Here is a 115,343-nt window from a genome sequence, read left to right as displayed (position 1 = left end):
AATTGTCGAGCGGGTTTGTCGGGTGAGTACTTTTAGTACCGCTGCGAGAGAATTAGGTATGGATATTAGCTACGTTCGTAAACCGATCCAATTTTTCGACGGCACCCCATTCAATGCTGACGATCCAATTTCTTACCTCAACGGCTTGCAAATTAAACATGATTTTGCAGTTGCAGACGTTATTCTTGATGCTCATCGTATAGCTGCTTAAAGGTTTTCCCCCCAGAAGAGATCCCCCTAAATCCCCCTTTTTAAGGGGGACTTGAACTCCGGTTCCCCCCAATTTATCGGGGGGTTAGGGGGGATCAAAACGCTATGAAGCCCCTCTTCTATTCAAAAGGGGAGACTTTAAAAGCCAAAAGCTAAAAGCCCCCCTTATCTAAGGGGGGTTGGGGGGATAGAGGATTCTAGAACACTATATTATTGTTGCCGCATTTTGTATTTTAACTAACACTTACTAAAATCAAGGAATTAATATCATGAACAACCCCAGAACAAATATAAACACATTAGGAATACCATTAGGTGCTGCTAAGGGTAAATCTCGTCAGCCTTATTTACAAATCAAAGACGTTAGCAAGGTTTACCCAACTAAAAATGGACCTTTTACCGTTCTTGATGGTGTAAATCTTGATGTTGCTCAGGGTGATTTTATTTGTGTAATCGGTCACTCTGGCTGCGGAAAATCAACTCTTTTAAATATGGTTTCTGGTTTTAGTACACCCACTTCCGGACAAGTTACCTTGGAAGGAAAAACAATTACTAAACCAGGACCCGATAGAATGGTAGTATTCCAAAATTATGCTTTACTACCTTGGCGAACCGCATTTGAAAATATTTATATGGCTGTAGACGCTGTATATCCGAATAAACCAACAGCCGAAAAAAGGGCGATCGTCCGCGATCATTTAGCAATGGTGGGATTGGGGGATGCAATGGACAAAAAACCCCCCCAACTGTCTGGAGGTATGAGACAAAGGGTTTCCATCGCTCGTGCTTTAGCAATTCGTCCCAAAGTATTGATTTTAGATGAACCCTTCGGAGCGTTAGATGCGATTACTAAGGAAGAATTGCAAGAGGAATTGTTGAAAATTTGGAACGAAAACCGCTGCACGGTGTTAATGATTACTCATGACATTGATGAAGCGCTGTTTTTATCAGATAAATTAGTCATGATGACCAACGGCCCCCATGCTAAAATTGGGGAAGTCATGGACATTTCTTTTCCTCGTCCTCGCGATCGCGCCAGAATTATGGAAGATCCAGAATATTACAAGCTGCGTAACTATGCTTTAGATTTCCTCTTTAACCGTTACGCTCATGATGATGTGGGGTAAATTTTCATTTCATAGTTCATAAGAAATTATCAATTAGAATTTCACTAATGCTCCTGCAACCGTAAAAATAATTATAGTTGTAGGAGTAAAAATATAAGCGGAAAATTTTATGTATTTAAGTTACTCAGTATTAATAATTAAAGCTTAATTTAGAAATAAAAGCTAAGTAGGATAATGTAGCTTTATGATTGCGTAGCTTTGAATGGGTTGTACGTATCGGTGCAAGATATAAGTAAAGTTAAATTGTTTACTATTTTACTTTTGATAATTATTATTTAATAGTTGATAATTCTCAATTTATTCGGTTATCCTGATGCATTGTGTGAGTGTTGTAAAGCACAATAATATTACACGGTGTTGAAGGAGTGAAAATTATGTCTATTCGGGGTGTGAGGTTGACTCGCGATCGAGTTAAACGACTGCTGGGTGGAGCTATGTTCTGCTTGAGTTTGAGCTTGATTGCCTGTCAGCAAGCTGAAAAAAGTTCATCTAAAAATGATTCCCAAGATTTAACAGTACAATCTGCTAATAGCAAGAACGATAAAAATAGAGCTGCTATACCACAAAGAACACCAGGAGAAATCACGGTAGTACCAACACCTTTTCCTTCTGCTGCACCAGAAGCAATTCCATCTGTTGCTCCCAAAGTTGCGGAAGTACCTCAACAAAACCAATCTTCTCCCGAAGGTGATGGATCTATTCCCAAAGCTCTAACCGAAAAGCTTTCTCCTCAAGCTTCTTCTGGCGAGAATATTCCTCAACCACAACAAAGAGTAGAAACTCGCACTCAACCAAGTTCCCCTAAGCCAGTTGTTGAAGCTCTGAGAAAAGCTGCTCAAAACCCTGGCAGAAAAATTGCAGCTGCTAGCAATACAAATGTCTACCGCAGTCGTAGCTTAGGTGTTAATTTCAAGTATCCTAAAGGCTTTGTGATTAAAGAACCCCAAGACGGTTCTAATCCATCAAAGGTTTTGGAATTATGGAGCGTTAAAGATTATCAAGCAATTGAATCAGGTAAATTTAAAAATACGTTTTCTCCGGGAAACATGAGCATTTCCTTAGAAAATAATCCTCAAGGTTTATCTTTGGTTCAATGGGTAACTAATAATGATGAACTCGGAGATATCATTCCAGAAAGCTACGATACACACATTGTCGCCGGAAAAGAAGCAATGTCTTTTCGTACTGACGGACTATATGAATTTGAAAATATAGTATTACCTAGTAGTGATGGTAAAAAGATAATTCTAATTAGTTTTGCTAAAGGAGATAAGAGTTATCAACAAGTATTTGAGCAAGTTGTTTCTACTTTACAAGTTAATTAGGAAGTAGGGAATTGGGGATGGGGAGACAAGGAGACAAGGAGAGTAATTAACTCCTAACTCCTAACAACTAACAACTAACAACTAACAACTAACAATATACGGTGAATCAATCTCTCTTGCTTTTCCGATCAGAACTAATACTTGATAAACCATTACTGCTACTTCTGCGCGGGTTGCGGCTCTATTTGGGTTGAGTTTTTCTATGTTGGGATAGTTGACGATAAGTTGATTTTGAGTGGCTGCTGATACTTGGCTTCTAGCATCATTGGGAATTTGATTGCTGTCGCGATATATATTCAGGTCAATTTCTATTTTACTTGTTAATGCTAATCCGTTCGCTAGGGAGACAATAACTTGGATGCGGGGAATGTTTTGATGGGGAAGAAATTTTTTACCTGGATACAGGGAAACTAATTTCCCTTGGTATGCTTGTTTAATTGCTTGATACGCCCAGAAGCTTTTTTTTATATCCTCAAATTCTATTGGTTGTTGCAAAGAAAGAGGATTAAAGGCTTTTACTAATAATGCAGCATATTGCGATCGCGTTATTGTCGCATCTGCCCTAAAGGTTCGATTAGGAAATCCTTTAACTATGTCTAACTGAATTAATTCTTGTATATATTCAGCCGCCCAATGTCCGTTAATATCTGTCAAATTACTTATTGTTATTTGCGGTTTCGGTTGCAAAATTTTTTCTGTTTCTGATTCTAATTCTGCTTCCGGCTCTGGTTCGGGATCTGCAAAAAACTGTATGTTCCCGTTAACATTAACTACTTTTACTTGATTATCTATAGAAATCAGTTTGTTAATGCTAGCATTTTGAATATCAAACTGACCATTATTGTCAAAAATGTTGTTTCCCGGACTTCTACTATTTCCAATATCTGGTAAAGCATTTGCTACAACAGTTAAACCGTCTTGAATATTATTTTCGCATCGATTTTCTCGCAAAACTGGACGAGCGTCACCAGAAACAACGATTCCAGAACGGTTTGCATAAATTTTATTATCTATCAGTATAGGATTGGCATTATCAGAAATAGATATACCAAAACCTGTTTGAAAACAACTGTTGCCTATAATTTCACCGCTGGAATTTTTGGTAATTGAAATACCGTTAGCAGAATTTTGAGTAAATATATTGTCTTTGATTGTTGGATTAGCATTTCCAGTAACTAAAATTCCTTCACGCTCAGAGTTGATGAAAGTACAATTTACAACCGTGGGTGAAGATGATTCAATCCAAACAGCAGTACCGCGACTGGCAGAATTTGTTACAGTTATTCCTCGAAGTCGAACGCCACTATTTAATACCAAACTTACATTTTGAGCGCCAAAAATATGGCTTAAGTGTCTGCCGCTACCGTTAATTACAATACCATTTCCTCTGTTATCTTCATTACCTATAATTGTGACTCCAAATGGAACTATTAAAGGAAAAACTTCGCCGTTAGTAGCGTTATAATTATCTTCTGCAAGCTGTATTTTTGTACCAGATGCAGATTGTTTAAGGGCTTGAGTAATTGTTTTTAACGGTGCTTGTTGACTACCGGAATTAGTATCGCTGCCAGTAGTCGGATTTACATAAATAAATTTCAGCATATTATATTAATACTTTTTCACTTACGTTGAAATACTACCGCGAATAATCTCAGTATGCTGGTAGCGTTGATAGCATAAGTAGAATAAAAAAGACGCAGCTTTCCACGTCTGAGGTTTAGTATTGATCAAAAATATCCATTTCTGCGGTATAAGCAGATGGCAAAGAGTACGAAAATGAATTTAGAATGACAATTTGAGCGAATAGGCAGCACAGAGCAGGTAGAGAAAAAGTCAAGATTTTAAATTAGAATCCAAAATCCAAAATCTCACAAGACTTATCTAAAACAATTTTGTCCCGCAATTTTTACAGAATTTAGCATCCTCATCATGTAAATCTAAACCGCATCCAGAGCAAATTGTTTCTACTCCATTTGCAGTTTTAATTATTCGTTTAATCAAGTCGCCTATTTGCCAGGGAATTAGTGCGATACCTGTTAAAATCATCAAAACTGTTAAAAGACGACCAATTTGTGAAATTGGAGTAACGTCACCAAATCCAACGGTTGTCATTGTGACGATTGAAAAATACATCGCATCCACAAAAGTAGCAAATACTTGGGGATTTACGGGATGTTCTACTTGATAAATTAAGCCTGAATAGATAAAGACAATTGTAAATAAAGTAAATAATATTCTCGTAAAAATAGTGCCATCTTCGGTAGTAATATTACCAAATAAGAATCTTCTGTCAAGATATCTAATTAATCGTAAGATTCGGAACCATCGTAATAAGCGAATATAGCTGATATCAATAGCTCCCATAAAAAAGGGTAGTATTGCAATTAAATCAATAATTGAATAGAAACTAAAAATATAATTGATTCTATTTTTCGCACTCCACAACCGTAATAGATATTCTGCTGCGAAAATATAGAGAATTAATATATCTATAACATTGAGAGCAAAGCTTACTGATTCAGAAAACTGATAAGTTTGTGCTACAAAAATTACTGAAGATAGCATTACCAAAATGACAATTGCGATATTAATCGTTTTGCCTAATGGTGTTTCTAAATCTCTTAAATAGAAGTCTGTATTTTCTCTAGTAATTACCATATTGAACATAATTTAACTACTGCAAAATATAGGAATCCTACTTGATTTTTGTTGGCGGAGCCTACCCTTCGGGTATAACACACTCTACAATGCTTACTCAATTATTAAATAGGATTTTTATAACATTTATAGCTTTATATACAAATTTGACTAAATGTAGCGATTTTATTCTAATAGTGTTCGTAGTAAGGAATGCGCGTCCTTTAATAAGAGCGATAAATCGCTTACTACGTTAGCGGAGCGTGTCCGATAGGACATACTTCAATTAAGGAGTGAATCCTAATCTTCTAAATAAGATAAAAACGAATTTGCAAAAATTGCCGCTTGGGTTCTGTCTCGTAATTCTAAACGGTTCAATATATTCGTAACGTGATTTTTTACCGTACCTTCGGAAATATAGAGTTTCTGAGCAATTTCTCGGTTATTTGCCCCTGTTGCGATCGAGCGTAATACTTCTTTTTCTCTTTTTGTAAGTTCGGCTAAACTTGCTGGTGGAGAAGATGGTTCAGTTGCTGTAGTTGCAGGAAATTGGGTTAAAAGTTTTTTGACAATTCCCGGTCCCAATTGAGTGTATCCTCTGTATACGGCACGAATTGCCACAGCTAATTCTTCCGAAGGTGTATCTTTGAGTAAATAACCCATTGCTCCATGCTGCAATGCTGCTTTGATATATTCGTCATCATCAAAGGTTGTTAGTACCAAAATTTTGGTTTGAGCGAATTTACTTTTTATCTCTCGCGTTGCAGCGACACCATCCATAACAGGCATTCTAATGTCCATTAATACTACATCCGGCTGCAATTTTTCGACCAATTCAACGGCTTGTTGTCCGTTTTCTGCTTCTCCAACAATTTCTAAATCGGGTTCTAATTCTAATAGGGTTTTTAAACCTTGACGAATTAAATGTTGGTCATCTACAAGTACTACGTTAATCATATTTTATGTAGGGAGTAGGGAGTAGGGAATGATAGTTTTTGTTGTTAAGCCCAAATACTCGCCTCGGAATAAATTCCAAGGCTAATATACAAAGTACGTTAAAACGTACTAAAAGCCATATTCAGTCAGATTTATCAGACGCAGGTTTTTGGGCGGGGGAAATTTATTCCAAGGTGGTGTTGAGAATTATTTAAGATGCGAATGAAAACCTACTCTCATGCCTTACCTTCACTCACCACTCCCTATTCCCCATTCCCTGTTCCCCTACTCCCTACTCATAAAGGAATATCAACCATAATTTTAGTACCTTTACCGGGAAGACTTTCAATATAAAAATTACCCTCCAATGCTAAAGTGCGATCGCGCATACTTTGCAGTCCGAAACCTGTAGTATTTTGGTTTACGTTAAAACCTTTGCCGTTATCCTCAATCGTAATATGTAAATTTGTAGCTATCGTAGTTATTTCTAAGTTAACTTCGGTAGCTTCTGCATATTTAGAAATATTTGTCAATGATTCTTGAATAATTCTATAAATAGCGGTACTGATATCGCGAGGGATAGAATAAAATAAGTTAGTTTGATAGTTTGGTTTAATATTTGTCGAATGATGAAAATTTTGTATCAGCATATCAATAGATGTTTCTAAGGATTGCTCTTGTAAAGGATTAGAACGCATAGTAGAAACCGATTCTCTAACATCTTTTAATGCTTGAGAACCTAATTCCTTAGCTCTAATTAAAAACTCTGTAGCTTTTTCTGGATTAGTTTTTAAAAGTTTAGTGCCGGTTTCTAATTGTAAATTTAAAGCTGTTAGAGAATGTCCTAAAGAATCATGAATTTCTCTGGCAATGCGGTTTCTTTCTTCTAATGTAGCTTGATTTTCGATTTTTAAGGCATATTGACGCAGCTTTTCGTTTGCAGCAGTTAATTTTTCACGGCTTTCTCGTTCGGATAGAACAGCATTCATCAATAGTAATACAAAAACTAAAGCTAATACAAATAAAGCCACAAAGCTAAATTGAAAAAACCATAGTTTTTGTAATCTTCTAGTTGACACATTAGGAAATTGTCTGCGGAATTTTACTATAAATAAACAAAATGAAATTACCGCGACAACAAAACGTCCGGAGGGTTGAAAAATTAAACAGCTACGAGTTACTAATATTAAATTAAGAAACGGAAAAAGTCGTGATGTTCGACCACCAAAAAAGTTAGTAATTAGAATCAATAATATTTGGCAAGCAGTATAAATAATTTTATTTGTTCGATTACTAGTAGGTAATCTTAAACCCATTAATCCGAAAAAAGTTAAACTAATAACCATTAATTCGGGGTAAATTGTCTGAAATTTTTGTACGGGATTTACAATTGAAGCAATCGCTGCAAATCCAAGTAATATCCACTCTAAATAAAGTAAAAATTTGAACGGATGATTTTTAATATCGATAGCGCGGCTCATAAGCGTTTCTTCTATTAATAATATTCAGATAAGGAACAACCACCCGCTTGAAAAATAAAAAGCTTGATTAAAGGTTTGGGGAATTTCTACGTAAATCCTAAATTAATAGTAAATATACATTCAAACCTGAACCCGTGACCAAAGTCATGGTTTAATATATGACTTTATCTAGATATTTTTAGATGATTACTCGTTACTTTTTACTCATGCGACTACTGAGGTTGGAATCATATGATGGTGACATCGAACAAAACAAACCCAAAAGGTATCACTCACATGAAACTCAAAAAATTATCTTTCTTAGCCGGTGCGATCGCTTTAACTTTAAGTGCAATTCCTTTCGCTGCTCAAGCTGAAATTAATTCTTCTTCTTCAACTATTGTTGCTCAAGGTAAAAAGCAAGGTGGATGGAAGAATAAGTTGAATTTTACTGAAGATCAAAAAGCTCAAATGCAGCAAATTAAAGAAAGCACTCGTGCAGAAATGCAGCAAATCTTAACTCCAGAGCAGCTACAAAAATTAGAAGCAGCAAAAGCCAGCGGAGAAAATAAACGCGGAGTATGGCAGTCCTTAGATTTGACTGATGCTCAAAAAGCAGAAATGAAGAAAGTTCGAGAATCTAAGAAAGCCCAATTTGAAGCGATTCTAACCGACGAACAAAAAGCTCAAATGCAAGAAATGAAGCAAATGCGCCAAAATCGTCGCAGCAGCCGTCGTCAAAGCGCTAGCTAATTAATTTAGCTCTTTTTCAAATATATTTCTTCAAATAGTTAAATATAGCCGCGTTCATTTCAGAAAGAGGGATTTGACAAATCCCTTTTTCTTTTTTTTGTTAAAATTCTGAAGTAGGTAAATAAAAAACCAAAATAGAAAAATCCAATTTCACGCGGATTATACTCATAGGCTTAAGGCAATGAGTTTCTATAATGGTTACATCAGAAAGCATAAATCCACGAGGCATTTAATGAAGCTTAAAAAATTCTCTCTCTTAGCTAGTGCGATCGCAGTCGCTTTTAGTATCACTCCTTTAGCAGCAAACGCTCAAGCGAACTCTAATGCACCACAAAGAGTTTCTCAAGCCAATAATGCTCCAAAAGGCCCACAGATAAATTTATCTCAGCCTCAAATTAAGAAGATCCAAGAAATTCGCTCCAAAACTCGCGACCAAATCCAAGCGGTTCTCACAAAGCAGCAGCGCGATAAAATTCAAAGCGATTTGCAAGCAGGTAAGAATCCTCAGCAGGTTTTTGCATCCATTCAGTTTAGCGACGCACAGCAGAAGGAACTACAAAATATTATGATTGGCTCCCAAAAACAAATGGAAGGAGTCTTGGATGCTAACCAGAAGAAAATTTTAAATCAATGGCGTGCTACCCAACAAGGCAGCCAAAGACAACCGAAAAAGTAAGTCAATAGTTGAATTTGGATAGCAGCATTTGAGGTGGGCAATTTTGCCCACTTTTATTTTTTTTAGGGAATGAGGGGGAGGAGGTAGAGGGGGAAGGTGGGGAGAGGGGGTAGAAATAACTTCTAAACCTTAACTCCTAACTCCCAACTCCTAACTCCCAACTCCCCATTCCCCGTTCCCCGTTCCCAATCCTATGATTAATACAAAATGGATACTCGCTGTTTTTATTGCTATAGGCTTAACTAACTCAAGCTGCGATGCAATATCGGCAAATCAACTTACCGCAGAGAATAAAATCATCTCCCAAGTTGCAAATCCTCAACTTGAAAATTCAAAAATACTTCATATAATTAATCGGCTCAGTTTGGGTGCTACTCCCGGCGATATCGAAAAAGTTCGAGAAATTGGCATCGATAAATATATCCAACAGCAGTTGAGACCTGAATCTATACCCGAACCCCAAAGCTTAAAAAACCAAGTTTCTCAACTTGAAACTTTGCGTTTAACCCCTTCACAGCTATATTCGCAATACAGCATCAGTCGCTTACCAAAACCTACCCAAGAAATGAAACAGCAAAGGCGAAAAAAAGAAAGATTAATTCGCCAACAAGCCGTAAAAGCGCGATTGCTCAGAGCGACAGAAAGCCCCCGGCAGTTGCAAGAAGTAATGGTGGATTTTTGGTACAACCACTTCAACGTATATCAAAATAAAGGACAAACCCGTTTATGGATGGGGGCTTACGAAGAACAAGCAATAAGACCTCATGTTTTCGGTAAATTTCGCGACTTGTTGGGTGCAACCGCTCGTCATCCAGCCATGTTGTTTTATTTGGATAACTGGCAAAATACCGCTTCTAACAATCCTCCCAAAGGAAGATTCAAAGGCTTAAACGAAAATTACGCTCGCGAATTAATGGAATTACATACTTTGGGTGTTGACGGTGGTTATACCCAAGAAGACGTGATTAACTTAGCTAAAATATTTACCGGGTGGGGCTTTCGTCGTCCCGGCCCCGAGTTAAAAAACGGCTATGATTTTTACTTTAATGACAAGCATCATGACTCTACCGATAAAGTCTTTTTAGGTAAAGCCATTAAAGGAGGCGGCATCGCAGAAGGAGAACAAGCCTTAGATATTTTGGCAAAACATCGAGCAACTGCCCGTCATATCAGTTACAAGCTAGCTCAGTATTTTGTAGCAGACGAACCACCAAAAACTTTAGTAGATAAATTATCAAAACGTTATTTAGCAACAGATGGCGACATTCGCAGCGTACTAGAAACTTTATTTAAAAGTCCCGAATTTTGGGATACAAAATATTACAATGCCAAATTTAAAACACCATATCAATACGTAATTTCCAGCATTAGAGCCACCGACACACCAATTCAAGATTTTGCTCGAATAAACAGCATATTGTACAGAATGGGAATGCCCTTATACGGAAATCAAAGTCCAGACGGATATAAAAACACCCAAGCAGCCTGGTTAAATCCCAACGGAATCAACTGGCGATTAAGCTTCGCCAATACAATAGGTAGAGGCGGATTACGAAATAGAAATAGTAATACTAATAATAAAAAACCCCGTCGTTCAAATAAACCAGTTGATGACACAGAATTAACAAACACCCTCGGAAACAACTTTTCTGCCAAAACCCAAGAAGTTATCAACACCAGCCCCCCCAAACAAAGAGCCGTGATTATTTTGGGTAGCCCAGAATTTATGTACAGATAATCAAAGGTTAAAGGTTAAAGGTTAATAGCTATAACCTAATTACCAACTACTAACCACTAACAACTATCAACTAACACCTAAATGAAACGACGCAAATTCATCCAACAAGCCAGTATTTTCTCTGCTTCGAGTTTAGTTGCAGTCGGAGCTAACGTTTGGTTAAGTAGAAGTATTTCAGCCACTCCCAACTCGAAACGTTTAATAGTTATCTTCCTCCGGGGTGCGGTTGATGGACTTAGTGTAGTGGTTCCCTATACCGATAACGCATATTATCAAGCTCGAAAAAGAACTGCGATTCCTCAACCAGATAAAGCTGATGGTGTATTGGATTTAGATGGAAAATTTGGACTGCACCCCAGTCTTGCAGCTTTAATGCCTTTATGGAAGCAGAAAAGTCTGGCTTTTGTTCACGCTTGCGGCTCTCCAGAATCTACCCGTTCCCATTTCGATGCTCAAGAATATATGGAGAATGGTACACCTGGAATTAAAAATACTAAAGATGGTTGGATGAATCGACTTTTGGCTTTAATGTCTGAAGAAAACAATCCCATCCAAGCCGTAAATGTGGGTTATGATATCCCCCGAATTTTAGGTGGAAATGCTCCTGTTGCGACTATTCCCGCAGGGCATATTGCTAAACGCTTACCTATAGATAATCCCCAATTAACAACTGCATTCGATAAATTATACAGCGGTAATGATGCCTTGAGTAAAACCTATCGCGATGCACGACAAGCCCGCAAAGCCTTGATGGAATCGGATGTAGAAATGCAGATGGCGAACAACGGCGCACCTTTACCCAAAGGTTTTTCTAGAGATGCTCAACGTTTAGCAAGATTAATGGTGCGCGATTCTAGAATTGAATTAGCGTTTATAGGTTTAGGTGGTTGGGATACTCACATTAATCAAGGCAATTCAAAAGGACAATTAGCACAACACTTGCAAAGTTTGGGAGACGGATTAGCGACTTTACAAAAAGAATTAGGAGCAGTATATAAAGACACTAGTATTATTGTGTTATCCGAATTTGGACGTACAGTCAAAGAAAACGGCAACGGCGGCACAGATCACGGACATGGTAACGTAATATGGTTGTTAGGCGGTAACATTAGCGGTGGTCAAATTTACGGAGATTTTCCCGGCTTATCCGAAAATCAACTCCACGAAAAAAGAGATTTAGCAGTTACCACTGATTTCAGAGACGTTATTTCCACAGTTTTACAAAGTCATATTAACTTAGATAAAACCAGCATCAGTAAAATATTTCCGAATTACCAGCCTGTATCAATATTGTAGGGAGTAGGGGGAGAGGGGGGAGATGGGGGGATGGGGCATGGGGGATGGAGAGATGAAGAGAAATTTAATTCCTAACTTTTTACCAATTACCAATTACCAATTACCAATTACCAATTACCCCATCATAACTCCTAACTCCTAACTATTCATTGATAACTGTTCACTGATATTGTCTGCCCAAAACGGCCATATCTTCGGCATCTAATTCAACGGGTGTACCGCTGCGAATTAATTCGGCAAAATCTTCATTGGGAACCATAATAGTTAAAGTATATAAACGCCCCAAACCTGTATTTTCAATTATGTGAGTGCCAGTAGCGGGAACCAGTAAACTATCTCCAGCTTTGATATTTACAGTTTTACCATCGCAAGTTGCTCTACCTTCCCCTTTGAGAATAAAAAACATCTCCAAAGCAAACAAATGGCGATTTGGCGGAGTCTTGCCACCCACATCGAAAATCTCCACACAACAAGTCAACGATGAATTAGCGATCGCCGGATCGAAAACAATTGCCAAACGGTTAGAATCATCAGGACTAATCCGATACGCTTGATAATCAGAAGGAGACTTAATAACCGGAATTACGCAACTGTTAATCATATTAGTTGTTAGTTGTTAGTTGTTAGTTGTTAGTTGTTAGTTGTTAGTAATTGGTAATTGGTAATTGGTAATTGGGAATAATTAGGAGTTATGAGTTAGGAATTATGAGTTAGGAGTTATGAGTTAATTAAAAGAATTATTTCCCCTTGTCTCCTTGTCTCCCCCTCCCCCTCACCCTATCCCCCTTCCCCGATTCCTTCAACAATTGCTTGCGAGTCTGTAACAAAACCAAATAATTGCTTAACGTTATAAAGTGTTGCTAACCAGCAATATTCTGGTGAAGTGGTAGCGCTACAGTCTTTGATAAAAATACAGTCATATCCTAAAAAATTAGCATCTTGTAATGTACAGAGAACGCATTGGTCGGCGTTGACACCTGCAAATAATAATGTTGTTTTACCTAAATTCTTTAAAATGCTGTCCAAGGGAGTATCCCAAAAGCCGCTCATTCTAAATTTATCTATGTAAATATCATTAGATAAATGTTCTAATTCATCCACTATTGCCGATGCCCAACTATCTTTAGTGAGGACTTTTGCATTGTTATTAGGTAAAGCATCTCCCAAACCGACACCTTCACCAGTAGGATTATAAACGTGATGCAAACCCGCACTGATATTAAGTAAATCGGCACGATTCCCCCAGTTGAGCCATATCACGGGTACGTTGTGCGATCGCAATACCGGAAGTAAGTTTTGCAACGGCTTTAGAGGTTGACGTGCGGGGGTTACATCGACTCCAATATGCGCCAACCAACCATCGGGATGACAAAAATCATTCTGCATATCAATGACGATAATAGCGGTTTTCGCCAAATCAAAGCGCACATTTTTTGTTTCTGTAGCTACAATAACGGGTTGTGGATCTAATTGAGAGCGAGTAATGTCTGCGATAGTATCGTTAACCATCCAAGCATTCGGCGCAACTCCCAGGGGTTTTAATGGTTTCATAATTGGTAATGGGTAATTGGTTACAAATATTTTCCCATGCCCAATCTATTACAACTAAACACTAACAACTAACACAAGATGAACTTTACAATTCAAAATGTTTTAATTCCAACAGAGGATGATTACGCTACGGTAGATGTGCAAATCAAAGATGGGAATATCCAAAAAGTTTCTGCTGGTTTGGATGTTATTGGCGAAGCGATTGATGGTACGAATAAGTTGCTGTTGCCGGGATTTGTTAACGCTCATACTCACTCTTCGGAAATGTGGCAGCGGGGGATAATGTCGATTTATCCTTTGGAGCTATGGTTGGCTGAACTTTATGATTTTGCACCCCTCGATACGGAACAAGTTTATCTGAGTGCTTTGGGTACTGCTGTAGAAACTTTGCTATCGGGAGGTACGACTGTTGTCGATCATTTAGTTTTGATTCCCGGCAAGGAGCTTGAAACCATAACTGTAGCAGTTGAAGCTTATCGAAAAGTTGGTATTCGCGCAGTTATCGCACCTTTAATTCAAGATGAATCTCTCACAGCGGGGATGCCTTCGGGTGAATCGGAAGTAACTCATGAAGATTATTTTCGTTCAACTCAAGCTACGTTGGAAATCATGGAATCGGCGATAAATAAATATCATAAACCCGAAGATGGCATTTATTTTGCGTTAGCTCCGACAGGAATTCAACTTTGCAGCGATGCTTTATTTAAAGGATGTATTGAGTTAAGCGATAAATATAATCTTTGCCGTCATTCGCATTTATTAGAAACCAAAGCGCAGGAAAAATTAGCTAAAGAAAAATACGGCTGTACGGCTGTCGAGCATTTACACAAAATTGGTTATTTGAATCATCGCACTTCTTTAGCGCATTGCGTTCATTTAACAGATGATGATATCAAAATTCTTGCAGAAACTAAATCTACAGTAGTTCACAATCCTTTAAGTAATTTACGTTTGGGAAGTGGAATTGCACCGATTTTAAAATATCGTCAAGCAGGGGTAAATGTATCTTTTGGTTGCGATGGTGCATCAAGTAACGATTCTCAAGATTTATTAGAAGCAATCAAAATGGGTTCTATATTGCATAATATTACCGATTTAGATTATCAACACTGGATTACACCGAGAGAATCAATAAAAATGGCATCTTTAGGTGGTGCAAAAGGTTTGAATTTAGGAGAAGAAATTGGTTCTTTAACGGTGGGTAAAAAAGCCGATTTAGTAATGTACGATTTAACCAACTTATCACTATTACCGCGTACCGATCCAGTTGGTTTATTAGTATTAGGAAGACCTACAAATGTGGTAGATAGTGCCTGGGTAAACGGTAAATTAATTGTAGGTGATGGTAAAGTTAAAAATATCGACGTTGATCACTTACGACAAGAATTATTTAAACATAGTAAATGGCAAACCAAACGCAAATCAAAAACTGTTAAAGAAATTGAAGCACATTATCGGGGAGTAATGGAACTTTAATCAGTGAACAGTGAACAGTTAACAGTTATCAGTTATCAGTGAAGAGTGATTATTTTGTTAAGCGGGATGATTTAAGGATTGAAAACAATATTTTGGATATTTCATCTGCATCTGTATAAATGCTATTAAATGCTTGAAGAGAAATATAATTTGTATCTTTAAGTAAATTGAGCCAGAATTTGGTTTCTAAACATTCTTTATCGGTTTTACTGACATCTTGCACCATTCTTACGCAACCGCCTTGGAATAAATTCCCAGGCTGACATATAAAGTCGTTTAAAAACGACTGAATAAGGCTTTTAGTGCGTTTTAACGTACTTTGTATATTAGCCTGGAAATTGATTTCTCTGCGTTCACGCGGAGCGTGCGGGCTAGAAAGCCTCCGGCTTACAAGGCGGGCATATGGGCTTAACGACATTGGTGCAAGATGTGAGATAAATCAGACTGGAAAAGTATTTTTAGTGCGTTTTAACGTACTTTGTATATGAGCCTCGGAATTTATTCCAAGGCGGTTTTAAAAGCAGTATTGAGAATGGTGTAATATATAAATTTATCGTAAACGAAACTTTTAAATTATTGACTATTAACAATTAGCTGCTCACTGCTCACTGAATGAACTGGAATTTCAATCACAAATTCCGTTCCCTTACCTATTTGCGAATTAACATTTAAACTGCCTTTATGTTTATCTACAATGATTTGACGGGCAATTGATAAACCCAAACCCGTTCCTTTTCCTACTGCTTTAGTTGTAAATAAATTCTCAAAAATTCTCTGTTGAACTTCTTCGGGAATTCCTAAACCGTTATCGGCGATTTTAATTACTACAGATTTTTTGTCTGCTGTTATACTTGTGGTAATTTCAATCTGGTTTAGATTTTGTTCAATATCCTCAAACCTTTTCCCTGCATTAGATTCTTCTAAAGCATCAATAGCGTTAGCGAGTAAATTCATAAAGACTTGATTGAGTTGTCCCGAATAGCAATTAATTAAAGGTAAATCGGCATAGTTTTTAAATACTCTAATTGCAGGGTGTGACTGATTCGCTTTTAAACGATGTCTCAAAATTAATAACGTGCTATCAATACCTTCGTGAATATTAAATAGTGTTTGATGCTCGGTATCTCCTCTAGAAAAAGTACGCAAACTCGTACTAATATTACGAATTCGTTCGGAACCTATTTCTAAAGAGTTAAATAGCTTGGGTAAATCATCTCGCAAATATTCTAAATCTATTTCTTCGATTTGTTCCTCAATTTCTGGCTCTGGATTTGGATAATATTTTTGATATATTTCAATTAATCCGAATAAATCGCTTACATATTCTTTCGCCATTTTTAAATTACCAGCAACAAACCCAATTGGATTATTAATTTCGTGTGCTATTCCTGCAAGTAAATTACCTAGCGCGGACATTTTTTCACTTTGCACTAATTGAAGTTGGGTATTTTGCAAAGTTTCTAAGGCTAATCGTAATTTTATCGATTGTTCTTCAATAATGGTAAAATCGCGATAGGAACGTAAAGCAGCAATAGTTGTAGTAACTAACTTTTGTCTGGTAAGTTCAACTTTAAGTTTGTAATCGTTGATATCATAATTAATAATTACCGATTCTTCCGGTGCTTCTCCCGGTTGCCCGGTGCGTAAAATAATTCTTACTCGTTTATTGTTTAATTCTTCGCGAATATATTTAACTACTTGTAAACCTGCATCATTCGTATCCATCACCACGTCAAGTAGAATTAAAGCGGTATCGGGATGAGCCACAATTAATTCTTTAGCTGCTTGACTGGAATCAGCAGAAAAGAAAGTTAAAGGTTTACCATCAAAAATCAAATTTTTTAAAGCTAATTTAGTAACTTGATGTACTGTGGGTTCATCATCCACAATAATAATTTTCCAAGCTTCTTCCAAAGATGTATCTACCGCAATCTCATCGGTTTTTTCATCCTCGAATACTAAAATATCATCGTCTGTTTCAGAAAAATTTAGATTGGTATTGACTGTCATATATAAATTTGAGTTATTTAATAAAATTACTTGTGCAGGTAGGAAACGGGAAACAGGCAACGGGCAACAGAAGAAGTACTGATTTATTACAAGCTATTGATTGTTTATGTAATTATCATTCATTCTTGAAAAGCATAAACAAACCTAATTTATTGTAGAATTTCCCTATTTCCTGTTCCCTTTGAATCAACACAGAGGCAATGCGATTATAAATATTGTTCCCAAATTCACCTCACTTTTAACATCAATTTTGCCTTGAAGTTTTTGAGTAACTAGGTTATAGACTATATGCAACCCCAATCCGGTACCACCTTGGTTTCTAGCTGTGGTAAAGAAAGGTTCAAAGATTTTGGTTAAATTTTCTAAGGGGATACCGCAACCATTATCGCTGTATTCAATTGTGACTTTATCTTGTTGCTGGTTAATTTTAAAAAGTAGCTGCCCTTTTTCTCCCGATGGGTAAGCGTGATTTAAGGAATTCATCACCAAATTCGTAACAATTTGCGCTATAGCACCGGGATAAGTATCTAGTTTGATATTATTTTCACCTTCTACCGTCAAAGTAAGAGCGGTATGTTTGAATTTGGGTGCAAGACTATTTAAAATTTCTTCGATATACGGTTTGATAGCAAATTCGCGTTTTTCTAAATGGGAAGAATCAACAGCGACTTGCTTGAAACTTTGAATCAAGTCGGAAGCTCGATTGAGGTTATTTAAAATTAAGTCGGTGCTTTCGCTAGCTACTTCAAGATAGTTATTTAAAGATGAACGTTTTAATTTTCCATCTAAGACATCGTTGTTAAAAGTAGTGGTTTCATGTTTTAAAGTAGAAGCAGCGGTGATACTGGTACCTACTGGAGTATTGATTTCGTGAGCAACTCCCGCAACAAGACTACCTAATGCAGCCATTTTCTCGGATTCTACAAGTTGTTTTTGAGTAGCTTGTAAGTTTTCTAAAGCTTGAGAAAGTTGCTTAGTTCGCTCTTTTACTTTTTGTTCTAAAGTATTGTAAAGAGTAGCATTTTTAATCGAAATAGCTGCTTGAGAACAAATAAGTTTGAGTAATTGCAAGCGTTGTGGAGGGAAAGCTGCGGCGGTGAGATTATTTTCAAGGTAAAGAATAGCAATTAATTTACCTTGATGCAGAATCGGAATGCATAAAACAGATTTGGGTTGTTGCTTGATAAAATAGTCATCATCAGCAAATTCACTCTTTTTATTCGCTTCATCGAGTAAAACATCGGTATGGCTTCTAGCAACGTAATTAATTACTGAAATTGGTAAATTTTTAAAAGCTGTAAGAGGAAGAGAATTTTGTGCTTCTAATTTTCCTTCAGTATTAATTACCGCTCCAATAATTAATTCTCCGTTACTGATAAAAATTAAACATCCTGTTTGCGCTCCGGCATTTTCAATTACTGTTTTCATCAACTTATCAATTAATTCCGCTAACAAAATTTCGTTAGAAATAGTTTGGGAGACTTTGAAAACAGTATCGATATCTAATGAATCTGCGGAATTAGTAGTTGTAGAATTTTGATTTATAGTTGTTTGAGAATTCGTAGATTTTGGAAGTTTGGGATTTAACCAGAAATAATATTGACTTTCCAAATCTGCTACTTTAAATTTAGCACCCCAGTTTTTATAGCCATTATAGGCTTTACGGAGATAAAATTGAGCGAAATCTTCTTTATTCATTCCCAACCAAAATCTTGCAGCTAATTCATTCGCTAAAGCTTCATTTTGAATAAAATCATGTGTCTTTGCAGAAGCAATTGCTAAGTCATATAGTTCCATTGCTTCTAATTTATTGCCAGAAATTCGCGCCATTTCTGCTTCTATAATTAAATACTTATGTAAAAAGTTAGCTTCGCAATTATCTGCCCAAATTTTCATTTGCGTTTGATTGCGTTCTAATTGATGCCAATATTGTTTTTGTTCGGCAAAAGTTGCAGCGGGATACAGTGCGGTTAAAATTAAAGATTGATAGAAGTTTTGATCGGCAATGGCAATTATACCAACAACATATTCTAATAATTTTTCAGCAAGAATTACTATTTCTAAAGCTTCGACTGGTTGATCGTAAAGATACAGTATGAAAGACTTAAAAGTATAGTAATAAAACAAAGACATATAGCTTTTTTGTTCCCAGCAGTTATCAAGATATTCTGCTTCGCTTAATTCGGAACTATCAAAATCAAGTAATTCTTTTGTTTCTCCATTTAGGTTCATTAAACATAGTTTCGCAGCCCAAATCGTATCTAGTGCAAATTGATTTGTGTTTTTGTTGACAAATATTAAACTGTTATTAGCTTCATTAAGAGATTTTTCAATACTTACACCTTGATGTAAAATATTGAATAGTTGACAAGCCAATGTAGAACCAGAAAATTGGATATCGCCAGATTCAATACCTGCTTTCAATCCTATTTTGGCAATATCATTAGTGAATTTTATGTGCTTTATCCAGGCTATTTGAAAAGTTACGTAAAGGAAACAGGCTTTACATTTTTGAGACAGATTGCGGTATTTTTCACTTATATTTAAAGCTAATTTACCAAACTCGTAACCCTTTTGATATTCTCCCCAAATTGAACCTAATAAAACTCCATAGTTGCTATAAGCTGGGATTGATTCTGCTAAATTACCGTATTCTAAACATAGATTAAGTGCTTTAATCACAATTAAGCTATAAAGTTTTTGATCTGTTAAATAGCAAGCTGGATATATATTTGTATATAAACTAATAGCTACAATTTTATCGGCTATTATCATATCGGGTTGATTTATTAACGAAGCTATCTCTTTACCTTCCAGAAGCTGATTTGCTTTGATAAATTCTAGTTTTAAAGCTTCATCTAAATTGCTTGAGTTTAAATCAACTCCGAGATATTTTAACCCATTTTTACTCGCTTCTATAGCTTCTTTGAATTGTCCTATACTTGTATACTGAATAGCCAAAAAATTGTGAATATCTGCTTTTTCTACAGGAGTTTTTGTTTTTTCAAGAATTAAATTAATTAAAGATTCCGATTTTTCAAAATTACCGTTTAAATATTCAACTTCAGCAAGCTGTTTATAGATATCTAATGTTAATTCGTAAAATTGCAACCAGCTATCAGCAGGTAATTCCGACTTGCTAATTGTTAAATATTCTTTAGCTGCACTATAAGCAATCGCATCTTTAGCTTTTTTTGCAGCAGTTAAATTCAGTTTGACTAATTCTAATTTTTCGTTATCATCAATAATTAATTCTCTACCTAAATTAAAATGATCTACCAATTGAAAAATATTATCTATTCTCTCTTGCTGAGAAAAATTAGAATGCAGCAACCAGCCAATTTGTAAATGAACTGCTTGTTTTTCATATTCCGCAATTAGTGAATAAGCAGCTTGTTGAACTTTATCGTGTAAAAATCTAAAATTGTAAATAACAAGCTGCGAATCAAACATTTTCCTATCAACAAACTCGAAACCAGAAGTTGGTAATATAAAACCTTCTTCAATAGCATTTGTTAAATTTTGGAAAGCTTCTATTAGAGTAAACTCGCTGACAATTGCCAAAGTATTTAAGGTGAAGCGATTGCCGATACAGGCTGCTAAACGCAACACTTGCTGGGTTGATTTAGGTAGTTTAATTAATTTAGATATCATCAAATCTACAACATTATCGGTGATATCCATCGCTTCGATTTGAGCAGTATCCCATTCCCATCTCGGTTTTTCTGCACCTTGTGATGTGTAGAAATAAACAAAGTTTTCGGAATATAAATTATGGAGAAATTGATTGACGAAGAAAGGATTACCACCAGTTTTATCGTTAACTAATTTTGCCAGAGATTTCACATCATTGATATCTCTATGTAAAGTATCGGCGATTAAAGTAGTAATATGATCTAGATTGAGAGGAGTTAAATTAATTTCATTAATAGATGCATCAACCTCTAACCTTTCTAATAAAATAATTAACGGATGAGCAGCATCAACTTCATTATCTCGATAAGCACCAATCAATAACAGATGATGCATTTGTTCATCCGTCATCATCAATTCAATTAGCTGTAAACTAGCCAAATCAGCCCACTGTAAATCATCTAGAAATAATACTAAAGGATGTTCAGCTTGACAAAAAACGCGAATAAAGCTTTTAAAAACCGAATTAAACCGATTTTGAGCTTCACTTCCACCTAATTGTTCTACAGATGGTTGTTTACCAATAATTAATTCAATTTCCGGAATTACATCGATAATAATTTGAGCATTCGGTTGAATAGCAGATAACAGCTTTTGCTTCCACTGCTGTATTTGCAATTCACTTTCAGTTAAAAGCTGTTTTACCAATCCACTCAAAGCTTTAACGACAGCAGAATAAGGAATATTTCGTTGAAACTGATCGAATTTACCTGAAACAAAATAACCACGCTGACGAGTAATCGGTTGATAAATTTCCTTTACCAAAGCAGATTTACCAATACCAGAATAACCAGTTACCAAAATCATTTCAGTTTTACTAACTGCGCTTACAAGTCGTTCAAAGCCAGTTAATAAAGTAGAAATTTCTTGTTTTCTACCGTAAAGCTTCTGAGGAATATAAAACTTATTAGAAATATCTTCTTTACCCAAATCAAAATCAATTATGCAATCGTAACTTTCTAATTGGTGCAAACAAGTTTCTAAATCGGCTTTAATCCCCCAAACACTTTGATAGCGTTCCTCAGCAGTTTTTGCCATCAGCTTCATCACAATCGCTGAAACCATCCGAGGAATTTTATAATTAATTCGCGCCGGAGAAACAGGTTGTTTTGCAAGATGACAATGAATCAACTCCATCGCATCACTACCAACAAAAGGTAGCTGACGGGTAAATAATTCATATAAAGTTACCCCCAGAGAATAAAAATCCGTGCGGTAATCTAAAGAACGATTCATTCTTCCAGTTTGTTCTGGAGAAATATATGCTAAAGTTCCCTCTATTGCATTCGCATTCTTATAAACAGTATGTTCGCTTCCCAATCTTGTCGAAATTCCAAAATCAATAATTTTCAGTTGCTTAGTAACGGGATTAAAAACTATATTGCTAGGATTGATATCCTTATGAATAACTTGTGCTGCATGAATTTGAGCCAAACTATCAGTAATTTGACAGGCAATTTCCAAACATTCCACCAAATTAAATTTATTTTGAGAGAGTAAATTGTTCAGCGACTCTCCCCCAAAATCTTCCAAAATCATCATCAAAAAATTATCGTGTTGCAAATCATAAGCTTTGATAATTCCCTGATGTTCGAGATTGCGAATAATTTCATACTCCTGCTTATAAATAGTCAACTGTAAAGAATTCAAGCAATCTTGCTTAAGTACTTTAAAAATAACTGGCTGATTATCCTCCTCTCGTCTTCCCCGGTAAACCGTAGAATTTGGGCTTTCATAAATTTGTTCCAGAATCTCATAACCAGTAATAATAACCATTCTTATATGCTCATTTCATAAAGTGCTTATATTAGAGTTCCCCGTTGGTTGGTTTTTCTATCACCGTTAGGTGCGGAGATTCGGGGATGGGGTGATGGGGTAGGCTGTTGACTTTGATAGAATTTCTCGGTTTTTCATTCATACAATTTTTATGTCGGTAATAATCGCAACACAAATCCCTCACCCCGCCCTGGCGGGCACCCCTCTCCAGGAGAAGGGCAGAGGGGAAGGGGGAGAGGGCGCACTAGAAGAGGGGCGAACACGTTTTTTGCATGATTTTTTACCCCCTCAAAATGCACAAAGTCAACACTCTAGTGATGGGGGGATGGGGAGAGAAATATTTTTCGTAAAGAGCGCTCCCACTACCAATTACCAATTGCCAATTACCAATTACCCAATGCCCTACTAACAACTAACAACTAACAACTAACAACTAATGAATCGTTTAATATCTTTGCTCGGAATCTTTGCATTTGTGGGAATTTCTTATGGTTTGTCGGTTAACCGTCGCGCTATTCGTTGGGTGCCTGTTGTATGGGGGATTGCTTTACAACTGATTTTCGGAATATTAATTCTGAGAACTACACCCGGTTTTATGGTATTCAAATTTCTGGGTGATGTAGTCAGTCAATTTCTCAACTATTCCGATGCGGGAGCAAAATTTGTGTTTGGCGACAATTTTGAAGAACACTACATCGCTTTCAAAGTACTACCGACAATTATCTTTTTCTCTTCTTTCATCACGATTTTGTACCACTACGGTATCTTGCAAAGAATCGTGCAAATCGTCGCCGGAGTGATGATGAAAACCATGAAAACATCGGGTTCCGAATCTCTCAGTGCTGCTGCGAATATCTTTGTCGGACAATCTGAAGCTCCGTTATTAATCAAACCCTATGTAGCAACTATGACTCGTTCCGAATTACACGCGATTATGACGGGAGGGTTTGCCACAATCGCAGGTGGAGTTATGGCTGCATATATTTCCTTTGGAGTGTCAGCAGAACATTTAATCGCCGCTTCCGTAATGTCTGCACCCGCAGCCTTAGCTATTTCTAAAGTACTTTACCCCGAAACCGAAGAATCCCCTACCGCAGGGAAAGTCAAAATCGAAGTAGAAAGCTGCTATTCCAATGCGATCGACGCAGCCGCAACTGGTGCCAGTGAAGGGATGAAATTAGCTTTAAATGTAGCTGCGATGTTGATTGCTTTTTTGGGGTTATTGGCTTTAGCAAACGGAATTTTGGGCTATGCTGGTTCGTTAATTGGTTTACCACAACTTTCGTTAGAGTTGATATTTTCTTACCTACTCGCCCCCGTAGCCTGGTTGATGGGCGTACCGTGGGCAGATTGCGGACAAGTAGGAATATTGCTCGGTAAAAAGACAATTTTAAACGAATTTATCGCCTATCAAGATTTGCAAAAAATGGTCGCCGACTCTGCAATTTCCGAAAGAGCGCGAATAATTGCTACTTACGCCCTCTGTGGATTTTCTAATATTGGCTCGATTGGCATTCAAATTGGTGGAATTGGTGCGATCGCCCCGAATCGTCAAGCTGACTTAGCACAAATGGGAATTAGAGCAATGACTGGTGGTGCGATCGCTTGTTTTATGACGGCTTGCATTGCGGGGATGTTGTTGTGAGGTAATGGGTAATTGGTAATTGGTAAAAAATATGAATTAATTCCTAACTCCTAACTCCTAACTGCTAACTGGTAACTCCTCAATCCAAAATCCAGTCTTCGGAGCGTGTCCGTAAGGACATAATCCAAAATCCAAAATCTTATAACTCCGCGCCTCCTAACCCTTCTCCTTAATCTTCGTATATCCTAAATTCCAATTTTGCGGTTGCTTCAATTCTTCTTGCTTACCGTGCAAAATTAACTTTATAGCAAAGCGAGTATTTAACATTCCCTTCATTAAGTAATGTCCAGGTTTAGCATACACGCCATCAACTGCAACAGTACCACCGTAAGCAAGGATACCGCAGTAAGTCTTACTACCTGGTATTTCTATCTTTAACATTCTATCGTTCAGATAGCCGCCTGGAATTTGAAATATACCATATACATTATGCTGTCCTTTCCAAGGTTCTACTACTATCTTTTCAGGATGAGTGTAATATTTTTCAGCTTTAGAAGAAAATCCCCAGTGCCTGCAAGCTATAGCTGGCGATTTTTCGCTTACGTAAGAGAAGCTAATTATACAGATTAAACTAGATAAGAATAATAAATAAGTAAATTTACGCAAAATACCTAACAAAAGTAATTATATCTACAGCTAAATTACTATTACAGTTTATGAAGCTTTAATCGGGATATCAAGTCATATTATACTCAAATAATTTTTGTTGAATTCCTTGCAATATAAAATTTGTAGCCAATGTATTGATAGTTACGTTAAGAGAATTGGGGAATGGGAATGTAGATAGTTCAGCCGTGAATAGAATGGCGACTCAAAGTGCGGGTGTAGTTGTAACAGTTGAAATAGTTGACAATTCTGGCAAAGTCTCTATATAAAATTACCCTCTCCAAAATTTCGGAGAGGGTTAGAACAAAGTAAAAAAGTAAAACTTAGATTATCAATAATTAACCATAACTATATTTAATAGTTTCGCCCTTGACAAATAGCACTTCGTTATTTTTTTTTAATTAACAATATTGATAACTCTTTGTATCAAACAAAATATTTATGGCAAGTATTATCTCATAGTTTGTTATTCTTTAATAACATAATATTCATTCCGCAAAAGTAAAATTATCTCTACTATTTATACATGAGGCTATGTAACAAATTTATTAATCTATAAAATCAAATCGGTAGTTTATCTGCTATTTAACTTGTGTCGCCTACAACAGATTGAAATTAATTATTAGTATCGAATTAGACTTGAGTATAAATATTTAGTATCGCCCAATTTCTTAAATAGCCTCAGTATTCATACTGGTTTAACGGCTATAACACAGAATATGCATTTATTTATGGGTGATTATAATAACTGAACGCATACGGTGATTATGATATCAATTTCTAAAGTAATGAGATATTGTCTCAGTATTTATGAACAGAAAAAAATGTCCAATTAAATACTTTAATCAGACTTGCAATTGTATAAAATATCAGATAATCAACAAAACATAGCCAATTGATTTGATTTTTAAATAACCCAAACTATAAAAACTAAATTTTGTAATTGTTCAAAAATGTTACATCGGCTAAATCAAGAATTGGTAAAGCTTTTAGCCTTGAAATGTAAATTGAATGTTTGATATTTTGAGAGTAATCTACGCTAAAACTCGGATACCCAAGTCAATGACTTCATGTTAATCTGTTGCAGTTAATAAATAAAAAGTGAAGGGAAAGTAAACAAGATTTGGGGACATATAGTGACCGAGCGGTGCATTCGTTCCGCGAGCAATCAAGCCTCAGTTCTGAAGTGACTTTATTTAGTATTAAACACATGAATCAAAGACTTTTGTTGGCTGCTGTAGCTGTAATTTCAACTGTTATTGGAACACCATCCATTAGCCGCGCTCAGACGGTAAATGAAGCCTCGATTACCTCTCAAAAAAGCTCTGAAAAAGAGACTGTAGCGGAAACTTTTAACGGCTCGAATGCTGATGTTACTAAGGTTTACGCGCACAAATTAGCAGAGCGTCAGGCAGCAACTCTCTATATTCGCAACATTCCTGTTTTTACCTTTTTGAGTTCTGTTCCTGTTGCAAATTCAGAGAATAAAGTAGCCCTACCCAAGAACGCTGTAGCAGTTGATAGCAACTATAGCGATGCTGTAGAAAAAGCAACTACAGTCGCCGCTAAAATCGACGATTTAGTCAACAAGAAAGTTGATGCAAACAAAATTACCGTAAGCTGGAACGGTAGTACCGAATCTAAGTCTGGTGCCGAAACCCTTACCGAGCGCTACACGATCAAAGTGGACGGCTCCGAACTTGTAGAAATTAATGGCGACACAAGGCTTCCCGACGCAACCACAAATCTTAGACAAGATGCGCTGCAAGCAACCAATCGTTTGCGGAGACTAGTAGGTAAAGCATCTCCTCTAAACACAATTGCTGGCTTACCTCCAGAGCTAACTAAAACAGAAAATCTTGCGGCACAAGAAACAGCCTCTAGCAAGGGTAATGCAAAAAAAGGAAGAACTGCTACAAGAGGACGAACAAGAGGTTTTAGAGGTATAGCTTCCTTTTACGGTGCTTACTTTGCTGGTAGAAAAACCGCTTCTGGTGAAAGATTCAATCCAGCAAGAATGACAGCAGCCCATCGCAGCCTACCCTTCGGAACCAGAGTTCGCGTTACCAATATGCGTAACGGGCGTTCCGTGGTAGTAAGAATCAACGATAGAGGCCCCTTCATTCGCGGTCGTGTCATCGACCTTTCTAAGGGTGCAGCCGGAGTTATCGGAATGATTGGTAGAGGTATTGCGCCAGTTAGAGTTGAAGTTTTAGGAAGATAGGAGTTTAGGTTAAAGGTTAAAGGTTGGGAATAGTTAGGAGTTAAGAGTTAGGAGTTAGGGGTAAATTATTCTTCTCCTTGTCTCCCCATCCCCCTCTCTCCCCATCTCCCATGCCCCAAATTAGTTAAAAATCTTGATAATCCTCTATTTAATTACTCTCTTTCCCCGAATTCGGATATACACTAACGGGGGAAAGCTAGTGTAGATAGAGGATTTTTTGTGCGCCTGTTGACAACGGTTGTAGCTTTACGCTGCTATTTGGATAAACTCCGTTGGCAAAGCGAGCCTTTGCATTCTGAGGAGCCGCTATCCCTTGAAATGACAACTCGTCTCCAAACAGCAGTAGGCTTGGTTCCGACTATGGGAGCTTTGCATCAGGGTCATTTAAGCTTGATTAAGCGGGCGCGGCAGGAAAATGCCATTGTCATAGTCAGTATTTTTGTCAATCCCCTGCAATTTGGTCCGAACGAAGATTATGAAGATTATCCCCGTACTTTGGAGCAGGACAAAAAATTCTGCGAAGAAGCCGGGGTAAATGCTATGTTTGTACCAAATCCGGAAGAGATTGACGTTGCTCGGAAGAGTATACAAGATTCAATTGTTACACAAGTTACTCCACCATCTGATATGATATCAGGCTTGTGTGGTAATACTCGGCTAGGACATTTTCAGGGTGTGGCTACAATTGTTACCAAGCTTTTTAACTTGGTGCAGCCAGACCGGGCTTACTTTGGTCAAAAGGATGGTCAGCAACTAGCGATCGTTAAACGATTAGTTGCCGATCTTAATTTTCCCATAGAAATTGTCGCTTGCCCAATTGTTAGGGAAGCGAATGGTCTTGCTTTAAGTTCCCGCAATCAGTATTTAACTGTTAGTCAAAAGCAGCAAGCGGCTGTTTTGTATCGCGGCTTGCAAAAAGCTCGTGCTGCGTTTCGCAGTGGAGTTCGTAAAAGTAGCACCCTGATTGAAGCTATTTGTAAAGAAATAGCAATGGTCAGTACTGTATCTGTGGAATATATTGAATTGATTGAACCATACACGTTAATGCCATTAGATGAAATTAAGGAGGAAGGAATGATTGCGATCGCCGCTCGTCTCGGCTCTACACGATTGATTGACAACACTATTTTGCGCGATCGCCAACCGATTATCGCCATTGATGGACCTGCTGGTGCCGGTAAATCTACCGTAGCTCGTCAAGTTGCAGCTACATTAGGATTAGTGTTTTTAGATACAGGTGCTATGTACCGTGCCGTTACTTGGCTGGTATTACAAAAGGGAATTCCTGCTTACGATGAATGTGCGATCGCCGAGTTGGCTAATAGTTGTTCGATTAAATTAACTCCCAGCGAGGATTTGAAATCGCCGGTGCGGGTTTGGATTGACGGCAATGACGTTACCAAGAAAATTCGGACGGAGTCAGTAACATCAAAAGTATCGGCAATAGCAGCCCAAAGCGCCGTGCGAAGCGCGTTAGTTAAACAACAGCAAAGCTGGGGTAAAAGAGGCGGTTTAGTCGCGGAAGGACGAGATATAGGTACTCAAGTTTTTCCCGATGCTGAGGTAAAAATCTTCTTAACTGCAACCGTTTCCGAACGCGCCCGCCGTCGTCAACAAGATTACAAAAAACAAGGACAACCCGAAGTCAGTCTTGAAGAACTAGAAAATAGCATTAAAGAACGCGACTGGAAAGACAGCACCCGCCTGGTTTCACCGTTAATGAAAGCAGCAGATGCCATAGAAGTAGTTTCCGATGGTTTAACGATTGATGAAGTAACAACGGGAATTGTGAAGCTTTATCAGCAATGCTTCGCGAAATGAATAGCCACCGTGGGCGATTAACATTTATTTTCCTATAAAGGATAACTAGGGCGACCACTTTCTATTTTGGCATTAGAAAGAAACTCTGTCATCTTTTTGGGGTGTACCCGTTGTTAAATTGCAGTTAGAGATAAAAAAATATAGGGGTTAGCACTTACGGTGGTGGCAGAAGAAGATCATTTGGATATTTAATAGAGTTGAAAAGAAAAAAATATCTTTAAATGGGGTGAGTTACCCATTCGGATGGGTTGCCTGGGTAACGCAATAGCACTAAGCTATATGGGGTAGGGGGGGATAATTGAGTAAAAGCTTGAGTTTTTGACTAAAGTCTTATATTTACTCGCTTACTAGATAATGCTTCCCTACACTTTCTACCTATCCTAAGTCAAGCTCTCTCTAAATATCATGTTCAAAAAAATTGCTGCCAAGCTCAAAACTAATTTCCCCGCACCAGAGGTACAGGCTCACTGCGACGGGCCTTGTGGAGTCTATGACCCTTCTTCCGCTAGAATTACCGCAGAAGCAGTAGTCTCCATGACCAAAAAACTCATGGATTTAGAGCATCCACCTGCTGGTGACAAAGCAGCGACGATTGCTTACAACAATACCTTTTCTCGCTTTGTTGCGATCAAAGAAGAACAAGCTCAAAAAACCAAAGAAGACTTATTAATTCTTTGGACAGATTATTTCAAGCCAGTACACCTCGAAAAGTATCCTGACTTGCACGACACCTTCTGGAAAGCAACAAAACTTTGCTCAGCCTGTAAAGTAGAAGTTAATCTAGACCATGCTAACGAATTAATGGAAGCCGTACATAAAATCCATAATATGTTCTGGGCAACCAAAGATCGTGATGTTTCTTGGTACAAAGCTAGCTAATTTGATTTAATTTGATTTAATTTGATTTGATTTGATTTAATTAAATTTAAGTCGGTTTGAATTTTTAGTTTAAATTGTCGATAAAGCAGTATTGGCTCTCAAAGCAATGAACGAGGAATTACAAACAGCCTTTAAATTGCTACAGTTGCTCATAGGAATGCGGAAAAGATTGCGCGTTAGCGGCCCTTCAATGCTTCCCGAACTTCAGCCAGGAGAGGAAATATTATTTAACCCAAAAGCTTATCGACAAAAGCTACCAGAACTAGGTGATATCGTAGTTGCACGGCATCCCTACCAAACAAAGCAAATAATTAAAAGAGTGGCTGTAGTACTTGAAGATGGTTCTTGTTTTCTTACAGGGGACAATAGTAGGGCTAGTACTGACAGCCGCTCTTATGGTTTTATCCCCCTCAACAAAATTCTAGGTAAAGTTACGTCGAAATTCCCTTAATCAGTTAGGAGTTAGGAGTTAAGAATGATTAAATACAAATATTTTTTAATACATGAATAGTACAGAATTAGGACAATATATCGACGTGACTCAAAGTATTTCCAAACCTTGGCTGCTGATACAGTTACGTCTTTTGAAGCTAGAAGAAAATCGAGCTAATATTTCAGAAAACGAATACGCCGAAAATCTACAAGACATCCATCAAGACTTAATGAATCTGGGTGAATGGTGGGTTGGCATCGAAGATAAAGTATTTTGACAATGAACAATGAACAATGAACAATGAACAGTAGCGAGAACTGATAATTGATAATTGATAACTGGTCACTGAAATGGATTATCGGGATGCTGGGGTTGATGTTGAAGCTGGACGCGATTTTGTCGGTCAAATTCGCAATCTGGTTCACAGCACTTTTAGAAAGGAAGTAATTGGCGGATTGGGTGGCTTTGGAGGTTGCTTTGAGTTACCCAGTGGTTATAAGCAACCCGTTTTAATTTCGGGTACTGATGGTGTGGGAACGAAATTGAAAATTGCCAATATTATCAACCGCCATGACACTGTTGGTATTGATTTGGTGGCTATGTGCGTTAACGATGTGCTGACATCTGGTGCAGAACCTTTGTTTTTTTTAGATTATTTAGCGACAGGTAAACTCGATCCACAACAGTTAACTCAAGTCGTTGCGGGTGTCGCTTCTGGCTGCAAACAATCCGGTTGTGCTTTATTGGGTGGAGAAACCGCCGAAATGCCGGGTTTTTATCAAGTGGGAGAATATGACTTAGCTGGCTTTTGCGTAGGGATTGTCGAGAAAAGTCAGATGCTTGATGGAATTAAGGTAAAAGTAGGAGATGTGGCTATTGGTTTAGCTAGTTCTGGAGTACACAGCAATGGGTTTAGTTTGGTAAGAAAAATTATTGACGATAAAGGATTAAGTTGGGACGATACCCCAAATTTATTTAATGGTAAATCTTTAGGTGAGACTTTTCTGACACCGACGCAAATCTACGTTAAACCAATATTAGCAGCGCAAAAAGAAGGTTTAGAAATCCACGCAATGGCGCATATTACAGGTGGTGGATTACCGGAAAACCTACCCAGATGTTTGGGAGAAGGACAATCTTTCCAAATTAAAGCCGATAGCTGGATGATTCCACCCGTGTTCGATTGGTTAGCACAAGTGGGTTCTGTAAATTCTCAAGCTATGTACAATACTTTCAATATGGGAATTGGTTTCGTTCTCATAGTTCCAGGCGATCGCGCACTACAGACAATTAGCTTTTTTGAATCGCAGAATATTGCAGCTTATAACATTGGTGAAGTAATTTCTGGCAATGGAGAATTAATCGGTTTACCAAATTGAAAGCAATAAACTGTATTTTGACTTCTTGCATCAGAAAAACTGAAGGTGGGAATTACTTATTATTATGAGTCATTTATTACTTTTTTACTCCGAGAGTATAAAAAATACTCATCACCATAAACGTTAAAATTTGCTAAGTTAGTCTTAACATATTGAAAAAATTTGCTATTGACGCACAAAAAGTTAACGCCAACAAAATCCGAAGCATTAAGCATTAAGCATTAATGTTTTCCGGACTACAGGTGTAACTTAGTGGAGTGTTAAGAATAAATAATTTTACACAAAAAAAGGTTATGGCTGTAAATTTTGCCCTTACTTGTGCTTCTAAGACGCTTTTAAAAGAAGTATTCCAAAACTTAGACGCGCAAAGCTGCCCGAATAATTATAATTTTCATATGCACACCGTACATTCTGATGGTGCAATGGAGCCATCCGAATTGATACAGCAAGCAATTAATAATGGTTTAAAAGGACTTGCAATTACCGATCATCACAATACAGGTGGTTATCAAGCTGCTAAAAAATGCTTGGAAGAGTGGAAATGGAATAATCCCGATGCTGATGTACCGTATTTGTGGAGTGGTGTTGAAATCAATGCTAATCTTCTGAACGTAGAAGTTCACATTTTAGGTTATGCTTTCGATCCAGAACATTCCAGCATACAACCCTATACCCAGGGAGAACCAGTTACAGGTTCCGAGTACGAAGCTGTAAACGTAATTGCTGCCATTCAAGAAGCTGGAGGATTTGCAGTACTTGCTCATCCAGCACGTTATAAAAAAAGCCATTTTGACTTAGTTCCTGCTGCTGCGGAATTAGGAATCGATGGTGTGGAAAGCTTCTACGCTTACAATAGTCGCAAACCCTGGAAACCAAGTATCACCCAAACGAAACAGGTGCAGCGATTAGCCACCGAATACGGACTATATAGTACTTGCGGTACGGATAGCCACGGTTATAGCTTACTTGAACGGTTATAAGTAGTTAGTAGGGCGGTAGTTAGTAGGGCGGTAGTTGGTTGTTAGAATTGCCAACTATCAACTAACAACTTTCAAGGAACATAAAAAAATATTATTCTTGAAATTCTGAGAATAACCAAGAAATCACTTGACTATGATTCATTTGACGAGAGCGACGAAAAGCTTCTTCCAGCAATGAAATATTTAAACCTGGCAACACTTGAGATTGAGTAATTCGCCGACTACCTTGATTTTCTATCAAAAAAGCTATAATTTGAACGTTTTTGACATCGACAATCCAGTATTCATTTACACCTAGCTCTTCATAAAGCAGACGTTTTTCACCTTTATCATCAGCAAGAGAAGTATTAGCAACTTCAACGACTAAATTTGGTGCTGGAAATTCGTCAAGATTAATAATAGAAGTTCCGTAAGGAATTGCATCAGCATTGTCACCAATATAATAAGAAACATCCGGTTGTGATTCTTTACAGCCAGTTTTACGGAAGGTACAGTTATCTTTCACATTCATCGGAATACCTTTGATCGCTGCGTAGTTGCTAGCAGCTAAGATAACTAATGCATGATCTTGTGAATGGTCATTTCCTAATGCCGACATTTCAATCCTCATCTTACCGTTATAGTAATAACCCTTAGCTTTTTCATAAGCAGGGTTTTCGATTATTTGGATATATTCATCCCAAGTCGCTGCTACCCAAGTGTCGGTTGGTATTTTTGTTTGTATGCTCATAATAATTAGTTTGAGCCGATAATAGTTGACTTTATTATGATAATAAAATTTAAAGTCTATCGCACTTTGAAATCATTCACGATTATCAAGAAACCCGGTTTTCTCAACACCATCTAATATTATCTAACTGCTCACTGCTCACTGTTAACTGTCAACGTGTAATCAATTAATTCTGGAAAAAATATAGAAAAATCAGTTTGAAGCTGCTGATAATTCAAAAATAATTCTTCCACTCCACCAACTAAATTATTTTTACTTTTGATTCTACGAGAAAGCCCGTTTATAGCTCTATTAATTGTAGATGTTTCTCTATATGATGCCAGCCAATCATAAGCAATCATATCTGGAAGAATACTGTTTAATCGTTCGGGAAGTATATTTTTGTTTTCTTGCAATACTTGATAAACATGATTTGTGAAATCAGCAAGTGAAGTACTTGAATAATTAGACCAATTCTTAGCTAAAAAATGGTCATAAAATACATCAATCATCATTCCTGAAAATTTGCGTCTATTGAGACTAATAAGCCTTTTACTTGACCTAAATATTGGGTGAGAATCGGTAAAACAATCTATTTTACGATGTAAGTAAATTCCTTTGATTATCTCATGAGGATAAATGTTTTCTATCGAACCTTTAACAAAATCTCCTAAAAGATTTCCTATCAAAGATTCTGCTGTACCATCTGATAATAATAAATGAGCTAGATAATTCATTGTGAAGAGGTAAATTTATTAAAAATAGTACTTAAGCACTAAGTAAGACCGTAGAACATTAATACAATGTAATACTGTAAACTTTAATTATGAAACAAGTAATATTATAAATTAATTAGGGTAAATACGTAGTTTTGCAATCTAATTTAATTCAAAAACTTATTTATGAGTCAATTGTGGAATATTTTTAATAACTCGTATTCAATTGAAAACTTGATATCATCAAATGACCGCACGGGATTAGTATTATTAGTAGGAATTGCTATAGTTACCGGAATTATGTGGCAAAGTCCAAGCGGTAAAATAATTCTCTATCCCTTAACTTTATTATCAACTTGGTACCATGAAATGGCGCATGGTTTAATGGCTGTGTTATTAGGAGCAAACTTCAAGAAATTAGAGATTTTTGCTAATGGTAATGGATTAGCTCGGTATGAATATCGCGGTTCGCTATTTTTACGACAAATTGGTAATGTGCTTGTTTCTGCTGCTGGTCCGATGGGACCTCCTATTATCGGTGCTGGTTTTATTTTGGCTTCTCGTAGTTGGCAAACCTCCCAACAAGTTTTAATTATTTTGGGCAGCTTTATGTTAATTTCAGTTCTAATTTGGGTGCGAACCGGGATTGGAATTTTATTAATTAGTCTGCTTGGGTTAGTAATTTTAGGAATTGGATTAGAAGCATCTCCAGAAATAAAAGTTTTTTCAATTCAGTTTCTCGGAGTGCAAGCTTGTATAAGTACTTTTCGCGATTTTGATTATGTTTTCCGCTATTACAATGGTAATTCAGATACTGCTCAAATTGCTAAAGTATTGATTTTACCACATTGGTTTTGGGGAATTTTGATAACAGTTGCATCACTTTTTCTTTTAATACAAAGTCTTCGTATTGCTTACTTTTCAAATTAATTGCTAGTTATGATAATCAAGAAACCGGATTTTTTGAAAAACTAGGCTTATGAACACTTGAATTTTTTCAATAATTAAGCAATATTATCTTGTTGGCAGAAATAAATATTGCGGTTCATTAATTTGCAAAAAAAAGTGTAAAAAATATTATGAATTAGCAAAAGCGTCTATTTTTAGCGGTTTACGCTACGAGACTTGGAAATAAAGTTGAAGCGAGTTTAAATCGTATTGATAATCGCTTAGATATTATCTCCGGACAACTTTCCTATCTTTATTTACTAGTAGAAAACAACCGACAAAAACAACAAAGTCTTGCTAAAGCTATTTCTCATATTCAGCAAGCAATGATAATTCATGAAATTGCGGCGTTAAATGCCGAAATAAACGATCGTCAGCGGTTTCCCAATGAATCACCTAGAGAATGTTTGAAAGTTGCCGATAGAGTACGTTTATTTTTATCCAACCAAGCTTTACAAATCAGCCCGCAGCTAGATGCACAATTAATGCTCAGTACTGATATCGCAATTCAAGGTTGGGCGATCGCCACTGCAACAGAAGCAAATCTTCTCCTCGAAATTGGTCAAAATCAAGAAGCTAAAGAATGACTTGCTCAAGAAGTCCCCAAGTTTCAACAAGTTACTCAAAGATGGGGTAATGAATTAATCAACGATGAAAATTCTTACTTATCAACCACTTACCGCTTTACAAATTCTCGCTTTCAAAACCATATCAGCCCAGAGCGAGTAGAAAGAATCATCGAAATTTCCCCAAGCGACTACAGCTTATCTCCGGAGCAAATTCGTAGTAAGAAAAATGGTGTAGATGTAGAATTTGAAATGTCCCACAACTCCCAGTGGGATGAAAAATGGATAAATCGTCAAGTAGCTGTAGCTGAATATTTAGATACTCTAAGCGAACTTTCAGCTAGATTGGATAGTTTACAATTCTTCGCAGCTTTATGTGAAACTCGAAATATCAGCAGCCGAAAAATGTTACCAGATTCTGACGCTGAAGACGGTTTGTATATTTTTGCCTAAATTTTTACGAAAGCAGTGCTTTAAGTATAAATACTTGTACATGAAAATATATAGTTAATTATATTACTTAATCTTTTGATTACTCCCAGTCCATTTTAACTAACTTCTTGCACCATTGTTGTTAAGCCCAAATTCCCGCCTTAAAATCAATTTTAAAGCTTATAAACAAAATGCATTAAAACGCACTAAAAGCTATATTCAGTCTGATTTATCAGACTTTGTATATAAGCCTGGGAATTTATTCCAAGGCGGTTATGTACTTATGCTCTTAAATTGTGAATTACATTCCCTACCGGATATGAACGCAGTCAAAAAAATAATTTTATACTTAGCATTTTTTTATACGTCAAAAGATAGTTAATCCAGAATTACCAAACATCAAATTATCCTCCGAATACTACGGTGAACATGAAGTTCTTGTTAAAAACTGCATCAGATAGATGCGTAATACCCCATGAAAATGATAAATAAATAATCATGATCGTTTATTAAATCAATTTAGTTGATTCTCGGTTGTGGTGAATCCTGGCATTTGCTTGCCTAAAATTGCCTAAAATTCCATAAAATCTAATTACACTCCTCGCACTTGACTTATACCCAACCGAGTCAAATTTAAAAGTACCAATCGACAACCGCGCATATACTGATGAAAGCATCTGCAAAATTCGACTTTGAGGACGAGAAGTTCAATGCACCACCTTCTCGTGTTGTCCCTTGGTGTCAAATGATTAATCCAAAATATAATATGGATGACGCTGAAGGAATAAGTTCCTACGGTTTAGCGATTAAGCTAGACAATGCCCGTGCTGTTGGCTTTGTACCTGATGAGAATTGGCAACAGGTAGAACATCAATTCAGTTCTGGAGTTGAAACGGTTTTAATTAACACAACACCAAATATAGTTATAGTACGTCGAGGCCCTTTATCGGTAAAAGACCGAGAAACAGGTTCAAAATTAGGAACTCTCAAAGATAATTATGATGCTTTTTTAGCAGACAAACTTAAATTTAAAACTTTTACTCGCTATCTAATTTTTTTAGCAGGGGAAGATAAGAATTTTTTGCATGAATTACCATTACAACTAACTTTGAATGGTGCGGCTGGAGCAAGTTTTAGTAAGTCTTACTGCGAATATCAGCAGGGAAGGGCGACTGGGGGATTTGTTGCTGAATTGGAAAGAGCATATGCAGGGTATCGCAGACAAGCCGCAACTCCAAAAGGACCTTTATTTCACGCTCACGGCATTTACTCACCGATAATTGAATGCGAAGAAAGAGGAATTGCCACAAATACCGTTTTAATTGCTGCAACCGTAGACTATAAACATCCTACCGTTTCCACATTAACGAACTACTTGATTGCTTCAGACTCAAAGGAATCTGGATTGATTTCCAAGACTTTTGAAGAATACAAAGACTTTGCTAAGGAACCAGTGAAAACAGAAACGCCGCGCCCAATGGCAGTAGCCGGAGTTTCTAATTCTTATGTTTATCCAGACGAAGATGATTTTGGATATCCGCCCTATTAGGATTTTGGATTTTAGATTTTGGATTTTGGATTACAAGTTCGGAATTCGGAATTTGGAGTTCGGAATTAAAAGTAGTGCGAGCCGGAAAGCTCGCTCGATACTCGCACTACTATTCCTCTCCCCCCTCTCTCCTTGTCCCCTTGTCCCCCTTCTCCCCCTCTCCCCTCTCACTCCTCCCCAGCCATCCCTAAACCTGCTAAATAAGCGGTTGTCCAGGCGCTTTGGAAGTTAAAACCGCCGGTAACTCCGTCGATATCGAGAATTTCTCCGGCAAAGTGTAATCCTGTTACCAAACGGCTTTCCATTGTTTTGAAATTGACTTCTTTAAGCTTAATTCCACCACAGGTGACAAATTCGTCTTTGAAAACTCCTTTACCGCTAATGCTGTATTGCCCTTGATTTAGTTCTTGGATTAATTTGTTAAAGGCTTGTTTGGTTAATTCAGCCCAGCGAGTATCTTTATCAATACCGGCGCGGGATATCAGATATTGCCACAAGCGATGCGGTAATTTTATGCCTCGATGTAGTGCGATCGCTCTTTTTCCAAACTCAATTCTTACCTGTTGTAATTCTTTCCGCACTTCATCTTGATGGGAATCTGGCAGCCAATTAATAGTAACGGTTCCTTTGTAGCGGGATTCGTGGAATGTTCTCGCACCCCAAGCCGAAAGTTTTAATACAGCTGGGCCACTTAAACCCCAATGAGTAATTAGTAACGGCCCAGTTTGTTCTAGTTGGGGTTTTCCCGGTACTGATAAGCGTATGTTTACGGGGTTAACGCTCACACCGGCTAATTCTCGTAATTCTTTATCTAAAATATTGAAGGTAAATAAAGAAGGAACGGTTGGTTCAATTTGATGACCAAATTTTTTAGCGATTTTATAACCTACGGGATTGCTACCCGTTGTCAGCAATAGTTTATCGCATCGCAGCATTTCCCCGGATTTGAGTAAAATCTCGAATCTAGATTTATCGTCTTTATCTTCTAAATTCTCTTCCAATTCTCGATAATTCACAGAAACTACGGGTGAACTCGTGCGGATTTGTACCTTGTAAGCCAAAGCAGTTTTGAGCAAACAATTTACAATTGTTTCCGAATTATCAGTAACGGGAAACATTCGTCCATCAGCTTCTGTTTTTAACTGTACTCCAGCGTGAGCAAACCATTTGACAGTATCTTGAGCTTGAAAACGAGAAAAAGCACCCAGTAAAGCTTTTGAACCCCTGGGATAATTTTGGATAAAACCCTTCGTGTCAAAAAGTGCGTGAGTAACATTACAGCGTCCCCCACCAGAAATACGAACTTTAGCCAGTAGCTGATGACTGGCTTCGAGCAAGACAACAGAGGCATTCTGGTTAGTTTTAGCAGCCGCGATCGCCGCGAAAAAACCCGCAGCCCCACCACCTACAATTACAATTTTTAATGGTTGCAAATTCCGAACTATTCATATACAAACTATATAGAATTATTTGAATTATCCCAATGCATAGCTAATCCAATTGAAAATTCTATGGGGTGATTATTACATCCGCCATTACTAGATTACAATAGCGCAACCAAAATCAAGCTAATTTTTATAAGTAGATGGGCGTTGAAAATTTTAACTATGACGAGGGAGTAGAAATTAGCAGTTAAGAGTTAGGAGTTAAGAGTTAGGAATTTATAATTGCTCACTGTTCACTGTTCACTGTTCACTGTTCCCTATTCGCTGCCTAGACGAAATGTTAAATTAATTTTATACGGGTACTTAACTTAGACGATGATCTAAAAACGCAACCAAGTTTTTTGGACGTAGCTAAGAATTCCAAAAGCTATAGCGGCTAAAAATAAGATTAAAATAACACCTCCAGGGACAAAAGTAAGAATACCTAATCCTCTGAGAACCCATACAGCTATGGCAATACCGAGAAACATCCCAAAACCTTGGGTTAATCTTTGATTCAGCTTAGAAGATTGACTCACCGAATATCCCTCTTAATCAATAGTATTTGTGACATTCTAGCCGCTTCAAGCAGTTACCAGTTGCCAATTATCAGTTATCAATTCATAACTCATAACTCCTGATTTCTAACTCCTAACTCCCCACTCTCAATTCCTCTCCTTTATCCTTTAACATCAATACTTCATAATATTAGTGATAATCGTGACATATTCTTGGGTAAATTTTGGGAATAATAGATTATAGATACAACTAGTTCCGGAATGCTTTTGTATTTGAGCGGAATTAGAATTATCGAATAAGACTAAAACGGAATTATCAATTCTGTGTAGTTTTTAAAGTGTAGTGTGGAAAATTCAGGAGCGAGCGAAACATTATGTCTGCGTCTATTTTCTCAGACTTAATCAATACAGGTTCGGATATGGTTTGGAGTCAGGACAAGCAAGCGGCGTTTTTAAAAGGTGAAATTTTCGTAGAAACGCGCTCCCATAATGCTTGGGGCGGGTATGTTAGCGCGAAAATGTATTTACCATTAATGCGATCGCAAGTTTGGCAACAAATAACAGATTATCCGCGCTGGGTGCAATACTTTCCCGATATCACTAAGAGTGAGATTATATACAAAGGAGAAGTAAAACGTCTGTATCAGGCAGCACAAAAAGCTTTTATGTTTTTTACAGCGCAAGTAGATATTTATCTAAATGTAGTGGAAGATTTTGGGCACAAAGTCCAATTTAACTTAGATAAGGGCACCTTTCACGATTTCAGTGCGGATATAGATTTACAAGACTACGGTAGCGGTACTTTGTTAACTTATTCAGTACAGGCTACTCCGATAATTCCCATTCCCTCAATGTTTATTCAACAAGCAATGAATTTTGAATTGCCCGCAAATATGCGTAAAATGCGACAAGTCGTTTGTAAGGGAATGTAAAAGCGATGTCACAGGCAAATGAAATTCTTGACTTTTGGTTTGGTAGCCGGGATGAACCGGATTACGGTAAGCCTAAGAAAGCTTGGTTTGCAAAAGAACCAGAATTTGATGAAGAAATACGAGGGCGTTTTCTTACAGATTACGAAAAAGCAGCAGGGGGAGAATTAGATGAATGGAAAGATTCACCCGATAGTTGCTTGGCTTTAATTTTGTTACTAGACCAATTTCCTCGGAATATCTTTCGCGAAGATGCCCAAGCTTTCGCTACCGATTGGGAAGCACTCTCAACAGCACATCAAGCCATAGCTCAAGGCTTCGACCGACAATTATTAAATGTACAGCGTTGGTTCGTGTATTTACCTTTTGTACACAGCGAAAATATCGAACATCAGCGTCAAGCTCTGAAGCTGTATCAGAAACTTAGCGGAGACAGGGAAAGTGCAAGCGCGATTGAAAACGCAATCCGTCACAGATCGGTAATTGAACGTTTTGGGCGCTTTCCCCATCGCAATATAATTTTAGGGCGACCTTCAAATCCGGAAGAAAAGGAATTTTTGAAACAACCAGGGGCGCGATTTTAATAGCAATTTATTAAGGCAAACACAGATGTAAAAGAATCTATAAGCGTCTTTGTGTCTTAGCTGAATTTTTTATAAGAATTTTGATTAATAGTAAGCCCAGTTTTTATCAAAAACCGGGCTTATTCATTTTTAAGGTCTAAAACAAAGCCCACCATTAAGGTGGATTAAAATAAGCGTATCTTTTCTTACGATTGAAAGTTAAATTAAACGGTTACATTTAAAATTAATTCCCGACACAACCGATCAACGTAAATTCAAAGTTTTATGAGAATCTGTAGCTCCTGTATCAAACAAAACTTCATCTAACTCCGGCTCTGTAAATTCATAGCCTAAAGTAGCAGCAAAATTAACTATCTTTTTCTTATCCCAATTCCACACACCAAAAACGCCTTTTACAGAACAACTTTTATAATATTGTTCGTAAACTTCTTGATTTGCCGTCAAATTTTCGTAGAAAGCATCAACCTGTTCAAGTGACATAAAACCATTACTCCTAACTCGCGTGACTTATTTATGAAAAACTACATACTTAAAGTTGTAGATTTGGTTTCAGATAACTTCTTATTCAATGGTTGGGAGTAGTTATACGGATAAAACTGATAGATGCTTATAAAAAAATATTGTTCCTGTATAACAACCTCAGACCAACCCCTAAAACAGTCCGGAACAAAAAGCCCTGATGATATGTATTATTTTATTTAAGTATAGGCGATCGCGCATTGAGGAAAATACCTATTCTCAGTTACTAGTTACCAGTGAGCAGTTACCAGTCAGGAGTTATCATTTTTAACCTTTAACCTTTAATCGCAAGGCTGTACTTGATCGTAAAAAATCCAACCTTGAGTATCATCTTCAAGTTTAATTTGGACAAAATCACCTTGGGATTTGAGAAATAAAACTTTTTCTCCTGGATTTACAGTTTTAAATCCTTCGGATTCTCTGTAAGGTTCATGGCGTATTTCTGGTACTTTTGTTGATTCGGGAGGATCGATAATACGACACAGTTGGGGTTGTTGCGATAGAAAATTATTGTGTTGCGAGTTGGCTTTACCAAAATTACCAGTATTAAATAATGCAAACCCTCCAACACTAGCTAAAACAGTCGCTACACCTATGCTTTTTACCCCTAGAGGTAGTACATTCTTGAGCATTGGTATTGAGGGAGTTGCTTTTGAAGAAGTTGTAGTTGAGGGTTCTTCTGGTTTGCTAGGAATCTTTGGAAGTCGAGCAGTTTTAAGTATGGGTTGTTGTGGTTCAACTGCAAAATTTTTACTCTTGTGATAAGCAGGAATAATATTATTTGCATACTCTGTGGAAGTAATACCTTTTACTTTTATATTCTGCTGTCCCAAACGCAGTACGCTGTTTGTAGAAAGCGACATTTCTCCGGCTAAAAGTAATTGACCATCAAGAATAGGTGGATTTTTCTGACGAAGATTTCGCAAATAAAATTTTTCTTTTTCTGGATTGAAAAATATTTCTACGTGTAGTGCGGACACTGTTAGTTCTGATAAAACGATATCGCAATCTTGGGGGTCGCGACCAATACGAATTTTTCCTGGATTTTTACTAAATTGGTTATTCGTAATTTTATAAGTTTTAATATCGTTAGATTCTACCCACTCTAAAGTTAGTTCGTATAAACCATTATTACTATTGCTTTCTACTACATCGGGTTCAGGAGTTGGTAATTCTTTTAAAGCTTGTATTACTTCATCTACAGTTTGATAGCGCTCTTTGAAATGGTAGCGCGTCATCTTATTTATAATTTCGGCAAATGCTGGATCGACTTTTCTAAGATGTTCCCAAAGTATTTCTCCGGTATTCGGATCGTCTTGAAGTTCGTAAGGATATACACCCGTTAACGCTTGAATCGCTATCATTCCCAAAGCGTAAATATCACTTCCCTGACGCGGTAAACGCCTAATTTGTTCGGAAGGCATATAGCCGCGAGTTCCTACAACTAACGTGACATTTTGCTTTGATGAATTAGTTGCTGTTTGACTGCGTAATTGCTTGATTGCCCCAAAATCAATTAAGACTAGCTTATTATCTGAAGCACGTCTGATGAGATTGTCGGGTTTGATGTCGCGGTGAATTACTCCTTGACTATGGACAAACTGCAAAATAGCTAATATTTCGGTCAAAATGGCGATCGCCTGACTTTGACTTAATTTTCTTCCTTGAGGTAATTCTCTGCTCAGAGAATGCCCCTCAATTAATTCTTGTACCAGATAAAACTGGTTATTATCATCAAAATAAGCTAAAAGTCTGGGAATTTGGTCGTGATTTCCCAACTGTTGTAGTGTATCGGCTTCTTTTTGAAATAATCTTCTAGCTGCTTCTAAAGTTTCCGGTGAGGTACTAGTTGTCTTTAAATGCTTTAGAACACATTGAGGTTTTCCGGGAAGGTGAATGTCCGAACATATATAAGTTTGTCCAAAGCCTCCTTCAGCTAATATTTGGAGTACTTTGTAGCGTCCTGCTAGTAACTGACCAATCATGCTAGTACGGTGTTCTAATAAAATAATTTTTGCACTTCCTTTTCCAATTTGTAACTTTATCTAATAACCCAATTTGAATTTTATACCATACAAGGTAGCAGATACTTCTTCTGGCTTGAGAGTAAGTGATGTGGGTAATTATCTTTCCTTGCTGCAATTAAATTGTTGGGTTCGCTACAAAAAATATCTCATGATAATCGCAGTCAAAAAACTCAAATGTAGATGCAATTAATTTATACAAAAAAATCGGTATTCCGTGTTTTTTTGCTGACTAACCGTTGAACTGTAAATAATTATTCAAGACTTAAATTTGTTATCCCGATTGCAGCTTGAATTAAATATATTATCGTTAAACGCGCTTAAAGATGAATTGAGTCAAGCTGGTAAATAAATGAATAACAAATTTTAAGATAGCTTGTTGCCAGTTTGGCAGTTATTTACAAAATCAATAAATTTGCTTTAAAGCTACTTATTTACGATTGTTGTTACATTTTTAGCAATGATTATAAATAAACAAAACCACTTTATCAGTATTATTAATACTCATTGTTAAATTATACAAGAGTGGTTAGACCATTCAAGTTTTAACTTAGTATTTGGCAATATGTCAATTTAGTTATCTAGCGAACAAATCAAATAGATAATCTCTGTTACCGTTTTTGATAAGTAGCTCTAACTTTAGCTGTATCTATTGGTAAAAAGCATCAAATACAGCAAGATAATTAGTGTTTTAGATAACTTGACGCTGATTTTGGACATCAAGAATATACTATCTCTTGTTAAAAAGTTATTCATAAACAAAAATTAAATTACGGTTTTGTTAGATTTGTTAACTAAAATAGTATTAAAATGCTTGGCACAGTTAAGAAATTGATTATATTAATTTGCTTGAATAAATGGATACAATAAACCGGATAAATAAATATACAAATAAATACATACAAACAAATACATTAAAAAAAATAAACCCAGTTTCTTTGGGGAAACCGGGCTTTTAATCAGCTATTTAAACTTGGTCGGGATTACATAGCACTACATAGTTACTAACTCTGAGGGAACGCGCTTAAACACAAGACGCTCGTTTTCTACATCTACAAAGATAGTATCGCCGTCGTTAAATTCACCGCGCAAAATTGACTTGGCAATTTGAGTTTCTAATTCGCGCTGAATCGCACGTTTTAACGGACGCGCACCGTATACTGGGTCATATCCAACTTCTGCTAAAAAGTCTAAAGCTGCCTCAGAAAGTTTCAAAGACATTTTGCGATCTACTAATCTGTGACGCAATCTTTCCACTTGTAACTGGACAATCTTGCGTAATTCGGATTTCTCCAAAGCATGGAAGAAGATGATTTCATCAATACGGTTGAGAAATTCTGGGCGGAAACTACTCCGCATTGCTTCCATAACTCGACTACTCATTTCTTCATAACGAGAATTATCACCAGCAACATCAAGGATAAACTGCGAACCGATGTTACTCGTCATGATGATAATGGTATTTTTAAAGTCCACCATTCTTCCTTGAGAATCGGTAACTCGTCCGTCATCAAGGATTTGCAGCATGATGTTAAATACATCTGGGTGCGCTTTCTCAATTTCGTCAAAGAGAATTACCGCATAAGGGCGACGACGAATAGCTTCGGTAAGTTGTCCGCCTTCTTCGTAACCAACGTATCCCGGAGGCGCACCAATTAAGCGAGAAACGGCGTGTTTTTCCATGTATTCGGACATATCAATCCGCACCATCGCTTCTTCGGTGTCGAACATATAGGCAGCTAAAGCTTTACCCAATTCGGTTTTACCAACACCCGTAGGGCCAAGGAAAATAAAGCTGGCTATAGGACGATTCGGATCGGCAAGTCCCGCACGAGAACGCTGTATGGCATCGGCTACAGCCGTTACAGCTTCATTTTGTCCGACAACGCGGTTGTGCAATTCATCTTCAAGATGCAATAACTTCTCTTTTTCGGATTCCACTAACTTACTGATGGGAATACCCGTCCATTTAGAAATAACTTCAGCAATATCAGCTTCGGTGACTTCTTCCCGCAACAGAGATTTACCGCTGTGCTGCGCTTGAGAAAGTTCGGTTTCAGCAGTTTCCAATTGACGATGTAGATCGGTTAACTTACCGTATTTCAACTCAGCAGCCCGATTCAAATCGTAATCCCGTTCTGCTTGTTGAATTTCTACGTTAACTCGGTCAATTTCTTCTTTTACCGTTTGAATTTTGGTAATTACGTCTTTTTCCGACTGCCACTGACTGCTAAGGGCACGTTGTTCTTCTTTGAAATCAGCTAGTTCTTTTTCTAACCTTTCCAGACGTTCCCTTGAACCAGCATCGCTTTCCTTTTGTAGCGATAGCTTCTCCATTTCCAATTGCAAAATTTTGCGGTCGATTTCGTCTAATTCTTCCGGCTTGGAAGTAATCTCCATCTTTAAACGCGCTGCCGCTTCATCTACTAGATCGATCGCCTTATCTGGTAAAAAGCGGTCGGTAATATAACGGTTAGATAAAGTAGCAGCCGCAACCAAAGAACTATCCGCAATCCTTACACCGTGGTGAACTTCATACCGTTCCTTTAAACCCCGAAGAATCGAAACAGTATCTTCCACGCTGGGTTGACCTACGTAAACCTGTTGGAAGCGTCTTTCTAAAGCTGCATCCTTTTCAATATATTTACGATATTCATCTAAAGTAGTCGCGCCAATACAGCGCAACTCACCCCGCGCCAACATCGGCTTGAGTAAATTACCCGCATCCATCGCGCCTTGAGTTGCACCAGCGCCGACAACCGTATGAATTTCATCAATAAATAGAACAATATGACCTTGCGACTCGGTAACTTCTTTCAATACAGCCTTAAGACGTTCCTCAAACTCACCTCGGAACTTCGCACCCGCAATCAAAGCACCCATATCCAAAGCGATTAGCTGGCGATCTTTGAGCGATTGCGGCACATCACCAGCGATAATTCGCTGCGCCAAACCTTCAGCGATCGCCGTTTTACCAACACCAGGTTCGCCGATTAATACGGGGTTATTTTTGGTACGTCGCGATAAAATCTGAATAGTACGACGAATTTCATCATCACGTCCAATTACAGGATCGAGCTTACCTTCACTAGCAGCTAGAGTTAAGTCACGCCCGTATTTTTCCAGAGATTGATATTTACCTTCTGGATTTTGGTCAGTCACTTTTTGACTCCCCCTTATTTGCTTAATAGTTTCTTTTAATTTCCTTTCGTCTATGCCAAATTCTCGGAATAAACTGTTACCAAAACGGTCATCCCTGGCATAAGCGAGCAATAAATGTTCGATAGAAATATACTCGTCACCAAATTCTTTACGGTATGCATCCGCTCTATCTAAAAGCGTATCCAAGCTGCGTCCCAAGTATACAGAACTACTGCTACCCGATACCCTTGGTTGACTTTTAATAAACTCTTCCGTGCGTTGTTGAATTTTCTGAGGATTCACACCCATTTTAGTAAAAGTAGGTGCAGTCAATCCATCTTGCTCCAGCAGAGCCTTCATTAAATGTTCGCTTTCAATCTGCTGCTGTTGATATTGTTTTGCAGTTTCGGGAGTATGGGTTATAGCCTCCCAAGCTTTCTCAGTAAATTGGTTTGGATTAGTAGGTTGCATAGTCTCTGTATAAAAGCTAATGAGTGTATTACCACAAAAAAAGGAAAAATAAATAATTCTTTCTATAAAACATTCTAAAAATAAGCGTGCAACTTACAAGGTCGGTGTTCACCCCTCAATTAGTAGTATTTCCCTAAAATTAGTTGTTAGTAGTTAGTAGCTAAGAGTAAGAAGCTATGAGTTATTATTCTTCTCCTTCTCCTTGCCCCCTTGTCCCCCCATCTCCCCCCTCTCCCATTCGTGACAGGTTAAACAAATTGCCTTTTTGTCAAGGGGGAACAGGAAAAGGAGATAAATCCAGCTTGGAGACAGGCTTTCGGAGATATTTAACAACACCTAAGTCTTGATTCTCTTCGGCAGCAAAATACTTAACGGGGTCACTTGCTCGACCTTTATCGTAAGCAACACGCTCATTGGTATAAACCGCGATAGATCATTTCTAAAGAAATGCGGTCAAATGGTAAAGATAATTCATCCGCAACTGCATCACCTAAGTCAACTAAGACAGCATAAAATAGCCAAGTTGCCCAAATTTGTAACTTTACACCATTAATAGAACCAGTCCATAAATAAGATAATCCCAACAAGCGTTTGACAGTGTAAAAAGCTTCTTCTATTCCCCAACGTCGGCGATACAAATCAGCAACAACATAGGGAGGTAATAAAACTGGATCGAGAACAGAAGTTATATAAGAATAGCTAGTTTTACCAACTTTTATTTCTACCAGACGTAAAGTGTGTTAATACTGCTGCTATCATTAACGACAAATTAATTATGCGGTCTCGTAATCCTAACTGCTTATAGTATTTTTGTTGGGCAGCAATTGCGGGAGTCAATAAAGCTTCTAAATGATTAGCAATAACTTCATTATCTAATGTGGGTGTATTGTGTTTTTGTGCATGGTCTCGATTGCAATTTTTCCGCTTGGACATAAAAATCAGCCAAACCTTTCATCACTTAGTTTGACATTTTTATGCAACCACTAAATAATTCATTTACTGTAATTTGTTAATTGCGATTGACAATTTCAGTTCTAAAAACGCAGCTTAATTATTTTATTGATAATGATAATCGCTTTTTCGGGATGGGAGGCGAGCATCGCTCACCTCCCATCCCTGCCTTTGTTTATGATTATCATTATCAGTAAACTTATTTTCTACCCTTTGACTTATTGACAAAATACACTCACTTTTAACCTATCACGAATGCCCCTCTCCCCCATAGCGAGTTACCATAGCTAAGAGAAAGGGCAGCAAAAAAAAATGGCTAAAAAACAAAAATTTCCTTATTTACTGGGTTCTAAGTGGACATCTGGTCACAAAATTGATGGTTGGCGGCATTTTCAAGTGATTAACCGCAAGAATCAAGGTAAGTGGGTATATGCAGAAATGGTCGCTTCTTGCGATTCCGAAGTCCGTTTCTGGATTAATGCCAAGTTGTTGCAAGATCGTTCTAATTGGCAACCGGGCTGGCAATCTCTACAGGAAATGGCGCAAATTAAGCAAGAGGATGCTTGTATACATTTTTCCGGCACAGAATCAAAGAATTAAATTAAAAATCTAGTTGAAGATTTAATTCTTAATTCGATTTTAATCGATATACTTGCTGGCATATTACATTTTCAATAAAAACCTATAAACAATAAGCTTTTTTTTATATTTGTATTTACATCTTGCCAAAGTTATCGGTTGGAAATTTATTTAAGTGTAAAATTCCTAAAAAATTAGTCTATTTTTATAAATGTGATGTTTTTTAACATTAGTGAATTTACATTTCCTCAAGCTTAAATCTCGATCTCACAAGGCTTTAAAGTTTTAAAATTGAGCAAATGCCCTTCTCAACCAACTAGTTGCAATAGGCAAATTTTTTAATTAAATTTTTTCTGTAAAGATTCAGAGTATTTACTTAGGTACGCAGCCAGCTAAAAGCTGGAAAAATATTGATTTTAAAAGATATTGGCGCTTCTCGATAGTTTTACCGAACACACTGAGAATAATTAAAAATAAAACTAAGTATGATAACTAATAATACGGGCGAACGCTTTATTTTTCCCCCCAGGGTTCTTCCAGATGTGAATGCTAACTGCTTTAATTAGCTGCTTCTTCGATGAAAAAATGGTGTTATGGGCGTTTAATAAAAGAGTAATCCCCCTTTAAAAGGTTATTCAGTAAGGCTTATACTGCTTGTGAATGAATTTTATTTACAAGCATACATATATTGATGGTATTGAAAATTTTTGCTTTTTGGAACTATTTTTATATAAATAAATAAACAAAAACTAATATTACGTTAATTTAACGACTGATAGACTTTTGCAGACAATAGTGTTTTAAATATTAAGTAATGAACCAAAATAATTCGCTATAAACACAATTATCATCTAAAATATTTTTGGTTTTGGGTGTAACTTGGTCATTAACGAGCGAAAACGACCTATACATTGCAACCCTTTGTCTATCCAGGTAAAGGAAAGTTATGAAGTCAATTTGACAAGAAACTATAAGAGGAAACAACAGTGAGACTAGCAGTTTACGGAAAAGGCGGAATCGGTAAATCCACAACGAGTTGTAATATTTCCGTTGCCTTAGCCAAGCGCGGTAAAAAAGTTCTACAAATTGGTTGTGACCCCAAACACGATAGTACTTTCACTTTGACAGGATTTTTGATTCCGACAATTATTGATACCTTGCAAGAAAAAGATTTTCATTACGAAGATATTTGGCCCGAAGACGTTATTTACAAAGGTTATGGCGGAGTTGATTGTGTAGAAGCAGGGGGACCACCCGCAGGAGCCGGATGTGGCGGTTACGTTGTTGGAGAAACCGTAAAACTACTCAAGGAACTCAATGCTTTTGATGAGTATGATGTAATATTGTTCGACGTTCTAGGTGACGTTGTTTGTGGTGGTTTTGCCGCACCGCTTAACTATGCCGATTATTGTCTAATCGTTACTGACAATGGCTTTGACGCATTATTCGCGGCTAACCGTATTGCCGCTTCTGTAAGAGAAAAAGCCCGGACTCACCCACTGAGACTGGCAGGTTTGATTGGCAACCGCACCTCAAAACGCGATTTAATTGAAAAATATATTGAATCCGTACCGATGCCAGTTTTAGAAGTTCTACCTTTGATAGAAGATATCCGTGTTTCCCGCGTTAAAGGTAAGACTTTATTTGAAATGGCGGAGACAGAACCTTCCTTAAACTTCGTTTGCGACTATTATCTCAGCATTGCCGACCAGCTTTTGGCGCGTCCCGAGGGGGTAGTTCCACAGGATTCTCCAGATCGAGAACTGTTCTCATTGTTGTCAGATTTTTATCTAAATCCGAATAAACCACAGGTTGCTAATCCCGAAGAGGAACTAGACTTGATGATTGTATAAATCATTAGTTTATTTCTCAGGATGAGGAGATAGCATGGCATTCTTTTATAGTTTCACGGATTCGTTAAAGCAGAAGTGGTTGCAATTCTACGCCTCGAATCGCGACTGGATAAAATTACATATGGAGGTGGACTCGGTTTACACACCCGATGGTGGTAAACGCCCGTCTTCATACCTCATCCTGGGAGTAGCAAACGCCCTGGAACCGAAATTGGCGCAGTTAATGTTACCGTTTTCCAAGTTGAATGCTGATGCTGATACCTTGATTGAAGTACTCGATTTGCACTTCGATCCCGATACAGCCCTTGGACAACATCCCGTGCAGGCAGTAGCTGAAGAAGAAGAAGCCCCGGAGTCGGAATTCTCCGTGGATGAAAGCTCAGACGAATTTGCTGGTGTTGCTTCGCTGACTGACGATTCTGAAGAAGCAGAAAATATTCCAGATATGGATTTGGGAGATTCTCAAGACGGAATGGTAGTAGAAGAAGCTTGGGGTGGACAAGAGTTAGAAGAAAATTCGAGTAGCGCAGACAGCGGATTGGATGACATCCAAGCTGAAGGTTTGGGAGATTTATCCGATATGTCTTTGGGTGAAGAAGAATCTTCTGACGAAGAATCCGCACAAACCCCAAGTGCAGAATCTGAAGACGCATTTGGCGACATCTCTTTTGACGAGTTCAAAGATGGTGATAGCACTGGTTTCGGCGATGCGTTAACAGATGTGTGGGGCGAAGAAGCTGCACAAAAAGATCGCGAAATATTTTCAGGGGAAGATATGACAGACGGTTCTATTGACGATTCGGAAATAGCCCGTCTCTTCCCCAACAGCTAATACAAAAAGTTATGAGTTAGGAGCTAAGAGTTATGAGTTATGAGTTATGAATTTTAACTCCTAACTCCTTACTCCTCACTTCTAACTTAAAAATTAAAGGGGAGATAATAAAATGACAGTTGCTGAACCACAAGCTTTAAATTTTGAGTGTGAAACAGGTAATTACCACACTTTTTGTCCGATTAGCTGCGTAGCGTGGTTATATCAAAAAATCGAAGATAGTTTCTTTTTAGTAATTGGGACAAAGACTTGCGGTTACTTCTTGCAAAACGCAATGGGGGTAATGATTTTTGCCGAACCCCGTTATGCAATGGCGGAATTGGAAGAAGGAGATATTTCAGCACAACTCAACGATTATGAAGAGCTCAAAAGATTGTGCTTGCAAATAAAACGCGATCGCAATCCCAGCGTAATTGTCTGGATTGGCACCTGTACCACTGAAATCATCAAAATGGACTTGGAGGGTCTTGCCCCCAGATTAGAAGCTGAAATCGGCATTCCCGTGGTAGTAGCGCGGGCAAATGGCTTAGATTATGCTTTCACTCAGGGAGAAGATACCGTTTTAGCTGCAATGGCTAATCGCTGTCCCAAACAAGCACCCGCAGCAGAAAAGGATAAAGAAGAACGTAATGGTATTCAAAAGCTGCTTAATTTTGGTAAGAAGAAAGAAGAAGTAGTTGAATCCGATTCAGAATATGTAGATCATCCACCTTTAATTCTTTTTGGTTCCTTACCCGATCCAGTTGTCACTCAGTTGACTTTGGAATTGAAGAGACAAGGTATCAAGGTAACGGGTTGGCTACCAGAAAAAAGATTTACAGAACTGCCAGTAATTGAAGAAGGGTATTATGTCGCTGGTGTCAATCCCTTCCTCAGCCGCACCGCTACAACTTTAATGCGGCGACGAAAGTGTAAATTAATCGGCGCACCATTCCCGATTGGGCCAGATGGTACCCGCGCCTGGATTGAGAAAATGTGTTCGGTGTTCGGTATTACTCCCAAAGGTTTGGATGAAAGAGAAGCGCAAATTTGGGAAAACTTGGAAGACTACGTGAAGTTAATTCGCGGTAAATCCGTGTTCTTCATGGGAGATAACTTGCTGGAAATATCTTTAGCAAGATTTTTAATTCGCTGCGGAATGACAGTTCCTGAAATCGGTATTCCCTACATGGACAAACGCTATCAAGCTGCTGAATTGCAACTTCTTGAAAAAACTTGTCATGAAATGGATGTACCTTTACCAAGAATTGTTGAAAAACCAGATAACTACAATCAAATTCAGCGAATTAATCAATTAAATCCCGACTTAGTAATTACCGGAATGGCTCACGCTAATCCTTTAGAAGCGCGAGGAATAAATACCAAATGGTCGGTAGAATTTACCTTTGCTCAAATTCATGGTTTTACCAATGCACGAGATATTTTAGAATTAGTAACTCGTCCTTTGCGTCGTAATAACAGCTTGAAAGATTTGGGTTGGGATAAATTGGTGAGGGAAGAAGCGAAAATTTAAAATAAGGCTTCTTAAATTAACAAATAAAGAAACCCGGTTTTTGGGAAAAACCGGGTTTCTAAATAACTGTACATTAAAAATCTCTCTTGTGGGATGAAGAGCAGCGCATTGCTCTGGTTCCCCCCCGTTGTAGCGACTGCGGGGCATCCTTGCCCGTCTTCCAAACACTATTCAGCCGCAAAATCAACAATAACTTCCTTATCCATCGCCGACAACATCACCGATAAATCCTGAGAAACTTTGTCTATCAAATTTAAATCTTTTACCGCAGCCTCAAAAGTATTTCCTTGTAAGATTTTATTTCCAATTTCCAATACCCGATCCCAGGTAATATCGCTTTCTAAATAAGCTTTCGCTACAGTATTTAGTAAACCTACATAATTATTTCCTTCAAGTTCGGTCATCATTGTATGGGGAATATCAAATAATTTATCAAAGCAGAAATACCAAGATTTTTGCTGCTTTTCTATTACCGACTCAAACAAACTTTTAAGGTCGCTGCGGTCAACAACTGCATCACTTTCACTAGTTATAATAAACATCGGTGGTGATGGATTATTCTTTACTTTATCAAGGATTTCTTGACCCATATCTAAAAATAGTCGTAGTGCAGGAACTTCAAAGCCGTTATAGCCAAAATTACCTGGATTATCTTTATTGAACCACTCATAATAAATCGGCAGTACTTCCACGGCAAAATCTACAATTGCATTTTTACTACTTAAATAAGGAGAAAATAATATACTCTTTTCAATTTCTTGAGTAAATTCTAAAGTTAGCCAAGCAGCTAAAGTTCCACCGCTCGATAATCCTCCAACTATGACGCGATTACCTAACTTCTGGGCAATTTTTAGCCATGAAATTGCATATTTTAGATAAACTTCCCGTTCCAATGGTAGAGGAGGAGGATTATCACCATCAAAATTTCCCGCTACTCCGTGTCCTGGCTGTAAAGGAATCAGAACATTATAGCCAGCTTCATATAATGATTTTCCTAATGGTTCAAATTGATAGGGACCAGCGGTAAATCCGTGAAAGAAAAGACAAACTTTTTCAGTTGGATTGGGTTGAAAAAAGAATTTTGAAGCGCAAGATTTATTTTTAATTGGTAATGCTTGTTCTAAATTTACAGCTTGCTCAATTATGGTTGCTGTAGTGGCAGAATAATCATGCATATTTTTGATATTCGGGGCGGCAGGAATAAATTATAAATTTGTTATATTTTAAGTATCTTTCGTGACTATGTTAAATATGTCTTGAGGAGGAAGATGGTTGTAAATTTGTGTTCGGGTAATGTATAGCTATAGGAGCTATTGTTTAAATTAGTAATTCAAATTACATTTATTTTAAAAAGCGTAGTAGATGGTAGCAATTTGATGTATGAGCTTCTGCCCGTAGCTTGCTAAACTGAATCTGGCAACAGCGGTACAGAGGGTTTTAACGGGGGCTTTTTATGGCAGTAAGCGTGCAAGAAATTGGCGAATATCTAGACCAGCTTGGTTGGGACTATCGTATTGATGAAGAAGAAGACCGTATTGTTACCGGTGTAGAAGGCGATCGCGTTGAAGATTTTCTGATTGTAATTCAGCTTGATGAAGATGGAAAATTTTTCCGCATCTTTGCGCCTCAAGTGCTAAGTGGTGTAAAAGATCATCCGCATAAGGCGGCAATTTTACAAACAATGTTAGTTATTTCTTGGGAAACTAAGATGTTGCAATGGGAATATGACCCGTCTGATGGGGAAATTCGTGCGATAATTGAGTTTCCGATCGAAGATTCGACGCTTACCGAGAAACAATTTAATCGTTGCTTGAGTGGGTTAGTTCAACTTGTTGACAGTGTAGCAATACCCCGTCTTCAGCAAGTGATGGAGACTGGCGACGACCCAGGTAATGTAGAAGTAGGTGAAAGACTGTTACTGAGCATTCAAGAACAAGCTCCTGGATTGTTGGATCTTCTGGAAAAGGCAATGGAAGCAAGGAAAAAACGCGGAAGATTTCCTAGTGAATAAAATCGGATTGTCTATCATATAGCTATACTCCTTGTAGGGCAACCTCAATATAAAATTTAGTTTTCTTGGTAAGTGGTTTTATGACATCTTACGCAACCTCTTCCGCAAAAGCGGAAATGAGCGAACTCCGGCGATTAAAAGGCTTATTACCTCCAGAATTACAAAGCTGGGTTACGGTTGAAGGCACTACCGAGGTTAATCCACTCCTGGTTCGTAGTGAAGAAATTGGTAAAGATCAGGTAGAGATTCAGATTGATTTGGCTTCATGGGATGATTTGGCAATGGATCAGCGAAATCTGTTATTTTGGCATGAAGTCGCTCGGATTCAAAACGATACTATCCCTAAAGATGGTTGGGAAATGGCAGCCTTGGCAATCGGTTTAGGCGGCGCTGTAGGTGAATTGTGGGTACAAGATGGATTGCTATTAGTACTTGCATTAGCCTTGTGTGGCGTTTCTGGCTGGCGACTGTTCCAAAAGAATAGTGGCGAAAAGGTAGCTAGGGAATTAATTGAAGCTGATGAAAAAGCCATTGCTTTAGCAACCCGCTTTGGCTATAGTTTGCCTAATGCTTACAAGAGTTTGGGTAGCGCTTTAAAAACCTTAATTGAAAAATCTCCTAGCAAGCGCCAAAGGTCGAAATATGAAGCCCGACTTTCTGCACTCAAGCGCAGTGCTAATAAAGCCAAATCTAAATCTCGAAATATGGATGAAGGCGGATATTGATATTTATAAGTAGGGATGGGGATTCCTCCCCCACCCTACCGAATTAGCTTTTTAAGACTCTTTCTAGATTGTCTTGTGGTTAAAAGGATAGTTAGTTCCAATAAATAGTAATAGACTTCGAGCATATTTTTTCTTTTATTGCTCGCGAATAATATAAAGCTAAATCGGAAACATCAGCACAAAATTATTTTTTTCTTCAAAAGTATAACTAGCTACTTCCTATATTGAGAATAATGCCAAGGTTCTAATATAATTCTGCTTAAAAACTTAAACCAAAATACTTAGGCTTTATTTTTTATGTGCTAAGCGATGGAAATTTTATCCTTAGTAATTTGAACCACACTTCTATAGTTTTTTAAATAAAATACCTTGGATCTTAGTGGTTTACAGAAACTTATTTTTTTCTTGGCAATATCTTCACAAAATAGTTTTTAAAACATAAATACGGAAACATTGTAAACTTTATTGGTTGCGCTATAGTAACTCCAAGCTTGCTTTAAATAAAGGTTTATCAAATATTGCCTACGTATATTCACGGTAAGCTACAAGTATGATTCAAAGCTGACTAATCATCTTGTGAGTTTGGGGTACTACGCGGACCGATTTAAGGAATTTTTTCATCAAAGCCTGGCAATCAATAACTTGTTTAGGAGTCGGAGCAAGCACGGGTAGATCGGTAAATTGTTCGGTCGGGCTTAATGGTGTTACAGGCTGTAAGAAGACTGGTATTGCTGGATTTACCGCTGAGATTAACTGAGCAGAACGTTTTAACTCGGCAGAGTCTGTAGCCTTAGAAATAATGATTTTAACGAATACTTCAACTTGAGCTTTATAACATATTTGGAGGAAGTTTTCGTGTTCTTGCCAACGACTTTCACCACTAACACTAGGTAGCTTTAGATCCATTCCTACAGAGTCTAAGTAAGGTAGAATCATAGCGAGTTGTTCCGGGCGATGTCCCCCAGATTCTAGGTATATAGGTAAACCAGTGGTTAAACTGATTTGTGGTAGGAATTTTGATAAAAACCTGGCATGGAGTAGAGGCTCGCCTCCAGTTAAGCTAATGCTATCGTGTAAGCAAGGTATATTTTGCCGCTTAACCCATTCGATTAACATGGGTAATGACACAGGATTTGAGCAAATTTCAAAATCGCGATACCCAGGGGTTTGCTCAATTCTACAAGTGGCGGGTGCATTCCAAGTATGAGCGCTATCACAAAAGTGACAGCGCAAGTCACAAAAAGCAAAACGAATAAAAATTTGACGGGTTCCTACATTTAGCCCTTCTCCTTGAATTGCGGAAAATACTTCTATCAGGCTGGCGTTCTCATTAACAGCAGTTTTGGTAGTCATAGGATGAATGGCAAGGTATATAGGCGCTTGACGATGCAATAACGGAAGTTTTTTACACAAATTTCAATTATGAAGTCGGATTTTTGGCTTATCCTCATGTAGGAGCGTCACTTTTGATTAAAAGTCGTTGCTTTCACAAAATCTATGCGGCGCGACTTTATCGAATGACACTTACCAACTTTAGTTGACTTCCTGTTCTATTGTGAAGCGTCATGAATAATATTCGATTTCAAACTAAATTTTCAGTTAATTATTTCTTATCAGCTAATAAATAGGCTAATTTAAACGGTTCCTAGAACCCGCGTGATGTAAGTAGTAAAACATTAATATGGCAACTAAAGTTCAAGGTTTCATGGGTAACGAACCTATAGAAGTAAATTTTCCGGTCAAATCATCAGAGGGCACGGTTAGAGTACAGGTAAGCGTTCGTTTGAGCGTGCTTGAAGCTCTAGATTTTAAGCAAACTTGTGAAGAACTGATTAATACAAATCCAACTCCCAAAAAAATTATTATTGATTTTGGGCAGACTACTTTTATGGATAGTAGTGGTTTGGGTGCTTTAGTTAGTAATTTCAAGAATGCTCGAGAAAAAGAGATTGAATTAGTACTGCAAAATGTTACTCCTCAAGTGATGGCGGTACTGAACCTTACAGGTTTGGTTGATGTCTTTACAATTAAAGCAGGAGAACTTACAGAGCCGCAAAATCCAACAAGACAGGAAGAGCAACTGCCTGAGACTCATCCTTCTGTACGCTCTTGGACAAAACGATTTATTGATATTGTAGGTGCCTTAGTTGGTTTGGTAATTACAGTAATACTATCTGTTCCGATTATTATTGCTATTACAATAAACGATCCAGGCCCTATTTTTTTTGGTCAAATTCGTTGTGGCTGGATGGGTAAGCGTTTTCGGATGTGGAAATTCCGCTCGATGTGTGTAGATGCAGAAGCGAAAAAAGCCGAGCTGCAAAAGCTTAATCAAGTTCAAGGTGCATTTTTCAAAATAGACAAAGATCCTAGAGTAACAAAAGTGGGTAGCTTTCTACGCCGTACTAGTTTAGATGAATTACCACAATTTTGGAATGTTCTTAAAGGAGAAATGAGTTTAGTCGGTACTAGGCCACCCACACCCGACGAAGTTGAATGCTATGAAGTACCTGAATGGGAACGTTTAGATGTTAAACCGGGTATGACTGGCGAATGGCAAGTAAACGGACGTTCTAGTATTCGCAATTTTGAGGATGTAATTCGTTTAGATTTACAATATCAAAAAAACTGGAGTTTAATGTATGATTTAAAGCTTATTTTTAAAACAATTTCAATTCTATTCAATAAAAGCAGCGGCGCTATGTAATTAACAACTTTACTTAATTTAGAGTAATTAATTAGCAAAAATTTTATTAAGAGGAGGTATGAAGGGGATTTTTCCATTTCATTCCTCTTTTTGTTTTGTTGTAGAGATAATTTTTAGTTTTTGCATTGTTAAATATGGGGAATGGGCAATAGGGAATAGAAATAGTACTCCACTACATTAATTCTGCGGCGTATATTGCAAAAACACTCAGGCTTTTTTCTCCCCCCTCTCCCCCCTTTTCTTTCTCTTTCTTTCGGACAGACTACTAGGGGTAGATTTGCAGTAAGTAATGTTCGTTAATATACTTTTAACTTCAGAGCAGAACCTCTAATTAAACAATATTTTTTATATACGCTTGAGCTAAATAAGAACTTTGCTAATTTTGGAAGGCTCGTAATTGCAGCTTGATTACGAGATAATACTGCTGACAAAAAAAATAATATCTAAATATCAATGTTTATTAATTTTTTTGATGTTTTCACTTAAGTATCAATACGAGATTATAAAACTAAGCATTAGTTAACAAGTTACATAACCTTTACAGTATTATCCTCATACTGCATTAAATTTTACTCAATCTTCAACTAAAATAGACTGACGTTAAAAGATATTGCAAGGAAAATAAAATACAAGCGCTTTTTTAGTGCGGAACCATTTTAGAAATCAATGTTGTCTTTAAAAGAACTATTAGTACGTTCTTAGATTTTTTGCTATGCGAATTTTAATTTACTCATACAATTACCATCCAGAACCAATCGGTATTGCTCCCTTGATGACTGAATTGGCAGAGGGCTTAGTTAAGCGAGGTCATCAAGTACGGGTGGTAACAGCTATGCCCAACTATCCGGAGCGTAAAATTTATCAAGACTATCGAGGCAAGTTTTATTTAACAGAGTATAAAAATGGTGTAAAAATTCAAAGAAGCTATGTTTGGATTCGTCCCCAGCCCAATCTGCTCGATCGGGTAATGTTGGATGCTAGTTTTGTGGTAACTAGCTTTATGCCCGCTCTTTTCGGGTGGCGGCCCGATGTAATTCTTTCTACATCACCATCTTTACCAGTTTGTCTACCAACTACCCTTTTAGGATGGCTGCATAGATGTCCGGTAATTTTAAATCTACAAGATATACTACCAGACGCTGCGGTTCATGTTGGTTTACTAAAAAACAAATCCCTAATTCGGATATTTTCAATTTTAGAAAAATTTGCTTATCGCTCTGCCGATAAAATTAGCGTTATCGCTGATGGATTTGTAGATAATTTGGTGTCTAAAAATGTAGCACCGGATAAAATAGTGCAAATTCCTAACTGGGTAGATGTGAATTTTATTCGTCCGATGCCAAAAGAAAATAATGCTTTTCGCGCTGAACATAATTTAGTTAATAAGTTTGTAGTTTTATATTCGGGTAATATTGCTCTGACTCAAGGTTTAGAAACTGTTGTTAAAGCTGCCTCATTATTACGCGATATTCAAGATATAGCTTTTGTAATTGTTGGCGAAGCTTCTGGATTGCAGCGACTTCAGGAAGAATGCAATCAATGTGGTGCAGATAATGTATTGCTTCTGCCTTTCCAGCCACGAGAACGTTTACCAGAAATGCTGGCTGCTGCTGATGTTGGATTGGTGGTACAGAAAAAAAATGTGATTTCCTTCAATATGCCGTCAAAAATTCAAGTCTTACTTGCTAGCGGTAGCGCAATAATCGCATCGGTTCCCGATAGCGGAACTGCTGCAAGGGCGATTCGACAAAGCGGTGGTGGGGTTCTCGTTCCTCCAGAAGAACCATCAGATTTGGCTTATGCTGTTTTGGAGTTATACAAGCATCCAGAGAAAGTTAAAACTTTAGGTTACAACAGTCGTAAATATGCTGTTGAGCAATATGCTTTCGAGCAAGCTTTGAATAATTATGAGTCTTTGTTTGAGTCTGTGAAAGAAAATAGCTCAACAATTGACACTAGGGTTGTATCTAAGCAGGAAGTATAATTGACTTTTTTTTGAATATTTTCTAGTGTGGAGATAAAATTTTGCAATTCATATCCGCCTTATAATAATTGCCCAACCCCAGTTTTAACAACTGGGGTTAATTTTTTGTAAAACTTTGTAATTTTGTAATTTTTTGAAAAAGCCTAAAATGAAAAGTTCGTTACAATAATATTATGACCTTTTAACTGTAATTATTCTTTAACCAGCAATTATGTTGGGATGCGTTCACGGCGTATTAACTTATTTATCACAAAACGTTCCGCCTTCTTCGGGTAAAGCATATTCTCAGAGTCGAACAAACGGCTGCCTCTAATGGCTGCTGTTGATAATTTAGACCCGCAAAAAGCCGCAACCGCCGGTCTGATGCACGACTTGGCCGCGGGTTTTAAGCCCCAACTAATGAATGCGTATGGTACGAGAAGAGGGATTAATATTAGACGAAATATTGTCCGCAAATCCCCATCTTTTGCACGCAGATGTCAGTGCTATTGTAGGCTTAGATACATTTGGTGTGTCAGATATACAAGTGTTAAATGCCATAGCTTGTCACACTTTAGGTAGACCCGATATGAGTCCGCTATCTTGTATCGTATTTTTAGCCGATAGCATAGAACCGGGAAGAGGCAATACAGCTTCTTTACAAGTATTAAGACAAATTAGTCAAGAGAATATTGATAAAGCGGTATATTTGACTTGTGATTACACTTTGAAAAAATTACTGGATAGTCCTCGCTTGATTCATCCGCGATTAATTGCGACCAGAAATAGGTTTTTAATTAAGTGTAAATACGGTGGCAAATCATGAGTTATTTAGGTTGTGAATATCTGTTTTTTGCTAGTATTTAAGAAACCAATTGATTAATATTTGCAATTAACCGTCGCAGTTGCCGCCCGCTAACTCCAGAAAAATCCGAAAACCTCACCCACATTTATCAGAGCAAGGTTTAATGTCCGATCATTTCCAAGCCGATTTGCAGTCCGAATTTGTTGCTGTTACTAACCGCAGAATTGATTCTCAACAGCTTGATGCTGACGATTTGAGCGCAAAAGAACTAGCTGAAACCATTGCCCTATCAGGGCTAGACCGTAAAGCAGGCGATATGTTGCTGCTTCGCGTTACGGATGTATCTTACCTCGCCGATTATTTTGTCATGATGAGTGGTTATTCTAACGTGCAGGTAAGGGCGATCGCCAACACCATAGAACAAGAAGTAGAAGAGAAGTGCGATCGCAAGCCCTTGCGAACGGAAGGCAAAGCCGAAGCAAGTTGGGTACTGTTAGATTACGGTGAAGTCATCGTTCACGTTATGATGCCCTCGGAGAGAGAATATTACGATCTAGAAGCGTTCTGGGGTCATGCCGAACGTGTAGATTTTCAGCCATCCGGAAAGGGTAGGGGTGAACCAATATGATTGATTATGAGGTATCAAGTTGTCCTGTTCCTACCGAACAGCAACCGTTGAACGAGTACGAACAGTTAAAAAAATCGTGGCTATTTCGCGATTGTAGCCTTTCAATGCGCTCTTATCTAACCAGAATCGCGTGGACGTGGGGTTTATCGTGGTTGGTAGCCGGGCCTATCGCTTACTCAAGTTTCCCCCCACATAAATATGCTGCTCAGTTCGTCTTATGTGGGGCCGCAGGAGCAAGTGTAGGAGTAGTTTTACTGGTATTGCGTTTGTACTTGGGTTGGTCTTACGTGCGCGGTAGACTGGCAAGTGCAGTAATATTTTACGAAGAATCTGGATGGTACGACGGTCAAAACTGGATGAAACCCCAACAAGTTTTAGATCGCGATCGTTTAGTTGTCAACTACGAGATTAAACCAATTATTCAAAGGTTACAAATAACTGCATTGTGTTTAGTTATCTTGTTCGCTGCTGGTATGACAACTTGGCAATTCCTGTAAATGTTAGTTAAAAGTTATGGGTTAATAGGTAATAACTCACAAGTTGTGGCTAAGGATTGATAATGGCAAAACGAACTCAAGCACCCGCAATAGAAGTAAGATTGTTGCGCGAAGGAATTATTGAATCAAAGCATATAGTCCAAGCTGCACTGTGTGATGAACGAGGACGAGTTCTTTCTGTCGCAGGAAACGCCGAAACAGCGACATTTGCTCGTTCGGCGCTCAAGCCATTTCAAGCCTTGGCTGTAACTAGTACGGGAACTTTAGAACGCTACAACCTCAACGATAAAGATTTAGCAATTATTTGTAGTTCCCATGCCGGAAATATAGAACACGTCAGGCAGGCTTTTAATATTCTCTGGCGAGCCGATATAGATCCTAAAGCACTGCAATGTCCGGTTCCTCCCGGTAGTCGCAGCAGCCTGGAATATAACTGTTCTGGGAAACACGCTGGAATGTTAGCAGTTTGTCAGCAGTGTAATTGGCCATTGGCTAATTATTTAGAGCGCAAGCACCCAGTACAGCAATTGATATTAAATAAAGTATCGGAATTGTTACGGATGCCAGCAGCAGAATTCATCAGCGCTCACGATGATTGCGGCGTACCCACTTATTTAATGCAGCTTTGTCAAATCGCCACGCTTTACGCTCGTTTATCTTCAGGTAATAGTTTGGATATGGAGCGTATTGTCCGGGCTATGACTCATCATCCGCAAATGTTAGCAGGTGAAGGCAAATTTGACACCGAACTGATGCAGTTAACTCCAGGAGAGCTAATCAGTAAATCAGGTGCCGAAGGATTGCAGTGTATTAGCAGGCTTGGTGAGGGAATGGGTTTAGTAATAAAAGTTATGGATGGAGCCAAAAGAGCAAAATATGCCGTAGCCATTCATTTACTAACTCAACTCGGTTGGATTACCCCCAGCACTGCCGAAGCCCTTGAAGAAAAATTTATGACACTGGCTCAATACAAGCGTTTGGAAGTCGTTGGAGAATTATCAATGTTGTAGTTGACAGATAATAAACTTTGGGTTATATTAATTAAAGAACGACGCGGGATAGAGCAGCCTGGTAGCTCGTCGGGCTCATAACCCGAAGGTCAGTGGTTCAAATCCACTTCCCGCTACCAAATTAAATATAAACGAATCCCTACGATTTTTATAATTGTAGGGATTTGTTTGTAGTAAGCGATTTATCGCTTTCTTATTTCAATATTAAGGCAACACCATTAAATAAATATCAGGCATTTTAGAAATCATAGTAGCTAAATACACCAAAAGATAAGCGAAAAAAAGATAGATAAAACCTCCTTTGAAATTCCATCGCTGCATTTAGGAATTCATTTCACAAGTATCAAACGAGAAAATTATCAAAAATCGTAACTCATCAGTTCATCCTGTAATTCTTTATTCACAGGATTTTGATATACTCTGGAGAGAAAAACCATCCATCATAATTGGGTAAATTTAATCATGGTTTGGAAATTAAAGCGTCCTATTTTAGTGGGAGGAGTGGGTTTATCCTTTTCTCTGTGGATGTTAGAAAGTTGGCATGATAAAGTAATGCAGTTTGGCGAATTTAGCTTATTAAGTTTGCTAGCTGTTGGTGGTGGCTTGTGGTTAATAAAGCAAAATCGTCCCAAACGTGTCAGCGAGCAGTTGGATGAAATGGCTATTGATAGAGCCACTGTAGAAAATACCATTGCCACTAGTGCGATCGCTATAAATAAATTAGTAGAAGAAGCTGGTGATTGTAGCGAAGCCTTAGAAAAAGCAGCTTTACTACAAGAAAAAATTCCATACTTACAGAGCGAATTAGATAGAGAATCAATTAAATTAACAGTTACTGGTGGTAAATCGGTGGGTAAAACCACTTTGATTAAAGTTTTGCAGAATCAAAATCTAGCTTGTGTAGAATTTCAAGAGACATCACCTTTATTTATTCAAGGTAATTCGGATACTGCTGCTTTAGATAATGCTATCAAATCCGATTTTGTGCTGTTTCTCACCAATGGTGATTTGACAGAAACAGAATTTCAAAGTTTGGAGCAGTTAAAAGCAGAAAATCAACGGTTGATGTTGGTTTACAATAAACAAGATCAATGTTTACCAGATGAGCGTGCTAGTGTTTTACTATCTTTGAAACAGCGAATCGGTGAAAATGTTGCAGCAACAGCAGCTTCTCCCCAAGCAATCAAAGTACGCAAGCACCTTGAAGATAATTCCGTGCAAGAATGGATGGAGCAACCAGCACCGGATATTCAAGAATTAAATCAAAAGCTGGATAAAGTATTAACTCAAAGACAGCAATTGGTATGGGCAACTACGATGCGAAAAGCCAAGTTGCTCAAAAACGAAACCAAAGATTTGTTAAATGGAATTAGGAAATTACGAGCTAATCCAGTAATCGAACAATATCAGTGGATAAGCGCTGCTGCGGCATTTGCAAACCCAGTACCTGCCCTTGATATACTAGCAACTGCGGCAATTAACGCTCAAATGGTAATGGATTTGGGTAAAGTTTATCAGCAGAAGTTTTCTTTAGAGCAAGCCAAAACCGTTGCTGGTGAAATGGGAAGCTTGATGTTGAAACTCGGTTTAGTCGAACTTTCTACCAAGACAATTAGTACAGTATTAAAAAGTAACGCCGTTACCTTTGTCGCTGGTGGAGTTGTACAAGGTGTAAGTGCAGCTTATTTAACCAGAATTGCCGGTTTAGCTTTAATTGAATACTTCGAGCAGCAGGAAATTGCGGCGAATTCTGGAAGTAAATTTAATTTAGAGAAATTCGGACAAAATTTACAGCAAGTATTTGCACAAAATCAGCAAGTGGTACTTTTGCAAAGTTTTGTCAAGCAAGGAGTGAAGCGTTTGTTGCCAGAATCTGAGAAAGAAGTTGTTGCGATTGAGAATGCAGCAGTTTAATTTTTTCAGCGCAATATTGTAGAGACGTAGCACTGCTACGTCTCATTGTTTTTGTTTACCGATGTAAATTCAGCAAAATCTTCAGCAGTAATATAGCCTTGTTGAATTGCCATCTCAAAAACCTCATTAACAAAGCAATTCATTATTTTTACAACTTGAGATAAATAGAAATTACAATATTTATATTTGCCCGTACCTAAAAAAGTATATTCACAAATTACTTCGTCTTTATCTTCAATTGGATGAAATGTTAAATCTAAATCGCGACCAAAGGTTATATTAACTTTATTGCCAATAGCTAATTTAGTAATTTGTTCGTGCCATCTATCTTCCAAAGCATTAAGAATATCGTGATATAGATGTAAAATTATTTTTTCATCGCCTATTTCTATCAAAACATTGCGATTGTTGTCAAAACAAAACCGCTTGAAACCGATTTCAAAATCTGTATATTCATTTAATTCGTCTTTTGGAGCATCGTAAAGATTATCTTTGTTCAATTCTTGTAGTTGAACATTGAAATCTTGATAATTATCCATTTAGCTTGTAGCGCCTAACGCACCGCTTGTATATAATCCCGGATGGTACGTTAAACGTATCCAAAATTATCGTATCAATAAAATACAGTCGGTTTAGCACACCCTACAAAAAAAATAAACGTTAATTCAATAAATTTTCCAAAATAAACGCCCAATCTATCAAAAATAGTATTACTCTACTTATTGAGAAGAGTAAATCATCATTAGTATAAAAAACGATGGCAGCAGAACACTCCGATATTGATATTGCGCCATTTATCGATCACTCGCTACTTCACCCTACAGCTACTCAACAACAGCTTAAGCAATGGTGTCAAGAAGCAGATAAATATCATTTTGCGTCGGTTTGCATTAGCCCTATTTGGGTACGTTTAGCGGCGGAGCTTTTACATGGTAAACAGCCCAAGGTATGTACTGTAATCGGGTTTCCGACTGGTGCGACTACTTCGGCGGTGAAACTTTATGAAGCGCAAGAAGCAGCAGAAAACGGTGCAACTGAATTAGATATGGTAATGAATTTGGGTTGGTTGAAGGCTGGTAAAACTGAGGAAATTCATCGTGAAATTTCTGCGATTTGTGAAGAAACTGGACAAGTTGTCAAAGTAATTTTAGAAACTAATTTATTAACAGATATTGAGAAAAAGCTGGCAGCAGAGGTAGCGATGGATGCAGGTGCGACGTTTCTGAAAACTTGTACTGGTTGGAATGGTGGTGCAACACTAGCAGATGTCAGGCTTTTAAAGGAAGTAGCGCAAGATAGAGTTGAAATTAAAGCTTCTGGGGGTATTCACACTGTTGAGCAAGCTTTAGAATTAATATTAGCAGGTGCTACTAGGTTAGGTACTTCTAGAGGTGTTGATTTACTCCGTCAGCGGGAAGAAAGTTGAGAGTTAGGAGTTAGGAGTTAGGAGTTAATAATTAAAAGTTATCTTCTCCATCTCCTCATCGTCACTAACTACTAACCATTAACAACTAACAACTAACCACTAACAACTAACCATTAATGAGTAGAACCTACAAAGCGACTGGAATTAATTTAAAGGCTCAAGCGTTTGGCGAATCGGATCGGATTGTGACAATTTTAACGCGGGAATTTGGGTTGATTCGGGCTACTGCTCCGGGGGCACGCAAGCATTTATCTAGTCTTGGCGGTAGAAGCGGGATGTTTGTGGTCAATGAATTACTGATTGCAAAAGGACGAAGTATCGATAAAATTACCCAAGCACAAACTATCAAAACTTATCCCGGTTTGGGAGGTGATTTGGGTAAATTGGCAGCTTCTCAGTATTTAGCGGAAATAGTACTTGCTCAAGCTTTAAGCGAATATCCGCAAGATGAGTTGTTTGAGCTTTTCAACGAGCATCTAAATCGTTTGGAAAAGTTACCTAAAAACCGCAGTGTTTTAGCATATCTCGTAGATGGTATTTTTCAACTTTTAGCTTTGGCTGGTTTAAAACCTCAAGTTGAAGCTTGTTGTTTAACTGGGAATCCGGTTACGCCAGATTTTAGCAATCCTAAAGCTTTGACGGCTTTCAGTATTGACGCGGGTGGTGTGGTTTCAATATCGGCTTGGGAAAATCTGCGAACAAAAGCAGAAAAAGCAAGGAGAATTGAAGAAAACAATTTGGTAGAAGTTGCGTCTGTTGTTAAAGATAATGGCGCACTTTATTCTACTCAAAAAGAAACTTCTTCCTCCAGTGCTTACAAAACCATTGTCCATGAAGAGGAATTACCGGCTTTGCTGCGTCGTTTGAGTGCTTCGGAACTAAGTTTATTACAGCAGCTACCGCAATGGTCGATAATAGAAGAAACTGCGATCGACGAAGACTGGCTATATATTGAACGCTTGTTAAGACAATATGCTCAATACCATTTTGGTCGTTCAATTCGTTCGGCAGCTTTAATAGACTCTTTTTTTGCGATAAATCGCGGCTAATTTTAAACAATCTGTGAAGATATTTAAGTTTTTTGCGGCATTATGCCAGAAGAATGATTTTAAAAGCCAATAAGCTGGTATTTTTTGGTTAGTACCGTTATTATTTTTTATTGAATTAAATTAACCACGCTTTCTCATGTCCACCATAAAGTAGATTTAGAACTACAAACGAAATGTCAGCAGGAGACGTTTCTAAAAACGATAGAAATAACAAAACGCCGATGTCGGAAATACTTAAATCCGATATTAATAAGAATCGGGAAAAGAAAAACAAAGATCAATTATATTCCCATAAAGGCAGCAAAAAGAAGCTTGAGGAAAATTCGCAAGCTGCTGCTGTTAAATTTGCTCAGAAGTCCGATTCATCTGTAGAAAATAATCAAAAAAATCATGAAAAAAACAAAGTAAATACAAGCCAACAAGGTTTTTTACCCGTTTTAACAAATACCAATTTCCTTGCTCTGTGGGGTGGTCAGGTTTTTTGTCAGCTAGCAGATAAAGTGTATCTAGTACTGATGATTGCTTTGATTAATACTCAGTTTCAGTCTGAGGGAAGCAGTATTAGCGGTTGGGTATCGGCTTTGATGATGACTTTTACCATTCCCGCAGTCCTATTTGGTTCTTTAGCGGGGGTATTTGTCGATAGATGGATGAAAAAACAGGTGCTGGTGTCAACTAATATTTGGCGCGGTATTTTAGTTTTAGGAATTGTTCCGCTGCTTTGGTTGGCTAAGGGTTGGCAGGATATAGGTGATATTCCTGCTGGTTTCTTAATGATTTTGGCGGTAACTTTTCTGGTTTCCACCCTAACGCAGTTTTTTGCACCAGCAGAGCAAGCTGTAATTCCTCTGATAGTAAAACCGCATAACTTACTTAGTGCAAATTCGCTTTACACTACAACGATGATGGCATCAGTAATTGTCGGATTTGCCATCGGAGAACCACTTTTATCAGCCGCAGATGCTTTATGGCTGCAATTTGGGGGTAGCGGTGAATTAGGAAAAGAAATCTTAGTCGGTGGATCTTATATCGTTGCCGGATTGATTTTAATGTTGTTAACGACGAATGAAAAACCCCAGGAAAAAGAAAAAGCATCCAACCATATTTTCTCTGACTTAAAAGATGGTTTCGTGTATCTGGGAAAAAATCATCGTCTTCGCAATGCTTTGATTCAGCTGATCATCTTGTTTTCGGTTTTAGCTGCGTTAACCGTATTAGCAGTTCGGATTGCAGAAGTTATACCTTCGATTACACCCGATCAATTTGGCTTTTTACTTGCATCTGGTGGTGTTGGTATCGCCCTTGGTGCAATATTATTAGGTCAATTTGGTCAAAATTTCTCAACCTCCCGCTTAAGTTTAGCTGGATCTATGGGAATGGCTGTTTCCCTGGCTGGTTTGGCAATATTTACCCAGCAGTTATGGACTGTACTTTCTTTGATTGGTTTCTTAGGATTATCTGGTGCATTAGTCGGTATTCCGTTGCAAACTGCCATTCAAACTGAAACCCCAACCAAAATGCACGGTAAAGTATTTGGGTTGCAAAACAATTTAGTTAATATTGCTTTGACTTTACCTTTAGCATTAGCAGGTATTGCAGAAACATTTTTTGGATTGCAGACTGTTTTCTTAACATTAGCTGCTATTGTGTTTTTTGCTGGTATATTAACCAGGTATAAATCAGCCTAATATCGATGGTTGAAAAGTCATTATCAAGTTTGTTAAAGGGAACGGGGAATAGGGAACAGTAAAAAGTGTAATATAAACAAAAATGCTAATTCAATAGCACATTTTCTATGAAGGAATTTTTGCCCTACAAGCTTTTTAATCGGATATTCAGCATCAAAGGTTGATTGTATCATTATTATTAATTAGCTTGACATTATAGCTATCTTTACAGAAAGCTTTGAATGCCGTGGTAAGATTACATGAGCAATAAGAAAGTGTTCTTTAATATTGAGAAGCAAATGTGCTTAGAGCAGGCGCTATACATAGAGTCTCAATTAGTTATATAAAAACGTATAGTAATTAACAGCATTACTATGACATAAACAAACTATAAACGAACTAGTTTTAAAAACGTAAAAATTTGCGTTGTAAGTAGTAAGGGTGGAGATATTATGATATCCACTAAGACAGAAAATGCAACTGCGAATTCACATCAGTTCGATTCACAGAAAAGCCGATCGAAAAAACCCTTTCCAGATTACTAATCAAGAATGCGTATAGCGTGGATTGGAAAAAAAACGCCCTTTTGTGGCAATGTTACCTATGGCAGAGAAATTACAAATGCCTTGTTAGAGCGGGGACACGAAGTAAGCTTTCTTCATTTTGCTCAAGAAGTATCCCAAGGCTCAAAGGAGTTAAGCTGTGCGGAGGTACCTTTACCTTTTATTTATAAGTCTCAGGTTTATACAATTCCTACATTTAAAGCGACAAAGGTTTTAACTAAGTCGCTGCAACGGATTAAACCAGACATCGTTCATGCTTCCCTGACTTTATCTACCTTAGATTTTTTGTTACCAGAAATTTGCGAAAAACTGAATATACCCTTAATTGCTACTTTCCATACCCCATTTGCCGGAAAAGGAGCAAAACTTATATCGGGAACTCAGCTTTTAGCGTATCAATTGTATGCACCTTTTCTTAGTAATTACAACAGCACTATCGTATTTTCGCAGCTTCAGCGAGAATTGCTAGCACGTATGGGTGTACCCGCTGAAAATATTGCCGTTATTCCTAATGGGGTAGACGTTGATAAATATTCTCCCGGTTTTTCAGCGATCAAAGCCGAATTTGAAGCCGAGCGTTTGTTTGTCTATCAAGGTAGACTAGCTACCGAAAAGAACGTTGAAGCCTTATTACGTGCCTGGAGACAGGCAGAAATGGGTTCCCAAAGTAAATTATTAATAGTTGGTGATGGCCCTTTAAGAGCCGGTTTAGAGCCATTTTACGGCCCCGAACATGGCATTAACTGGTTGGGATTCATTGCCGATGACGATCGCCGGATAGAAATATTACGGGGAGCAGATGTATTTATATTACCTTCTTTAGTGGAAGGTTTATCTTTATCTCTATTAGAAGCAATGGCTTGCGGCTTGGCTTGTTTGGCTACTGAAGTAGGTGCCGACGGGGAAGTATTGCAAGATGGTGCTGGTGTAGTGCTTGATACAAATAGAGTGCGATCGCAATTACGCACTTTATTACCATTATTCCAAGATCATCCTGAGTTGGGATTAATGTTAGGACAAAAAGCACGGCAGCGAGTACTCGAACGTTATACTCTCAGCAAGAATATAACCCAGTTGGAAAAGCTGTACGAAGAAATAGCAAGAGGAAAAAAATTGCATTTTCGTCCCCAACAAACCAAAAAAGCCGTTTGAAGTTGACCGAAAATAATGGGATACAAGCCCCGTGCTAAAGCATCGGCTTTCTGGTAAAATCGAACTAGTCGCCATAGGGCATTGGGAGACTTTAAACGGACATGGAGGGAAGGTAAGACTAATTTAATTAGCGCATCCGGGCGAAGTGTCAAGGAATCCTCGCTCTTTTAAGACGAGGAGGCATGTCAAAAACCCAACTAATTTTTAGTAGTGCGATCGATATCGCACTATATTTATTTTTTTGGGGGTTTGAGCATGAATCTTGATATAGATAAAACTAAATGGTTTCGTCGCGAATTATTGGCTTGGGGAAAACAGCACCGCAGAAAATTTCCTTGGCGCGATACAACAGATGCTTACGCGATTTTGATAGCAGAATTCATGTTGCAGAAGACTAACGCGCCCTTAGTAGCTCCTTTGTATAAAAAATTTATGGAGCAATATCTGACAGTTGAAGCCTTAGCAGAAGCAGAATTTATAGAAATAAAAAATATTTTACAGCCATTAGGACTTTCTTTTAGAGCCGAAAGACTATATAAAACAGCAAAAATATTAGTTGAAGAATATCAAGGGATAATTCCTGATACAGAAGCAGAATTAATTAAATTACCCGGAGTTGGTAAATATACAGCCCGCTCGATTTGTGCTAATGCTTTCGGGCAAAGTAAAGCAGTAATTGACACTAATGTAGCAAGGATTTTCGAGTGCTTCTTTGGTTTTGAAGGTGGGAGAGTAAAGTCGCGGTGTCCCCTACTTTGGCAAGCAGCAGAAGAAATAGCTCCTGAAAGTAATGTGGGGATATGGAATTTGACGCTGTTTGATTTTGGTGCGGGGGTTTGTACTGCAAAACATCCCCGTTGTAGTGATTGTGTTTTGCGGGAGGGTGTGAATTTGTAGCAGGAGAATGATGCTGTAATGCGATAATCTGCCGGGGAATGTAATTAAGAGTCTAATAGCGAAAGTCTATTGAAATTCACTTCTTGCACTATTCTCAACAATCGCCTTGGAATAAATTCCCAGGCTAAAACACAAAGTCTGATAAATCAGACTGGGCATGGCTTTTATTGCGTTTCAACGTACTTTGTATATCAGCCTTGAAATTTATTTAAAGGCGATTTTGAGGGCTGACTGAGAACGGTGTAATATGTTATTCAATTTACCGATCATATTTCAACCTCTCACCATTAATAAATCCGATTAGTTTTTCCTTTATAACTAACCCATTTCCCCCTAATTTATCTAAAAATCCACCCATATAGCTGACATTGTGTAAAGTATTATCCTCAACAATAGCTTTGATAATAGATTGCTCTGCATCAGTTAAATCTTGAAAAAATGACCCTTCTGGAATAATTCGGTTGTTAAAAACTAATTCAAATAAATCATCTAAACCGTAGTGCTTTTCCTCTACTTGCAAAAGAATAGGAATAACTCTTGCCATCTGCTTGTGGTTTAAATTAGTAAATAATTCTAGAATTGAAAAATAATAAAATATTGTACTTTCAAAATTATCATGTAGCCTATTCAATAAATTAGGCTTTTGTAATTTATCAATCAAAACATCTAAAGCATTATCAGACATATGCTCCCCAGCGATATAAGCAAGAGATATCGCAGCAGATAATTTAACTATATCGCGTTCATTTGATCCTAATATTTCTTCAAAAAAGGCGATTTGTACGGGTATATTTTTACTAAGATGTGCCAAACATAAAGTTATTGCTGCTTTAACTAATTCATCAGATTCACGGTGAAATTTTGCATAAAAATTGCTGCAAACCTTGGCTAAATCCTGCTTACAACATGAGAGAACACAAGCCGCAGCTATTCTTATCTCTTTTAATTCATGTTCCAGTAAATCAAGATAAACATTAACACCTTTGTATACTGCCGTATAAGTTGCCTTTACATCATTTAATTCTTCTTCCATTCGCTCTTGAAATTCAACTGTATTTCGCTTCTCTTTATTAACCTCTAAATCTTGATGAACATCACAGTAAGAACTTCCGATTGCCAAACTCGCTAATACATCCAAAATATTTACAAGTATCTCTGGTTCTGCTTCCTGTTGTAATCTTGTAATTAAAAATGGCACGGCGAAACCTGCTTTAGGAGACAAACTTCCTTGATGATAGATACAATCAAATAGATTCCATAAAGATTCAGAGCGTATATCCTCATCATCAGAAGCTAAATTACGGATAGCAAACAGCATACCCTCGTGAATGTCTGGCTCATTTATTTCATCCCAATTTATATTATTAAAATTGTCGTTCATAGCCTATTGATAAAGTTATTTGAAATTGCTAACTCTTCTAATATGGCTTTAATAATTGAATTTGTCTTTAGGATGACTGATTGTGGTGCGTTGCGCGATCGCGACAACACACCCTACAATCTAAAGACGTAGCAACTACATCCCTAAATTATTATTATTTCCCCACCCCAAACTAGTACTCTGCTGATAAATCTTCTTCAAAGTATTCACATCTCTAGCAGAAACTAGAGGCGGATTCCTAACTTGAGAAAAGTACAAAGCATCACCTTCATTTTTACTATGTCCCCAAATTCCTAAAGCATGACCTAATTCGTGTCGAGAGGCTGCTAAAAGGTATTTACCTGTTTGACTGGGACTTAATAAAATAGTAAATCTATGATCTAAACTATTATCTTTTTTATAAACTTTATAGCTAGTTAATGCAGAACGAGCGCGGGGAAGTTTTTTACCGGGAGTAAACTGTAATGGTGGAGATTTGCGAATAATTTCTATATCGGCAAGTTCTGGATTTTCAACTATTTCTAAAGGTAAATAATTATTCCATTCTTCTACTGTTTGCGAGACAGTTTGAATCCACTGTTGAGATTGATTGCTGTTATTTATATTTGGTGTTTCTAAATAAACCTTAACTGGAAATTGCGACCAAATTAAATATCCGTATTTAGTAGGTTTAATTTCATCAAAATAATCGCCGCTATTTGTTTCATCTTGCCATCTCGCCAAAGTCGATGGTAGAGGGTGAGTTTTTTGAGAAGATTCAGAAGGAACTTGAGAAATACTGTTCCCCGTTCCCTGTTCCCTATTCCCTACTTGTATATCCGCTTGGTATTGCGGTAATTTTGTCAAGTTAATATTTGTAAACACAGCAAAAGACTGCGCGTTAGTTAAGATAACGAGCAGTGCTGTGGTAATTACCAATCCTAAAGCTATTTTTAATCGTTTAAATAAGCTTAGATTTTTGATCATTCCTATTTAGGAAGCCAACCCGCGCTTAAAACTACGCTTAAGCCGAGAAAAATTACTGTTAGCGTCCATGTAACCCGATTTAAAGTGTTTTCAGCACTTTTAGTACTGCTGAAAAGTTGCGCTTGTCCACCGATTGCTCCAATTCCGTCACCTTTGGGGCTGTGTAGCATTACTAAAACAATTAAACCAATGGCAGAAAATGCCCAGATACCTTGTATAACGTTTGAAAGAGTCATGAATTTTAAGGATTAGTTGATAGTTGATAGTTGTTAGTGGTTAGTTGTTAGTGGTTTATAAACTAACTGATACCTAGCAACCTACAGTTAAACAAATTTTAACTTAATCAGGAATGGCCGCAACCGCAACCAAAAAGTAGGCATTCCCAACTCTAAGATCCCCCCAACCCCCCGCTAATTTGGGGGGCTTTGCGTAAGTCCTATTAATTCTTTTGCTTAAACTTTAACAAAAAGTCTTATTAAGTATGAATTTAGCCCGCGCAGGCGGGCTTTGTTTGGGTAGCCCCACCATAGCCAGAGTGAGGGCGATTAAGCATAAAAAACCAACCTTGATCAATTATTCTGCATCACCAAGTTCATGGGGCTGCGAGGAACTTTTACGTCATATTCTGCTGGTTTAAACAGAGATATTCCAGTCATTTCTGGTGGCTTAGGAAGCTGCAAAATCTCCAGAATACTAGGAGCAATGTCAGCTAATTTACCATCAGTTCTTAAATTAAGGTCGGTAGCGTGTCCGGCAATTTTGGCTTTCTCACCTTCTACCACAATAAAAGGAACTGGATTAGTAGTATGAGCAGTCCAAGGATTTCCTGTCTCATCCATCATGTATTCTGCATTACCGTGATCGGCTGTAATTAATGCCGTACCTCCAGCTTTGCTGATTCCTTCTAATAGTTTTCCTAAACACTTATCTACCGCTTCTAGTGCTTCGACGGTAGCTTCCATGTTTCCTGTATGCCCTACCATATCTGGATTGGCATAGTTAACTACTATCAAGGAATAAATTCTCTTTTTAATGGCTGCTAAAACTACGTCGGTGACGGCTTGGGCTGACATCTTCGGAGCTTCGTCGTAGGTAGCCACCATTGGAGAGCTTACCAATTCTCTATCTTCTCCTTCAAGTTCTTCCTCTAAACCACCGTTGAAGAAGTAGGTTACGTGAGCGTATTTTTCGGTTTCAGCAGTACGAAACTGCTTTAAACCATGTTGAGAAATTACTTCACCAAGAATATTATTCAGATTCTGGGGTGTAAATGCTACATCTACTGGTAAATCTTGTTCGTATTGCGTAAAAGTCAGAAAAGATAGCGGTTTTATTTGCTTTCTTTCAAAACCGTCAAAATCCGGTTTAACAAAAGCCTGAGTTAATTGTCTGGCTCTATCGGGACGGAAGTTGAAAAATATTACTCCGTCTCCAGCTTCTACGGCTCCGGCAGCTATTCTTACAGGAACAATAAATTCATCTGTTATCCCTTCTGCATAAGATTCTTGCACCACTTCTACAGCAGAAAGGCGATCGGCAGCAACGCTGGCGCGTTGATCGCTTCTTACGTCTTGCGTCATTACATCGTAAGCGCTTTGAATCCGATCCCAACGTTTATCTCTATCCATAGCATAGTAGCGGCCGCTAATAGTTACAATGCGTCCTACTCCAATGCGGTCTATATAATCTTGAATAAGTCCAATTGATTTAATAGCTTCACTAGGTCTAGTATCGCGTCCATCAGTGATAGCATGAATGCAAATTTCTGAGATTCCAGAAGCTCTAGCTAAATCTAATAAGCCGAATAGATGGCTCAAATGTGAATGTACGCCTCCTTCAGAGCATAATCCTACTAAGTGTAGTTTGCTTTGACGACCTCGTACTTCTTGGCAAATCTTAACTAATGCTGGGTTTTGATTAATCGAACCGTCTTCTACAGCATCAGAAATTCTTACCAATTCCTGCGGTACAACTCGCCCTGCACCAATATTCAAATGTCCTACTTCTGAGTTGCCCATCTGCCCGATGGGCAAACCTACCGCTTTCCCGGAGGTGTTTATCAACGTGTTTGGATAAACCTTCATTAAGCTATCCATTACAGGTGTTGAAGAAGCGGCAACAGCGTTTCCTTTAGTCTCCTCGCAGTAACCCCATCCATCTAATATTACTAGCACCACGGGAGAAACAGGTGCTTGTGTCATAACAAAAATACCCTTTACTTTTCGTAATATCCGAATAATACCATTGACACTCACAACTGCAAGTGAATTTTTGCTTATTAATTTTTTACGTATTAAATTATTTTATGAATTAACTCTACTTTTCATATATATTTATTGAAATTACCTTGTATTAAGTAAAGTTTTTGTAACATCGGGTAGTTGACATTTATATTTTACTATTAAAAATGACTTATTTACAGGAATTCTGTTTGATTAATTAGATTATTATTTAAGAAAGGGAATGGGGAGTAGGGAATGGGAATGGGGAATGGGGAATACTAGTAATTTAGATGAATTTTGAATCGTTACGAGAAATTATAGAAATAAATAAATACATTAAAATCCCTCCTTAAAAAAGAAGGGTTCGTGTAATTCTTAATTTAGTAACATTTTTTAGATTTTAGACTAAACAAACATTTTAGGAAAATCCAAAATCCCTGCACAAACGCATCCGTTGTTAAAATCCAAAATCTAAAATCTAAAATCCAAAATTGAATTTACTTACGCTTTGCTGCTGCTTTTTTCTGTTTCTCAGCTTTTTTAGCGGCTTTTTCTGCTTCAATCGCTGCTAATTTTTCTTGTTCTTTTTCTTCGGCAATTTTATCTAAATAATAATGATAATCTCCTAAATAAACTCGGAATTCACCATCGCGAATTTCAACTATTTTATTAGCTACTTTAGAAATAAAATATCTGTCGTGAGAAACTACAATTACGCTACCGTCATACTCTTGTAAAGCTTCTTCGAGCATTTCTTTCGCGGGAATATCTAAGTGGTTTGTCGGCTCATCTAAGATAAGTAAATTTGCCTGACGTAATAGCATTTTCGCTAATGCCAAACGCGCTTTTTCTCCACCACTTAAAGATTCAACATTTTTAAATGCTGTTTCGCCACTAAATAAAAATCTTCCCAACAAAGTGCGAACTTCTTCGTTTTTCCAGTCGGGAACTTCATCATGGATGGTTTCCATGACTGTTTTATTCAAATCTAAAGCTTCCGCTTGGTTTTGCTCAAAGTAATTAGGAATAACGTTGTGTTGACCTAATTTAACTTCACCTTCGGTAGGCTTTTCCATACCCGTAATTAAACGTAGCAAAGTCGATTTTCCAGCACCATTGGGACCCAAAAAGGCAATTCTATCGCCTCTTTCAATTAATAAATTCGCCGATAAAAATAAAATTTTATCGTCATAAGTATGAGTCATATCTTTTATTTCTACGACTTCACGCCCGCTACGAGGTGCTGGAGGAAATTTGAATTGTAAAGTTCTAACTCCTGCAATCGGTGCTTCAATACGCTCTACTTTATCAAGTTGTTTTTCACGACTTTTCGCTTGCGTACTGCGAGTAGCACTAGCGCGGAATTTTTCTACAAATGCCTGTTGCTTGTCTAATTCTTTCTGCTGACGCTCGAATGCGCTTAGTTGTGCTGATTGGCTTTCAGCTTTTTGCTGTAGGTATGTAGAATAGTTTCCTAAATAAGTTGAAGAAACACCGCGCTCGGTTTCTACTATTGAAGTGCAAAGTCTGTCAAGAAATTCTCGGTCATGGGAAACTATTACCATTGGGGTAGTTAAACCCTTAAGATAAGTTTCCAACCATTCAATAGTTTCTAAGTCTAAATGGTTTGTAGGTTCGTCCAATAGCAGTAAATCGGGTTTTTGCAGCAGAATTTTACCTAAGCCCATCCGCATCTGCCAACCGCCACTAAAAGAACTTACCAGGCGATCGCCATCTTCTTGCTCGAATCCCATTTCTGGTAAAATCTTGCCGATGCGGGCTTCTAAACCATAACCGTCTAAGGCTTCAAACTGTCTTTGTAATTTATCTAGTTTATTAATTAATTTATCAAGTTCATCTGGTGAGGCGCTTTCCATATCGCGCGTTACCTGAGCCAAAGCTAACTGTACTGCGTTGGCTTCTTGAAATACCGTCCAAAATTCTTCGCTAACGGTACGAGTCGGATCTACTTCAAATTCCTGGTTGAGGTGAGCTATATGTAAACTGTTGGGACGAATAATTTCGCCGGATGTCGGCTCCATCTCCCCAATGATAATTTTCAACTGGGTAGACTTTCCCGCACCATTCACGCCAACTAAACCAATGCGATCGCCAACTTTAACTTCCCAGTTGACATCCTTGAGAACTTCGCCTGTGGGATAAATTTTACTGATATGTTCTAGTCGTAACATCAAGTATCTCCAAGGTAAGGGATGGTAACAGTAAGGGAACACGCTTTCTATTGTGTCCAATCTTAACAAAATTTAACTACATTTTTCGTGTTGGAATCGTTGTAGGGGAAGAAATTTTCGTGATATTGCAAAGAATAAGAGACGTAGCAGTGCTACGTCTCTACATTAAATATTATGTTTTAATTGATAAATTTAGCTGACTTTCGCTTGTTTTCCTGATAATTCCGGTGCAGCAGCTAATCTAGCCGCACCAGCTTGAACTATTTGAGCCACATCAGTTAAAGGCATCTTATTTATTTGTCGAAGAATTACTCCTAATTCTGAAGGCTCTGATGCAGGCTTCATGCCTAAATCGCCGAACAATTCTTCCATCGAGTAATCTGCTCTTTCTGCAATTTTGGCTAAATTTTGTACATCTGGAATAGAATCGCCTCTTTCCCATGCCTGTACGGTGGAGAATGAAACCTCTAAAAACTTTGCAAACGCTCTTTGACTCATGGAACCACGAGCCGCTCTTGCTATCTCACTTAGTTTCTTTCTGCCTTCTGGTTTCACTAATTATTACTATGAACGCTATTGCAAAAGTAATTTTTAAGTTTTCGTTTACGAATTGTAAACCCAGTATTGACAGCTCACTAGATTTACAATAAGTTTTTATCAGTGACTTCGCAAGCCAAGTCTAAGACTTGCAAAAAAAATTAAACTTGTTAATTCACTATGTTAGTTAATTTTAGCTCGTAAACAAGATAGGTCAACTGTAAAAGTCAATTTTATCAAGGTGCATTATGACTATAAGAATTTATGGAGAATGGCGTAATGCCACTAACAACAATCAGAACCTAACTCGCTTTAACTTCACTCCCGGTTGATTCAGCCGCAGCAGTTATTCTATCGACACCAGCTTGAACTACTTGAGCAACTTCAGATAAAGGCATATTGTTTATCTGCCTAATAATCACACTTAATTCAGAAGTTTCTGGAAGTGGCTTTCCTCCTAAGCAGCATAATAATTCTTCCAAAGTATAACCAGCATGAGCCGCTATTTGAGCCAAATTTTTTGTATCTGGAGTTTTAAGTCCTTTCTCCCACATTTGAACGGCTGTTGCGGAAACTCCCAACTCCTTACCGAAAGCACGCTGAGAAAGCGAACCGCGAGCTAATTTTATTATTTCTATAAGTTTTTCTCTGCTTTTTGTATCCACGTTTAAAGGCGATCGCTAATTAACTATAAAATCAAACACTTTAGTTTCCATATTACAAGTTTAATTTTTCTGTTGACAGCTTTATCCCTTTCATGCAACTATAGTTTTAGTTTCAAAACTATAGTTGTAGTAAATATAACTGCTCTTTCCATCTACTAAATTTTTAATAATCTCAAGAATCTACTAATTTATCGGTAATTTCTGCGAATCATCTGAGAGGGGCATCATGTTTAACAAAAAGAATAAAAAGAATCGTTACCGCCCAAAAGGTAAAAATTTAATTACCTCTAATAAGATTAAACCAGATTTATGGTGTCTTTCGTCAACTGAAGCAAAAGAAGCTTTGAGAGCCACTGGTTTAGATGTCAAAAAAATTAAAAAAATTACTTTACTAAAACATAGAATCTGTATTTCTTACTGGAATCAAGAAGGTGGGGTTTGTAGTGGATTTTTCAGCTACCGCATTTTCCCGACTTGGCAGAAGGAAGTAGAAGTATTGATTGAAAATAGCCCAAATTACAAAAGATTGCAGCTAATAAATCACATTCTGGAGCGGGAATTTAAGTATTATCCCTATCCTGTGGAGATGGAAGACGCAATCTATAACGCATTACAAAACCGCCTATGTGTATTGAAAGCAATGGCACAACAGACGGTTTCTGATGATGTAGGAATGGCTAGCGAGTGGGAATATTTCAAACCTTTTGTATCCAGTTCCTAACTAGTTCTCAATATTAATTTGAAACCGAAGCAGCGAGTTCCGCTAAACGTTCTTGCTGATCTTGAGATATACAAGACTGCACGATTGGGTCTAAATCGCCTTCCAAAACCGGGTTTAATGAATAGTTTTCACCAAGACGGTGGTCGGTGGCGCGGTTGTCTTTGTAGTTGTAGGTGCGAATTTTCTCGGAACGCGAACCAGTACCTACTTGCGATCGCCGTAAATCGGTAACGGCTTCTTGTTGTTCACGCAGTTTCATTTCATACAATTTAGCACGGAGAATTTGTAAAGCCCGTTCTTTGTTTTGCAACTGGCTGCGTTCTTCGGTACAGAAAATTCTGATCCCCGTGGGTTTGTGGAAAAGGTCTGCTGCTGTCTCAACTTTGTTAACGTTTTGTCCGCCAGCACCACCAGAACGAGCGGTGGACATTTCGTAATCTTTGGGGTCAATATGGATTTCTACATCATCCACTTCCGGCATCACCGCTACCGTAGCGGTAGAAGTGTGAACTCTCCCCCCAGACTCGGTTAAGGGTACGCGCTGCACTCTGTGAACACCAGCTTCAAATTTGAGTTTGCTGTAGACGCTATCACCTTTGATTTCCAGAACCGCTTCTTTGAAGCCGCCCATTTCCGCTAAAGACTCGCTGAGTAATTTTACTTTCCAACCCTGGGTATCGGCATAGCGAGAGTACATACGCACTAAATCGCCAGCCCAAATACTCGCTTCATCACCACCCGTACCGGCACGAATTTCCAACATGATATTTTTCTCATCATTGGGGTCGCGTGGTAAGAGTAATACTTTTAAACGAGCTTCAAGTTCTTCTACTTTCTGGTCGAGTTCCTTAACTTCCAAAGCTGCCATTTCATGCATCTCTGGGTCGCTTTGGGATTCTTTAGCGACTTCACGCGCTCCAGTTAATTCTTCTTGGGTAGTTTTCCAAATTTCATAGGTATTCACAACCTCTTCTAATCCAGCACGCGCTTTTGCTACTTCCTGAAACTCATCCGGGTTACTGGCTGTATCGGGGTCGCCTAAGCGACGAGTCAATTCGTTAAAGGTTTGTTCAACGGATTGTAGTTTCTCTAACAAATATTGTTCGGCCATTTTGGTGCAACGCTCCTAAAAAAAATAGATTTACAGGCTGAATACTAAAAAACCGACTCAGTAAAGCTGAGTCGTTTGATTGAAGTATTGCCTGGTGGCTATTTTTGATTTTCGTCGCCGCTATTTTCTTCGACTTTTTTTTCGTCTTTTTTCTGAGTTTGGCTACTCGACATACCGTACTTACGTAGGAAGCGTTCTACGCGACCTTCGGTGTCAATAATCTTCTGAGTACCTGTGTAAAAGGGGTGATTTCCAGACCAAACATCAACGTGTAATTCGGGTTTGGTAGAGCCAACGGTCATTACAACCTGACCGTTACAGTAAACTTTGGCTTCTGGATACCACTCTGGATGAATTTCTGGTTTTGCCATTTTCTTCTTCGTGGTGAGTGTATATCAATTATGACTTACCTAACTCCAATTTTTCAAATATAGAGTTGGCAATATAGCGCTTTTCTGTTAAGTAAAATACAAACCTAACCCTAACCCCTTTTCTGCAAGGGAAGGGAAATAAGATTTGAAGCCTCTCTCCTGCTCCGGAGAGAGGTACTCTACGAGAAAACGCTCCGCGTTCATGGAGAGAGGTCTGAGATTATATTACTTATCAAATGTATTAACGTTTGGAGTACTGAGGAGCTTTACGAGCTTTATGTAAACCGTATTTCTTACGTTCTTTCGCTCTGGGGTCGCGAGAAAGGTAGCCTTCAGTTTTCAATGGGGGACGATTATCTGGGTCAAGCTGACACAAAGCGCGGGCAACTCCCAAACGAACTGCATCTGCCTGTCCGGTTAAACCGCCGCCATTAGCTCTGACCAAAATATCGTATTCGCTTTCCAATCCCAATGTTTCTAGAGGTGCTTTAATTCCTCCGATGTAGTTGGGGTTAAATTGAAAATACAAGTCGCCTTCTTTACCATTAACGGTCAATTTTCCGTTACCTGGAACCAGACGTACTCTTGCTACTGAGGACTTGCGACGACCAGTTCCCCAGTATACGGCGCGTCCGCTATCAGTATCTGTTGCTTGCATTAATTTTGTTCTCCTGGAATTGTGTTAATTGTTAATTCTTTGGGCTGTTGTGCGGAATGAGGATGCTCAGAACCCGCGTAAACTTTGAGCTTTCTGAATAACTGTCGCCCTAAATTGTTTTTAGGCAACATACCTTTAACAGCTTTTTCGATAATACGTTCTGGTATACGTGCTTGTAGATGTTCAAAGGTTTCTGTCTTCATTCCACCAGGACGACCGGAGTGACGGCGATACAGTTTTTGAGCAGGCTTTTTACCAGTTACTACAACTTTTTCGGCATTAACCACAACTACAAAGTCGCCTGCGTCCATGTGTGGTGTAAATTGTGGCTTATTTTTACCACGTAAAATCATTGCGATTTCGGTAGCTAAACGACCGAGACGTTGGTCTGCTGCATCTACTACATACCAATCGCGTTCTACTGTTTGTGGGTTAGGAAGATAAGTTTTGTTCATTGCTTACTACGATTCACTATTAATAAATTTACATTTTTATGCAGTAATTTCACTTAGAATATTATCTAAAATTTATTTACAGAATGATCTCGAAAATTATCTGCAAAATTAAACAATGGTTGAGTGTCGTACCAAATTTCGGGGGGAAAAGGAAATTCATCGTATCCTACCCGTAGCAAACACAAACCCTGTGGAGGTGCGGCATATTTTACTTGTTCTCGGCGCTCTTGCTGCCAGATTTGAGTAAAATTTTCCACAGTTCGTTCTCCGGTAGCAACTTGAACCAACATTCCGACCAGTAAACGAACCATACCATAGAGAAATCCATCTGCTTGAATTTCAATATGTACTAATCCCCCACGACGATAACATTCTACTTCTTGTACGTTTACCCATGAATGCTTGCGTCCGGAATTCGCACGGTGAAAAGCTGCTAGGTGATGCTTTCCAATCAACGGTTTAAGGGCACTACAAATTAAGGATTCATCTAAGGCAGCATGATAATAATGCCAGCTAAAGGGTTTTACAAATAGATTTGGTACTTTCTCGTTGTAGAGCGTATAACGATATCGTCGATACGTGGCATTAAAACGAGCGTGCCAATCATTGCTAACACCTGCCGAAGCTCTAATTAATATACCCGACGGTAAATAACCATTTAAAATAGTTGCCCACTTTGATGGTGGAATTTTACTCGCAATATTGAAATGAGCTACTTGAGCGGCTGCATGAACTCCACTATCTGTTCTCCCGGCACCGTGTAAAGTCACTTTATGACCTATTACAGTAGAAATTGCTTTTTCAATTTCTTCCTGGACGCTACGATATTTGGGCTGCCACTGCCAACCATGAAAATGAGTGCCTTGATATTGAATTACCAAGGCAACCCTTTGAGTAAGTTCTGGCGATTGGCTTTCTGACATACAATAAAATTGAGGATGTCGCTCAAAAAAACCACATCCCGACACCAAGATTACACTAATTCGATAATTGCCATTTGGGCGTTATCACCGCGACGAGGCACTGTATGCATGATGCGGGTATAACCACCTTGGCGATCGCCATATCTAGTTGGGACTTGTTCAAACAAAGCATGAACTAAATTTTTGTCATATAGATACCCAATTGCTTGACGGCGTGCATTTAAGGAACCGTCTTTAGCTAAGGTAATCATTTTTTCTACTTCCGAACGCACCACTTTAGCTCTGCTAACAGTGGTAGTAATTCGTCCGTGACGAATCACTTCTGTAGAAAGCGCTCGTAGCAAAGCACGACGCTGATCGGCTGGTTTACTAAGTTTTTTGAGTTTAGAACGGTGACGCATGGTGACAAAGTACGTTTTTAGGTTTAATTATTCGTTTAATTTAGGGGTGTTTTGAAGCCCTTTCAGTTGGCAAAGTGATGCCCAAGCGTCGCTGTAAAGCTTCTACTACTTCTTCTGCTGACTTCTGACCGAAGTTCTTGATTTCTAAGAGGTCTTCTTGGGTATAATCCAATAGGTCTGCTACCGAATTAACTTGCGCTCGCTTCAGGCAGTTGTAAGCTCGCACGGAAAGCTGTAATTCTTCGATGGGTATTTGAGCCGTTGGATCTTGGTCGATTTCTGAAACCGTATCCTCTGGATTAATTTCGATATTTTTCAGCGGATTAAATAATTCCACTAAAATTGCAGATGCATTTGAAAGCGCTTCTTGTGGAGCAATACTACCGTTTGTCCATACTTCCAAAAGCAACCTATCTTTCGGATGCCCGTTCTCTCCACGAGTTTCTTCGACGCTGTAATTAACTTTCCGCACCGGCATAAAAATCGAATCAATTTGCAGAAAGTCTAAAGATGTAGCTTCTTCACGACCTCTTTCTACGGTGCGATAGCCTTTACCTTTCTCAATCCGAAATTCCATTTCCAGCCTGCCACCTTCTGCTAAAGTAGCTATATACTGGGTCTGGTCGATCACTTCTACTTCACTTGGTAAGTCGAAGTGGGCGGCGGTAACTGTTGCGGGGCCATTAACCAGCAACCGACCAATCTGTGCTTGGGGAGAATGACTTTTGAGAATAAGTTCTTTCATTCTCATCAGGATTTCTAAGACATCTTCACGCACGCCTTTAACGGTGGCAAATTCATGAGTTACCCCCGCAATTCTGACTGCTGTAACAGATGTCCCCTCTAAATTAGCCATTAAAACTCTTCTCAGAGCATTGCCAACTGTAATTCCTTGACCCCTCTCTAAAGGTTCTAAAACAAATTTAGAATAGTGGCTCCGACTTTCTTCTGTATTGGATTCTACACATTCAATTTGAAACTGCGCCACGAAGTAGCCTCCCTTCTGAATCAGGTTCTATCGCGGCAGGCAACTCTATATTATTGCCTACCCTTTCGGTGAAATTAAATTCCCGCTTTGCCTTTAAAGTTATCGATTTTTCAACTGTTCAATTGTTCAATAACTTCTACTGCTGCCGGGATATTATTTATTTTTTTGTAAATACAAGAAATATATAGCTGATCTAAAAAGCTATCTAATTTCTACGGACGGCCACTGTCTTAAGTGAGAGGAATCGGCTTATTAAGGGCAAGTGTAATGTTAATTGTTGTTTGTTTCTAAAGCGATCGGAAACTAACCAAATCAATTTTAGATTTTAGATTTTAGATTTTGGATTGAATTATGAACCGCTAGTTTTAACTAAGTCGCAAATTTTTACATTAATCCAAAATTCTAGGAACCCGTTTACTGAGTAGCATGGGATGAATCTAAAATCGTCAATCTAAAATAAATTGACACAATATAAATACATACTTATTGCCCAGAGCCATACTTTCAAATTCGCTATATCTAGACTCTACGTCGTTTGGGTGGACGGCAACCGTTGTGAGGAATTGGGGTAATATCCCTAATTAAAGTTATTTCCAATCCCGCTCCCTGAATTGCCCGAATCGCAGTTTCTCTACCCGCTCCAGGGCCGCTTACCATTACTTCTATCTGACGCATCCCTTGATCCATCGCCCGTCTTGCCGCACTTTCTGCTGCTGTTTGAGCGGCGAAAGGTGTTCCTTTTTTCGCTCCTTTAAAACCACTTGAACCAGCAGAAGCCCAGGAAACTACATCTCCCTTGGGGTCGGTAATCGTAACGATACTATTATTAAAAGTAGACTGGATATAGCCTATTCCATTGGGTACGTTACGTTTCTGTTTTCTGCTTCCGCCTTTTTTTCCTGATTGTCGCGCCATATCGTTATAGTTGAATTAAGCTAAGTATTCCGATCCGTTTCAAAGCGTAAAAATAAGCGGCATCAAACAAATAATTTTACTTACCTGGTGCCTTCTTCTTACCAGCGACTGTCTGTCTTCTTCCTCGACGGGTTCTGGCATTAGTACGAGTTCTTTGACCTCTGACTGGTAAACCCATGCGGTGACGGCGACCTCGGTAAGTACCAATATCAACTAAGCGCTTGATATTCATTGCTTCCCAGCGTCTTAAGTCACCTTCAACCTGATAGTTTTTCTCTACCTCGGCTCGTAAAGATGCAACATCGCTATCGCTTAAGTCTTTAACTCTGGTATCAGGATTCACACCCGTACTAGCTAATATCTTTTTCGCGCTTGTCAAGCCGATTCCAAAAATGTAAGTTAGACCTATTTCAACACGTTTATCGCGTGGTAAGTCTATTCCGGCAATACGTGCCATTATAGAAATCTCCTAATATTCCTTCATATTCAACATTCGTCTATAGCCGCTCTTGATATTCGGATGCAGCCTTATTTATTCTTCAAACAAATCCGAAATCGCAGGGCGATAGCGTTAATTTACGCTATTGATGTAGAGATTATCCTTGTCTTTGCTTGTGCTTGGGATTTGGACAAATAACCATTACGCGACCGCGACGTTTAATTATGCTGCACTTATCGCACATTTTTTTTACGGAGGCTCTTACTTTCATTGACTTAAAATCAAACTCCAAATAGTAAATTATAACACAAAAACAGTAGTTATTCAGTTAATTGCGTGTAAGACAAAAACTATTAGACTGTAGTATAATATTTCACATAAGCTTACTTCTTACGCAATCGATAGGTAATTCTACCTTTTGTCAGGTCATAAGGCGTTAACTCTACTTTCACGCGATCGCCAGGTAAAATTTTGATATAGTTCCGGCGAATCTTACCTGAAATATGAGCGAGAACGTTAAAGCCATTATCTAAATCAACGCGGAACATGGCATTAGGCAAGGATTCTGTCACCGTGCCTTCCATTTCGATTAAATCTTGTTTGGACAATTTGTTTTTCCTTCAACTCAACAGTCTTTCTTTAGTTGCAGTTATCGACTCTGCAAATTTAAACGATAATAATATATCAACAATTTATTAATATATCTTATTCAAAATTTTATTGCCGAATTAAGGCGGCGGTGTTAGGAGTCAGATTTGCTGATTATCCTAATTTGAATAAACTATTTAACCTGCATAACTTACGGCTTACTGCTAGCAACTAACTACTAAATCCTTAAGATTAGAGGTTACAGAATCGGGCGACTGATTGCCATTTATGACAACTAGCTGTTTGCGATCGCCATAATAATCAATCAAAGGTGTAGTCTCGGAGCGGTAAATTTCTAGACGACGACGAATGACTTCTTCAGTATCATCTCTTCGTCCGCGTTCGAGCAAACGCCCTATTACTACACCATCAGGCACATCAAGGTTAATTACCATTGCGCCACCCAAATTCGTTTTTTTCAACAAATTATCTAAAAAAGCAGCTTGTTCCACGGTGCGAGGGAAACCGTCAAGAATCCAGCCAGAATGAGTATCCGCTTTTTGCAACCGCTCTTCTACCATATCTTGAACTAGCTCGCTGGGAACTAACTGACCGCTATCCACAAAGCTTTTAGCTTTCACACCCAGAGGTGTTTGCTCTTTAATTGCCGAGCGGAGGATGTCACCAGTCGAAATATGGGGAACTTGCCAATGATCTGCTAAAGTTTTAGCCTGAGTTCCTTTACCAGCTCCGGGAGGTCCTAAAAAAATTACACGTGTCATTCGATTTTAAATTTTGGATTTTAGATTTATGTTCGCGCAGCGTGTCCGCAGGAGATATTTGGTTTATCCTCTTCTCGAAAGAAGAGGGTTGCGGATGCAGAAATTTTAGATTTTAAATCAAGATTCTAGAATTTCAAGAATTCAGATTATCTTCGGTTCGGATACGGTAAGGACAAGATTTTATTCAATCTAAAATCCAAAATCTAAAATCGCTTTGATCGCTATTGTTTCACCATCCCTTCATAACGTTGGGAGATGACATAAGTTTGGACTTGTTTTGCCGTATCAATAGCTACACCAACCAAAATCAATAAAGATGTAGCACCAAAACCTCTAAACACCCCTGTATCCAATGCTCTCTCTACAACGGTAGGAATAATCGCAACCAATCCTAAAAAGCCAGCACCTAAAAAGGTGAGACGATTAATTGTCCTTTCTAAATATTCGCTTGTTGCTTTACCTGGACGAATCCCCGGAATGGAAGAACCCATTTTCTTCAAATTCTGAGCCATATCAACTGGGTTAACAATCAAAGAAGAATAGAAGTAGCTAAAGAAGACAATCGAAAACAGGTATATTAGTGCGTAAGCCCACCATTGACTACCACCTGGATTTAGATAAGTGCTTACAAAACTAGATATTTGCGGGTTTTGAGTAAAGTTGCCAATTAAAGAAGGCAAACTTAAGATAGCGGTAGCAAAAATGATCGGCATTACTCCGCCCTGATTTAGTCGCAGGGGTAGGAAGCTACGCTGTTCGGCAAGAACTCTTCTACCTACTTGTCGTCTAGCCGAAATAATTGGGATACGGCGCATCCCTTCTTGAACGAAAACGATACCGACAATTGTCGCTAAGAACAGTACTAGTAAAATAATTACTTTACCTGCTTCTTCCCGACCTCCAACTTGAGCAGATGTGAAAGCATTTCCTAAAGTTGTAGGAAGCGAAGAGACAATATTAAGGAAAATAAGTAGTGAAGCTCCATTACCAATTCCTCGCTCTGTAATGACTTCCGATGCCCACATCACGAACATCGAACCAGCTACAAGAGCCAAGGTTGTTTCAAACACAAAAACCGGACCAAAGTTGAGCGCAAAGCTTTTTAGCCAAACACTGGAGATGAATATGCTCTGAACAATTGACCAACCCAAAGCCACATATCGGGTAATTTGAGAGATTTTTCGCCTTCCAGCTTCACCTTCGTCCTTCTGTAGCTTCTCTAAACTTGGAATTGCGGCAGTGAGTAGTTGAATAATAATCGAGGCATTGATAAAGGGTAAAATACCTAGAGTGAAGACTCCCAAAGCTGAAAATCCACCACCAGAAAAGATATCTAAAATTCCCGCTAAACTATTATTACCTTGAGACATAGCAGCACTAAAAGCTACCCGATCTATTCCTGGGATAGGTATATAAATACCCAAACGAATCAAAAGTAAAATACCAATGGTGACAAACAGCCGACCTCTCAAACCGGCTGCCTGAGCCATCTGCATAAAAGTTTCTTGAGCGGATGGTGTTTTATCTCGACTTATCATAATGACGGTTTACCGATGAATGTTAACCAGGCGCGGGATGTCGGAAGTGCTTCATGCTGCTTGTTTTTACTCAATCACTTACACAACTTACACAACTTCACAACTACCGCCAGCCGCCTCAATTTTGCTACGAGCCGTACCCGTAAAAGCAGCAGCCTGTACCTTTAAAGAAACGTTCAATTCTCCATCTCCCAGAATTTTTAATGGCGCTTTTACGGCAGTGAGAATACCATTCTCTTGTAAAGAGGTCGCATTAACTTCTGTATTTGCTGGGAGTGAAGATAGCTTCTCTACATTAATCGTAGTGTATTTTTTACGATTAATAAGCGGAAAACCTTTAAGTTTAGGTACCCGACGATAAAGGGGCTGTTGACCACCTTCAAAACCAGGTCTTGTTCCGCGACCAGAACGAGATTTTTGACCCCGCATACCGAAACCGCAGCTAGCGCCTTGACCGGCTGCAATACCGCGTCCAACGCGGCGACCGCGATTTTTGGAACCCTTCTGAGGGCGAGCATCGTGTATTCTCATAGTTATTTATCTTTGTATTAATTTACACGATTAATCGTAAATACAATTTTTACTGTGCGTAGAGCTTTTCAATACTGACATCTCTATCCTCAGCAACTTCTTTAAAGTTACGCAATACAGACAAAGCGTTCATTGCAGCTCTGGCATTGTTAAGAGGATTGTTAGAGCCAAGCTGTTTGGCCAAGATGTTACGAACTCCTGCCAATTCCAGTACGGTACGTACTGCGCCACCGGCAATTACACCAGTACCTGGTGCAGCAGGTCGCATGATGACTTTAGCACCGCCACCAATACCGTCAGTGGGATGAGGAATAGAATTAGATTTGGTAATTGGAATATCTACCAAATGTTTCTTGCCATCGGCTACGCCTTTTTTCACGGCTCCGATCACATCACTAGCTTTACCTACCCCTACACCAACTTGACCGCGTTCGTTACCGACAACTACGATTGCCCGGAAGCTAAGTTTTTTACCACCTTTGACAACCTTACTTACCCGTCGGATTTGAATTACCCGCTCTTGCCAGTTAGTTTCTTCTTTTTTCGCTCGGCTCGTTTTGCGACGATTGTTTGCCATATCTAAATGCTCTATGAATTTACTTATCGGTCAACTGCAATTAGCAATAAACAGTTTACGAGCGTTATTACGCCGGTTATCACTTACTACTAACTTTCCGGAGCCGATAAACTTGGACGTGACCTAGAAACTTAAACCACCTTCTCTAGCAGCATCGGCTAAAGCCTTGACACGCCCGTGATAAAGGTTTCCTCCACGGTCAAAAACAACTTGATTGATGCCTTTTTCTATAGCTCGTGCAGCTAAAGCTTTACCAACTTCAGTGGAAGCTTGCTGATTTGAACCAGAGCTTAATTTCGATTTTAATTCCGGCTCTATACTCGATGCTGTGGCTAAAGTCCGATGACTAGTATCATCAATTACTTGAGCGTAAATATGCTCGTTAGAGCGATATACTGCCAAACGAGGACGTTCGGAAGAGCCTTTGACTTTGCCTCTGATGCGTCGATGACGACGCTGTTTTGATTGTCTGCGGGTAAATTTCATGATTTAGTTTACTTCTTACCACCTTTACCAGCTTTACCAGCTTTACGTCTGACTACTTCGTTTTCGTGACGAATACCTTTACCTTTGTAAGGTTCGGGTGGACGAACGGCGCGGATTCTCGCTGTTGTATTGCCAACTATTTCTTTGTCGTAACCGCTGACAACGATAGTCAAACCTTTATCTTCAATCGCGAATTGAACTCCATCTGGTGGAGTAATTTCCACGGGATGACTGTATCCAACGTTCAAAACTAAATCCTTTCCCTTAACGGAAGCTCGATAACCAACCCCTTGGAGTTGTAGCTTACGCTGGAATCCTTGAGAAACGCCTTCAACCATATTGAAAACCAAACTACGGCTCAAGCCGTGCATTTGGCGGCATACTCTGGAATCATCTTGACGGGATACAGTTAAAGTATCGCCTTCTTGAGCCACGCTTACCTGATAAGGAAGTTGGCGAGAAAGTTCGCCTTTAGGACCTTTGACAGATATGGAGGCTCCATCAATTTTTATTTGTACCTTGGCAGGTACCGCTATTGGCTGCTTACCAATTCTAGACATGGTTTTTTGTCCTTAAAAATCTCTCCGGGGTATTAAAGCTGTTAACTACCAAACGTAGCAAAGTACTTCGCCACCTACATTTTGTTGGCGTGCTTGACGGTCGGTCATGATGCCCGAAGATGTAGATATGATGGCTATACCAATACCACCCAATACTCTTGGTAAATCTTTTTTATTGGAATAAACCCGTAAACCAGGTCTACTTACTCTCTTGAGAGTAGTAATGATTGGTTGGCGATTTTTTCCTTTGTATTTTAAAGAAATTACCAATTTGCTGCTCCATCCTTCTCCTTCTGTCTCAAAATCGGTGATAAAGCCTTCTTCCCGAAGTACTTTAGCTATATTTTGAGTCATTTTCGTCGCTGGCACGTGTGTTACTTGATGCCGAGCCATATTGGCGTTGCGGATGCGCGTCAGCATATCTGCAATTGTGTCGTTTGCCGCCATCTTTTCCTCTATTAAATGAACTTATTGCTCCCGGAAGGGCATTCCCATTTCTTTTAGTAAAGCGCGACCTTCTTCGTCATTCCTAGCTGTAGTAATGATGGAAATATCCATTCCACGAATCTGGTCAATCTTGTCGTACTCTACCTCTGGAAAAATTAGTTGTTCCCTAACTCCCAAAGTGTAATTTCCACGACCGTCAAAGCTTTTTGCACTAATACCGCGAAAGTCACGAATCCTCGGCAATGACAAATTAATCAAACGGTCAAGAAAGTTGTACATCTTGCCGCTTCTAAGAGTGACCATCACTCCTACAGGCATACCTTCACGAATTTTGAATCCGGCGATCGCCTTTTTCGCTCTGGTAACTACTGGCTTTTGACCAGTAATCAACGCAATTTCGCTCAAAGATGCTTCTAATGCTTTTGCGTTTTGAGAAGCTTCCCCCAATCCCCGGTTAATAGTTACTTTTGTAACCTTCGGAACCTGATGAATATTTGAATATTCAAATTGCTTCATCAAATTGGGGACAATAGTTTCAAGATATTTACTTTTTAATCCTACTGCCATTTTTTTTCTCCATTACCCGCTTGCTTGGTCAGGGAATAAAATTGTTAAAAATAAGGTCAAAGGTTCAAGGTCAAAGTAATAAGGTTTATTAACTATTAACTATTAATAATTAACTCCTCAACTCCTAACTCCTAATTCCTAACTTTTAATTTTTAACTATTTGTCCAAAACTTCCCCAGTTTTCTTTAACATACGGACTTTTTTACCATCTTGGGTAAAGGTGTAACAAACCCGAGAAACTACGTTTTCCTTGGTGGAATAAAGCATCACGTTAGAACTGTGAATAGGAAATTCCTGGGTAACAATTCTCCCTGATTCACCTTCTTGCTGTGGCTTTACGTGCTTAGTTTTGACGTTTACACCCTTGACAATAACTTTACTATCTTTAGGAATTGCCTGAACAATTTCACCGACTTTGCCTTTATCTTTACCAGAAACTACCTGTACAGTATCTCCAGTTTTGACGTGCATTTTATGAAATTGAGGCTTTGTTTTTTTCTTAACTGCCATTATTAAAGTACCTCCGGTGCCAGAGAAACTATTTTAGTAAAGTTTTTCTCGCGTAATTCACGCGCTACGGGACCAAATACCCGCGTTCCTCTGGGGTTTCCATCTGGGTTAATTATGACTGCGGCATTGTCATCAAAACGGATAGTCATGCCACTGTCACGATTTACGCCTTTTCTGGTACGGACGATTACAGCCTGAACCACATCAGACTTTTTGATTGCCATGTTAGGTTGGGCATCTTTGACTACGGCGATAATTCTATCGCCAATGCTGCCATAGCTACGGTTTCCAGCACCCAGAACGCGGATGCACATTAATTTACGGGCACCGCTGTTATCTGCAACATTAAGGTAAGACTGGGCTTGTATCACGATTTTTCTCCGTTGTAAAGTTGCTAGCTATGTAACAACCGCGATTTTACTAATTATTCCTACTGCTGAGGACTTCTTTAACTTGCCAGCGCTTGGTCTTACTCAGGGGTCTAGTTTCCTGAATGCGGACGCGATCGCCTTCTTTGCAGTTATTTTCTTCGTCGTGTACTTTGTAACGTCTGGTTGTAACTACAATTTTGCCGTACTTCTGATGGCTATCGCGGTTTTCAATGGCGACTACTACGGTTTTATCCATTTTGTCGCTGACCACTACGCCAACTCTTTCTTTAATAGCCATTACTTGTTAGTTGTTAGTAGATAGTTGGAAGGTAGATAGTTGTTGGTTGTCAGTTGTTAGTCGTTAGGTTTTGGTAACTTATAACTCATAACTTATAACTCATAACTCATAACTAACTAGCCCGTTTTCGTTCACCTTCTACAGTCATTAATTGAGCTAAACGGTGACGTAAGTGTTTAAACTGTGCGGGTTTTTCTAATTGTCCAGTTGCTTGTTGCAAGCGCAAATCAAACAACTGCCTTTTAGTAGCATTAATTTCTTCTACTAACTGCTCGTCACTCAAATCTCTTGCTTCTGAAATCTTAGGAAAAGGCATAATTTATGAAGAAGACTCCTGATGATCTTCGCGGGCAATAAACTTAGTTTTAATTGGTAGCTTGTGTGAAGCCAAACGCATCGCTTCGCGAGCAATTTCTTCAGTTACACCAGCAATTTCAAACAAAATTCTTCCTGGCTTAACCACAGCTACCCAATACTCTGGATTACCTTTACCAGAACCCATTCGGGTTTCTGCGGCACGCATTGTGACTGGCTTGTCAGGAAATACTCTAATCCAGATTTTTCCACCCCTACGAATGTAACGATTCATCGCCCGTCGGGAAGCCTCGATTTGACGAGAAGTAATCCAAGATGGTTCTTGAGCCTGAAGAGCAAAATCACCAAAGTTGATATTACTACCTCGGGTTGCTAACCCTCTCATTCGTCCGCGATGTTGTTTGCGGAATTTGGTTCTTTTAGGACTTAACATCTTTAGTTGTTAGTAGTTAGTTGTTAGTGGTTAGTTGTTAGTTGTTAGTAGATATAGCTAATAACTAATAACTAATAACTAATTCTCGTTTGAACGGTCTTCAAAAGAAGGACGACGACGGTTTTGGCGGCGACGAGGTTCGCGTTCGTTTCTAGGGTTAGAAGTTGCTGCTTCTTCTTCTCCAGGAATAATTTCTCCTTTGAATACCCAAACTTTAATGCCAAGAATACCGTAAATTGTTTTAGCAGTTACGTAGGCGTAATCGATGTTAGCTCTTAAAGTATGTAACGGAACTCGACCTTCACGAGTCCATTCTGTACGGGCAATTTCTGCACCGTTTAAGCGTCCGCTAACTTGAATTTTGATTCCTTGTACGCCAGCACGCTGCGCTCTTTGAATAGCTTGACGCACTACTCTTCGGAAAGAAACCCGTCGTTCGAGCTGTTGGGCAATATATTCGCCAATCAAAAAAGCATCTGCATCAACGCGCTGTACTTCAACTACATTGATCCGAATTTGACGATTACCACCTAATTCTTTTTGCAGTCCTGCACGCAATGCTTCGATACCTTGTCCGCCTCTACCTACGACCACACCTGGTCTAGCGGTACGTACTTCTAAATCAATCTGGTCTGCTTTGCGCTCAATTTTTACTTCGGAAATACCGGCATTATTTTGAGCGTTTCTACCCAGCTTATTCTCTATATACTGACGAAGTTTATGATCTTCTTGAAGTAATTCTGGATATCGAGAAGGGTCTGCAAACCAACGAGATTGATGTTCTTTTGTAATTCCAAGGCGAAATCCGATTGGATTAATCTTTTGTCCCACTTATAATCTCCTCTAATATTTCTTAGCACTCTATTTTTTTGACCGAAAAAATTTTAGATTCTAGTTCAGATTATGTATAAATGATTTCAAGCAAGAACGATTTAATTATTTCAAAAATCTAATCGTCAATCCAAAATCGCAAATCTAAAATCCAAAATTGACTGAGTTTTGAGTGCTTACTCCGCTGCTGGATCGGCAGTTACTGCAACGGTTATATGACACGTGGGTTTGCGAATTTGATAAGCACGACCCTGCGCTCTAGGCTGATAACGTTTGAATACCGGACCTTGATCTGCAAATGCGGTCGAAACTATTAGAGAAGCTCGGTCTATTCCCTCATTATGTTCGGCATTTGCAGCAGCACTCCTGAGAACCTTTAACACGGGTTCGCAGGCTCTATAAGGCATAAATTCTAAAATTATCAATGCTTCTCGATAGGAACGTCCCCTAATTTGGTCAAGTACTCGGCGTACTTTAAAGGGCGACATCCGGATATATCGAGCAATTGCTTTTACTTCTTTAGTATCGGTAGCCATAATAATTTTCCCTTCATTACTAATTGCATCAACTTGCTGTTAGTAAAAGATGGTTATCTTCCTCCTTTTCTATCTCTAGAGTGACCTCTATAAGTACGAGTAGGAGCGAATTCTCCTAACTTATGACCTACCATTTGGTCGCTGATAAACACTGGAACGTGTTGTTTACCGTTATGTACTGCGATGGTATGACCAACCATCATAGGCAAAATAGTAGAAGCTCTCGACCAAGTTTTGATAACTTCTTTTTTATTGTTTTCGTTGAGCCTATCGATTTTTTTCAGTAGATGGTCCGCGATAAAAGGACCTTTTTTAAGAGAACGACCCATAAGACAATTTTGGATTTTAGATTTTGGATTTTAGATTTTGAATTCTAAGATTGACGACCGCCGCGTCCCCGTTTTCCGGCCTTACGACGACGGCGAACAATCAATTTACTGCTTGCTTTCTTAGGCTTGCGAGTTTTCTTACCTAAAGTTGGTTTACCCCAAGGAGTTACAGGACCGCTACGACCGATAGGAGCGCGTCCTTCACCACCACCGTGTGGGTGGTCGCAAGGGTTCATTACACTACCTCTAACCTTTGGTCGCCGACCTCTCCAGCGATTTCTACCTGCTTTACCTAAGCTTTGGTTTCTGGCTTCTACGTTACCAACTTGTCCGATAGTGGCGTAGCATTCGCGCCGAATCATCCGGACTTCTCCCGAAGGCAATTTCAAAGTAACGTAATTACCATCTTTCGCCATTACTTGAGCAACCGCACCTGCCGAACGTACTATTTGACCGCCTTTTCCAGCAACCAATTCTACGTTGTGTACGCCGGTACCCAAGGGCATATTTGATAAAGGTAAAGCATTTCCGTTTTCAATCGGAGAATCTGGACCTGCAATGATTGTGGTACCAACCTTCATTCCATTAGGTTGCAAGATATATCTTTTCTCGCCATCTTCATAAGTAACGAGCGCAATTCTTGCATTACGGTTGGGGTCATATTCAATTGCTTGAACAGTTGCAGGCATACCCCGCTTATCTCTTTTAAAATCGATAATTCGATAAAGACGTTTGTGTCCACCACCCCGACGACGACTGGTGATTACACCGCGATTATTTCTACCTTTAGCTCTATGAATATGCTCGGTTAAGGATTTTTCCGGCTTTGACTTTGTAATATCGGCAAAGTCAGAAGTCGTCGCTTGACGGTTACTTGGGGTGTAGGGACGAAATGTACGAGTACCCATAATTTTAAATTTTCAACTTATATAGAAAATATTTGGGGGGATGGGGAGAGGGAGAGGGGGAGATGAGAGAGAATTATTAATTACTAACTCTTAACTCTTAACTCCTAAATCCTAACTCCTAACTCCTTTAAACGTCTGGGAATAAAACCTGACGAATCTTATCTTCATCCCCAGATGCTACGGTGACAGTAGCTCGTTTGTATTGAGGTTTGAATCCGATAAATCTACCGACGCGCTTCTTTTTCCGAGGCTGTACTGCGGTATTCACTTTTAAAACTCTGACATCAAATAAACCTTCAATTGCCGCTTTTATTTGAGTTTTAGTTGCTTTTGGCAACACTTCAAAAGTGTATTTGTTGTACTCCATCTGGATTGTCGCCTTTTCGGTAACAATCGGACGACGCACTAAATCGGGAAGATTGCGGGGGTCAAATTTAGGCACCGTAAACCTCCTGAATTTTATCTAATGCTGATGCAGTTACCACGATTTTATCTGCATGCAGTAAATCGAAAACATTAAGTTGGTCTGCTACCATCAGCTTGACGTTTTCTATATTACGGGCTGACAAATATACGTTTTCCGAACGTTCCGACAATATTAATAAGGTCTTTTGTTCGGGTTGAGAACCCCAACGAGAAATAGCTTCCACTAAGTCTTTAGTTTTTGGACGCTGTAATTGTTCGTTAAATTCTTCAACTACAATTATGTCTTCACCACGACTGCCGAAGGCTGTCCGCAAAGCCAAACGACGCTCTTTGCGGTTCATATTCAAGTTGTATTCCTTGGGTTTTGGTCCAAAGATTACACCACCACCGCGCCATAATGGCGAACGAGTAGAACCGGCACGAGCGCGTCCCGTTCCCTTTTGTCTCCAGGGTTTGCGACCACCACCTCTAACTTCGGCGCGGGTTTTAGTACTAGCGTTTCCTTGGCGAGCATTAGTCAATTGTCGAACCAAGGCTCTATGGACGACATGAGAAGCACTTTCTTCCTTGGCAACTTTTAATTCCAAGGTTTTCTGTCCGACTTCTTCTCCCTGCCAATTTTTAACTGCACAATCTACCATTTTTGTATCCTTCTTAGATTAGTCATTTACCATTCGATTTTGGATTTTGGATTACAAACCAAAACACAAAAAAACTTATAAAGCGAAAGATAAATGGCTATTTCACTTCTTTTGCAGCGACAATATTAACTAATGCTCCTGGTTTGCCAGGAATAGCTCCCTTAATTAACAATAAATTTTTCTCTGCATCGACTCGCACGATTGTCAGCTTGCGAACCGTAATGCGCTTTCCTCCCAAGCGCCCTGCCATCTTCTTACCGGGATAAACACGACCGGGAGTAGTACCAGCACCGATAGAACCAGGTTGTTTATGGTTTTTAGAACCGTGAGACATCGGACCTCGACTAAAGTTATTGCGCTTCTGGTTGCCCGCGAAACCGCGACCAATACTTGTTCCAGCTATATCTACCAGCTGACCTGCTTCAAAAATATCAGCGCTAACCTGTTGGCCTAAAGAATAATCATCCGTATTTTGGGCGCGATATTCTTCTAAATGCCGCAAAGGCGAGGCAGAAGCTTTTGCTAAATGCCCCAATTTTGGCTTATTTAAAGCTTTTTCTTTTACTTCACCATAGGCTAATTGAATGGCGGAGTAACCGTCGGTCTGCTTTGTTTTAATTTGGGTTACGGTACATGGTCCGGCTTGAACGACAGTAACGGGAATTGCTGTTCCTGCATCGTCAAAAACCTGAGTCATACCCACTTTGGTGCCGAGAATACCTACAGACACAGTTACAAGTCTCCTTTCTATAAGTTTTCCGTTAAATTTGCGGAACTTTAAATGTTGGAGGCAATCAGTATTGTTACTTTTTCAAGCAACTACCCGCCTTATTACCAAGAAAACTCAGAAGTCCGGAAATGCTTAGGTAATAGCTATCCAACTTCCATCCGAGAGTTCTTGTCCTTCATCTGTACTACGTCGAAAAAATAAAAGTATCTTAAAAATATTTTTGATTTATCGGCGCAGTCAAAAGTACCTTCCGATCGGGAAGGACTAAAGATTTAAAAATGCAATGCTTATAAAGCTTTGCGATTTGTGCAGAATTGCCTTATTCAAGCAATCACTTTGGCACTTTTATATCATTCGTACCGCTGGACTTAAGCAGTTAAACCCGCTCAGTATCCTTTTTTCAAAGGCTGACGTTATGTCGTCACCAACATCACCACTTTGTTCGCAAAAACCTTAAATTATTAAACAATTATTTAAGATTCAGTCAAACGTCCTAAGTTTACCTCAAGACTTCTTAATTTACCACTCTCTTGCCAACTTTGACTAACTTATTTTTATAGATTTTTTTTTAAATCCACAAAAATAATCTTAGCCAGGAATTTGAATGACAAAACGGCTTGTTTTTATAAATTGTCCACAATCTAATATTATAATTTATCTGTTTTCGTTTGTCTAGATGTTTTTCAGTGAACAGTTGGTAGTTGCTAGTTGGTAGTTAGCAGCGGACACGCTTCGCTAACAGACTCTAAGTCTGGGGCTAGACAAGCAAAGCCCACCTGCATGGGCTAATAATGTTCATCGGAACCTCGCGAGAAACCCTGCTGCTTTAGCACAGGGAGGTATAGCGACGGGCACTCTAGCGGGTGCCCAATCGCTTGTACTTCTCACAGAACAAACGTTATAATGTGAGACATGACGCAGAAAGCCTTCAGGTACCGTTTCGATCCTACTTCTGAGCAGGAAACCTTGCTTAGACAAACGATGGGCTGTACTCGCTTGGTCTATAACCGCGCTTTGGCGCTGAGAACCGAAGCCTGGTACAACGACCAAAAGCGAGTCGGGTACAGCGATACTTCGGCAAAGCTGACGGAATGGAAAAAACAAGATGACCTCCAGTTTTTGAATGACGTAAGCTGTGTCCCCTTGCAGCAAGGATTGAGACACCTTCAGAAAGCGTTTAGCAACTTCTTTGAGGGACGGGCGAAATATCCCAACTTCAAGAAGAAACGCAACGGCGGTAGTGCAGAGTTCACCAAGTCCGCTTTCAAATGGAAAGACGGGCAAGTGTACCTTGCTAAGTCCTCCCAAGCGTTGGCGATCCGTTGGAGCCGAAAACTGCCGAAAGGCGCAACACCCTCGACGGTTACGGTGAAACTCTCGCCTGCGGGAAGATGGTCTGTCTCCTTGCTGGTCGATGTCGAGATTGAAACCTTGCCCCACTCTCCGAATCAAATCGGGATTGACTTGGGCGTAACCAGTCTTGTCGCTTTGAGTACGGGTGAAAAGGTTGCAAACCCCAAAGGTTTTAGAACCAAATACCGCAAGCTCAAAAAAGCTCAGAAGGCGTTGAGTCGCAAGCAAAAGGGATCGAATAATCGACACAAAGCGCGGCTCAAAGTCGCAAAGGTGCATCAGGAGATTGCGGATGCCAGAAAAGATTTTCTTCACAAGCTGACGACTCGATTGGTACGTGAAAACCAAACGATCGCCGTTGAGGACTTGGCGGTGAAGAACATGGTGAAGAATCGGAAACTTGCCCTTTCTATCAGTGATGCGAGTTGGGGTGAATTGGTGAGGCAGCTTGAATACAAGTGTGAATGGTATGGGCGTACATTGGTCAAGATTGACCGTTGGTTTCCGAGTTCCAAACGGTGTGGCAATTGTGGATACATCGTTGAAAAGCTGCCGTTGACCATCCGAGAATGGGAGTGTCCTCAGTGTGGGACTCACCATAACCGGGATGTTAACGCAGCCCAAAATATACTCGCCGCAGGGCTTGCGGTGAAAGTCTGTGGAGCGAACGTAAGACCGGATAGGCATAAGTCTGATGGCAGTTGCTTTGAAGCAGAAAGATATAAGAAGTGATTCTTGGAATCACCATGGCTTCAGCCCGGTGAGGATGTCAATAATAACTGTTAACCGTTCACGGTTAACTGATAATAGAATTATCGAAGCGATATTTGAAAAAGGTCTATGGCATTACTAACTACTGGTGGCGGTTTTATTCGCAAATTAGAGAAATTTGGCGCTCTTGGGGTATATGTACCTTTAGAGGGCGGGTTTGAAGGTCGGTATCGTCGCCGATTACGTGCTAAGGGCTACAATGCTTTGTGTCTTAGTGGCAAGGGATTGGGCGATGTTGCTGCTTATCTAACTGAAGTTCACGGTGTACGACCTCCACATCTAGGTAAAAAAAGTACAAGTAGTGGTGCTGCGGTTGGTTATGTATATTATGTACCGCCAATTATTAGTACTCAGCTAGATAACTTGCCTCCGAAATCTAAAGGATTAGTATTGTGGATTATTGATGGGCATACTCTTGATGACCAAGAATTGCAATATTTGGCAAATCTACCCAAAATCGAGCCAAGAGTAAAAGTTGTAATCGAAAGAGGCGGCGATCGCGCTTTTCGTTTTATGCCTTTAGAAGAAACTTTGGCTGTGGCTAGCTAATAATTGGGAGTTGGAAATTGGGCATGGGGCATGGGGCATTGATAATTGGTAATTAATAAATCCTGACTCCTGAGACGTAGCAGTGCTACGTCTCTACTCCTAATTCCCCAAACCCTATGATTATTTTGTAATTTAGTTGAAACATTATTGCTAAAGTGGCGGACAATTTCATTAAATAATCGTCATACTTAAAGAGGGAGATATTTTTTCACTACTCCCTGTTGTCCGAGGCGTGAAGTTAAAAAGTAGATATGACACGTAGATATAATAATAGGTCAGCTAATCCCTCTCCAAGAGGTTCTAATCCTGTCACCTCAGTATTTAATTTCACAACTATTGCCATTCTGGGGGGCATATTTATTTTAGGTATTGGTATTGGTATCGCTTTTAGTTCTACCGCAACTTTTTCACCGTCTAATGTAGCTTCTCGCGATTTTATTGATACCAAAGCGCCAAATCCAGAGGTTTGCGTGCAGTATGGAGCCAGCGCAATGGTGATGGATACCAGACTGTTTGTAACTCTTAACCCGTTTAATGTTTATGTTGGTCAACCCAGTATGCGCCCTGGATGCGTTTTACGGCAAAGTAACTGGGAAATTCTCAGGCAAAAAAACTTAGTAACATCAGATCAGGTAAGAGATTGCAAGAATCGTTTAAATACTTTTGGCTTTACAGGTAGACTGGATAGTAAAGAGCTTGCTATTGACTGTATATATCAAAATGATGCAGCGAAAAACTTCTTTGTTAATGAAGAAGGTGCTGTAAACCTTCCAGGAGAGACAGAACGATTCTAGAGAATTATTCTTTATTTTAATGTTGTAACAAATAAACGCTTGTAGAGACGCGATAGATTTACTATCGCGTCTCTACAACTATTTATTTACTATTTATTGCGAAAAAAACTTTTTCAATACAAGATAATTCTGCTTTGTATTTTAATCAACCAAGAAACAAAGCGATTTTATACACAATTTTCATCGAGTGAGAGCGGGAAAAGGTTCTCCGAACTCAATGACTCGGGAACCAGAAGGATTTACTGAATTTGTTTGTGGATTAACTGTTGGTGTAGGAAAAAAGGATGGAGGAGAATTGAGATTTCCTGATGGTGAAGGAAATGTTGCAGGTGGAAGAATCGAATTTGGAGTTTGGGGAGATAAATTGATGGTTGTAATCGGCGGTACGGTTACGGTAGGCTGCCCTATATTACCATTCCCCATCGGTGTTAATGGTAAAGGCGCTGTTAAGGAAGCTGGTGGTGTATTTATCCCTGGTGGAAGTTGGGAAGGTAGTTGTGAAGGATTATTATACATACCCGGTGGAAGAACACCTGATGGTTGCAGGGGTGGCAAAACACCCGGTGGTTGTAGAGGTGGCATACCTGGTGGTTGCGGAGTATAGGGAGTGTTGAGTAGTTGTGATGGAGAATAAGCACCTGGTGGTAACTGGGCTGTATCACCTGGCGGGAAGTCACCTCCTACAGATTGATATTGCGACGGTAAAAAATTGCTCTCGGCTGTAATTAGAGGACGAAATAACCAGCGAGTAGGATTTTGCCAGGAATCGGGTTGTAGTTGAACTCGTGAGCGATCGAAAGACGTTCCCGGCGCTAAATCCATCACAATGCGAGTTACATCTTCGCTTAACTGAGAAACGCGAATTCTTTCAACCGCTCCACTGTAATTTTGTTGAGTAGGAACGTAGCCTAGTTTCGTATCGGGGAAATCTACAACAATGCGGGGAGGTTGAGATAAGTAAAAATACTGCGGACGAGATGGAGCTGAAAGAGAAATTTCTAACTGCGAACCTTCGGGAGAAAATCGCCAATCTTCTAATTCTCCTGCGGGTGCGGCAATACTGCTATTAGTATTGAAGGCAAGTGCTGCATACAAGCTAAACAAGCTGACACGAATCAATCGGTTACACTTCCGTACAAAGTGCCTATTCTTGAATTGCTTATTCATTGTTTTATCCTTCGTAGGTTAAGCTTCAGTAAGCTTATGAATTGATAATTACTAATAGCTTAGGGCTAAAAGCTAATGAAGTTATTATCAATTAGCAATCAGTTTTTAGCAATTATTTATTTCTTATTAAGAATATTGATGAAATGACTTGCTCTATTTTACGAAATCTGTACTCTTCTATTTTTCGGGTAGTAAGTGGGACAGCATTTATAAAGTTAATGTTAAGACTTCAGAAATTGCATCTCTCTTCAACTTAACGCAAAAACAAACATTCTCTTATTTATAAAAGCCCGTTTGTATAATTCCATACAAGCTTAAAATATCATTGCTTGCATAGTTTATAAGAGTAAATTTTATTGCGTAATAAAAAGGCCTCCCTTGGCTATTTTATAAGGCTCATGCTCGTAAATATTAATCTTTTCAAAAGTCTCTAGAGCCACTGTCCGCCAAAAAACCGCCAACGGACGAAAAGAACCCGCATTATGCTTTGAGAAGCAATAAAAACTGCCAGCCAAACAACAAAATAGTGGAAGAAAACCCAAAACAAAGGTAATTGGTCTTTTGGAATAGGTATTGGTAAAAAGCCTAAAAATTTAACCCCGCAAACCACAAATATAAATTCCCAAATACCGGCAAATAATTGGTAAACTGCCGGCCAATCTCTATCCCAACGATACTTTTGTATTTGGTCGTATACAAGATCCCAACCTAAACCAAAAATCGCTACATAGAAAAGTATCCAGAAATATACATTGCTTTGGGGGGAACCAATCAAACCAATAGCAAATGGTAGGCTAACGACAAAACCTACTGTAAAAAGTAATAATAAACGAGTTTGCCAGCGACCGAATAAAGTTGGAGTCATCGGATTTTGGATTTTAGATTTTAGATTTTAACAACGGATGCGTGTCTTTTGGATTCTAGATTAGGAGTTAGGAGTAATTCTCCCTATTACCCATTCCCATTTTGTTAGCATAACAAGTACAGCTATCGCCACAAAGCATTAAAAAACGCCATCCATATTGAACGATTCAATACGCTTATGGCGCTTTTGATTTGTACTTACGTTTGACAAATATTTATAAAGTTTTTATGAAGTTAGTCGGTAATGACCGTTAGAATCAAAACGAGCGATTGCTTCCCAGTTTGTTACGTCTTGTAATAAGGTTTGATAACCTAGCGTATTAGGATGAAGACCATCGCGACTCAAACGCTTAACTCTCCAAGCTTCGGGATTTTCCATCCATTTGTCGAAAATATCGAGATAAGGTATTCCTTGTTTCCGACAAGCAAGTCGAGTTGCTTCTTTATAACGATATTGGTCGTCGTGATTATAGTACAAGCAATCGAGGAAAGGCATTTTCGCTTCATTTACAGGTACCATGCCTACAAATAAAACCGGACAAAGTTTTTGGGCTTGTTGCAGTAAAGAAGTAAGCTGCTCTTCAAAATTGACGAAATTAGTGTAATTCTTGCCGTCAGGACGACCTACTCGCGCAGAATCGTTTACTCCTACCGATAATATAATTATGTCAGGAACGCGATTTCGTAACTCTCCGCGATGACGAAATTCAACTTCTAGCCTTTTTGCAACTTGCCCAGTGCGATCGCCACGCACACCTAAGTTATAAAGAACGTGTCCGGCACTTTCGGGTAACATCCAAGTTCGTCGCAATCTTTCAACCCAGCCACCTCCATCCGGGTCGCCAAATCCATAAACTAAACTATCCCCTAATGCGACAATCTTTAAAGGGTGAGTGCTATTCGGTACTACAGATAGCTGCATTGAAGGAGGTACAAATGTTTGCATCTGAAAAGACTATATTTTATATCTTTAAAAGATTCTATACATTTCTACACCATTTCAGGGTACTTTATTTGTTTTTTAAAGAAGATATTACAAATTTTAGGAAGATTTGTGAAGTTAATGACCTTTTGGCTTAAAGATAATGTAAAGCAATTAGCACTTTTTCTGAGCCGCTGCGATTGATTGCAATATCGATCCAGCATTATAATGTTTTTTTAGCTGACTAATTATCAATTATCAAGCTTTTAGCTTTTAGCTAGATAAAACACTGTTCACTGATAACTGATTTAAGGTGATTGATTTGATACCCATTTGATCCATTGTCTGAAGGAAGAAATGGCATTTAACCTTTTGACTCCGGGAGCGCCAGCGGTTGCTAGTCCGTCTACAGTACGTAAAACAGAATACTGCAAACCAAGAAAGCTATCTACTGCTGCATAAGGTCCACCCAAGGTAATTGCACCCGCAGCATACATTTTACCTTTGTCGTTACGCATTTCTACTAATTCAAAATCGTTGGCTACATCCAATCTAGACAAGTGATTTAATGGCAAGCTATAACGCTGAACTAAATCTTCTAGTAATGGACTTGCCTGGACTTTTGCATCTAATCCCGTCGCATCAACAATAAAGTCTGCATTGAGAGTAATTTGTCCGTTAGAACCTTTTTCTTTGATGCGGGTAAGAGTTCCACCATATTGAGCATCGCGTTCTACACTTTGCACTTCACCAAATTCAATTTTATACCAACCATCTCGCAAACTTTCTTCTGTAATCTGCTGCCAATCTAAACGATCTGCGGTGGTAGTACCTCCCCAATCTGCTAACAACCTCTTACGCTCGTCAGGGGTTGCATTTTCTAGCATTACCCGTAATTCACCACCCCAGCAAGCTTTAGGCCAGTTAAACGGTTGATATTCAAAATGATGCTTCACCATCCGCTGGGTTTTACCGAATTTATTACCCTTTGGTTTTGGCGATCGCATTAAGTGCAAAATTGTAATCTGGGGATTCTTCTTACGTGCTTCATAAATCCGCTGAATAATCCGAGAAGCTACAATACCGCGCCCTCGAATCAAAACCTTACCACCTTGACGCTCCAACTGTTCGTAAACGTGGTTATGATCTTCATAAGCATTAACTACAGACTTAAAATCACGATATTTTTCCCGATAAGCCTGTAAATCGGGAAGAAACTGAATCGCAGGATAACCTGTTGCTAAATGTAAAAAACGAGCTACATAAAAAGCATGATCTCCTCTTCCCTTTGAATAAGCTACGCAATATCTACCGTCATCAGTTTTACGAATTGCTCGTATTCTTCCATAACGATAGATTTGCTTCCAACCAATACGCTTCGCTTCCCTTTCTATAGAATCAAAAACATTATTTGCACGGGGAGTATAAGTTTCAGCATAATCAGGTTCGGCGAAGACTTTCCACAAATATTTAAAAGAATCATTTAACCTTCCCTTACCAAAATCGCGCCAAGCTTCCCGCAAACCATAACTTGGCCAACCCCATATATTATCGGGACAAGAATCAGAATTAGAACGCAATCTTTCATGCAAAGGTATTTGCGAATTTAGACATAAGCGCTTATATCGAGCGAATGGTTCCTCATCTAAACCCAAAGCGATAATTTTTTCGCTATCAACACCATATATTCTTAGTAAATCTACCCAAATATAACTTCCTAAACCGCCTCCCAAAGCCAAATAATCGGTTTCATCTACTCGCAAACCCGTAGCGTGAAGTGCTTGTACCGGAACCTTTTCCTCTTGAAAAACTGGTGGTGGAAAACTCGAACCGAGAGGTGTTGCTGCTGCCTCCGGAGGTAAAGTAGGGTCTGGTAAATTAGTAGCGGGATTAAATTGAATAGTAGAATTAGTCGGTGTAGGTGCAGATATTGGTACGGGCGTAGACGCTACTGCCGGTGTACTTAAAGAAAAAGAAACAGTTATTTCATAAGGTCCAATTTGTAAAGTATCGCCACTATTAATAACGCTACGTTTCTGACGATTAGCATTAACATAAATGCCATTAACACTATTTTGGTCAACTACAACTAATTGGTCTTGTTCCCAATCAATCAACCCATGATATCGGGAAACTTCACTACTATTAAGCAGTATTCGCGAAACAGCCTGTCCCCGGAGTTCCCGAGGCATTTGAGAAAATTCTCGACCAAAAGCAATAGGAACCTTTAAATTTGGTTCTCGTAATTCCCCAGTAGCCGGATCTTCCCAACTTAAATGAATTTCTAAATTATTTGACATATATTTTTATTAGTAGTTAGTTGTTAGTTGTTAGTGACTTACATCTTGCACCATTTTCAACAACCGCCTTGGAATTTATTCCAAGGCTCAAAAACAAAGTCTGATAAATCAGACTGGGCAAGAAGTTTAGTACGTTTGAACGTACTTTGTATATAAGCCTTGAAATTCATTTCAAGGTGGGCATATGGGCTTAACAAGAATAGTGCAAGATATGAATAGTAATAAATTCATTGTTCATTGATAACTGACCACTGGTAACTGATAACTGATAACTGTTCACTGATTCTTATCTGGTGCAACTAAAACACTCATGGCAGCAGCTAAAGAAGTGCCGCACCAAGGACAACCAATTTGAATATGTTCTATAGAAGAGACTTTATGACAATTAGGGCACTGCAATCCATAAGAACCTTTTAGTAAAGGTGCCGTTGGGGAAGATGATTTTAACGGTGCTTTTTGAGCAACTGGTTGGCTATTTTGACCTGGTTTTGGCGGTTCTAAAATTGTTGCCGGAAAGCTATTAATTTGCGGAATACTAATATTAATAACTTTCAATTCCATTTGCCCCAAACAAACAACGCTACCTTCATTCAAAGACGTATCTCCCTTAACCAACTGCTTTCCATCGACTAAAGGAGGATTCTTTTCTCTTAAACTGCGGATATGAAACCGTTTTTGTGCAGAATTAAAAAATATTTCAACGTGTAAACCCGATACAGTAGGATGACTCAAAACAATATCGCACCGCTGAGGGTCCCTACCAATACGAACAGTGCCAGGATTCTTAGTAGGCTGCTGCTCGTAAATTATCTGAGTTTTTTCTTGACTAGCATCGCGCCACTGTAAAGTTAGTGAATTCATAAATCTATTTATATAGCCTTTATTAAGCAACTTCAACCATTGTCTGTGCGATTCCTAACACTCCCCTATCTCACCTATTAGAAGCCAACTTATCCGCAATCCGGGTAGTTTCGGGTAAACGATACTTTGGGGTACAGCGCAATACGTAATCAATTGCGGTTGGTAAACTAATGCGATGACCGCTAGAAACGTATACTGGTTTTACATTGGAACGAGTGCGTAAAACTGCTCCTATGGTTTCATTCTTGTGTATTAAAGGCTGCCAACTTCCTTTTTCTTGAGAAACTTCTTCATAATTACCTATCAACCAAGATTTGGCTACACCAATGGTAGGCATATCAATAATTACACCCAAATGACTGGCGATTCCCATTCTACGAGGATGGGCGATTCCTTGACCGTCGCACAGAATTATATCCGGTATAGTATTTATCTTTTCTAAGGCATCTAATACGGCTGGAATTTCACGAAATGACAGAAAACCGGGAATGTAGGGGAAAGAAGTGGGACGTTTAGCTATACTCTGCTCCTGTAGCTGTAAATCTGGAAAACTCAACACCGCTACCGCAGCACGGCTGGTTTTTCCATTATCTTCAAAACCCATATCGACACCAGCAACGTACTTAACTGGTTCTTTAAATTTATCTTCAGTAATAACTTCTTTTTGTAATTTTTCTTGGATAGCTTTAGCTTCTGATGTAGTTAAATTCCAATCATGACGTTGTTTTATCTGCATATATTTATTTATAGTTTGAGAATAATTGTTTATAATTTATCCTGGCAACAGCCAAATATTAATGTAGAGACGTAAAATTTTACGTCTTCAAAATGTTACGTATTTATTGGAAGTATAGTTTTAAGCTTCCGAAATCGCCAACCATAGCCCAAAAAAAGCCCCCCTTATTAAAGGGGGGTTGGGGGGATCTAAAGATTGCAGGTTGTTAGCAGTAATTATTAGTTCAGGACTTACGCAACGACAACAGAAAATACAGAGTTTCAGACATTTAAGATCCCCCCAACCTTGGGAAGGGGGGCTTGCGTAAGTCCTATAGTTCTCAAAATTTACTTCACCCCAACAAAACTCAGCAGTAAAGAATCCAACCAATTATCAATACTGCTGTCAGATAAATCATTTAAAGAAACAACTCGTTCTATTTGATTAAAATTCTGCTGCATCGATTTACGATAAGTTGGATCGTAATGCGATTCCAACATATCTTTGACAAATGATTCCCATTCTTGGTTATTTATCATCCGATACCATTGACTTATTTTCTTCCAGCCACAGCTAGATTTTAATTTTTCTAACTTTACTTTGAGAATTTCGGGATTATCTATTAAATGTGGATATTCTGCTAACAAAAATTGCACCCTAACATCGAGCGGTAGTTTTATTTCTACACAGCTAGATTGCTTCATTTTCTTCCATAAAAATTGAGGTAAATGAACTTGCCCTATTTTGTTACTTTCTGATTCTACCCACACAGTTTCATCGGGATTGAAGCCTTGTAGTACTTGCAATAATTTTGAGTCAAAGTACTTTTGTGAAGGCTGGGGAGTTCGTTTACCTTGCCACTCTTCACCTAACAAAGAGCCACGATGATTTGCTAAAGCTTCCAAATCTAAAATTTGAAAACCTCTTTGATGCATATTTCTCAAAATATGGGTTTTTCCACTACCAGTTAAACCGCATAATATTTTGTAATTTAATTTTCGCGGTAAAGAATCTAATTCTTGACGTACATAACTACGATAAGTTTTGTAACCACCTTCAAGCAAAGTTACTCGCCAACCAATTTGAGATAGTACTGTAGCCAAACTAGCAGAACGTTGACCACCTCGCCAACAATAAACTAAAGGCTGATAGTTTTTTTCTTTGTTAGCAAAGTGTTCGTTTAAGTGTTTGGAAATATTTTTGGATACAATTGCAGCCCCTATTTTCCGAGCTTGAAAAGGTGAAAATTGCTTGTATATCGTTCCAACTTCAGCGCGTTCGGCATCATTTAAAACCGGCAAATTAATTGCACCGGGGATGCGATCTTCTGCAAACTCGCTACTTGAACGAACGTCGATTATCTCACTATAAGTTTCCTTATGTGGTTCTTTTGTATATTTGAGTGAAGCAGCCATTGCAGTCAAACTCTATTTTTTTAATTATGACATTTCCAAAAAGGCGTGAGACTCTGTAATCAAAGCAATTTTTCTCTAAGAGGGCAAGGCACGAGCGTATTTAAACATCACTTTACCTTACATCAAGCTAATTGCTTGATAAACTTTTTTTAAATATCTCTTTATTGAGACTTGAGAAGCTGTATGCTTTTATGCAAATATGAGCTTTTGAGTTGATTGACAAGCAGCCCAAAAACCCCGAAGTTTTCTGCTGTCATTTTGTATAGAGGCAAAATAAGACATTTGAGATAAACTTTTATTCTGTGCTTGCTTATACAGATAACTTTCAGTTTTTCCAACCGTATTCCGGGCAGCTGCCATTTACATAAGTTCATAAAATCAAAATACAGATATTTCTTATGAAACGAATGCGATTACCCGCATGGATTCCCTATCCAAATGCTTGGTTAAGTGCTTTAATGTTGTCCGTGTTGATGGGTACATTTTTAGGTATCCTTAGACGCTATGCGGATTCGCTTTCCAATTTACCGAAATTAACAAACGCTCCCGAACAATTAACAGTAATTGTCATATTATTTTTAATTTTGCCCATACCGGCGATCGCGCTTTTTCACCATTTATTTCTCAGTCGTTTTATGTCTCCGATTCCAGGAGAGAAAATAAACGCGACTTCTGGATTTTTCCCTGGATTAATTAGCTGGTGGGAAAGTTTATACAGTTGGTTGGTAATCGTTTTATCTAGTTTGATAGCAACTTTAATTTGTACGCCTTTTTTACCATTATTTCAGCTTAATTATACAAAAATAATTGCAACATACGCAGAAAATCCTAGCAATTTAAGATTAGCATTTGCTGGCGTGTGGATTTTATGCGCCGCTGTATTTTATCAAGTTGCATATTTATTTAAAGCGCGTCTTGTTGACAGCGATATAGATCAATTAGATACTGCTAAAAGTAAATCAAAACAAGTTGAGATTGAAGAAGAAGATGAAATCATTTCAACAACTGTAGTAAGCACTAGCGATACTAATAAAAAAGCTTCTGATGATACCGTTGTAGTTAAAAAGCAAAAAAATTCAAAGACATTTCTGAATGTTTTTGTTATTAGCTTAGTTGGTGCATGGCTGTATATGTTTTTTACTTTACCAGACGTTCAACAGAGTATATCATCGGGGAATTTCTCAGAACAAATTCAGAAAAGAATTAGTACAGAAGCCAAAGTAGTTAATACTCAGGTTTCTAAATTATCAGATCAAGGAAACTCTTTCAGTGAAGCATTAACTATTGCTAATAGTGCAGCGCAATCAGAAGAATTAGCAACCTCTCAAGAAGATTGGAATACCGTTGTAGGTAAATGGAAAGCAGCCATCAACTTAATGCAAACCGTACCACCCGAAAGCCCTAATTTTATAGTTGCCGAACAAAAAATCGGCGAATATCAGAAAAAGTTAAATAAAGCAGAGAAGCAAGCTGTTAAAGCTGAGTAGTTTTTAATAATTAAAAATGTAGAGACGGACATAGTATCGCGTCTCTACAACTTATAGGTAATAAAAAATATAAAATTGATTTTAAGAGTATTTACCTAAATATCGGTAATCACTGAAAAAATATTGACAACGTTATTTTTATCTTTGAAATGGGAAAAATAGAAATAGAAATAGAAAAGTATTTATTATAAATTCTCATCTACCAATTTTTCTTATGACAAAGCAGAAATCAAATAAATCTAACTGGTATGTATGGTTCCCATATCCTAGTTCCTGGATAAAAGCGTTATTTATCACAATATTTTTAAACGTAATTATATTTATCGCCAGTATCACTGCAATTACAGCCTATTTAACAGCATAAATCATAAATCACCCTAATACATTTATTTTTTTCGGAATATTTGCGCTACTAACTCCTATTCCAGTAATAGCCTTTGCTCATCATCTTTTACATTTATTGCTTGGTAAATATATTTCAGGAATTCAAACCCCAGAAATGAAAAATACGCAAGGTATGAAAATTAAAATATTTAGTTGGTGGGAAGGTTTATATGGTTGGCTTACAATTATCATTTCAACAATGATAGCAACTGCTTTGTGTACATTTCTTCTACCTTTATTTAATTTGGATTATTCAATAAAAGTTGCAAACTATACATCTTCCCAAAAACAGATAATAACAATATTCGGTATTACTTTTATTATCGCAGCAGCTTTACTTTACCAATTTGAGTACTGCTTTAAACGTGGTTTGGTTTTTGTGAATTTGAATACAAATAAATCTAAGTAAGATAAATCTCATGATTTGAATGATCAGATTATTTAATTTATTAATAATATATTATTCAGTGAATATACTTATATATCCGTAATCTTAACAAAAAATACAAAGTATGTTCGCAATACTTTTAAATTGGGAACACTAAAAATATAATGCCAGTCATTTATTTTTGGTTTTGACTGGTACTACTTATAACTAAGCAATTGTAAATTCGCTATTACTTGCCAGAGCGATCGCTCAAGGTTTTTTAAAATTCAACATTTGATTAAACATAAATATGACTCAAGCAATTACAAAAGCTGACGAAATCATAGATTATTCATTTTTACTGCTTCCCCACATTGTCTGTGCAGATCGACAAATACATAGTGAGGAAGCTAAAGCTCTGCATGAATTAGCACAACAGAGCAATATGGGAAAACGCACTATAGAAGAAATGGAGAAAATTCTTGCTCAAGACGAAAACTTACTATCAGTAGAAGTTGTAGCAAATAAAATTCTCCCAGGTGAGCAAAATCAAGTGATGCGACAAATACTTGCGATCGCCTACGTTGACGGTTTCTTTTCACCGTTAGAGCGGGAAATGGTGGATTTAGTCGCAGAAATTTGGAATTGGTCAAAAGAGGTAGTTGAAGGGCTTATTGAACAAGCAGAATACTTGGGTAAATCTCAAACTATTGATAATGAGGAAAAAGAACAACTACAACTTTCTTTCGGTGCGCGACTTCTCAAAGGAGCAGAGTCAGTACTTTCACGTAAATTGGTGGATAAATTAGGAGAAATAGCTCCTGAAAACGTTGGGCAGCAAATTGAGCAACTGCGACGAGAAATATTGTTAGCAGGACCCGAATATGATGATGCTATCGAGAAATGTGCTGCTGTTGCTGCTGAAGATTATAAGTTTGCCGTTTTAGCTCTGAATGGAACTGGTTTAACGCTGAAAGATTTAGAAAAAGGTATCCAAAAACAATTAGAAGCGGTTAATACAAGAAAAACTGCTAAAGGTAAAGCCGAAAGAGCCACTGAAGTAGCGAATCAACTTGAAGCTACCAGAAAATCTCTTACCGTAGAAATCATCAAAGAAATTGAAAGTGTGCGGGAATCCCTTGCAGCAAAACAACGCGCTCTTAATCATTTTAGTATTGCCTTTATCGGTAAAACCAAAGCTGGAAAAAGTACTCTCCACGCTATTATTACAGGCGGTGGTTGGGATGCAATCGGTGTAGGTAAACAGCGTACTACTCGTTTAAATCGAATCTATGAGTGGAAGAATATTAGGATTATTGATACTCCCGGCATTGGTGCCCCTGGTGGAAAAACTGACGAACAAATTGCTCAAAGTGTTGTCGAAGAATCTGATATTATTTGTTATCTATTAACAAATGATAGCGTACAAGAAACTGAATTTCAATTTTTAAAACTATTAAAAGAGAAAGCCAAACCACTAATTATTTTACTTAATGTAAAGAATAACTTACGTGATTCTCGACGTTTAGAGTATTTCTTAAAAGAGCCAAACAAACCATTTACTAAGACAGGTAAAAGTGGTTTGGGTGGACATATTGAACGTATTCGGCGTTATGCAAAACAACATTACGCTAATGACTACTTTGATATTGTTCCAGTTATGCTGCTTGCTGCTCAACTTTCGAGCGAGTCAGAACATCAGCAGAATAAAGAAAAGCTGTTTAAAGCAAGCCGAATGCAAGATTTTCTAGACTCTATTCGGGTTTCTTTAGTTGAACATGGTGCGATTAGACGCTCTCAAACTTTACTTGGCTCTACAGTAGGTGCAATTGATAAACCCGATAAATGGGTAACTCAACAAACACAAATCTATCAAGAGTTAACCGAAACTCTTAAAAACAAGCATAAGACTATCAAAAGAGATATTCGCAAAGCAGCAAATGATAACCGTGATTATTTAATTCTAGGAATTAGAACTATTTTTCAAGAAGCTTTCAGTGAAATTTCTCAATTTTCTTCTGAAAATTGGAACTCTGACGAGATGACATTAAATGTCAACGACCCAGGTCTAAAGACACTGGGCTTCCAGCCTAAGAATTTAGATTATAGTTGACCAGACTTTTGTTAGAGGCAAGTGTTGAA

112 protein-coding genes, 1 tRNA gene and 1 pseudogene (1 of these 114 running past the window's edge) are annotated in these 115,343 nt (G+C 38.5%); 48 read left to right on the top strand and 66 right to left on the bottom strand.

Annotation, left to right across the window (positions count from 1 at the left end):
- The 3 genes from ACM03V_RS04335 to ACM03V_RS04325 form a co-directional block, all read left to right on the top strand.
- On the top strand, positions 1–211 hold the 3' end of the coding sequence (locus tag ACM03V_RS04335) for a nitrate ABC transporter ATP-binding protein (RefSeq protein WP_414619531.1). 1,787 nt of this gene lie to the left of the window's left edge; 211 of the gene's 1,998 nt are visible here — the last part of the coding sequence; its start codon lies beyond the left edge, outside the window; its stop codon occupies positions 209–211.
- A gap of 268 nt (positions 212–479) precedes the next feature.
- Positions 480–1,337, top strand: a complete 858-nt coding sequence (locus tag ACM03V_RS04330) for a nitrate ABC transporter ATP-binding protein (RefSeq protein ID WP_414619530.1) — start codon at positions 480–482, stop codon at positions 1,335–1,337.
- Positions 1,338–1,711: 374 nt separating this feature from the next.
- The gene (locus ACM03V_RS04325) at positions 1,712–2,662 is read left to right on the top strand and encodes a hypothetical protein (RefSeq protein ID WP_414619529.1); all 951 of its coding nucleotides are present in this window, start codon (positions 1,712–1,714) and stop codon (positions 2,660–2,662) included.
- A gap of 81 nt (positions 2,663–2,743) precedes the next feature.
- On the opposite strand, the gene ACM03V_RS04320 is transcribed toward ACM03V_RS04325, so the two are convergent.
- The 4 genes from ACM03V_RS04320 to ACM03V_RS04305 form a co-directional block, all read right to left on the bottom strand.
- Positions 2,744–4,264 (bottom strand): DUF1565 domain-containing protein, encoded by a 1,521-nt coding sequence (locus tag ACM03V_RS04320; RefSeq protein ID WP_414619528.1) that lies wholly within the window; start codon positions 4,262–4,264, stop codon positions 2,744–2,746.
- 279 nt (positions 4,265–4,543) lie between these two features.
- Entirely contained in the window at positions 4,544–5,320 is a 777-nt protein-coding gene (locus ACM03V_RS04315; protein ID WP_414619634.1) for an ion transporter, read from the bottom strand.
- A gap of 279 nt (positions 5,321–5,599) precedes the next feature.
- Positions 5,600–6,256, bottom strand: coding sequence for a response regulator (locus tag ACM03V_RS04310; protein ID WP_414619527.1), 657 nt, complete (start codon positions 6,254–6,256; stop codon positions 5,600–5,602).
- A gap of 275 nt (positions 6,257–6,531) precedes the next feature.
- Positions 6,532–7,716, bottom strand: coding sequence for a sensor histidine kinase (locus tag ACM03V_RS04305; protein WP_414619526.1), 1,185 nt, complete (start codon positions 7,714–7,716; stop codon positions 6,532–6,534).
- Between the two features lie 276 nt (positions 7,717–7,992).
- Here ACM03V_RS04305 and ACM03V_RS04300 point away from each other — a divergent pair, with 276 nt between their 5' ends.
- The 4 genes from ACM03V_RS04300 to ACM03V_RS04285 all read left to right on the top strand — a co-directional run bounded on the left by ACM03V_RS04300 (position 7,993) and on the right by ACM03V_RS04285 (position 12,158).
- Complete coding sequence (locus ACM03V_RS04300) at positions 7,993–8,448, top strand: Spy/CpxP family protein refolding chaperone (protein ID WP_414619525.1); 456 nt, start codon at positions 7,993–7,995, stop codon at positions 8,446–8,448.
- Positions 8,449–8,680: 232 nt separating this feature from the next.
- The gene (locus ACM03V_RS04295) at positions 8,681–9,124 is read left to right on the top strand and encodes a hypothetical protein (protein ID WP_414619524.1); all 444 of its coding nucleotides are present in this window, start codon (positions 8,681–8,683) and stop codon (positions 9,122–9,124) included.
- A gap of 193 nt (positions 9,125–9,317) precedes the next feature.
- Positions 9,318–10,862, top strand: a complete 1,545-nt coding sequence (locus ACM03V_RS04290) for a DUF1800 domain-containing protein (protein WP_414619523.1) — start codon at positions 9,318–9,320, stop codon at positions 10,860–10,862.
- A gap of 81 nt (positions 10,863–10,943) precedes the next feature.
- Positions 10,944–12,158, top strand: coding sequence for a DUF1501 domain-containing protein (locus ACM03V_RS04285; RefSeq protein ID WP_414619522.1), 1,215 nt, complete (start codon positions 10,944–10,946; stop codon positions 12,156–12,158).
- Positions 12,159–12,318: 160 nt separating this feature from the next.
- On the opposite strand, the gene ACM03V_RS04280 is transcribed toward ACM03V_RS04285, so the two are convergent.
- Together ACM03V_RS04280 and ACM03V_RS04275 are read right to left on the bottom strand one after the other, a co-directional pair.
- Positions 12,319–12,759 (bottom strand): cupin domain-containing protein, encoded by a 441-nt coding sequence (locus ACM03V_RS04280; protein WP_414619521.1) that lies wholly within the window; start codon positions 12,757–12,759, stop codon positions 12,319–12,321.
- A gap of 176 nt (positions 12,760–12,935) precedes the next feature.
- Positions 12,936–13,709 carry a cysteine hydrolase family protein gene (locus ACM03V_RS04275; protein ID WP_414619520.1) on the bottom strand — a complete coding sequence of 258 codons (774 nt, stop codon included), beginning with the start codon at positions 13,707–13,709 and terminating at the stop codon, positions 12,936–12,938.
- 78 nt (positions 13,710–13,787) lie between these two features.
- Between ACM03V_RS04275 and ACM03V_RS04270 the strand changes: the two genes are divergently transcribed.
- The gene (locus ACM03V_RS04270; RefSeq protein ID WP_414619519.1) at positions 13,788–15,185 is read left to right on the top strand and encodes an amidohydrolase; all 1,398 of its coding nucleotides are present in this window, start codon (positions 13,788–13,790) and stop codon (positions 15,183–15,185) included.
- Positions 15,186–15,234: 49 nt separating this feature from the next.
- Here ACM03V_RS04270 and ACM03V_RS04265 read toward each other — a convergent pair whose 3' ends face one another.
- The 3 genes from ACM03V_RS04265 to ACM03V_RS04255 all read right to left on the bottom strand — a co-directional run bounded on the left by ACM03V_RS04265 (position 15,235) and on the right by ACM03V_RS04255 (position 22,664).
- On the bottom strand, positions 15,235–15,411 hold the full coding sequence (locus ACM03V_RS04265; RefSeq protein ID WP_414619518.1) for a four helix bundle protein: 177 nt from the start codon (positions 15,409–15,411) through the stop codon (positions 15,235–15,237).
- Positions 15,412–15,758: 347 nt separating this feature from the next.
- Positions 15,759–17,195 carry an ATP-binding protein gene (locus ACM03V_RS04260; RefSeq protein WP_414619517.1) on the bottom strand — a complete coding sequence of 479 codons (1,437 nt, stop codon included), beginning with the start codon at positions 17,193–17,195 and terminating at the stop codon, positions 15,759–15,761.
- A 186-nt stretch (positions 17,196–17,381) separates the two neighbouring features.
- A complete protein-coding gene (locus ACM03V_RS04255; protein WP_414619516.1) occupies positions 17,382–22,664 on the bottom strand; it encodes an AAA family ATPase in 5,283 nt (1,760 codons plus the stop codon).
- A gap of 436 nt (positions 22,665–23,100) precedes the next feature.
- On the opposite strand from ACM03V_RS04255, the gene ACM03V_RS04250 reads away from it, so the two are divergent.
- Positions 23,101–24,309 carry a NupC/NupG family nucleoside CNT transporter gene (locus ACM03V_RS04250; RefSeq protein ID WP_414619515.1) on the top strand — a complete coding sequence of 403 codons (1,209 nt, stop codon included), beginning with the start codon at positions 23,101–23,103 and terminating at the stop codon, positions 24,307–24,309.
- A 156-nt stretch (positions 24,310–24,465) separates the two neighbouring features.
- On the opposite strand, the gene ACM03V_RS04245 is transcribed toward ACM03V_RS04250, so the two are convergent.
- Positions 24,466–24,915, bottom strand: a complete 450-nt coding sequence (locus ACM03V_RS04245) for a hypothetical protein (protein ID WP_414619514.1) — start codon at positions 24,913–24,915, stop codon at positions 24,466–24,468.
- A gap of 1,210 nt (positions 24,916–26,125) precedes the next feature.
- Here ACM03V_RS04245 and ACM03V_RS04240 point away from each other — a divergent pair.
- From ACM03V_RS04240 to ACM03V_RS04210, 7 genes are all read left to right on the top strand, one after another.
- Positions 26,126–27,139: a septal ring lytic transglycosylase RlpA family protein gene (locus ACM03V_RS04240; protein ID WP_414619513.1), complete on the top strand. Its 1,014-nt coding sequence runs from the start codon at positions 26,126–26,128 to the stop codon at positions 27,137–27,139.
- Positions 27,140–27,358: 219 nt separating this feature from the next.
- Positions 27,359–28,960: a bifunctional pantoate--beta-alanine ligase/(d)CMP kinase gene (locus tag ACM03V_RS04235; RefSeq protein ID WP_414619512.1), complete on the top strand. Its 1,602-nt coding sequence runs from the start codon at positions 27,359–27,361 to the stop codon at positions 28,958–28,960.
- 405 nt (positions 28,961–29,365) lie between these two features.
- Positions 29,366–29,839 carry a superoxide dismutase, Ni gene (sodN, locus tag ACM03V_RS04230; RefSeq protein ID WP_414619511.1) on the top strand — a complete coding sequence of 158 codons (474 nt, stop codon included), beginning with the start codon at positions 29,366–29,368 and terminating at the stop codon, positions 29,837–29,839.
- 91 nt (positions 29,840–29,930) lie between these two features.
- Positions 29,931–30,290 (top strand): nickel-type superoxide dismutase maturation protease, encoded by a 360-nt coding sequence (gene sodX, locus ACM03V_RS04225; RefSeq protein WP_414619510.1) that lies wholly within the window; start codon positions 29,931–29,933, stop codon positions 30,288–30,290.
- A 52-nt stretch (positions 30,291–30,342) separates the two neighbouring features.
- Complete coding sequence (locus ACM03V_RS04220; RefSeq protein WP_414619509.1) at positions 30,343–30,549, top strand: hypothetical protein; 207 nt, start codon at positions 30,343–30,345, stop codon at positions 30,547–30,549.
- A 73-nt stretch (positions 30,550–30,622) separates the two neighbouring features.
- Complete coding sequence (gene purM / locus ACM03V_RS04215; protein ID WP_414619508.1) at positions 30,623–31,651, top strand: phosphoribosylformylglycinamidine cyclo-ligase; 1,029 nt, start codon at positions 30,623–30,625, stop codon at positions 31,649–31,651.
- A 293-nt stretch (positions 31,652–31,944) separates the two neighbouring features.
- Positions 31,945–32,631: a PHP domain-containing protein gene (locus tag ACM03V_RS04210; RefSeq protein ID WP_414619507.1), complete on the top strand. Its 687-nt coding sequence runs from the start codon at positions 31,945–31,947 to the stop codon at positions 32,629–32,631.
- 91 nt (positions 32,632–32,722) lie between these two features.
- On the opposite strand, the gene ACM03V_RS04205 is transcribed toward ACM03V_RS04210, so the two are convergent.
- Both ACM03V_RS04205 and ACM03V_RS04200 read right to left on the bottom strand, forming a co-directional pair.
- Complete coding sequence (locus ACM03V_RS04205; protein ID WP_414619506.1) at positions 32,723–33,361, bottom strand: Uma2 family endonuclease; 639 nt, start codon at positions 33,359–33,361, stop codon at positions 32,723–32,725.
- Between the two features lie 131 nt (positions 33,362–33,492).
- A complete protein-coding gene (locus ACM03V_RS04200) occupies positions 33,493–34,077 on the bottom strand; it encodes an ACP phosphodiesterase (protein WP_414619505.1) in 585 nt (194 codons plus the stop codon).
- 165 nt (positions 34,078–34,242) lie between these two features.
- Between ACM03V_RS04200 and ACM03V_RS04195 the strand changes: the two genes are divergently transcribed.
- From ACM03V_RS04195 to ACM03V_RS04180, 4 genes are all read left to right on the top strand, one after another.
- Positions 34,243–34,986: a M50 family metallopeptidase gene (locus ACM03V_RS04195; RefSeq protein WP_414619504.1), complete on the top strand. Its 744-nt coding sequence runs from the start codon at positions 34,243–34,245 to the stop codon at positions 34,984–34,986.
- Positions 34,987–35,330: 344 nt separating this feature from the next.
- Positions 35,331–35,591, top strand: a complete 261-nt coding sequence (locus tag ACM03V_RS04190; RefSeq protein ID WP_414619503.1) for a hypothetical protein — start codon at positions 35,331–35,333, stop codon at positions 35,589–35,591.
- A gap of 231 nt (positions 35,592–35,822) precedes the next feature.
- The gene (locus tag ACM03V_RS04185) at positions 35,823–36,023 is read left to right on the top strand and encodes a hypothetical protein (RefSeq protein ID WP_414619502.1); all 201 of its coding nucleotides are present in this window, start codon (positions 35,823–35,825) and stop codon (positions 36,021–36,023) included.
- Positions 36,024–36,669: 646 nt separating this feature from the next.
- Positions 36,670–37,551, top strand: coding sequence for a DUF5895 domain-containing protein (locus ACM03V_RS04180; protein ID WP_414619501.1), 882 nt, complete (start codon positions 36,670–36,672; stop codon positions 37,549–37,551).
- Positions 37,552–37,718: 167 nt separating this feature from the next.
- Here the strand turns inward: ACM03V_RS04180 and ACM03V_RS04175 are convergent, their stop codons facing one another.
- Together ACM03V_RS04175 and ACM03V_RS04170 are read right to left on the bottom strand one after the other, a co-directional pair.
- Positions 37,719–38,984, bottom strand: a complete 1,266-nt coding sequence (locus ACM03V_RS04175) for an NAD(P)/FAD-dependent oxidoreductase (protein WP_414619500.1) — start codon at positions 38,982–38,984, stop codon at positions 37,719–37,721.
- A 332-nt stretch (positions 38,985–39,316) separates the two neighbouring features.
- On the bottom strand, positions 39,317–39,514 hold the full coding sequence (locus ACM03V_RS04170) for a hypothetical protein (RefSeq protein WP_414619499.1): 198 nt from the start codon (positions 39,512–39,514) through the stop codon (positions 39,317–39,319).
- A gap of 353 nt (positions 39,515–39,867) precedes the next feature.
- On the opposite strand from ACM03V_RS04170, the gene ACM03V_RS04165 reads away from it, so the two are divergent.
- Together ACM03V_RS04165 and ACM03V_RS04160 are read left to right on the top strand one after the other, a co-directional pair.
- Positions 39,868–40,425, top strand: a complete 558-nt coding sequence (locus tag ACM03V_RS04165; RefSeq protein WP_414619498.1) for an SRPBCC family protein — start codon at positions 39,868–39,870, stop codon at positions 40,423–40,425.
- A 5-nt stretch (positions 40,426–40,430) separates the two neighbouring features.
- On the top strand, positions 40,431–41,006 hold the full coding sequence (locus ACM03V_RS04160; RefSeq protein ID WP_414619497.1) for a DUF924 family protein: 576 nt from the start codon (positions 40,431–40,433) through the stop codon (positions 41,004–41,006).
- A 243-nt stretch (positions 41,007–41,249) separates the two neighbouring features.
- Here ACM03V_RS04160 and ACM03V_RS04155 read toward each other — a convergent pair whose 3' ends face one another.
- From ACM03V_RS04155 to ACM03V_RS04140, 4 genes and pseudogenes are all read right to left on the bottom strand, one after another.
- Positions 41,250–41,486, bottom strand: coding sequence for a Nif11-like leader peptide family natural product precursor (locus tag ACM03V_RS04155; protein ID WP_414619496.1), 237 nt, complete (start codon positions 41,484–41,486; stop codon positions 41,250–41,252).
- A gap of 320 nt (positions 41,487–41,806) precedes the next feature.
- Entirely contained in the window at positions 41,807–43,510 is a 1,704-nt protein-coding gene (locus ACM03V_RS04150) for a protein kinase domain-containing protein (protein ID WP_414619495.1), read from the bottom strand.
- A gap of 1,032 nt (positions 43,511–44,542) precedes the next feature.
- Positions 44,543–47,161 carry an ATP-dependent chaperone ClpB gene (gene clpB / locus ACM03V_RS04145; RefSeq protein ID WP_414619494.1) on the bottom strand — a complete coding sequence of 873 codons (2,619 nt, stop codon included), beginning with the start codon at positions 47,159–47,161 and terminating at the stop codon, positions 44,543–44,545.
- A gap of 280 nt (positions 47,162–47,441) precedes the next feature.
- Positions 47,442–47,989: pseudogene (locus ACM03V_RS04140) on the bottom strand (transposase); the annotation flags it as partial.
- Positions 47,990–48,424: 435 nt separating this feature from the next.
- On the opposite strand from ACM03V_RS04140, the gene ACM03V_RS04135 reads away from it, so the two are divergent.
- From ACM03V_RS04135 to ACM03V_RS04120, 4 genes are all read left to right on the top strand, one after another.
- Positions 48,425–48,712 (top strand): TIGR02450 family Trp-rich protein, encoded by a 288-nt coding sequence (locus ACM03V_RS04135; RefSeq protein ID WP_414619493.1) that lies wholly within the window; start codon positions 48,425–48,427, stop codon positions 48,710–48,712.
- 965 nt (positions 48,713–49,677) lie between these two features.
- Positions 49,678–50,544: a ferredoxin:protochlorophyllide reductase (ATP-dependent) iron-sulfur ATP-binding protein gene (bchL, locus tag ACM03V_RS04130; protein WP_414619492.1), complete on the top strand. Its 867-nt coding sequence runs from the start codon at positions 49,678–49,680 to the stop codon at positions 50,542–50,544.
- 34 nt (positions 50,545–50,578) lie between these two features.
- Complete coding sequence (locus ACM03V_RS04125) at positions 50,579–51,376, top strand: DUF5331 domain-containing protein (RefSeq protein ID WP_414619491.1); 798 nt, start codon at positions 50,579–50,581, stop codon at positions 51,374–51,376.
- Positions 51,377–51,488: 112 nt separating this feature from the next.
- Positions 51,489–52,889, top strand: a complete 1,401-nt coding sequence (locus tag ACM03V_RS04120) for a ferredoxin:protochlorophyllide reductase (ATP-dependent) subunit N (RefSeq protein ID WP_414619490.1) — start codon at positions 51,489–51,491, stop codon at positions 52,887–52,889.
- A 167-nt stretch (positions 52,890–53,056) separates the two neighbouring features.
- Here the strand turns inward: ACM03V_RS04120 and ACM03V_RS04115 are convergent, their stop codons facing one another.
- Positions 53,057–54,064, bottom strand: coding sequence for an alpha/beta hydrolase (locus ACM03V_RS04115; protein WP_414619489.1), 1,008 nt, complete (start codon positions 54,062–54,064; stop codon positions 53,057–53,059).
- Between the two features lie 278 nt (positions 54,065–54,342).
- Here ACM03V_RS04115 and ACM03V_RS04110 point away from each other — a divergent pair, with 278 nt between their 5' ends.
- Positions 54,343–54,900: a hypothetical protein gene (locus ACM03V_RS04110; protein WP_414619488.1), complete on the top strand. Its 558-nt coding sequence runs from the start codon at positions 54,343–54,345 to the stop codon at positions 54,898–54,900.
- An 80-nt stretch (positions 54,901–54,980) separates the two neighbouring features.
- A complete protein-coding gene (locus tag ACM03V_RS04105; protein ID WP_414619487.1) occupies positions 54,981–55,625 on the top strand; it encodes a DUF3318 domain-containing protein in 645 nt (214 codons plus the stop codon).
- Positions 55,626–56,180: 555 nt separating this feature from the next.
- Here the strand turns inward: ACM03V_RS04105 and ACM03V_RS04100 are convergent.
- Complete coding sequence (locus ACM03V_RS04100; protein WP_414619486.1) at positions 56,181–56,978, bottom strand: 7-carboxy-7-deazaguanine synthase QueE; 798 nt, start codon at positions 56,976–56,978, stop codon at positions 56,181–56,183.
- Between the two features lie 328 nt (positions 56,979–57,306).
- On the opposite strand from ACM03V_RS04100, the gene ACM03V_RS04095 reads away from it, so the two are divergent.
- The 8 genes from ACM03V_RS04095 (at position 57,307) to ACM03V_RS04060 (ending at position 65,149) form a co-directional block, all read left to right on the top strand.
- A complete protein-coding gene (locus ACM03V_RS04095) occupies positions 57,307–58,332 on the top strand; it encodes an anti-sigma factor antagonist (protein ID WP_414619485.1) in 1,026 nt (341 codons plus the stop codon).
- Between the two features lie 712 nt (positions 58,333–59,044).
- Complete coding sequence (locus ACM03V_RS04090; protein WP_414619484.1) at positions 59,045–60,316, top strand: glycosyltransferase family 4 protein; 1,272 nt, start codon at positions 59,045–59,047, stop codon at positions 60,314–60,316.
- A 409-nt stretch (positions 60,317–60,725) separates the two neighbouring features.
- The gene (yqeK, locus tag ACM03V_RS04085) at positions 60,726–61,121 is read left to right on the top strand and encodes a bis(5'-nucleosyl)-tetraphosphatase (symmetrical) YqeK (RefSeq protein WP_414619483.1); all 396 of its coding nucleotides are present in this window, start codon (positions 60,726–60,728) and stop codon (positions 61,119–61,121) included.
- Between the two features lie 142 nt (positions 61,122–61,263).
- Complete coding sequence (gene rsfS, locus ACM03V_RS04080; RefSeq protein WP_414619482.1) at positions 61,264–61,728, top strand: ribosome silencing factor; 465 nt, start codon at positions 61,264–61,266, stop codon at positions 61,726–61,728.
- The gene (locus tag ACM03V_RS04075) at positions 61,725–62,225 is read left to right on the top strand and encodes a CGLD27 family protein (RefSeq protein ID WP_414619481.1); all 501 of its coding nucleotides are present in this window, start codon (positions 61,725–61,727) and stop codon (positions 62,223–62,225) included. Before rsfS ends, ACM03V_RS04075 begins: the two co-directional genes overlap by 4 nt.
- A gap of 56 nt (positions 62,226–62,281) precedes the next feature.
- Positions 62,282–63,235, top strand: a complete 954-nt coding sequence (locus ACM03V_RS04070) for an asparaginase (RefSeq protein WP_414619480.1) — start codon at positions 62,282–62,284, stop codon at positions 63,233–63,235.
- Between the two features lie 42 nt (positions 63,236–63,277).
- Positions 63,278–63,354 (top strand) — tRNA-Met (locus ACM03V_RS04065).
- Positions 63,355–63,697: 343 nt separating this feature from the next.
- On the top strand, positions 63,698–65,149 hold the full coding sequence (locus tag ACM03V_RS04060) for a YcjF family protein (RefSeq protein WP_414619479.1): 1,452 nt from the start codon (positions 63,698–63,700) through the stop codon (positions 65,147–65,149).
- Positions 65,150–65,184: 35 nt separating this feature from the next.
- Here ACM03V_RS04060 and ACM03V_RS04055 read toward each other — a convergent pair whose 3' ends face one another.
- The gene (locus tag ACM03V_RS04055) at positions 65,185–65,688 is read right to left on the bottom strand and encodes a hypothetical protein (protein ID WP_414619478.1); all 504 of its coding nucleotides are present in this window, start codon (positions 65,686–65,688) and stop codon (positions 65,185–65,187) included.
- 218 nt (positions 65,689–65,906) lie between these two features.
- Between ACM03V_RS04055 and deoC the strand changes: the two genes are divergently transcribed.
- From deoC to ACM03V_RS04030, 5 genes are all read left to right on the top strand, one after another.
- On the top strand, positions 65,907–66,575 hold the full coding sequence (deoC, locus tag ACM03V_RS04050; protein ID WP_414619477.1) for a deoxyribose-phosphate aldolase: 669 nt from the start codon (positions 65,907–65,909) through the stop codon (positions 66,573–66,575).
- A 116-nt stretch (positions 66,576–66,691) separates the two neighbouring features.
- Complete coding sequence (recO, locus tag ACM03V_RS04045) at positions 66,692–67,624, top strand: DNA repair protein RecO (protein ID WP_414619476.1); 933 nt, start codon at positions 66,692–66,694, stop codon at positions 67,622–67,624.
- Positions 67,625–67,797: 173 nt separating this feature from the next.
- On the top strand, positions 67,798–69,312 hold the full coding sequence (locus ACM03V_RS04040; protein ID WP_414619475.1) for an MFS transporter: 1,515 nt from the start codon (positions 67,798–67,800) through the stop codon (positions 69,310–69,312).
- 530 nt (positions 69,313–69,842) lie between these two features.
- Positions 69,843–71,006 (top strand): glycosyltransferase family 4 protein, encoded by a 1,164-nt coding sequence (locus ACM03V_RS04035; RefSeq protein WP_414619474.1) that lies wholly within the window; start codon positions 69,843–69,845, stop codon positions 71,004–71,006.
- Positions 71,007–71,261: 255 nt separating this feature from the next.
- Positions 71,262–71,903, top strand: coding sequence for an A/G-specific adenine glycosylase (locus tag ACM03V_RS04030; protein WP_414619473.1), 642 nt, complete (start codon positions 71,262–71,264; stop codon positions 71,901–71,903).
- A gap of 259 nt (positions 71,904–72,162) precedes the next feature.
- Here the strand turns inward: ACM03V_RS04030 and ACM03V_RS04025 are convergent, their stop codons facing one another.
- The 7 genes from ACM03V_RS04025 to ACM03V_RS03995 all read right to left on the bottom strand — a co-directional run bounded on the left by ACM03V_RS04025 (position 72,163) and on the right by ACM03V_RS03995 (position 79,866).
- Positions 72,163–73,284 carry a hypothetical protein gene (locus ACM03V_RS04025; protein ID WP_414619472.1) on the bottom strand — a complete coding sequence of 374 codons (1,122 nt, stop codon included), beginning with the start codon at positions 73,282–73,284 and terminating at the stop codon, positions 72,163–72,165.
- Positions 73,285–73,419: 135 nt separating this feature from the next.
- A complete protein-coding gene (locus ACM03V_RS04020) occupies positions 73,420–74,250 on the bottom strand; it encodes a peptidase (protein WP_414619471.1) in 831 nt (276 codons plus the stop codon).
- Between the two features lie 2 nt (positions 74,251–74,252).
- Positions 74,253–74,486: a preprotein translocase subunit SecG gene (gene secG / locus ACM03V_RS04015; protein WP_414619470.1), complete on the bottom strand. Its 234-nt coding sequence runs from the start codon at positions 74,484–74,486 to the stop codon at positions 74,253–74,255.
- Positions 74,487–74,819: 333 nt separating this feature from the next.
- On the bottom strand, positions 74,820–76,451 hold the full coding sequence (gene gpmI / locus ACM03V_RS04010; protein WP_414619469.1) for a 2,3-bisphosphoglycerate-independent phosphoglycerate mutase: 1,632 nt from the start codon (positions 76,449–76,451) through the stop codon (positions 74,820–74,822).
- A gap of 518 nt (positions 76,452–76,969) precedes the next feature.
- Positions 76,970–78,664 (bottom strand): ABC-F family ATP-binding cassette domain-containing protein, encoded by a 1,695-nt coding sequence (locus ACM03V_RS04005; RefSeq protein WP_414619468.1) that lies wholly within the window; start codon positions 78,662–78,664, stop codon positions 76,970–76,972.
- 192 nt (positions 78,665–78,856) lie between these two features.
- Positions 78,857–79,219, bottom strand: a complete 363-nt coding sequence (locus ACM03V_RS04000; RefSeq protein ID WP_414619467.1) for a helix-turn-helix transcriptional regulator — start codon at positions 79,217–79,219, stop codon at positions 78,857–78,859.
- 284 nt (positions 79,220–79,503) lie between these two features.
- Positions 79,504–79,866, bottom strand: coding sequence for a helix-turn-helix domain-containing protein (locus ACM03V_RS03995; RefSeq protein ID WP_414619466.1), 363 nt, complete (start codon positions 79,864–79,866; stop codon positions 79,504–79,506).
- A gap of 226 nt (positions 79,867–80,092) precedes the next feature.
- Between ACM03V_RS03995 and ACM03V_RS03990 the strand changes: the two genes are divergently transcribed.
- Positions 80,093–80,587, top strand: a complete 495-nt coding sequence (locus ACM03V_RS03990; protein WP_414619465.1) for a hypothetical protein — start codon at positions 80,093–80,095, stop codon at positions 80,585–80,587.
- Between the two features lie 13 nt (positions 80,588–80,600).
- Here ACM03V_RS03990 and prfA read toward each other — a convergent pair whose 3' ends face one another.
- The 31 genes from prfA to rplC form a co-directional block, all read right to left on the bottom strand.
- Complete coding sequence (prfA, locus tag ACM03V_RS03985) at positions 80,601–81,698, bottom strand: peptide chain release factor 1 (protein ID WP_414619464.1); 1,098 nt, start codon at positions 81,696–81,698, stop codon at positions 80,601–80,603.
- A 98-nt stretch (positions 81,699–81,796) separates the two neighbouring features.
- Complete coding sequence (rpmE, locus tag ACM03V_RS03980) at positions 81,797–82,069, bottom strand: 50S ribosomal protein L31 (protein WP_414619463.1); 273 nt, start codon at positions 82,067–82,069, stop codon at positions 81,797–81,799.
- A 241-nt stretch (positions 82,070–82,310) separates the two neighbouring features.
- Positions 82,311–82,727 carry a 30S ribosomal protein S9 gene (rpsI, locus tag ACM03V_RS03975; RefSeq protein ID WP_414619462.1) on the bottom strand — a complete coding sequence of 139 codons (417 nt, stop codon included), beginning with the start codon at positions 82,725–82,727 and terminating at the stop codon, positions 82,311–82,313.
- Positions 82,727–83,182, bottom strand: a complete 456-nt coding sequence (rplM, locus tag ACM03V_RS03970) for a 50S ribosomal protein L13 (protein WP_414619461.1) — start codon at positions 83,180–83,182, stop codon at positions 82,727–82,729. The genes rpsI and rplM overlap by 1 nt, the downstream gene beginning before the upstream one ends.
- Positions 83,183–83,247: 65 nt before the next feature.
- Positions 83,248–84,105, bottom strand: coding sequence for a tRNA pseudouridine(38-40) synthase TruA (gene truA / locus ACM03V_RS03965; protein WP_414619460.1), 858 nt, complete (start codon positions 84,103–84,105; stop codon positions 83,248–83,250).
- A 50-nt stretch (positions 84,106–84,155) separates the two neighbouring features.
- Positions 84,156–84,506 carry a 50S ribosomal protein L17 gene (gene rplQ / locus ACM03V_RS03960; protein ID WP_414619459.1) on the bottom strand — a complete coding sequence of 117 codons (351 nt, stop codon included), beginning with the start codon at positions 84,504–84,506 and terminating at the stop codon, positions 84,156–84,158.
- 40 nt (positions 84,507–84,546) lie between these two features.
- Positions 84,547–85,494, bottom strand: a complete 948-nt coding sequence (locus tag ACM03V_RS03955) for a DNA-directed RNA polymerase subunit alpha (RefSeq protein WP_414619458.1) — start codon at positions 85,492–85,494, stop codon at positions 84,547–84,549.
- A 519-nt stretch (positions 85,495–86,013) separates the two neighbouring features.
- Positions 86,014–86,409, bottom strand: coding sequence for a 30S ribosomal protein S11 (gene rpsK / locus ACM03V_RS03950; protein WP_414619457.1), 396 nt, complete (start codon positions 86,407–86,409; stop codon positions 86,014–86,016).
- A 76-nt stretch (positions 86,410–86,485) separates the two neighbouring features.
- Positions 86,486–86,866, bottom strand: a complete 381-nt coding sequence (gene rpsM, locus ACM03V_RS03945; RefSeq protein WP_414619456.1) for a 30S ribosomal protein S13 — start codon at positions 86,864–86,866, stop codon at positions 86,486–86,488.
- Positions 86,867–87,005: 139 nt separating this feature from the next.
- Positions 87,006–87,119, bottom strand: coding sequence for a 50S ribosomal protein L36 (gene rpmJ / locus ACM03V_RS03940; RefSeq protein ID WP_414619455.1), 114 nt, complete (start codon positions 87,117–87,119; stop codon positions 87,006–87,008).
- A gap of 112 nt (positions 87,120–87,231) precedes the next feature.
- Positions 87,232–87,456, bottom strand: coding sequence for a translation initiation factor IF-1 (gene infA, locus ACM03V_RS03935; RefSeq protein ID WP_006276978.1), 225 nt, complete (start codon positions 87,454–87,456; stop codon positions 87,232–87,234).
- 204 nt (positions 87,457–87,660) lie between these two features.
- Positions 87,661–88,218, bottom strand: coding sequence for an adenylate kinase (locus ACM03V_RS03930; protein WP_414619454.1), 558 nt, complete (start codon positions 88,216–88,218; stop codon positions 87,661–87,663).
- 221 nt (positions 88,219–88,439) lie between these two features.
- Positions 88,440–89,756, bottom strand: a complete 1,317-nt coding sequence (gene secY, locus ACM03V_RS03925) for a preprotein translocase subunit SecY (protein ID WP_414619453.1) — start codon at positions 89,754–89,756, stop codon at positions 88,440–88,442.
- An 87-nt stretch (positions 89,757–89,843) separates the two neighbouring features.
- Positions 89,844–90,287 carry a 50S ribosomal protein L15 gene (rplO, locus tag ACM03V_RS03920; RefSeq protein WP_414619452.1) on the bottom strand — a complete coding sequence of 148 codons (444 nt, stop codon included), beginning with the start codon at positions 90,285–90,287 and terminating at the stop codon, positions 89,844–89,846.
- Positions 90,288–90,336: 49 nt separating this feature from the next.
- A complete protein-coding gene (gene rpsE, locus ACM03V_RS03915) occupies positions 90,337–90,864 on the bottom strand; it encodes a 30S ribosomal protein S5 (protein WP_414619451.1) in 528 nt (175 codons plus the stop codon).
- Between the two features lie 123 nt (positions 90,865–90,987).
- The gene (gene rplR / locus ACM03V_RS03910) at positions 90,988–91,350 is read right to left on the bottom strand and encodes a 50S ribosomal protein L18 (protein ID WP_414619450.1); all 363 of its coding nucleotides are present in this window, start codon (positions 91,348–91,350) and stop codon (positions 90,988–90,990) included.
- A gap of 8 nt (positions 91,351–91,358) precedes the next feature.
- Positions 91,359–91,910 carry a 50S ribosomal protein L6 gene (gene rplF / locus ACM03V_RS03905; RefSeq protein WP_414619449.1) on the bottom strand — a complete coding sequence of 184 codons (552 nt, stop codon included), beginning with the start codon at positions 91,908–91,910 and terminating at the stop codon, positions 91,359–91,361.
- 45 nt (positions 91,911–91,955) lie between these two features.
- Entirely contained in the window at positions 91,956–92,357 is a 402-nt protein-coding gene (gene rpsH / locus ACM03V_RS03900; RefSeq protein ID WP_414619448.1) for a 30S ribosomal protein S8, read from the bottom strand.
- Positions 92,358–92,378: 21 nt separating this feature from the next.
- Positions 92,379–92,924: a 50S ribosomal protein L5 gene (gene rplE, locus ACM03V_RS03895; RefSeq protein WP_414619447.1), complete on the bottom strand. Its 546-nt coding sequence runs from the start codon at positions 92,922–92,924 to the stop codon at positions 92,379–92,381.
- A 156-nt stretch (positions 92,925–93,080) separates the two neighbouring features.
- Complete coding sequence (gene rplX / locus ACM03V_RS03890) at positions 93,081–93,434, bottom strand: 50S ribosomal protein L24 (RefSeq protein ID WP_414619446.1); 354 nt, start codon at positions 93,432–93,434, stop codon at positions 93,081–93,083.
- 2 nt (positions 93,435–93,436) lie between these two features.
- Positions 93,437–93,805 carry a 50S ribosomal protein L14 gene (gene rplN / locus ACM03V_RS03885; protein ID WP_414619445.1) on the bottom strand — a complete coding sequence of 123 codons (369 nt, stop codon included), beginning with the start codon at positions 93,803–93,805 and terminating at the stop codon, positions 93,437–93,439.
- Between the two features lie 49 nt (positions 93,806–93,854).
- A complete protein-coding gene (gene rpsQ / locus ACM03V_RS03880; protein WP_414619444.1) occupies positions 93,855–94,103 on the bottom strand; it encodes a 30S ribosomal protein S17 in 249 nt (82 codons plus the stop codon).
- 112 nt (positions 94,104–94,215) lie between these two features.
- Positions 94,216–94,419: a 50S ribosomal protein L29 gene (gene rpmC, locus ACM03V_RS03875; protein ID WP_414619443.1), complete on the bottom strand. Its 204-nt coding sequence runs from the start codon at positions 94,417–94,419 to the stop codon at positions 94,216–94,218.
- A 3-nt stretch (positions 94,420–94,422) separates the two neighbouring features.
- A complete protein-coding gene (rplP, locus tag ACM03V_RS03870; RefSeq protein WP_414619442.1) occupies positions 94,423–94,851 on the bottom strand; it encodes a 50S ribosomal protein L16 in 429 nt (142 codons plus the stop codon).
- Between the two features lie 78 nt (positions 94,852–94,929).
- Positions 94,930–95,682 carry a 30S ribosomal protein S3 gene (gene rpsC / locus ACM03V_RS03865; protein WP_414619441.1) on the bottom strand — a complete coding sequence of 251 codons (753 nt, stop codon included), beginning with the start codon at positions 95,680–95,682 and terminating at the stop codon, positions 94,930–94,932.
- Between the two features lie 176 nt (positions 95,683–95,858).
- On the bottom strand, positions 95,859–96,218 hold the full coding sequence (rplV, locus tag ACM03V_RS03860; RefSeq protein ID WP_414619440.1) for a 50S ribosomal protein L22: 360 nt from the start codon (positions 96,216–96,218) through the stop codon (positions 95,859–95,861).
- Positions 96,219–96,271: 53 nt separating this feature from the next.
- Positions 96,272–96,547, bottom strand: a complete 276-nt coding sequence (gene rpsS / locus ACM03V_RS03855) for a 30S ribosomal protein S19 (protein ID WP_414619439.1) — start codon at positions 96,545–96,547, stop codon at positions 96,272–96,274.
- Between the two features lie 44 nt (positions 96,548–96,591).
- Entirely contained in the window at positions 96,592–97,455 is an 864-nt protein-coding gene (gene rplB / locus ACM03V_RS03850; protein ID WP_414619438.1) for a 50S ribosomal protein L2, read from the bottom strand.
- A 127-nt stretch (positions 97,456–97,582) separates the two neighbouring features.
- Positions 97,583–97,897 (bottom strand): 50S ribosomal protein L23, encoded by a 315-nt coding sequence (locus ACM03V_RS03845; protein ID WP_414619437.1) that lies wholly within the window; start codon positions 97,895–97,897, stop codon positions 97,583–97,585.
- Positions 97,890–98,522: a 50S ribosomal protein L4 gene (gene rplD, locus ACM03V_RS03840; RefSeq protein WP_414619436.1), complete on the bottom strand. Its 633-nt coding sequence runs from the start codon at positions 98,520–98,522 to the stop codon at positions 97,890–97,892. Before rplD ends, ACM03V_RS03845 begins: the two co-directional genes overlap by 8 nt.
- Positions 98,523–98,619: 97 nt before the next feature.
- Entirely contained in the window at positions 98,620–99,252 is a 633-nt protein-coding gene (gene rplC / locus ACM03V_RS03835) for a 50S ribosomal protein L3 (RefSeq protein WP_414619435.1), read from the bottom strand.
- A 912-nt stretch (positions 99,253–100,164) separates the two neighbouring features.
- Between rplC and ACM03V_RS03830 the strand changes: the two genes are divergently transcribed.
- The 3 genes from ACM03V_RS03830 (at position 100,165) to ACM03V_RS03820 (ending at position 102,719) form a co-directional block, all read left to right on the top strand.
- A complete protein-coding gene (locus ACM03V_RS03830; RefSeq protein ID WP_414619434.1) occupies positions 100,165–101,337 on the top strand; it encodes an RNA-guided endonuclease InsQ/TnpB family protein in 1,173 nt (390 codons plus the stop codon).
- A gap of 108 nt (positions 101,338–101,445) precedes the next feature.
- Positions 101,446–101,925, top strand: coding sequence for an NAD(P)H-quinone oxidoreductase subunit N (locus ACM03V_RS03825; protein ID WP_414619433.1), 480 nt, complete (start codon positions 101,446–101,448; stop codon positions 101,923–101,925).
- A 251-nt stretch (positions 101,926–102,176) separates the two neighbouring features.
- Positions 102,177–102,719 carry a DUF3172 domain-containing protein gene (locus tag ACM03V_RS03820; RefSeq protein WP_414619432.1) on the top strand — a complete coding sequence of 181 codons (543 nt, stop codon included), beginning with the start codon at positions 102,177–102,179 and terminating at the stop codon, positions 102,717–102,719.
- Positions 102,720–102,899: 180 nt separating this feature from the next.
- On the opposite strand, the gene ACM03V_RS03815 is transcribed toward ACM03V_RS03820, so the two are convergent.
- The 7 genes from ACM03V_RS03815 to mnmH form a co-directional block, all read right to left on the bottom strand.
- Positions 102,900–103,886 (bottom strand): AMIN domain-containing protein, encoded by a 987-nt coding sequence (locus ACM03V_RS03815; protein WP_414619431.1) that lies wholly within the window; start codon positions 103,884–103,886, stop codon positions 102,900–102,902.
- A 430-nt stretch (positions 103,887–104,316) separates the two neighbouring features.
- Positions 104,317–104,751, bottom strand: coding sequence for a hypothetical protein (locus tag ACM03V_RS03810; RefSeq protein WP_414619430.1), 435 nt, complete (start codon positions 104,749–104,751; stop codon positions 104,317–104,319).
- A gap of 225 nt (positions 104,752–104,976) precedes the next feature.
- Complete coding sequence (locus ACM03V_RS03805; protein WP_414619429.1) at positions 104,977–105,696, bottom strand: GDSL-type esterase/lipase family protein; 720 nt, start codon at positions 105,694–105,696, stop codon at positions 104,977–104,979.
- 284 nt (positions 105,697–105,980) lie between these two features.
- Positions 105,981–107,972, bottom strand: a complete 1,992-nt coding sequence (locus ACM03V_RS03800) for an FHA domain-containing protein (RefSeq protein WP_414619428.1) — start codon at positions 107,970–107,972, stop codon at positions 105,981–105,983.
- A 276-nt stretch (positions 107,973–108,248) separates the two neighbouring features.
- Positions 108,249–108,833, bottom strand: coding sequence for an FHA domain-containing protein (locus ACM03V_RS03795; RefSeq protein WP_414619427.1), 585 nt, complete (start codon positions 108,831–108,833; stop codon positions 108,249–108,251).
- A 70-nt stretch (positions 108,834–108,903) separates the two neighbouring features.
- The gene (nfi, locus tag ACM03V_RS03790; protein WP_414619426.1) at positions 108,904–109,569 is read right to left on the bottom strand and encodes a deoxyribonuclease V; all 666 of its coding nucleotides are present in this window, start codon (positions 109,567–109,569) and stop codon (positions 108,904–108,906) included.
- A gap of 326 nt (positions 109,570–109,895) precedes the next feature.
- A complete protein-coding gene (gene mnmH, locus ACM03V_RS03785) occupies positions 109,896–110,963 on the bottom strand; it encodes a tRNA 2-selenouridine(34) synthase MnmH (protein ID WP_414619425.1) in 1,068 nt (355 codons plus the stop codon).
- Between the two features lie 398 nt (positions 110,964–111,361).
- Between mnmH and ACM03V_RS03780 the strand changes: the two genes are divergently transcribed.
- The 3 genes from ACM03V_RS03780 to ACM03V_RS03770 all read left to right on the top strand — a co-directional run bounded on the left by ACM03V_RS03780 (position 111,362) and on the right by ACM03V_RS03770 (position 115,314).
- Entirely contained in the window at positions 111,362–112,450 is a 1,089-nt protein-coding gene (locus tag ACM03V_RS03780) for a hypothetical protein (RefSeq protein ID WP_414619424.1), read from the top strand.
- 499 nt (positions 112,451–112,949) lie between these two features.
- Entirely contained in the window at positions 112,950–113,243 is a 294-nt protein-coding gene (locus ACM03V_RS03775; RefSeq protein ID WP_414619423.1) for a hypothetical protein, read from the top strand.
- 268 nt (positions 113,244–113,511) lie between these two features.
- Positions 113,512–115,314: a GTPase gene (locus tag ACM03V_RS03770; protein ID WP_414619422.1), complete on the top strand. Its 1,803-nt coding sequence runs from the start codon at positions 113,512–113,514 to the stop codon at positions 115,312–115,314.
- The last annotated feature ends 29 nt before the right edge of the window (positions 115,315–115,343 follow it).

It is taken from the genome of Calothrix sp. CCY 0018 (genome assembly GCF_963920925.1).
Taxonomy (GTDB): Bacteria; Cyanobacteriota; Cyanobacteriia; order Cyanobacteriales; family Nostocaceae; genus Rivularia.
The sequence above is the reverse complement of the archived record's forward strand: the minus strand, read 5'-3'. Positions and strand labels throughout refer to the sequence as shown.

What these genes read in the sequence shown, in the direction of transcription:
- ACM03V_RS04330 (WP_414619530.1), top strand. Translation starts at nt 480, where the DNA reads ATGAACAACCCCAGAACAAATATAAACACATTAGGAATACCATTAGGT.
- ACM03V_RS04325 (WP_414619529.1), top strand. Translation starts at nt 1,712, where the DNA reads ATGTCTATTCGGGGTGTGAGGTTGACTCGCGATCGAGTTAAACGACTG.
- ACM03V_RS04320 (WP_414619528.1), bottom strand. Translation starts at nt 4,264, where the DNA reads ATGCTGAAATTTATTTATGTAAATCCGACTACTGGCAGCGATACTAAT.
- ACM03V_RS04315 (WP_414619634.1), bottom strand. Translation starts at nt 5,320, where the DNA reads ATGGTAATTACTAGAGAAAATACAGACTTCTATTTAAGAGATTTAGAA.
- ACM03V_RS04310 (WP_414619527.1), bottom strand. Translation starts at nt 6,256, where the DNA reads ATGATTAACGTAGTACTTGTAGATGACCAACATTTAATTCGTCAAGGT.
- ACM03V_RS04305 (WP_414619526.1), bottom strand. Translation starts at nt 7,716, where the DNA reads ATGAGCCGCGCTATCGATATTAAAAATCATCCGTTCAAATTTTTACTT.
- ACM03V_RS04300 (WP_414619525.1), top strand. Translation starts at nt 7,993, where the DNA reads ATGAAACTCAAAAAATTATCTTTCTTAGCCGGTGCGATCGCTTTAACT.
- ACM03V_RS04295 (WP_414619524.1), top strand. Translation starts at nt 8,681, where the DNA reads ATGAAGCTTAAAAAATTCTCTCTCTTAGCTAGTGCGATCGCAGTCGCT.
- ACM03V_RS04290 (WP_414619523.1), top strand. Translation starts at nt 9,318, where the DNA reads ATGATTAATACAAAATGGATACTCGCTGTTTTTATTGCTATAGGCTTA.
- ACM03V_RS04285 (WP_414619522.1), top strand. Translation starts at nt 10,944, where the DNA reads ATGAAACGACGCAAATTCATCCAACAAGCCAGTATTTTCTCTGCTTCG.
- ACM03V_RS04280 (WP_414619521.1), bottom strand. Translation starts at nt 12,759, where the DNA reads ATGATTAACAGTTGCGTAATTCCGGTTATTAAGTCTCCTTCTGATTAT.
- ACM03V_RS04275 (WP_414619520.1), bottom strand. Translation starts at nt 13,709, where the DNA reads ATGAAACCATTAAAACCCCTGGGAGTTGCGCCGAATGCTTGGATGGTT.
- ACM03V_RS04270 (WP_414619519.1), top strand. Translation starts at nt 13,788, where the DNA reads ATGAACTTTACAATTCAAAATGTTTTAATTCCAACAGAGGATGATTAC.
- ACM03V_RS04265 (WP_414619518.1), bottom strand. Translation starts at nt 15,411, where the DNA reads ATGGTGCAAGATGTCAGTAAAACCGATAAAGAATGTTTAGAAACCAAA.
- ACM03V_RS04260 (WP_414619517.1), bottom strand. Translation starts at nt 17,195, where the DNA reads ATGACAGTCAATACCAATCTAAATTTTTCTGAAACAGACGATGATATT.
- ACM03V_RS04255 (WP_414619516.1), bottom strand. Translation starts at nt 22,664, where the DNA reads ATGGTTATTATTACTGGTTATGAGATTCTGGAACAAATTTATGAAAGC.
- ACM03V_RS04250 (WP_414619515.1), top strand. Translation starts at nt 23,101, where the DNA reads ATGAATCGTTTAATATCTTTGCTCGGAATCTTTGCATTTGTGGGAATT.
- ACM03V_RS04240 (WP_414619513.1), top strand. Translation starts at nt 26,126, where the DNA reads ATGAATCAAAGACTTTTGTTGGCTGCTGTAGCTGTAATTTCAACTGTT.
- sodN (WP_414619511.1), top strand. Translation starts at nt 29,366, where the DNA reads ATGTTCAAAAAAATTGCTGCCAAGCTCAAAACTAATTTCCCCGCACCA.
- ACM03V_RS04220 (WP_414619509.1), top strand. Translation starts at nt 30,343, where the DNA reads ATGAATAGTACAGAATTAGGACAATATATCGACGTGACTCAAAGTATT.
- purM (WP_414619508.1), top strand. Translation starts at nt 30,623, where the DNA reads ATGGATTATCGGGATGCTGGGGTTGATGTTGAAGCTGGACGCGATTTT.
- ACM03V_RS04210 (WP_414619507.1), top strand. Translation starts at nt 31,945, where the DNA reads ATGGCTGTAAATTTTGCCCTTACTTGTGCTTCTAAGACGCTTTTAAAA.
- ACM03V_RS04205 (WP_414619506.1), bottom strand. Translation starts at nt 33,361, where the DNA reads ATGAGCATACAAACAAAAATACCAACCGACACTTGGGTAGCAGCGACT.
- ACM03V_RS04200 (WP_414619505.1), bottom strand. Translation starts at nt 34,077, where the DNA reads ATGAATTATCTAGCTCATTTATTATTATCAGATGGTACAGCAGAATCT.
- ACM03V_RS04195 (WP_414619504.1), top strand. Translation starts at nt 34,243, where the DNA reads ATGAGTCAATTGTGGAATATTTTTAATAACTCGTATTCAATTGAAAAC.
- ACM03V_RS04190 (WP_414619503.1), top strand. Translation starts at nt 35,331, where the DNA reads ATGATAATTCATGAAATTGCGGCGTTAAATGCCGAAATAAACGATCGT.
- ACM03V_RS04185 (WP_414619502.1), top strand. Translation starts at nt 35,823, where the DNA reads ATGTCCCACAACTCCCAGTGGGATGAAAAATGGATAAATCGTCAAGTA.
- ACM03V_RS04180 (WP_414619501.1), top strand. Translation starts at nt 36,670, where the DNA reads ATGAAAGCATCTGCAAAATTCGACTTTGAGGACGAGAAGTTCAATGCA.
- ACM03V_RS04165 (WP_414619498.1), top strand. Translation starts at nt 39,868, where the DNA reads ATGTCTGCGTCTATTTTCTCAGACTTAATCAATACAGGTTCGGATATG.
- ACM03V_RS04160 (WP_414619497.1), top strand. Translation starts at nt 40,431, where the DNA reads ATGTCACAGGCAAATGAAATTCTTGACTTTTGGTTTGGTAGCCGGGAT.
- ACM03V_RS04155 (WP_414619496.1), bottom strand. Translation starts at nt 41,486, where the DNA reads ATGTCACTTGAACAGGTTGATGCTTTCTACGAAAATTTGACGGCAAAT.
- ACM03V_RS04150 (WP_414619495.1), bottom strand. Translation starts at nt 43,510, where the DNA reads ATGATTGGTCAGTTACTAGCAGGACGCTACAAAGTACTCCAAATATTA.
- clpB (WP_414619494.1), bottom strand. Translation starts at nt 47,161, where the DNA reads ATGCAACCTACTAATCCAAACCAATTTACTGAGAAAGCTTGGGAGGCT.
- ACM03V_RS04135 (WP_414619493.1), top strand. Translation starts at nt 48,425, where the DNA reads ATGGCTAAAAAACAAAAATTTCCTTATTTACTGGGTTCTAAGTGGACA.
- ACM03V_RS04125 (WP_414619491.1), top strand. Translation starts at nt 50,579, where the DNA reads ATGGCATTCTTTTATAGTTTCACGGATTCGTTAAAGCAGAAGTGGTTG.
- ACM03V_RS04120 (WP_414619490.1), top strand. Translation starts at nt 51,489, where the DNA reads ATGACAGTTGCTGAACCACAAGCTTTAAATTTTGAGTGTGAAACAGGT.
- ACM03V_RS04115 (WP_414619489.1), bottom strand. Translation starts at nt 54,064, where the DNA reads ATGCATGATTATTCTGCCACTACAGCAACCATAATTGAGCAAGCTGTA.
- ACM03V_RS04110 (WP_414619488.1), top strand. Translation starts at nt 54,343, where the DNA reads ATGGCAGTAAGCGTGCAAGAAATTGGCGAATATCTAGACCAGCTTGGT.
- ACM03V_RS04105 (WP_414619487.1), top strand. Translation starts at nt 54,981, where the DNA reads ATGACATCTTACGCAACCTCTTCCGCAAAAGCGGAAATGAGCGAACTC.
- ACM03V_RS04100 (WP_414619486.1), bottom strand. Translation starts at nt 56,978, where the DNA reads ATGACTACCAAAACTGCTGTTAATGAGAACGCCAGCCTGATAGAAGTA.
- ACM03V_RS04095 (WP_414619485.1), top strand. Translation starts at nt 57,307, where the DNA reads ATGGCAACTAAAGTTCAAGGTTTCATGGGTAACGAACCTATAGAAGTA.
- ACM03V_RS04090 (WP_414619484.1), top strand. Translation starts at nt 59,045, where the DNA reads ATGCGAATTTTAATTTACTCATACAATTACCATCCAGAACCAATCGGT.
- yqeK (WP_414619483.1), top strand. Translation starts at nt 60,726, where the DNA reads ATGGTACGAGAAGAGGGATTAATATTAGACGAAATATTGTCCGCAAAT.
- rsfS (WP_414619482.1), top strand. Translation starts at nt 61,264, where the DNA reads ATGTCCGATCATTTCCAAGCCGATTTGCAGTCCGAATTTGTTGCTGTT.
- ACM03V_RS04075 (WP_414619481.1), top strand. Translation starts at nt 61,725, where the DNA reads ATGATTGATTATGAGGTATCAAGTTGTCCTGTTCCTACCGAACAGCAA.
- ACM03V_RS04060 (WP_414619479.1), top strand. Translation starts at nt 63,698, where the DNA reads ATGGTTTGGAAATTAAAGCGTCCTATTTTAGTGGGAGGAGTGGGTTTA.
- ACM03V_RS04055 (WP_414619478.1), bottom strand. Translation starts at nt 65,688, where the DNA reads ATGGATAATTATCAAGATTTCAATGTTCAACTACAAGAATTGAACAAA.
- deoC (WP_414619477.1), top strand. Translation starts at nt 65,907, where the DNA reads ATGGCAGCAGAACACTCCGATATTGATATTGCGCCATTTATCGATCAC.
- recO (WP_414619476.1), top strand. Translation starts at nt 66,692, where the DNA reads ATGAGTAGAACCTACAAAGCGACTGGAATTAATTTAAAGGCTCAAGCG.
- ACM03V_RS04040 (WP_414619475.1), top strand. Translation starts at nt 67,798, where the DNA reads ATGTCAGCAGGAGACGTTTCTAAAAACGATAGAAATAACAAAACGCCG.
- ACM03V_RS04035 (WP_414619474.1), top strand. Translation starts at nt 69,843, where the DNA reads ATGCGTATAGCGTGGATTGGAAAAAAAACGCCCTTTTGTGGCAATGTT.
- ACM03V_RS04030 (WP_414619473.1), top strand. Translation starts at nt 71,262, where the DNA reads ATGAATCTTGATATAGATAAAACTAAATGGTTTCGTCGCGAATTATTG.
- ACM03V_RS04025 (WP_414619472.1), bottom strand. Translation starts at nt 73,284, where the DNA reads ATGAACGACAATTTTAATAATATAAATTGGGATGAAATAAATGAGCCA.
- ACM03V_RS04020 (WP_414619471.1), bottom strand. Translation starts at nt 74,250, where the DNA reads ATGATCAAAAATCTAAGCTTATTTAAACGATTAAAAATAGCTTTAGGA.
- secG (WP_414619470.1), bottom strand. Translation starts at nt 74,486, where the DNA reads ATGACTCTTTCAAACGTTATACAAGGTATCTGGGCATTTTCTGCCATT.
- gpmI (WP_414619469.1), bottom strand. Translation starts at nt 76,451, where the DNA reads ATGACACAAGCACCTGTTTCTCCCGTGGTGCTAGTAATATTAGATGGA.
- ACM03V_RS04005 (WP_414619468.1), bottom strand. Translation starts at nt 78,664, where the DNA reads ATGTTACGACTAGAACATATCAGTAAAATTTATCCCACAGGCGAAGTT.
- ACM03V_RS03990 (WP_414619465.1), top strand. Translation starts at nt 80,093, where the DNA reads ATGTTTAACAAAAAGAATAAAAAGAATCGTTACCGCCCAAAAGGTAAA.
- prfA (WP_414619464.1), bottom strand. Translation starts at nt 81,698, where the DNA reads ATGGCCGAACAATATTTGTTAGAGAAACTACAATCCGTTGAACAAACC.
- rpmE (WP_414619463.1), bottom strand. Translation starts at nt 82,069, where the DNA reads ATGGCAAAACCAGAAATTCATCCAGAGTGGTATCCAGAAGCCAAAGTT.
- rpsI (WP_414619462.1), bottom strand. Translation starts at nt 82,727, where the DNA reads ATGCAAGCAACAGATACTGATAGCGGACGCGCCGTATACTGGGGAACT.
- rplM (WP_414619461.1), bottom strand. Translation starts at nt 83,182, where the DNA reads ATGAACAAAACTTATCTTCCTAACCCACAAACAGTAGAACGCGATTGG.
- truA (WP_414619460.1), bottom strand. Translation starts at nt 84,105, where the DNA reads ATGTCAGAAAGCCAATCGCCAGAACTTACTCAAAGGGTTGCCTTGGTA.
- rplQ (WP_414619459.1), bottom strand. Translation starts at nt 84,506, where the DNA reads ATGCGTCACCGTTCTAAACTCAAAAAACTTAGTAAACCAGCCGATCAG.
- rpsK (WP_414619457.1), bottom strand. Translation starts at nt 86,409, where the DNA reads ATGGCGCGACAATCAGGAAAAAAAGGCGGAAGCAGAAAACAGAAACGT.
- rpsM (WP_414619456.1), bottom strand. Translation starts at nt 86,866, where the DNA reads ATGGCACGTATTGCCGGAATAGACTTACCACGCGATAAACGTGTTGAA.
- rpmJ (WP_414619455.1), bottom strand. Translation starts at nt 87,119, where the DNA reads ATGAAAGTAAGAGCCTCCGTAAAAAAAATGTGCGATAAGTGCAGCATA.
- ACM03V_RS03930 (WP_414619454.1), bottom strand. Translation starts at nt 88,218, where the DNA reads ATGACACGTGTAATTTTTTTAGGACCTCCCGGAGCTGGTAAAGGAACT.
- secY (WP_414619453.1), bottom strand. Translation starts at nt 89,756, where the DNA reads ATGATAAGTCGAGATAAAACACCATCCGCTCAAGAAACTTTTATGCAG.
- rplO (WP_414619452.1), bottom strand. Translation starts at nt 90,287, where the DNA reads ATGAGAATACACGATGCTCGCCCTCAGAAGGGTTCCAAAAATCGCGGT.
- rpsE (WP_414619451.1), bottom strand. Translation starts at nt 90,864, where the DNA reads ATGGCAAACAATCGTCGCAAAACGAGCCGAGCGAAAAAAGAAGAAACT.
- rplR (WP_414619450.1), bottom strand. Translation starts at nt 91,350, where the DNA reads ATGAAATTTACCCGCAGACAATCAAAACAGCGTCGTCATCGACGCATC.
- rplF (WP_414619449.1), bottom strand. Translation starts at nt 91,910, where the DNA reads ATGTCTAGAATTGGTAAGCAGCCAATAGCGGTACCTGCCAAGGTACAA.
- rpsH (WP_414619448.1), bottom strand. Translation starts at nt 92,357, where the DNA reads ATGGCGGCAAACGACACAATTGCAGATATGCTGACGCGCATCCGCAAC.
- rplE (WP_414619447.1), bottom strand. Translation starts at nt 92,924, where the DNA reads ATGGCAGTAGGATTAAAAAGTAAATATCTTGAAACTATTGTCCCCAAT.
- rplX (WP_414619446.1), bottom strand. Translation starts at nt 93,434, where the DNA reads ATGGCAGTTAAGAAAAAAACAAAGCCTCAATTTCATAAAATGCACGTC.
- rpsQ (WP_414619444.1), bottom strand. Translation starts at nt 94,103, where the DNA reads ATGGCTATTAAAGAAAGAGTTGGCGTAGTGGTCAGCGACAAAATGGAT.
- rpmC (WP_414619443.1), bottom strand. Translation starts at nt 94,419, where the DNA reads ATGCCTTTTCCTAAGATTTCAGAAGCAAGAGATTTGAGTGACGAGCAG.
- rplP (WP_414619442.1), bottom strand. Translation starts at nt 94,851, where the DNA reads ATGTTAAGTCCTAAAAGAACCAAATTCCGCAAACAACATCGCGGACGA.
- rplV (WP_414619440.1), bottom strand. Translation starts at nt 96,218, where the DNA reads ATGGCTACCGATACTAAAGAAGTAAAAGCAATTGCTCGATATATCCGG.
- rpsS (WP_414619439.1), bottom strand. Translation starts at nt 96,547, where the DNA reads ATGGGTCGTTCTCTTAAAAAAGGTCCTTTTATCGCGGACCATCTACTG.
- rplB (WP_414619438.1), bottom strand. Translation starts at nt 97,455, where the DNA reads ATGGGTACTCGTACATTTCGTCCCTACACCCCAAGTAACCGTCAAGCG.
- rplD (WP_414619436.1), bottom strand. Translation starts at nt 98,522, where the DNA reads ATGGTAGATTGTGCAGTTAAAAATTGGCAGGGAGAAGAAGTCGGACAG.
- ACM03V_RS03830 (WP_414619434.1), top strand. Translation starts at nt 100,165, where the DNA reads ATGACGCAGAAAGCCTTCAGGTACCGTTTCGATCCTACTTCTGAGCAG.
- ACM03V_RS03825 (WP_414619433.1), top strand. Translation starts at nt 101,446, where the DNA reads ATGGCATTACTAACTACTGGTGGCGGTTTTATTCGCAAATTAGAGAAA.
- ACM03V_RS03820 (WP_414619432.1), top strand. Translation starts at nt 102,177, where the DNA reads ATGACACGTAGATATAATAATAGGTCAGCTAATCCCTCTCCAAGAGGT.
- ACM03V_RS03815 (WP_414619431.1), bottom strand. Translation starts at nt 103,886, where the DNA reads ATGAATAAGCAATTCAAGAATAGGCACTTTGTACGGAAGTGTAACCGA.
- ACM03V_RS03810 (WP_414619430.1), bottom strand. Translation starts at nt 104,751, where the DNA reads ATGACTCCAACTTTATTCGGTCGCTGGCAAACTCGTTTATTATTACTT.
- ACM03V_RS03805 (WP_414619429.1), bottom strand. Translation starts at nt 105,696, where the DNA reads ATGCAAACATTTGTACCTCCTTCAATGCAGCTATCTGTAGTACCGAAT.
- ACM03V_RS03800 (WP_414619428.1), bottom strand. Translation starts at nt 107,972, where the DNA reads ATGTCAAATAATTTAGAAATTCATTTAAGTTGGGAAGATCCGGCTACT.
- ACM03V_RS03795 (WP_414619427.1), bottom strand. Translation starts at nt 108,833, where the DNA reads ATGAATTCACTAACTTTACAGTGGCGCGATGCTAGTCAAGAAAAAACT.
- nfi (WP_414619426.1), bottom strand. Translation starts at nt 109,569, where the DNA reads ATGCAGATAAAACAACGTCATGATTGGAATTTAACTACATCAGAAGCT.
- mnmH (WP_414619425.1), bottom strand. Translation starts at nt 110,963, where the DNA reads ATGGCTGCTTCACTCAAATATACAAAAGAACCACATAAGGAAACTTAT.
- ACM03V_RS03780 (WP_414619424.1), top strand. Translation starts at nt 111,362, where the DNA reads ATGAAACGAATGCGATTACCCGCATGGATTCCCTATCCAAATGCTTGG.
- ACM03V_RS03775 (WP_414619423.1), top strand. Translation starts at nt 112,950, where the DNA reads ATGAAAAATACGCAAGGTATGAAAATTAAAATATTTAGTTGGTGGGAA.
- ACM03V_RS03770 (WP_414619422.1), top strand. Translation starts at nt 113,512, where the DNA reads ATGACTCAAGCAATTACAAAAGCTGACGAAATCATAGATTATTCATTT.